This is a genomic window from Oceanicaulis sp. MMSF_3324 (genome assembly GCF_030733545.1).
Taxonomy (GTDB): Bacteria; Pseudomonadota; Alphaproteobacteria; order Caulobacterales; family Maricaulaceae; genus Oceanicaulis.
Genome location: NZ_JASHIU010000013.1, coordinates 1 through 86,048, shown reverse-complemented (window position 1 = coordinate 86,048; position 86,048 = coordinate 1). Strand labels below are relative to the sequence as shown.

General features: G+C 64.8%; 93 protein-coding genes and 2 tRNA genes. 20 read left to right on the top strand and 75 right to left on the bottom strand.

Annotated features, from left to right (window positions below):
- Positions 1-50: 50 nt before the first annotated feature.
- The 3 genes from RBA95_RS12715 to RBA95_RS12705 all read right to left on the bottom strand — a co-directional run bounded on the left by RBA95_RS12715 (position 51) and on the right by RBA95_RS12705 (position 2,139).
- Positions 51-1,118 carry a Glu/Leu/Phe/Val dehydrogenase dimerization domain-containing protein gene (locus tag RBA95_RS12715; RefSeq protein ID WP_306017242.1) on the bottom strand — a complete coding sequence of 356 codons (1,068 nt, stop codon included), beginning with the start codon at positions 1,116-1,118 and terminating at the stop codon, positions 51-53.
- 159 nt (positions 1,119-1,277) lie between these two features.
- Positions 1,278-1,874 (bottom strand): uracil-DNA glycosylase family protein, encoded by a 597-nt coding sequence (locus RBA95_RS12710; protein WP_306017241.1) that lies wholly within the window; start codon positions 1,872-1,874, stop codon positions 1,278-1,280.
- On the bottom strand, positions 1,867-2,139 hold the full coding sequence (locus RBA95_RS12705; RefSeq protein ID WP_306017239.1) for a DUF3253 domain-containing protein: 273 nt from the start codon (positions 2,137-2,139) through the stop codon (positions 1,867-1,869). Before RBA95_RS12705 ends, RBA95_RS12710 begins: the two co-directional genes overlap by 8 nt.
- 23 nt (positions 2,140-2,162) lie before the next feature.
- On the opposite strand from RBA95_RS12705, the gene RBA95_RS12700 reads away from it, so the two are divergent.
- Together RBA95_RS12700 and RBA95_RS12695 are read left to right on the top strand one after the other, a co-directional pair.
- Entirely contained in the window at positions 2,163-2,885 is a 723-nt protein-coding gene (locus RBA95_RS12700; protein WP_306017238.1) for a DapH/DapD/GlmU-related protein, read from the top strand.
- A gap of 77 nt (positions 2,886-2,962) precedes the next feature.
- A complete protein-coding gene (locus tag RBA95_RS12695; protein ID WP_306017237.1) occupies positions 2,963-3,421 on the top strand; it encodes a hypothetical protein in 459 nt (152 codons plus the stop codon).
- Positions 3,422-3,480: 59 nt separating this feature from the next.
- On the opposite strand, the gene RBA95_RS12690 is transcribed toward RBA95_RS12695, so the two are convergent.
- Positions 3,481-4,761 carry a NupC/NupG family nucleoside CNT transporter gene (locus RBA95_RS12690; protein ID WP_306017236.1) on the bottom strand — a complete coding sequence of 427 codons (1,281 nt, stop codon included), beginning with the start codon at positions 4,759-4,761 and terminating at the stop codon, positions 3,481-3,483.
- Between the two features lie 128 nt (positions 4,762-4,889).
- Between RBA95_RS12690 and RBA95_RS12685 the strand changes: the two genes are divergently transcribed.
- Positions 4,890-5,087, top strand: a complete 198-nt coding sequence (locus RBA95_RS12685; protein ID WP_306017235.1) for a DUF1289 domain-containing protein — start codon at positions 4,890-4,892, stop codon at positions 5,085-5,087.
- Here RBA95_RS12685 and RBA95_RS12680 read toward each other — a convergent pair whose 3' ends face one another.
- Together RBA95_RS12680 and dusA are read right to left on the bottom strand one after the other, a co-directional pair.
- Entirely contained in the window at positions 5,088-5,906 is an 819-nt protein-coding gene (locus tag RBA95_RS12680; protein WP_306017234.1) for a sulfite exporter TauE/SafE family protein, read from the bottom strand.
- Positions 5,907-5,992: 86 nt separating this feature from the next.
- On the bottom strand, positions 5,993-6,991 hold the full coding sequence (gene dusA, locus RBA95_RS12675) for a tRNA dihydrouridine(20/20a) synthase DusA (RefSeq protein WP_306017233.1): 999 nt from the start codon (positions 6,989-6,991) through the stop codon (positions 5,993-5,995).
- 134 nt (positions 6,992-7,125) lie between these two features.
- Here dusA and RBA95_RS12670 point away from each other — a divergent pair, with 134 nt between their 5' ends.
- Entirely contained in the window at positions 7,126-8,181 is a 1,056-nt protein-coding gene (locus RBA95_RS12670) for an NAD(P)-dependent alcohol dehydrogenase (protein ID WP_306017232.1), read from the top strand.
- 79 nt (positions 8,182-8,260) lie between these two features.
- On the opposite strand, the gene pyrC is transcribed toward RBA95_RS12670, so the two are convergent.
- A complete protein-coding gene (gene pyrC / locus RBA95_RS12665) occupies positions 8,261-9,304 on the bottom strand; it encodes a dihydroorotase (protein ID WP_306017231.1) in 1,044 nt (347 codons plus the stop codon).
- Positions 9,305-9,438: 134 nt separating this feature from the next.
- On the opposite strand from pyrC, the gene RBA95_RS12660 reads away from it, so the two are divergent.
- The 3 genes from RBA95_RS12660 (at position 9,439) to RBA95_RS12650 (ending at position 13,263) form a co-directional block, all read left to right on the top strand.
- Positions 9,439-9,990, top strand: a complete 552-nt coding sequence (locus RBA95_RS12660) for a hypothetical protein (RefSeq protein ID WP_306017230.1) — start codon at positions 9,439-9,441, stop codon at positions 9,988-9,990.
- A gap of 71 nt (positions 9,991-10,061) precedes the next feature.
- Complete coding sequence (locus RBA95_RS12655; protein ID WP_306017229.1) at positions 10,062-10,634, top strand: response regulator; 573 nt, start codon at positions 10,062-10,064, stop codon at positions 10,632-10,634.
- Positions 10,635-10,707: 73 nt separating this feature from the next.
- A complete protein-coding gene (locus RBA95_RS12650) occupies positions 10,708-13,263 on the top strand; it encodes an ATP-binding protein (protein WP_306017228.1) in 2,556 nt (851 codons plus the stop codon).
- A 38-nt stretch (positions 13,264-13,301) separates the two neighbouring features.
- Here RBA95_RS12650 and RBA95_RS12645 read toward each other — a convergent pair whose 3' ends face one another.
- From RBA95_RS12645 to RBA95_RS12625, 5 genes are all read right to left on the bottom strand, one after another.
- Positions 13,302-13,928, bottom strand: coding sequence for a periplasmic heavy metal sensor (locus RBA95_RS12645; protein ID WP_306017227.1), 627 nt, complete (start codon positions 13,926-13,928; stop codon positions 13,302-13,304).
- Positions 13,925-14,344, bottom strand: a complete 420-nt coding sequence (locus RBA95_RS12640; RefSeq protein ID WP_306017226.1) for a hypothetical protein — start codon at positions 14,342-14,344, stop codon at positions 13,925-13,927. Before RBA95_RS12640 ends, RBA95_RS12645 begins: the two co-directional genes overlap by 4 nt.
- Positions 14,341-14,994, bottom strand: a complete 654-nt coding sequence (locus tag RBA95_RS12635) for an RNA polymerase sigma factor (RefSeq protein WP_306017225.1) — start codon at positions 14,992-14,994, stop codon at positions 14,341-14,343. Before RBA95_RS12635 ends, RBA95_RS12640 begins: the two co-directional genes overlap by 4 nt.
- 19 nt (positions 14,995-15,013) lie before the next feature.
- Positions 15,014-15,550 carry a hypothetical protein gene (locus RBA95_RS12630; RefSeq protein ID WP_306017224.1) on the bottom strand — a complete coding sequence of 179 codons (537 nt, stop codon included), beginning with the start codon at positions 15,548-15,550 and terminating at the stop codon, positions 15,014-15,016.
- Positions 15,551-15,624: 74 nt separating this feature from the next.
- On the bottom strand, positions 15,625-18,504 hold the full coding sequence (locus tag RBA95_RS12625) for a bifunctional [glutamine synthetase] adenylyltransferase/[glutamine synthetase]-adenylyl-L-tyrosine phosphorylase (protein ID WP_306017223.1): 2,880 nt from the start codon (positions 18,502-18,504) through the stop codon (positions 15,625-15,627).
- A 90-nt stretch (positions 18,505-18,594) separates the two neighbouring features.
- Between RBA95_RS12625 and RBA95_RS12620 the strand changes: the two genes are divergently transcribed.
- Positions 18,595-19,185 carry a hypothetical protein gene (locus RBA95_RS12620; protein ID WP_306017222.1) on the top strand — a complete coding sequence of 197 codons (591 nt, stop codon included), beginning with the start codon at positions 18,595-18,597 and terminating at the stop codon, positions 19,183-19,185.
- On the opposite strand, the gene RBA95_RS12615 is transcribed toward RBA95_RS12620, so the two are convergent.
- The 22 genes from RBA95_RS12615 to RBA95_RS12510 all read right to left on the bottom strand — a co-directional run bounded on the left by RBA95_RS12615 (position 19,151) and on the right by RBA95_RS12510 (position 41,041).
- The gene (locus RBA95_RS12615; protein WP_306017221.1) at positions 19,151-20,491 is read right to left on the bottom strand and encodes a HAMP domain-containing sensor histidine kinase; all 1,341 of its coding nucleotides are present in this window, start codon (positions 20,489-20,491) and stop codon (positions 19,151-19,153) included. The two genes, RBA95_RS12620 and RBA95_RS12615, sit on opposite strands and share 35 nt — an antisense overlap.
- Before the next feature lie 114 nt (positions 20,492-20,605).
- Positions 20,606-21,277 (bottom strand): response regulator transcription factor, encoded by a 672-nt coding sequence (locus RBA95_RS12610; RefSeq protein ID WP_306017220.1) that lies wholly within the window; start codon positions 21,275-21,277, stop codon positions 20,606-20,608.
- Positions 21,278-21,337: 60 nt separating this feature from the next.
- Entirely contained in the window at positions 21,338-22,813 is a 1,476-nt protein-coding gene (locus RBA95_RS12605) for a Do family serine endopeptidase (RefSeq protein WP_306017219.1), read from the bottom strand.
- 133 nt (positions 22,814-22,946) lie between these two features.
- On the bottom strand, positions 22,947-24,152 hold the full coding sequence (locus RBA95_RS12600) for an alpha/beta fold hydrolase (RefSeq protein WP_306017218.1): 1,206 nt from the start codon (positions 24,150-24,152) through the stop codon (positions 22,947-22,949).
- A gap of 71 nt (positions 24,153-24,223) precedes the next feature.
- Positions 24,224-24,601, bottom strand: a complete 378-nt coding sequence (locus tag RBA95_RS12595) for a cytochrome c-type biogenesis protein (protein WP_306017217.1) — start codon at positions 24,599-24,601, stop codon at positions 24,224-24,226.
- On the bottom strand, positions 24,601-26,562 hold the full coding sequence (locus RBA95_RS12590; protein ID WP_306017216.1) for a heme lyase CcmF/NrfE family subunit: 1,962 nt from the start codon (positions 26,560-26,562) through the stop codon (positions 24,601-24,603). Before RBA95_RS12590 ends, RBA95_RS12595 begins: the two co-directional genes overlap by 1 nt.
- Positions 26,559-27,059 carry a cytochrome c maturation protein CcmE gene (gene ccmE, locus RBA95_RS12585; RefSeq protein WP_306017215.1) on the bottom strand — a complete coding sequence of 167 codons (501 nt, stop codon included), beginning with the start codon at positions 27,057-27,059 and terminating at the stop codon, positions 26,559-26,561. The genes RBA95_RS12590 and ccmE overlap by 4 nt, the downstream gene beginning before the upstream one ends.
- Positions 27,056-28,012, bottom strand: a complete 957-nt coding sequence (locus RBA95_RS12580; protein WP_306017214.1) for a hypothetical protein — start codon at positions 28,010-28,012, stop codon at positions 27,056-27,058. Before RBA95_RS12580 ends, ccmE begins: the two co-directional genes overlap by 4 nt.
- Positions 28,009-28,659 carry a DUF938 domain-containing protein gene (locus RBA95_RS12575; protein ID WP_306017213.1) on the bottom strand — a complete coding sequence of 217 codons (651 nt, stop codon included), beginning with the start codon at positions 28,657-28,659 and terminating at the stop codon, positions 28,009-28,011. Before RBA95_RS12575 ends, RBA95_RS12580 begins: the two co-directional genes overlap by 4 nt.
- Positions 28,660-28,701: 42 nt before the next feature.
- Complete coding sequence (locus RBA95_RS12570) at positions 28,702-30,039, bottom strand: hypothetical protein (RefSeq protein ID WP_306017212.1); 1,338 nt, start codon at positions 30,037-30,039, stop codon at positions 28,702-28,704.
- Positions 30,040-30,094: 55 nt separating this feature from the next.
- Complete coding sequence (locus RBA95_RS12565) at positions 30,095-31,450, bottom strand: sensor histidine kinase (RefSeq protein ID WP_306017243.1); 1,356 nt, start codon at positions 31,448-31,450, stop codon at positions 30,095-30,097.
- Between the two features lie 41 nt (positions 31,451-31,491).
- The gene (locus RBA95_RS12560) at positions 31,492-32,178 is read right to left on the bottom strand and encodes a response regulator transcription factor (RefSeq protein ID WP_306017211.1); all 687 of its coding nucleotides are present in this window, start codon (positions 32,176-32,178) and stop codon (positions 31,492-31,494) included.
- Between the two features lie 14 nt (positions 32,179-32,192).
- Positions 32,193-32,480, bottom strand: a complete 288-nt coding sequence (locus tag RBA95_RS12555) for a PepSY domain-containing protein (RefSeq protein ID WP_306017210.1) — start codon at positions 32,478-32,480, stop codon at positions 32,193-32,195.
- 75 nt (positions 32,481-32,555) lie between these two features.
- Positions 32,556-33,455 carry a DnaJ C-terminal domain-containing protein gene (locus tag RBA95_RS12550; protein WP_371933613.1) on the bottom strand — a complete coding sequence of 300 codons (900 nt, stop codon included), beginning with the start codon at positions 33,453-33,455 and terminating at the stop codon, positions 32,556-32,558.
- A 79-nt stretch (positions 33,456-33,534) separates the two neighbouring features.
- On the bottom strand, positions 33,535-37,329 hold the full coding sequence (locus RBA95_RS12545; RefSeq protein WP_306017208.1) for a glycoside hydrolase/phage tail family protein: 3,795 nt from the start codon (positions 37,327-37,329) through the stop codon (positions 33,535-33,537).
- Positions 37,330-37,341: 12 nt separating this feature from the next.
- Entirely contained in the window at positions 37,342-37,764 is a 423-nt protein-coding gene (locus RBA95_RS12540) for an NlpC/P60 family protein (protein ID WP_306017207.1), read from the bottom strand.
- A complete protein-coding gene (locus tag RBA95_RS12535) occupies positions 37,761-38,618 on the bottom strand; it encodes a DUF2163 domain-containing protein (protein WP_306017206.1) in 858 nt (285 codons plus the stop codon). The genes RBA95_RS12540 and RBA95_RS12535 overlap by 4 nt, the downstream gene beginning before the upstream one ends.
- 186 nt (positions 38,619-38,804) lie before the next feature.
- On the bottom strand, positions 38,805-39,362 hold the full coding sequence (locus RBA95_RS12530) for an SRPBCC domain-containing protein (protein ID WP_306017205.1): 558 nt from the start codon (positions 39,360-39,362) through the stop codon (positions 38,805-38,807).
- 57 nt (positions 39,363-39,419) lie between these two features.
- Positions 39,420-40,037: a DUF2460 domain-containing protein gene (locus RBA95_RS12525; RefSeq protein WP_306017204.1), complete on the bottom strand. Its 618-nt coding sequence runs from the start codon at positions 40,035-40,037 to the stop codon at positions 39,420-39,422.
- Positions 40,034-40,567, bottom strand: a complete 534-nt coding sequence (locus RBA95_RS12520) for a phage tail tape measure C-terminal domain-containing protein (RefSeq protein WP_306017203.1) — start codon at positions 40,565-40,567, stop codon at positions 40,034-40,036. The genes RBA95_RS12525 and RBA95_RS12520 overlap by 4 nt, the downstream gene beginning before the upstream one ends.
- Positions 40,551-40,751 (bottom strand): phage tail assembly chaperone, encoded by a 201-nt coding sequence (locus RBA95_RS12515; RefSeq protein WP_306017202.1) that lies wholly within the window; start codon positions 40,749-40,751, stop codon positions 40,551-40,553. The genes RBA95_RS12520 and RBA95_RS12515 overlap by 17 nt, the downstream gene beginning before the upstream one ends.
- Positions 40,748-41,041 (bottom strand): GTA-gp10 family protein, encoded by a 294-nt coding sequence (locus tag RBA95_RS12510; RefSeq protein WP_306017201.1) that lies wholly within the window; start codon positions 41,039-41,041, stop codon positions 40,748-40,750. The genes RBA95_RS12515 and RBA95_RS12510 overlap by 4 nt, the downstream gene beginning before the upstream one ends.
- 59 nt (positions 41,042-41,100) lie before the next feature.
- On the opposite strand from RBA95_RS12510, the gene RBA95_RS12505 reads away from it, so the two are divergent.
- Positions 41,101-41,298, top strand: coding sequence for a hypothetical protein (locus tag RBA95_RS12505; RefSeq protein WP_306017200.1), 198 nt, complete (start codon positions 41,101-41,103; stop codon positions 41,296-41,298).
- Here the strand turns inward: RBA95_RS12505 and RBA95_RS12500 are convergent.
- The 11 genes from RBA95_RS12500 to RBA95_RS12450 all read right to left on the bottom strand — a co-directional run bounded on the left by RBA95_RS12500 (position 41,293) and on the right by RBA95_RS12450 (position 48,217).
- Positions 41,293-41,709, bottom strand: coding sequence for a phage major tail protein, TP901-1 family (locus RBA95_RS12500; protein WP_306017199.1), 417 nt, complete (start codon positions 41,707-41,709; stop codon positions 41,293-41,295). The two genes, RBA95_RS12505 and RBA95_RS12500, sit on opposite strands and share 6 nt — an antisense overlap.
- Positions 41,706-42,122, bottom strand: a complete 417-nt coding sequence (locus RBA95_RS12495; RefSeq protein WP_306017198.1) for a DUF3168 domain-containing protein — start codon at positions 42,120-42,122, stop codon at positions 41,706-41,708. Before RBA95_RS12495 ends, RBA95_RS12500 begins: the two co-directional genes overlap by 4 nt.
- The gene (locus tag RBA95_RS12490) at positions 42,119-42,547 is read right to left on the bottom strand and encodes a hypothetical protein (protein WP_306017197.1); all 429 of its coding nucleotides are present in this window, start codon (positions 42,545-42,547) and stop codon (positions 42,119-42,121) included. The genes RBA95_RS12495 and RBA95_RS12490 overlap by 4 nt, the downstream gene beginning before the upstream one ends.
- A complete protein-coding gene (locus tag RBA95_RS12485) occupies positions 42,547-42,705 on the bottom strand; it encodes a head-tail connector protein (protein ID WP_306017196.1) in 159 nt (52 codons plus the stop codon). Before RBA95_RS12485 ends, RBA95_RS12490 begins: the two co-directional genes overlap by 1 nt.
- Before the next feature lie 75 nt (positions 42,706-42,780).
- A complete protein-coding gene (locus RBA95_RS12480) occupies positions 42,781-43,986 on the bottom strand; it encodes a phage major capsid protein (RefSeq protein ID WP_306017195.1) in 1,206 nt (401 codons plus the stop codon).
- A 34-nt stretch (positions 43,987-44,020) separates the two neighbouring features.
- Complete coding sequence (locus RBA95_RS12475; protein WP_306017194.1) at positions 44,021-44,488, bottom strand: HK97 family phage prohead protease; 468 nt, start codon at positions 44,486-44,488, stop codon at positions 44,021-44,023.
- Positions 44,489-44,518: 30 nt separating this feature from the next.
- Entirely contained in the window at positions 44,519-44,773 is a 255-nt protein-coding gene (locus RBA95_RS12470; protein ID WP_306017193.1) for a hypothetical protein, read from the bottom strand.
- Entirely contained in the window at positions 44,770-45,918 is a 1,149-nt protein-coding gene (locus RBA95_RS12465; RefSeq protein WP_306017192.1) for a phage portal protein, read from the bottom strand. The genes RBA95_RS12470 and RBA95_RS12465 overlap by 4 nt, the downstream gene beginning before the upstream one ends.
- Before the next feature lie 16 nt (positions 45,919-45,934).
- The gene (locus RBA95_RS12460) at positions 45,935-47,167 is read right to left on the bottom strand and encodes a DNA-packaging protein (protein ID WP_306017191.1); all 1,233 of its coding nucleotides are present in this window, start codon (positions 47,165-47,167) and stop codon (positions 45,935-45,937) included.
- Entirely contained in the window at positions 47,124-47,636 is a 513-nt protein-coding gene (locus RBA95_RS12455) for a hypothetical protein (RefSeq protein WP_306017190.1), read from the bottom strand. The genes RBA95_RS12460 and RBA95_RS12455 overlap by 44 nt, the downstream gene beginning before the upstream one ends.
- A gap of 119 nt (positions 47,637-47,755) precedes the next feature.
- The gene (locus RBA95_RS12450; protein WP_306017189.1) at positions 47,756-48,217 is read right to left on the bottom strand and encodes a YcgN family cysteine cluster protein; all 462 of its coding nucleotides are present in this window, start codon (positions 48,215-48,217) and stop codon (positions 47,756-47,758) included.
- Positions 48,218-48,386: 169 nt separating this feature from the next.
- Here RBA95_RS12450 and RBA95_RS12445 point away from each other — a divergent pair, with 169 nt between their 5' ends.
- Positions 48,387-50,258, top strand: coding sequence for a transglycosylase domain-containing protein (locus tag RBA95_RS12445; protein ID WP_306017188.1), 1,872 nt, complete (start codon positions 48,387-48,389; stop codon positions 50,256-50,258).
- On the opposite strand, the gene RBA95_RS12440 is transcribed toward RBA95_RS12445, so the two are convergent.
- Positions 50,204-51,082, bottom strand: coding sequence for an ion transporter (locus RBA95_RS12440; RefSeq protein ID WP_306017187.1), 879 nt, complete (start codon positions 51,080-51,082; stop codon positions 50,204-50,206). The genes RBA95_RS12445 and RBA95_RS12440 overlap by 55 nt on opposite strands.
- Positions 51,083-51,176: 94 nt before the next feature.
- Here RBA95_RS12440 and RBA95_RS12435 point away from each other — a divergent pair, with 94 nt between their 5' ends.
- Together RBA95_RS12435 and RBA95_RS12430 are read left to right on the top strand one after the other, a co-directional pair.
- A complete protein-coding gene (locus RBA95_RS12435) occupies positions 51,177-51,593 on the top strand; it encodes a PAN domain-containing protein (RefSeq protein ID WP_306017186.1) in 417 nt (138 codons plus the stop codon).
- A gap of 93 nt (positions 51,594-51,686) precedes the next feature.
- Positions 51,687-52,775 carry a DUF2336 domain-containing protein gene (locus RBA95_RS12430; protein ID WP_306017185.1) on the top strand — a complete coding sequence of 363 codons (1,089 nt, stop codon included), beginning with the start codon at positions 51,687-51,689 and terminating at the stop codon, positions 52,773-52,775.
- Here RBA95_RS12430 and RBA95_RS12425 read toward each other — a convergent pair.
- The 4 genes from RBA95_RS12425 to RBA95_RS12410 form a co-directional block, all read right to left on the bottom strand.
- A complete protein-coding gene (locus RBA95_RS12425; protein WP_306017184.1) occupies positions 52,772-54,019 on the bottom strand; it encodes a mechanosensitive ion channel family protein in 1,248 nt (415 codons plus the stop codon). The two genes, RBA95_RS12430 and RBA95_RS12425, sit on opposite strands and share 4 nt — an antisense overlap.
- Entirely contained in the window at positions 54,019-55,617 is a 1,599-nt protein-coding gene (locus tag RBA95_RS12420; RefSeq protein ID WP_306017183.1) for a peptide chain release factor 3, read from the bottom strand. The genes RBA95_RS12425 and RBA95_RS12420 overlap by 1 nt, the downstream gene beginning before the upstream one ends.
- A 64-nt stretch (positions 55,618-55,681) precedes the next feature.
- Positions 55,682-56,095 (bottom strand): hypothetical protein, encoded by a 414-nt coding sequence (locus RBA95_RS12415; RefSeq protein WP_306017182.1) that lies wholly within the window; start codon positions 56,093-56,095, stop codon positions 55,682-55,684.
- 56 nt (positions 56,096-56,151) lie between these two features.
- Entirely contained in the window at positions 56,152-56,490 is a 339-nt protein-coding gene (locus RBA95_RS12410) for a DUF1491 family protein (protein ID WP_306017181.1), read from the bottom strand.
- A gap of 61 nt (positions 56,491-56,551) precedes the next feature.
- On the opposite strand from RBA95_RS12410, the gene RBA95_RS12405 reads away from it, so the two are divergent.
- Positions 56,552-58,126, top strand: a complete 1,575-nt coding sequence (locus RBA95_RS12405; protein WP_306017180.1) for a hypothetical protein — start codon at positions 56,552-56,554, stop codon at positions 58,124-58,126.
- Positions 58,127-58,136: 10 nt separating this feature from the next.
- Positions 58,137-59,042 (top strand): hypothetical protein, encoded by a 906-nt coding sequence (locus tag RBA95_RS12400; RefSeq protein WP_306017179.1) that lies wholly within the window; start codon positions 58,137-58,139, stop codon positions 59,040-59,042.
- Between the two features lie 33 nt (positions 59,043-59,075).
- Here RBA95_RS12400 and RBA95_RS12395 read toward each other — a convergent pair whose 3' ends face one another.
- Positions 59,076-60,836, bottom strand: coding sequence for a HAMP domain-containing sensor histidine kinase (locus tag RBA95_RS12395; RefSeq protein ID WP_306017178.1), 1,761 nt, complete (start codon positions 60,834-60,836; stop codon positions 59,076-59,078).
- Between the two features lie 157 nt (positions 60,837-60,993).
- Here RBA95_RS12395 and RBA95_RS12390 point away from each other — a divergent pair, with 157 nt between their 5' ends.
- From RBA95_RS12390 to RBA95_RS12380, 3 genes are all read left to right on the top strand, one after another.
- Positions 60,994-61,998 carry a hypothetical protein gene (locus tag RBA95_RS12390; RefSeq protein WP_306017177.1) on the top strand — a complete coding sequence of 335 codons (1,005 nt, stop codon included), beginning with the start codon at positions 60,994-60,996 and terminating at the stop codon, positions 61,996-61,998.
- A gap of 156 nt (positions 61,999-62,154) precedes the next feature.
- The gene (locus RBA95_RS12385; protein ID WP_306017176.1) at positions 62,155-62,556 is read left to right on the top strand and encodes a hypothetical protein; all 402 of its coding nucleotides are present in this window, start codon (positions 62,155-62,157) and stop codon (positions 62,554-62,556) included.
- A gap of 50 nt (positions 62,557-62,606) precedes the next feature.
- Complete coding sequence (locus RBA95_RS12380) at positions 62,607-63,026, top strand: SufE family protein (RefSeq protein WP_306017175.1); 420 nt, start codon at positions 62,607-62,609, stop codon at positions 63,024-63,026.
- Here the strand turns inward: RBA95_RS12380 and RBA95_RS12375 are convergent.
- The 15 genes from RBA95_RS12375 to RBA95_RS12305 all read right to left on the bottom strand — a co-directional run bounded on the left by RBA95_RS12375 (position 63,023) and on the right by RBA95_RS12305 (position 74,462).
- Positions 63,023-63,781 carry a DUF6456 domain-containing protein gene (locus RBA95_RS12375; RefSeq protein WP_306017174.1) on the bottom strand — a complete coding sequence of 253 codons (759 nt, stop codon included), beginning with the start codon at positions 63,779-63,781 and terminating at the stop codon, positions 63,023-63,025. The two genes, RBA95_RS12380 and RBA95_RS12375, sit on opposite strands and share 4 nt — an antisense overlap.
- Positions 63,778-64,128: a helix-turn-helix domain-containing protein gene (locus tag RBA95_RS12370; RefSeq protein WP_306017173.1), complete on the bottom strand. Its 351-nt coding sequence runs from the start codon at positions 64,126-64,128 to the stop codon at positions 63,778-63,780. Before RBA95_RS12370 ends, RBA95_RS12375 begins: the two co-directional genes overlap by 4 nt.
- A gap of 129 nt (positions 64,129-64,257) precedes the next feature.
- On the bottom strand, positions 64,258-65,982 hold the full coding sequence (locus RBA95_RS12365) for a Na(+)/H(+) antiporter subunit D (protein ID WP_306017172.1): 1,725 nt from the start codon (positions 65,980-65,982) through the stop codon (positions 64,258-64,260).
- Positions 65,975-66,292, bottom strand: coding sequence for a hypothetical protein (locus tag RBA95_RS12360; protein WP_306017171.1), 318 nt, complete (start codon positions 66,290-66,292; stop codon positions 65,975-65,977). Before RBA95_RS12360 ends, RBA95_RS12365 begins: the two co-directional genes overlap by 8 nt.
- The gene (locus tag RBA95_RS12355) at positions 66,289-67,758 is read right to left on the bottom strand and encodes a proton-conducting transporter membrane subunit (RefSeq protein ID WP_306017170.1); all 1,470 of its coding nucleotides are present in this window, start codon (positions 67,756-67,758) and stop codon (positions 66,289-66,291) included. Before RBA95_RS12355 ends, RBA95_RS12360 begins: the two co-directional genes overlap by 4 nt.
- Positions 67,755-69,281 (bottom strand): monovalent cation/H+ antiporter subunit D family protein, encoded by a 1,527-nt coding sequence (locus RBA95_RS12350; protein ID WP_306017169.1) that lies wholly within the window; start codon positions 69,279-69,281, stop codon positions 67,755-67,757. The genes RBA95_RS12355 and RBA95_RS12350 overlap by 4 nt, the downstream gene beginning before the upstream one ends.
- Before the next feature lie 3 nt (positions 69,282-69,284).
- Entirely contained in the window at positions 69,285-69,689 is a 405-nt protein-coding gene (locus RBA95_RS12345; protein ID WP_306017168.1) for a cation:proton antiporter subunit C, read from the bottom strand.
- Between the two features lie 3 nt (positions 69,690-69,692).
- A complete protein-coding gene (locus tag RBA95_RS12340; RefSeq protein WP_306017167.1) occupies positions 69,693-70,139 on the bottom strand; it encodes a Na(+)/H(+) antiporter subunit B in 447 nt (148 codons plus the stop codon).
- Between the two features lie 3 nt (positions 70,140-70,142).
- Positions 70,143-70,700, bottom strand: a complete 558-nt coding sequence (locus tag RBA95_RS12335) for a DUF4040 domain-containing protein (protein WP_306017166.1) — start codon at positions 70,698-70,700, stop codon at positions 70,143-70,145.
- Positions 70,697-71,059, bottom strand: a complete 363-nt coding sequence (gene mnhG / locus RBA95_RS12330) for a monovalent cation/H(+) antiporter subunit G (RefSeq protein ID WP_306017165.1) — start codon at positions 71,057-71,059, stop codon at positions 70,697-70,699. Before mnhG ends, RBA95_RS12335 begins: the two co-directional genes overlap by 4 nt.
- Positions 71,059-71,382, bottom strand: a complete 324-nt coding sequence (locus RBA95_RS12325; RefSeq protein WP_306017164.1) for a monovalent cation/H+ antiporter complex subunit F — start codon at positions 71,380-71,382, stop codon at positions 71,059-71,061. The genes mnhG and RBA95_RS12325 overlap by 1 nt, the downstream gene beginning before the upstream one ends.
- A 2-nt stretch (positions 71,383-71,384) precedes the next feature.
- A complete protein-coding gene (locus RBA95_RS12320) occupies positions 71,385-71,906 on the bottom strand; it encodes a Na+/H+ antiporter subunit E (protein WP_306017163.1) in 522 nt (173 codons plus the stop codon).
- Between the two features lie 105 nt (positions 71,907-72,011).
- Complete coding sequence (locus tag RBA95_RS12315; protein ID WP_306017162.1) at positions 72,012-72,320, bottom strand: DUF190 domain-containing protein; 309 nt, start codon at positions 72,318-72,320, stop codon at positions 72,012-72,014.
- Positions 72,321-72,323: 3 nt separating this feature from the next.
- Positions 72,324-73,304 (bottom strand): sodium-dependent bicarbonate transport family permease, encoded by a 981-nt coding sequence (locus RBA95_RS12310; protein WP_306017161.1) that lies wholly within the window; start codon positions 73,302-73,304, stop codon positions 72,324-72,326.
- Positions 73,305-73,367: 63 nt separating this feature from the next.
- A complete protein-coding gene (locus RBA95_RS12305; protein WP_306017160.1) occupies positions 73,368-74,462 on the bottom strand; it encodes a DUF2336 domain-containing protein in 1,095 nt (364 codons plus the stop codon).
- Between the two features lie 200 nt (positions 74,463-74,662).
- On the opposite strand from RBA95_RS12305, the gene RBA95_RS12300 reads away from it, so the two are divergent.
- Positions 74,663-75,919: an MFS transporter gene (locus tag RBA95_RS12300; protein ID WP_306017159.1), complete on the top strand. Its 1,257-nt coding sequence runs from the start codon at positions 74,663-74,665 to the stop codon at positions 75,917-75,919.
- A 235-nt stretch (positions 75,920-76,154) separates the two neighbouring features.
- On the top strand, positions 76,155-78,341 hold the full coding sequence (locus tag RBA95_RS12295; RefSeq protein WP_306017158.1) for a S9 family peptidase: 2,187 nt from the start codon (positions 76,155-76,157) through the stop codon (positions 78,339-78,341).
- 72 nt (positions 78,342-78,413) lie between these two features.
- Here the strand turns inward: RBA95_RS12295 and RBA95_RS12290 are convergent, their stop codons facing one another.
- The 9 genes from RBA95_RS12290 to RBA95_RS12250 all read right to left on the bottom strand — a co-directional run bounded on the left by RBA95_RS12290 (position 78,414) and on the right by RBA95_RS12250 (position 85,696).
- Positions 78,414-79,073 (bottom strand): energy transducer TonB, encoded by a 660-nt coding sequence (locus tag RBA95_RS12290; protein ID WP_306017157.1) that lies wholly within the window; start codon positions 79,071-79,073, stop codon positions 78,414-78,416.
- Positions 79,074-79,279: 206 nt separating this feature from the next.
- Complete coding sequence (locus RBA95_RS12285; protein ID WP_306017156.1) at positions 79,280-80,809, bottom strand: lipopolysaccharide assembly protein LapB; 1,530 nt, start codon at positions 80,807-80,809, stop codon at positions 79,280-79,282.
- 59 nt (positions 80,810-80,868) lie between these two features.
- On the bottom strand, positions 80,869-81,486 hold the full coding sequence (locus RBA95_RS12280) for an energy transducer TonB (protein ID WP_306017155.1): 618 nt from the start codon (positions 81,484-81,486) through the stop codon (positions 80,869-80,871).
- Between the two features lie 9 nt (positions 81,487-81,495).
- Positions 81,496-81,897 carry a biopolymer transporter ExbD gene (locus tag RBA95_RS12275; RefSeq protein WP_306017154.1) on the bottom strand — a complete coding sequence of 134 codons (402 nt, stop codon included), beginning with the start codon at positions 81,895-81,897 and terminating at the stop codon, positions 81,496-81,498.
- Positions 81,898-81,921: 24 nt separating this feature from the next.
- Complete coding sequence (locus RBA95_RS12270; RefSeq protein WP_306017153.1) at positions 81,922-82,332, bottom strand: biopolymer transporter ExbD; 411 nt, start codon at positions 82,330-82,332, stop codon at positions 81,922-81,924.
- Positions 82,333-82,335: 3 nt separating this feature from the next.
- Positions 82,336-82,857 (bottom strand): MotA/TolQ/ExbB proton channel family protein, encoded by a 522-nt coding sequence (locus tag RBA95_RS12265; RefSeq protein WP_306017152.1) that lies wholly within the window; start codon positions 82,855-82,857, stop codon positions 82,336-82,338.
- Between the two features lie 12 nt (positions 82,858-82,869).
- Positions 82,870-84,267 (bottom strand): MotA/TolQ/ExbB proton channel family protein, encoded by a 1,398-nt coding sequence (locus RBA95_RS12260; RefSeq protein WP_306017151.1) that lies wholly within the window; start codon positions 84,265-84,267, stop codon positions 82,870-82,872.
- 21 nt (positions 84,268-84,288) lie between these two features.
- Complete coding sequence (locus tag RBA95_RS12255; RefSeq protein ID WP_306017150.1) at positions 84,289-85,050, bottom strand: DUF3450 domain-containing protein; 762 nt, start codon at positions 85,048-85,050, stop codon at positions 84,289-84,291.
- A 571-nt stretch (positions 85,051-85,621) separates the two neighbouring features.
- Positions 85,622-85,696: transfer RNA gene (locus RBA95_RS12250), tRNA-Gln, on the bottom strand.
- Positions 85,697-85,846: 150 nt separating this feature from the next.
- Between RBA95_RS12250 and RBA95_RS12245 the strand changes: the two genes are divergently transcribed.
- Positions 85,847-85,923, top strand: a tRNA-Pro gene (locus RBA95_RS12245).
- Positions 85,924-86,048: the final 125 nt, after the last annotated feature.

The following is an 86,048-nucleotide window of genomic DNA, read 5'->3' as shown; positions in this document are numbered from 1 at the left end:
CCCCCCCCCCCCCGCTTCCATGTGCAAGTCCAATTCAGCCTGCTGGCGATTTATTCCGCCGCCAGGGCCTTTTGTTCGGCCGCATCGGCCAGGCGCTGACGCGCCAGCTCGTCGGAGACGATGTTGGACGGGCGGTTTTCACGCGCCGCTGTGTCCATGATCTCGCCCAGCGTGGCTTTCAGGGTGTGCAGCTTGCCTTCCACCCATTTGTTGTCGAAGCGGGAGTCGATCTCGCCCATGACATTGATGATGCCGCCGGCGTTGATGACATAGTCCGGCGCATACAGGATGCCGCGCTTGACGAGCTCGGCGCCCATTTCGCGGGTTTCGAGCTGATTGTTCGCAGCACCGGCGACCACTTTGACCTTCAGGCGGTCAATGGTGCTCGGATTGATGATGGCGCCCAGCGCGCACGGGGTGAAGATGTCCGCATCCACGTCGTAGATGGCGTTGGGATCCTCGACCACTTTCGCACCGGTTTCCTTGGCGATGGCCTTCAGCTCGGCTTCGCGAATGTCAGCCAGGTGCAGTTCGGCGCCGGCTTCCGCCAGGTGACGGACCAGATAGGCGCCCACATGGCCGGTGGCGCCCTGAACCGCGATCTTCACGCCATTGAGGTCTTCCGAACCCAGGCCCCGGGCCGCAGCGGCCTGGATGCCCATGAACACGCCCTTGGCGGTCACCGGGGACGGATCGCCCGTGCCGTCCGGCAGGCCGACCACGTGACGGGTGGTGCGGCGGGCGACGACCATGTCGTCGGGAGACACGCCCACATCTTCCGCGGAGATGTACTGGCCGTTCAGGCTTTCCAGCGCACGGCCGAAGGCTTCAAACAGGGCCTGACGGTCGAACTCGCCCTCGGGCTTCATGATCACGGATTTGCCGCCGCCAATGGGCAGGTCCGCCATGATGTTCTTGTAGCTCATGCCCTGGGACAGGCGCAGCACATCGGTCACCGCCTCGGCAGAGGACGGATAGGACCACATGCGGCAGCCGCCAACGGCCGGGCCGCGCGCGGTGGAGTGCACCGCCAGGATGGCTTTGAGCCCCGTCGCCGGATCAGTGGCGAAAAGAACTTTCTCGTGGTTATCAAACGCGGTGTGCTCGAACAGGCTCATGAGCGGGGAGTCCTTCCTGTCGCGAAACGAAAATGGAACGCTGGGGGCCGGAGCCGCTTCATCGGCGGTCACGATCAGCCAGGGCCAGCGCGTGCGCCGTCTCGATACCTTTTGCGACAGTTCCGCGCAAGTGTCCGTTTTACTTGGGTAAATGTACGGTCAATTTAGACTGTTCAACATTTCGCGGACGCGAGCTTTCAGTTCAGGCAAAACTTCTTGCTCAAACCAAGGGTTACGCTTCAGCCATCCGGTATTGCGCCAGCTCGGATGCGGCAGCGCAGCATAATCTGGCCAATGCAGTCGCCACTGCTTTACGGTCTCGGTCAGGGTTTTTGCAGCTCGATTCCCCAGATGCCAGCGCTGTGCATGGGCGCCCACCAGTAAAGTCAGCCCCACATGCGGCAATGCGGCGCCCGCACGGTCCTGCCAGAGCGGCGCGCATTCTCGGCGCGGCGGCTTGTCCCCGCCCTTGGCATCCAGTCCGGGAAAACAGAAGCCCATGGGCGTAATGGCGACGGCCCGCTCATCATAGAATTCCGCCTCGCTCACCCCCATCCAGTCGCGCAGACGGTCCCCGCTGGGATCGGTGAAGGGCTTGCCGCTGGCCTGCACCCGCGTGCCCGGCGCCTGTCCGATGATGCGAATTCGGGCGCTGGCTTGGCCGCAGACAACGGGACGGACAGGATGGTCCAGATGGGGCTGGCAGACCCGACAGGCGCGGATCTCGCGCTTGAGCTGGTCGAAATCCTCAGCCATCGCCTTCCGGCGCAGGCGCCTCGGGCGCCTTGGCGAGGCGATAGACGCCCTTGAAGTTCTCCGGATCGACCGGCTTGCCCTTGCGCAGGATCACGATCTTGCCCTGCCGGGCCAGATGGATGGCGGCGTTGCGCACATGGCGCATGCGGTTCTGGAAGTCTTCGGGGAAGACTTCGCGGGCCGCCTCGGAGGGGCAGATGCTTTTATCCGGCCCTCGTTGCTCGACCAGGGACAGAATCGCGGTTTCGATAACGTCTTCGCTCATTCCTGGCTGGATACTCCAAAACCATGCGTCATGACCACCGCCCATACTGGATGCACGCCCTGTGGGAGCAGTTCGAGAACGCCTGGACGCGTCATTTCCTCAAGCCGCATTTCGAAAGCCTGGGCGATCACGCCAAGGTGGTGCGCCCGTGGAATGTGGAGGTGTTCGGCCCCAATGTGCATGCGGGCAAGGCCATCCACATTGTCAGCCGCCGCGACCAGCCGGTCAGCTTCACCGTCTGGTCGCCCGCTGACGCGCCGGGCGAGATCCATATCGGCGATTGCTGTTTCTTCGCCGGCAGCATCCGCATCCTGGCGGCCGAAAGGATCATCATCGGAAACGCCGCGCTGCTGGCCAAATCGGTCACCATCACCGACAGCGACTGGCATGGTCTGTATGACCGCACCACCGCACGCCCGCCCAGCGCGCCGGTGATCATCGGCGACAATGTCTGGATCGGCGACGGCGCCTTCATCGGCAAGGGCGTCACCATTGGCGACAACGCCGTCATCGGCGCCCGCTCGGTCGTCACCAGGGATGTGCCCGCCAACACCGTGGTCGCCGGCGCGCCGGCCAAGCCCCTCAAGACCCTCGACCCGGACGGCCCGTTCAAGACCCGCATGGAGATGCTGGGCGACGCCGAGGGTCTGGAGCGGTTCATGCAGGCCGCCTATCGCGAACAACTAGGCGGCAATTCCACGCTGGGCTGGCTCAGGAGCAAGGTCTTCCCGCGTCGGGGAGACTGAACCGATCAGATTCAACTTTTGTGAGATTTAGAATCCATATTACCTCCTGTATGGGGAATTTACATAGGAGGTCCCTCATGAAATCTCTCATTTCAACCGCCGCGAGCCTGACTGTGCTCATGTCTGCAAGCGCCATCGCGGACGACCACACCGGCTCGGCGGATTTCGAACTGACCCATGTGGCTGCGGTCCTGAACACCGGACCGGTGGACCCCACTCATGACGAGCAATGCGATGCGCTGCTGTCTGACCATGTCGGTTTGCACGCGCATTCCAGCTGGGAGGTGAATACGACCACCGGCATGATGTCCGCCACGACCACCGTCATGGACGCCGAGATCGGCATGTTCCCGATGGGCATTTCCGGGCATTACGATTTCATGTCCTCATCCATCCCGTCCGGGTTGTCCGAGCAGCATGTGGACCGCGTCATCCTGAACATGGACGACACATTCGAGAACCAGGCGCTTCGAATCCTGTTCGTCTATGACGATCAGGATTTCAATTGCGTCCTGTCGTCGGACGCCATGCACTAGCTCACAGCAAAACGGCCCCGGACATCCGGGGCCGTTTTCATGTCTGCCTGTGAAGGAGCCTAACTGAACAGGCTCATCGGCAAGGCGCCGACCACGGCGCCGGTCATCATCGTGGCGAGGGTGCCCGAGATGAGCGCGCGCGGGGCGAGCTGGAGGATGTCCTCACGGCGGCTCGGCGCCACGGCGATCAGACCGCCGGTCAGGATGCCGACCGAGGAGAAGTTCGCAAAGCCGCAAGCCGCATAGGTCATGATCAGACGCGAACGCGGGCTGAGCTGATCGGCGTTCGCCGCCAGCGCATCATAGGCGAAGATCTCGTTGAGCGCGGTCTTGAAGCCCATCACGGTGCCGCCCGCCTGCGCTTCGCTCCAGGGCAGACCCGCGACCCAGACGAGCGGGGCGAAGATCAGGCCAAGCACGCGCTGAATGGTGATCGGCTCGCCCATCACGTCCGGCATGCCGCCGAGCATGAAGTTCACCAGCGCGACGATGGCGGTGAACACCAGGAGCATGGCGATGATGTTCACGAACAGCTTCACGCCGTCCGCCACACCGGTGGTCAGCGCGTCCATGGTGGAGTGATAAAGCTGGACCGGAATGCGTTCCTTCTCGGCCTGCTCGGCGGTTTCGTCCTGCGGGTGCATCAGCCGCGCCAGGATCGCCGCAGCCGGCACCGAGATCAGCGAGGCGGTCAGGATATGACCGGCTGCGTCATCCAGCACGGAGTTGAGCTGGCTCACATAGATGGCCATCACCGAGCCCGCCACGGTGGAAAAGCCCACCGTCATGATCAGGAACAGGTCCGAGCGGGAAATCGCCGGCAGACGCGGACGGATCAGCACCGGGCTTTCGGTCATCCCCAGGAAGATGTTGGCGGCGGCGCCCAGGGACGCGGCGCCGGACAGGTTCAGGATGCGGCGGAACAGGCTGGCGAAGCCGCGCACGGCGAATTCCAGGATGCGCCAGCGCCAGAGCACCGCCGAGATCGCGGACAGCACGATGACCATGGGCAGCGCCTGGAACGCGAAGGTGAAGGTCAGCCCTTCCGCGCCCTCACGGATGACGAACGGGCTTTCGCCCCCGCCCAGATAGCCGAAAACGAAGCTGGTGCCCTCGGTCGTCGCCGCCTGCAGCACTTCCACCACTGTGGTCAGCGAGGACAGGAAGGCGCGCGTGGGCGCAAAGCTGAACAGCAAGATGGCGATGGCGAACTGAACGGCGACGCCCCCCAGCACAAGCACCACCGGCGGCGTTTTGCGCGGGCCCAGCGCCCAGGCGATGGCCAGAAACACGAACACGCCGATGAGGCTGCGCAGCTGCAGACCCAGATCTTCAATCATGTGGATGTAATCCCCTAATGACCGCCCACGCCGCACCGGGCGTTTGTCACAGGTTCGCCAAAATACCGTTTTCTGTCCGAAACACTAGTGCGCTTGCAGCAGACGGCTGAACGCGCCAGTTTCAGGCCATGACAGAACCGATCTGGAGCCCCTGCAAACGCGTCTGCGTCGTCGATCCCAATGCGGCGATGTGCGTGGGCTGTTTCCGCACCATGGATGAGCTGGGCCGCTGGATGAGCATGACCCAGCAAGAGCGCCTGGCGATCAAGCCCGAGCTGAAAGCCCGCGAGGCGGCCTATCGTGAAAAACGCAAGACGACCCGCTAGCTAGCCGACAAAGATCGCTTCGCGCAGCATGTTCAGCGACATGATCAGAAGGCCGATGGCGAAGATCTGCTTGAGCCGTTTGGCGTTCAGGCTGTGGGCCAGATTCGCGCCCACTGGCGCCAGGAAGACGGCGGATGCGGCCAGCGTCACGAACGCGGCCATGTTCACATAGCCCAGCGAGAATGGCGCGCGCGCCGGTTCATCCAGCCCCGCCACCATGAAGCCGATCGCGCCAGGCAGGCCGATGGCGACGCCGAAGCCGGCGGCGGTGGCGACGGCGGTGTGGATGGTCTTACCGTGCAGGGTCATCAGCGTCACGCCAAAGACGCCGCCGCCAATACCCATCAGGGAGGACAGGATGCCGATCAGCAGGCCCAGCACCGTCTTCAGGGGCTGGCCCGGCAGGTCATCCGCCAGCTTCCAGTCCGGACGTCCGAAGAAGAACTGCGCCGAGAGCAGCAAGGCCACTGCGCCGAAAAGCCCCGTCAGCGCCCGGCCCGGCGCCAGATCGGCGACCGCAGAGCCCAGAAGCGCGCCGATGACGATGAAGGGCGTCCAGGTCCTGAGCACCTGAAAATCCACCGCGCCCTTCTGGGCGTGGGCGGCCACGGACCTGAGCGACGTGGCCACGATCACCATCAGCGATGTGCCGACAGCCGCATGCATGGCGTGCGCCTCATATCCCAAAGCGGTCAGCACATAGTAGAGCGCCGGCACCATGATGATGCCGCCGCCAATGCCGAACAGGCCCGCAATCAGCCCGGCGAAGGCGCCGACGGCCAGAAGGGCGAGGATGAAGGGAATGAGCGAGGCGTCCATGGCGCGGGCCTTTCACGCAGACTGAAAGAGGGCCGCACTTTTGCGCCGTTTCATGGCGCGCCGCAACATAAAGGCTGGAAAGGGATTTATTCCGCCGCCGCGGGACGCACGGCGTCGAGCGCGTCTTCCAGCACCTCCCAGCCGGCGCCGGGCCGGTTGGCGCGCTCGGACAGGATCTGACGCCATTTGCGGGCGCCGGGACGGCCTGCGAACAGGCCCAGCATGTGCCGGGTTATGGCGTGCAGCTTTATACCCTTGGCGAGCTGGCTTTCCACATAGGGACGATAGGCCTCAACCGCCTCAAACGGCGTTGCGCACGGATCAGAGGCTTCGCCGTAAAGGCGCGTATCCACTTCGGCCAGCGTCCAGGGCGTGTGATACGCCGCCCGGCCCAACATGATGCCATCCGTGCCTTGCATTTCCGCCAGGCCGTGCTCGAGGGTTTCAAGACCGCCGTTCAGAAGCACTTCGAGATCGGGGTGCTCGGCCTTCATCCGGCGCACCAGATCATAATCAAGCGGCGGCACGTCGCGGTTTTCCTTGGGGCTCAGCCCTTTCAGCCAGGCCTTGCGCGCGTGCACGACAAAGGTCGTCACACCGCTCTCGCGCACGGTCTCGACGAAATCGAACAGAGTCTTTTCCGGATCCTGGTCATCCACGCCCAGTCGGTGCTTGACCGTGACGGGAACCGAGACCGTCTCGCGCATGGCGGTCAGGCAGTCGCGCACCAGCTCGGGCTCGCGCATCAGACAGGCGCCGAACTTGCCCGATTGCACCCGGTCAGACGGGCAGCCCACATTCAGATTGATCTCGAGATAGCCATAGCGTTCCGCGATCTTCGAGGCGCGGGCCAAAATCTCCGGATCAGAGCCCCCCAGCTGGATGGCGACGGGATGCTCGGCCGCCTCGAACCCGATCAGGCGCGGCACATCGCCATGGATCAGCGCCTGATCCACCGCCATTTCGGTATACAGCACCGCGCGGCGCGTCAGGACGCGATGGAAGGCGCGGCAATGCCGGTCCGTCCAGTCCATCATGGGCGCCACCGTGAACCGGCGGTCGAGAGGGGCTGCGCTGTGTGTCATGGCCGCGGGATGTAGTGCGCGCGCGGAAAAATCGCAAATCCGCAAACAGTAAGCGTTATCTTATATCGCTTGCGATATAACTCCGTCGTCCTACGTATGACAGGACGCTCACAGCCAGTCTCAGGAGAGAGAACTTGAAAACCACCGGATATGCCGCCTACGCCGCGGACAAGCCCCTCGCCCCATATGACTTCGAACGCCGTGAGCTGCGCGGTAATGATGTCGCGATCGAGATCACCTATTGCGGCGTCTGCCACTCCGACCTGCACACCGCCCGCGGTGACTGGGGCGCTGTCGACTATCCCGTCGTCCCCGGCCACGAAATCGTCGGCAAGGTCATCGCCGTCGGCCCCGATGTCGAGCAATACGCCGTCGGCGACAATGTGGCCGTGGGCTGCATGGTCGACAGCTGCCAGGAATGCGACCAGTGCACCCATGGCGAGGAGCAGTTCTGCCGCAACGGCATGACCGCCACCTATGATTCCAAGGACCGGATCAGCGGCGAGCCGACCCAGGGCGGCTATTCCAAGCACATCGTCGTGCGCGAGGAGTTCGTGCTGGCCCTGCCCGACGGTCTCGACCTGTCCCGCGCAGCGCCGCTGCTGTGCGCCGGCATCACCACCTATTCCCCGCTGCGTACCTGGAATGTGGGCCCGGGCAGCCGCGTCGGCGTTGTCGGCATGGGCGGTCTGGGTCACATGGCGATCAAGCTGGCCGTGGCCATGGGCGCCCATGTGACCGTGATCAGCCGCTCGCCGAGCAAGGAAAAGGATGCACTGGAGCTGGGCGCGGACGCCGTTCTGATCTCCACCGACAAGGACGCGATGAAACAGGCGCGCAACTCGCTCGACCTCATCATCGACACCGTGCCGGTCAAGCACGATGTGAACCCCTATGTTCCGCTTCTGGACATTGACGGCACGCTGGCGCTGGTCGGCCAGGTCGGCCCGATGGAAGAGTTCATGACCCCGCCCTTGCTCATGGGCCGTCGCCGCGTCGCCGCCTCCCTGATCGGCGGTATTGCGGAGACCCAGGAGCTGCTCGATTTCTGCGGTCGCATGAACATCCTGCCCGAGTGCGAGATGATCAAGATGGACGAGATCAACACCGCCTTTGACCGCATGGAAAAGGCCGATGTGCGCTATCGTTTCGTCATCGACATGAGCAGCGTCGACGCGCCCGCCGCCTAGGCGCCCACAGCTCACATGAAAACGCCGCCTTGCATCATGCAGGGCGGCGTTTTTGCATCAGGCGCGCGTCCTGAAGGCCTCAGCCTTCGACGAGGCGCCAGCTCATCTGTTCGCCCGCATGGAAGGGGACGACCTTGATATCGCCGTCCTCAAACGTCGCAGGAATATCGGTCGGCTGGCGCTTGAGCGTGATCGTGCCCTCATTGCGCGGCAGACGATAGAAATCGGGCCCGAACTCGCTGGCGAAGCCTTCGAGCTTGTCGAGCGCGCCTTCCTCTTCAAACGTCTGGGCATAGCTCTCAATGGCCACCGGGGCACTGAAGATCCCCGCACAGCCGCAGGCGCTTTCCTTGGCGTGGCGCTCATGAGGCGCCGTGTCCGTGCCCAGGAAGAATTTCGGATTGCCTGACACCGCCGCCTTGCGCAGGGCCAGCTTGTGCAGGCGCCGCTTGGCGACCGGCAGGCAATAGGCGTGCGGTCGAATGCCGCCCACCAGCATGTCATTGCGATCAATGCGCAGATGGTGCGCGGTGATGGTGGCGCCGATAGTGTCCCCGCCCGCTTTGACGAACTCCACCGATTGCTCGGTGGTGATGTGCTCGAGCACCACGCGCAGGCCGGGCATGTCCTGGATGAGCGGCCCCAGAACCGTGTCGAGGAAGACCGCTTCGCGATCAAAGATGTCGATGTCGGGACTGACCACCTCGCCATGCACCAGGAGCGGCATGCCCAGCTTCTCCATCCGTTCCAGCACCGGGCGGATATTGGCGATATCGCTGACGCCGTGCGCGGAATTGGTGGTGGCGTTCTGGGGATAGAGCTTGGCGGCGGTGAACACGCCGCCCTTGTAGCCGCGCTCGATCTCGTCGGCGCTGATCGTGTCGGTCAGATACGCCGTCATCAGCGGTGTGAAGCCGCGCCCGGCAGGCACGGCTGCGTTGATCCGGTCTCGATAGGCGATCGCCTGATCCACCGTCGTCACCGGCGGGGTCAGGTTCGGCATCACGATGGCGCGGGCGAACTGCCGGGCGGTGAAATCGGCGACGAAATCGAGCATGGCGCCGTCGCGCAGATGCACATGCCAGTCGTCGGGCTTGCGGAGGGTCAGCGTATCCTGGGTCATGGCGAGCGATGTACACACGCTTTGCATCGAGCGCAAACCTGACCTGCGCCCGGATACGGAAGGGGTTTCGTAACCGTGTTGGTTAACCCGCTCTAGACCCTGTCCGGGTTAGGACTAGGGCAAGGGAGACCTCGATGGCCAAAGCTGAATACCACAAGCATCAACGCGTCTACGTCAAACCGGTCGGCACCTGGGCGGTGATCGAGAAGGTGAAGCCCCATTGGGTGCGCGACGTCGAAGAGCCGGTGAAGATCGCTTACGATTGCGGTCTGGGCCGGGACTTTTCCGCCGATGAGCTCAGCGCCGAAGCGGTGGAGGACAACCCCGTCGGCAACTGGCGGCTGATGCGGGCGCGCAACAAATGGCAATCGGTCGAGGAATGCGCCCACCACCCGCAACCGGGTACCTATCCGGTCGTGGTGACAGACGCCCAGAACTGGGGCGGCTGGCGGGTGCCCGGCGCCGAGTATGATCGCGATCCGGGCCGGATCGAACACCAGGCCCGCTTGATCGTGCATGCGCCCAGCCTATTTGCTCTCGCCGAGCGCCTGGTCAAATCGGCTCAGGATGATCCAGATGCGTCGACCCAGACCATCACTCTCGCCAAATCCGCCGCCGATCTGATTCGCGCTGTGAACGCCCGCCCCGAGGACATGCAACAAAAGTCTGAAGGCTCATTGGATTAACGACACGGCAATGGCATTAAGCCTAGACTGAACGTGAGTCAGATTAAGCCCTGAGCGAACGGAGCCGCGGCATGACGCCCCGCATGGGCAATGTGAACACCCTGATCATCGACGATAATGCTCACATGATCAGCATTATCCGCTCGATGCTGCTCGGTTTCGGCATTTCCCGCACCCATGAATCGCGGGATGCCGTGGAAGCGTTCGAGATGGTGCGTCACGAACCCATCGATCTGATTATCGTCGATTATCAGATGCCGCTGCTGGATGGTCTGGAATTCATCCAGATGGTCCGTCGCGGCGCGGACATGAAAAACCCGTTCGTTCCGATCATTCTCCTGACCGCGCACACCGAACGCTCGCGCATCATGGCCGCCCGGGATGCGGGCGTGACCGAGATCTGCGCCAAGCCGGTCACCGCGCGTCAGATGTGGGAGAAAATCGTGGCGGTGGTGAACAATCCCCGCCCCTTCGTCAAAACCGCCAACTATCTGGGCCCGGATCGTCGCCGCAAACGTGAAGACTATAAAGGCCCTGAGCGTCGCGCGGTGACCACGGAGAAACCGCCAGAAGAGGGCGAGGGCAATGAATCCGAGGTCGTTGACGCCAATGACCAGGACGCCATCGACCAGCTGATGGCCTAACCGCTCGGCAGGCTCTTAACCCGGCATTTACGGCGCTGGACGAACGCCCGCGGAACACCGTAGTTTGGCAAGGATGATTCGTGTCGGCCAACACACTGCGCGCGGCGCCCAAAGCGATCGCTCTCCCGTTTCAGCCGATGCTGAAGCGAAAGGCTCATTATGGCCGACGACCCTGGCGGTCATCGCTTTCTCGCTGGTTTTCGGCTGTGTGATCCTGGTCAAGCTGCACCAGGAATGGACCGCCGCCCGCGCCGAAGCCGAAGCCTCTCAGGCGCGCACCTCCGCCTTTATCGCCGAACGCGTCTCCGGTCGTCTGTCCGAAGTGCGCGGGGCTCTGGCCATGGCCGCCTCCCAGCTTGAAGTGATGAGCCCGGCCAGCCTGGACGCCGGCGCCCAGGCCGGGCTGGACAGCCTGATCGAGGCGCCCTGGGTGGACGCAGCCGCGTTGCTGACCCCGGATGGACGCCTGATCGCCGCGGGTGAAGCGGATCCGGACGCGCTGCGCGAAGCAGCGAATGCGGCCCTTCTGTCCACTTCGGGCCTCGCCGCCCGCCCGGGCCAGACCCCGCCGCTGGTCATCACCGCGCCGGCGCCCCTGGCGGACGGGTCGGTGGGCGCGCTGATCGCCAGCCTGACGCCCCAATCCCTGTTGCCGCGTTGGAACCGCGATGAAGTCGCCATGCTGACCGATGCGGATGGACGCTTGCTGGCGCTGAACCCTGACACGCCCTTCACCGGCGCGCCCTTCGCCGCCGAACGTCTGGGCCTTGATCCCCTCGCCGTCTCGGAGATGGCGCGCAATGGCGGCGCCATGCGCGGCGCCCAGCTGGGCGAGCGGTCTCGCATTCTGGGGGCAGCCTCCATCAACGGCGCGCCGTTGCAGGCGCTCAGCCTGGGCCCTGACGGCATTGACCGGCAGGCTTGGAACAGCACGCTGCTGTTCCACCTGCTGCTCTTCCTGGCGCCGCTGGGCACAGCGGGCGCCCTGTCCATCGTCTTGCGCAACCAGATGGGCCGTCTGGGCGACACCCAGGCGCGCCTGACGGACTCCGAAGGCCGCCTGCACCTCGCCATTGAAGGCGCGCGGTGCGGGGTGTGGGACTGGGATCTGGATACCGATGAAGTGGAGCTGACGGACTCCTTCGCCCAGCTGATCGGGCGCGCCCGCGGCGAATCCCTGTCCGGCCCCGAATTGCTGCTGCTGCTCGGCCAGGAAGACCGGCCCAAGGTGCGTGCGGCCCTGCGCGGCGCCGCCAACGCCCAGGATGTGGATCTGGAAGTGCGCGCGGCGGGCTTGCCGGTCTGGCTGCAATTGCGCGGGCGGCTCCTGCCCAATACGCGCCGGATCATCGGCGTCGCCATCGACATCACCGAACGCAAGGGCGCCCAGGCGCGGGTCGCCGCGGCGGAATCGCGTCTCCGCGCGGCGCTTGAATCCATGAGCGAGAGCTTTGTGCTCTGGGATGCGCGCGGGCGTCTGGTGCTGTGGAACCGTAAATTCCGCGATTTCTTTGGCTTCAACGAACCCGATCTGCGCATCGGGTCGAGCTATGAGCAGGTCGAGGCGACGGCCGCGCGCGCCATAAAGGCCGCGCATGCTTCCGAGGACGGCCAGGACGATTATGATCTTGAGCTCAATGACGGGCGCTGGATCCACTATGCCGAGCGCCGCACCGCCGATGGCGGCCTCGTCAGCGTGGGCGCGGACATCACGGCCCTGAAAGACCAGCAACGCGCGCTCAAGGACAATGACCGCGAGATGCGCCGCACGGTGGAAAACCTGCGCCGCTCCCAGGAACGGGTGCAGGAACTGGCCGCCAATTACGAGCAGGAGAAGATCCGCGCCGAGGAGGCCAACCGCTCCAAGTCCGAATTCCTGGCCAATATGAGCCACGAACTGCGCACGCCGCTCAACGCCATCAACGGGTTTTCCGAGATCATGGCGGGCGAAATGTTCGGCCCGCTCGGCCATGAGCGCTATCAGGACTATGTGCGCGACATTCTCAGCTCCGGCCAGCACCTCCTGTCACTGATCAACGACATTCTGGACATGTCCAAGATCGAAGCCGGCAAGATGCAGCTCCAGCCCGAGCCCATTCTGCCCGCGGAAGTCATCGGCCAGTGCGTGCGGATCATGCGCGCCCGCGCCGAGGAGAAATCCATCGAGCTTGACGTGGATGGCGATGATCTGCCCGAAATCACCGCCGACCCGCGCGCGCTCAAGCAGGTGATCCTGAACCTGATGTCGAACGCCGTGAAATTCACCCCTGAAGGCGGCAAGGTGAGGCTGCGCGGCTTTCATGCGGCGGACGGCGTGGTGCTGCAGGTCTCTGACACCGGCATCGGCATTTCCGAAGACGATCTGCCCCGGGTGGGCCGCCCCTTCGAACAGATCGAAAGCCAGCATTCCAAGAAGCACCAGGGCTCCGGCCTTGGTCTTGCGTTGTCAAAATCCCTTGTCGAGATGCATGGCGGCTCGCTGCGCATCGACTCGCGTCTGGGCGAAGGCACCACCGTCTCCTTCACCCTGCCGTCCGAACCCGGGCTGGTTCAGCCGTCACACGCTGAACCCGCCGACACCGGCAGCCAGACGTCATCGAACGAAGCCTCGATCAGCGCCGAAGCCTGACCCCGGCGCCTATCGGCGATCCCGACACCGCTGGCTTGCTAGAACAGGTCCGGTCGCGGCGCCGCGTCGGGCGGAGACGCGTCGGAATCGCGCGTGTCATCACCCTCGCCCCCCTGCATCTCATGACGCCGGCGCTCATCGTCACGCCCCTCATGATCGTGTGAGCGCCCCCGTTCGCCATCGCGGCTGTGGTCCCGGTCATGACGCCGGGTCAGCGCCCGGTCAAAGGCGTCCCGACGCACATCCGCCGGCAGAATGCCGGCCGCGTCCAGGATCAGCGCTTCGGTGCGTTGCTCCAGTCGCGCCCGCGCTTCGCGCGCCTCGGTCAGGGCCAAGGCGGCAGCTTCGGGGTCATAGGGCTCGGTTGTCAGCACATCGCGCACGGCGCGGCGCTTGTCGCCCAGATCGCGCATGAGGGCGTAAACCTCGTCGCGCGAGGGCGCCATACGCTCAAAGAGCGCGCGACGGTATTCTTCCGGAACCGCCCGGAAAAAGCTGCGCGGCTCAAAGCCCTTCACACTCGCGGCATCGGCGGCGTCCGCCCGGATCGCGGCGCGCGAAGGGCCGTCATCATGAAACCAGCGATGCGCGCTCGACCCGATCAGCAGTCCGTTCAGCAGAACTGACACCAGCAGCAGGGCGATCCAGATATTGATCCGGTTCATGAGCCGTCCTCAAACAGGGTTTCGGTTTCGGATAGAACCGAAAACGCGTTGGCGTACAAGGCATCGTGGTTCGGTTGGGTCTTCATCTGGGCGCCCAACCAACCGGTTCCCGCACCGCACATCAGGGCGATGGCCGCAGCGATCCCGGCCCAGCGCGGCGGCGCAAAGGCGCGTCGAATGCCGGACGCCGCAACCGTCTCGTAAAGCGCGGGCGATGGCGGCGCGATCTCATCAAGGTCCAGCAAGGCGTCCAGCGCCGCCGCCTCGTCCAGAAGCGCCTGCGCCTGGTCCGGGTCAGTCGTCATGAAGGCCCGGGCGCGCGCCTGCTCGTCACCGGGCCAGCGCGACACATCCCCGCCATAGGCGTCGGCCAGTTCGGCAAACCGGTCCGGGTTCATGGTGTCTGTCTCGCTCATATCTCTTTCCCCGATCCGTGCAGTCCGGCCGCATCGGCGATCAACTCGTCACGGTCCGCCGCCAGCTGGGCCTTCAGAGCCCGACGCGCCCGCGCCAGAAGGGATTCCAGCGCTTCCACGCTCACCTCCATGATCTGGGCCGCCTCGATATTGGTATGGTCCTGGAAATGGCACAATTGCAGGGCCAGTTTCTGCCGCTCCGGCAGGGCCGCGACCGCCGCCCTCACCCGGCTCAGGGCATCCTCGCCCGTCAGCCGGCTTTCGGCGCTCGCCGCGCCATCCGCCCGCTCGGGCGCATCCTCGCTGATCTGGGTCTCACGCTTCTTGCGCAAGCGATCATAGCAGGCATTCATGGCGATCCGCGTCACCCAGGTCTCCAGCCGCGCCTTGTCCGGGTCATAGAGCGCGATCTTGCGCCAGACCTTCACGAAGGTTTCCTGCGCCACATCCTCGGCTTCCTCGCGATCTCCCAGAAGTCGCGCCGCCACGCCGTGCACCCGCGGCAGGCATCTTTGCGTCAGCGCACGAATGGCGCCGGCCTCGCCCTGGGCGACGCCGGCGGCCAGCCGGGCGTCAGCCGCGCGCGCTTCCTCGCCCCCGCCTGTCCGGCGGGGGGAGCCGTCTATGACCTTGAGGACGGGACGAGACACGCGCGGCCTTCCTTATCGCTTAGTCGCGCCACCAGGGCGCACGACGCGCCTCGCGGCGTTCCGCACGCGCCTGCATGTGAGCGTCGAGCTCATCGGGGGATACCGCCCCATCAGAGTTGGCGTCCAGACGTTCGAACATGCGGCCTGACCGCATCATGAATTCATCGGCGGACACGCGTCCATCCTCATCCGCGTCAAACCCCCGGCCTTCGCCCCGACGGGCGTTGCGGCGGTTGGGGCGGTCTTCGCGCAGCGCCATCATGCGCATCCGCATCGGCGAGGCGTCCGCCTGGTCCAGAAAGCCGTCGCCATTGCGATCGCGCCAGGCGAACTCTTCCGCTTGCAGCGTCTCGATCTCGGCGCGATTGACGGTGTTGTCGCCGTTCAGGTCCGCCGCTTCCAGTATGCGCAGACCGCGCATTCCGCCACGACCATGGCCACGTTCATGATGGCCCTGACCGCGCGCGCCGTGTCCGTCAAAGCCCATCGGCTGGGCCAGCGCGGCGCCCGAACCCAGAACCATCATCGCTGCAGCAGCGCTCAGAAGTCTCTTCATCGTACCAATCTCCTGTATCCCGGCGGGGGCTTGTTGTCTCCCTCGCTCATGGTCTTGGTACGGGCGGCGAGCGTCTATTCCGTCGGACGGGGTCTGACCGGCCCGACATAGCGCTCGAAAATGGCGCGCACCTTGCGCGCCGTATCGTCGACCCGATCGGCGGTGCAGCCCAGATCCTCGCAATGGGCGGCCTGGCAAATCCGCCGGGCGAAAGGATCGCTCGCCTTGTCCGGGTCAAAGTCCGCGCCATGGGCGGCGCGCAGGATCTGGGTCAGATCACTGTACAGCTCATGCGCGTCGCGCAGCACGCACGCATCGCCCGCTGAGAGCCATCCGGCCTGGCACAGGCGATCAATCGCGCCGGAGGTGTCCGCGCCCAGCCGTTCGCCCTGAACCAGCTGGCCGATCTGGGCGATGAACTCGATATCGATCAGACCGCCGGGGCGCAGCTTGAGGTCCCAGAAGGAGCGTGCGGGCCGGTCCCGTTCCAGACGCGCGCGCATGTCCGCCGCATCCGCGCGCAGCATCTCAGCCGAGCCCGCCGCGCCGATGACGGTGTGGATGGCGGCGTCCAGCGCGCTGGCGAGCCCTCCCTCCACCACGATACGGCTTCGGGTGAGCGCCATGCGTTCCCAGGTCCAGGCTTCGGACGTCTGATAATACTCCTTGAACCGCGACAGGCTGACTGCCGCCGGCCCCGCCGAGCCAGACGGACGCAAGGCGAGATCGACTTCATAAAGTTCGCCCTCTTCAGTCGGCGCCGACAGGGCCGAGACCAGACGCTGGGTGAAGCGGATGAACCAGGTTTGCGCCCCGAGCGGTCGCTTGCCGTCAGACTGCTCCGCCGTGGGGTCATAGACCAGCATGATGTCGAGATCCGAGGTCGCCGTCAGCTCCCGCCCGCCCAGCTTGCCCAGCCCCAGAACCGCCCAATCGCCGGGCGGCGGGCCATGGCGCACCGTCATCTCCCGGACCGCCGCCTGCGCCATCGCGGCCAGGGATGCGTCCGCCAGATCGGCATAGGCCTGACCGGCATCCTGCGCGCGCGCACGGCCCAACAGGAGCTGCCCGCCAATGCGGAGCTTCTCTTCCCGCGCCAGACGCCGGGCGGCGTTGAGCGCGAGCTCATACTCCATCGCATCCAGGCCCGAAAAGCGTTCGATGCGATAGGCGGGCGGGTCTTCGCTCAAGGGCCGGGCGAAGGCCGGGTCGAGCAAGGTGTCCAGAAGCGCCGGGCGCCGCGCCAGCGTTTCCGCCAAACGGGGCGCCAGGCCCAGCATGGCGATCAATTCGCGCGCCAGGACCGGCTGGTTCACCAGCAAGGACAAGGGCTGCACGCCGCTGGGCAGGCCTTCAAAAAAGGTCGAAAACCGGGTGAAGGCGGCGTCCGGATCTCCAGTGGCCGACAGCGCTTCGATCAGGCGCGGCGCAAACCGGGAGAACAGGCGCCGGGCGCGTTCGGTACGCGCGGCGCGGGCGCGACCCGCCGCCCAGCCCGCCAGCCGCTCCCAGACCCGGTCGGGCTGGGAAAAACCCAGACGATCAAGCGTTTCGCGGGTATCAGGCGTGGGCTCGACGCCGGTCAGCACCAGGCTGCCTGCTTCAGTGGCGAGGCTTTCCCCCTCGCCGAACTGGGCCGAGAACGCCGCATGCACCGCCCCGAACAGCGCCGTCATCCGGGCATCAAAATCGCTGAGATCATCCGAGCCTGACAGCGCCGCCACGGCGCGGCGCGTTTCGGATTGAAGCGGCAGGGTCTGGGTCTGCTCATCCTCGAGCATCTGGATGCGGTGCTCCACATCGCGCAGGGCGATGTAATAGGCGGTCAGCGCTTCGGCTTCTTCTGATTCAATAAGATCATGAGCGGCGAGCGCGGCCAGGGCGTCAATGGTGCCCGGCGCGCGCAGGACCGGCATGCGTCCGCCAAACACCAGCTGCAGACACTGGGCGTAGAACTCGATCTCGCGAATGCCGCCCCGTCCCAGCTTCACGTCATGGCCCGCCGCCCGCACCTCGGCGCGCTTGCCCACCGCCTGGATCTGCTTGGCGATGGCGCGGATATCCTCAACCGCGGCGAAGTCCATGGTCCGTCGCCAGATGAAGGGGTTGAGGTCTTTCAAAAAGCCCTCGCCCGCCGCCCGGTCGCCCGCACAGACGCGCGCCTTGGCATAGGCCGCCCGCTCCCAGTTCTGGCCCACCGCCTCGAAATAGTGCCGCGCCATGTTGGCGCTGACCGCGACCGGGGTGGAGCCCGGGTCCGGGCGCAGGCGCAGATCGACACGGAAGACATAGCCGTCTGCGGTCGCGTCCTGAAGGATATTGCTGAGCTTCTGGGCGATGCGCGAGAACAGCTTGAGCGGATCCTTGCCCTGCGGCGCCTCGGCGATGTCGGGCTCGTAGGCGATCACCAGATCAATGTCGGAGGAGAAATTCAGGCTGCGCGTGCCGTGCTTGCCCAAGGTCAGCACGAAATAGCCCGGCAGCGGATTGAGCGGATCGCTCACCTCGACGCCATAGCTGCGCGCCGCGCTGGCCAGGCTCGCTTGTACGCACGCGTCGGCGAAATCGGTCAGCGCCGCCATCACCTCTTTCAGGCTGAACGCCCCGGCCAGATCCGCCAGCGCAGTGACCAGATGCAGGTCGAGCTTGGCCCGGCGCAATACGGCCATCACCTCGGCCTCATCCTCCAGCGTGGCCGCCTCCCGCGCGGTCTCGCACAAGCGCACGATCAGGTCTTCGGGGCTGGTCGTGGCAAGCTCACTCAGCGTGTCGGCGCGACGCGCCGCCGTGCGCGCCAGATAGGGCGCCGCCGCGAATACGCCATCCAGGAAATCCGCCCCCTCGCCCCAGGCGTCAAACACCGCTGCGCCTATACGGTCCCGGGCCCGCCGGGCGCGGTCGGGCGCAATATTGGGCAGGCGCTTGGTGATGCGGTCTTTGAGGGGCGCGGTCATGGGCGCAGAGTGCAGAGCGTTGCGGGCTGCTGCAAGATTGCGAGGCGGTTCAGCATCCCCTACCGTCTGATTCACTTGGGAGGGGAATCCATGATCAGAAATCTCTGTGTGGCGGCAATCCGCCTGCTCGCTCTGTATCTGGTAGCGATTACTCTTCCCAATCTGTTTTTCACTCTGCTGCGATTATTCGGCAGGAGCCACCCAATCTCGGACAACGCATACGAAATTCAGAACTTCATAGGGCTTGGCATAACGATCACTCTGGCGATCGCGCTATGGGTCTTTTCGGGTTTGCTCACAAAGGTCATTTTACCAGAGACAAAAAGCTCTGCAGAATCTGATATCAAGGCGCAGGATTTCGTTCTAATCGGCCTCTGCCTGATTGGTGCGAACACACTGATCAACAGTCTTCCAGACGTTATTGTATACGCGACTGAAGTTATACGCTCTCGAATTGCTGAAGGCGCCGCCGCAAACCCAAACACGGCGTTACAGATGCAAACTAGGCCCGGCCTGGCTTCTTTATTGTTTGAAGCCGTCATCAGCTCTGTATTTGGCGCCGGCCTGCTCCTCTTCGGCTTCCGGCTGCATCCCCTGCTGCGCAAGTTCCAGACCCTGCGAACCGCCGGACATGACAAGGCCGAGCCTATTTCCGCTTCGGAAAGGTCAGAGCAATCCTGAGGCCGGGACCCGCACCGTCCACGGCGCCGGGGCCGTCATCGAGGCTGAGCGTCGCGCCATGCACTTCGGCGATGGCGTGCACCAGTGACAAGCCCAGGCCCACGCCGGGCTGATTGCGCGAACGATCCAGACGCACAAACCGCTCCAGCACCCGGTCGCGATCCTCGGCGGGGATGCCGGGGCCGGTGTCGGTGACCGACAGCTCGATCCGCCCCTCGCCGGTCTTGCGACCGCGCAAGGCGATCGCGCCGCCATCAGGCGTGTACTTGATGGCGTTGTCGAGAAGGTTGGCGATGGACTGGGCGATCAGTTCACGATCGCCGGTCAGCATCAGACCGGGCGTGCATTCGCACAGGAATTCGGTGCCCGTATCTTCACACACCGGCTCATAGAGCTCGCACATGTCTTCCATCAGGGCCGCCAGATCGATGGGTTCGAAGGCGCGGCGACGCTCGCCGGTCTGGAGCCGGGAGAGCGACAGGACGGCGTTGAAGGTCTTCAGCAGCTCGTCCACATCGCTGACCGCCTGCATCAGGGCGGCTTCGCGGGCCTCCAGATCGCCTTCCTCCACAAGGGCGGATTCGATCCGTCCGCGCATGCGGGTCAGCGGCAGACGCAAATCATGGGCGATGGAATCGCCCGCCGTGCGCATGCGGTGCATCAGGTTTTCCACCCGGTCGAGCATGTCATTGAAATTGCGCGACAGCTCATCGAGCTCATCGCCCGAATAGGTGCGCGGCGCTCGGGTGTCGAGCTTGCCCGTCATCACGGCGCGCGCCGCCTCATTGATGCCATCCAGACGTCGCGCAAAGCGGCGCGACACCACCGCGCCCGAGACAATGCCCAGCGCCAGTGACAGGCCCGACGCGATCAGCACCGAGTTCAGCGTATTGGCGACGAAGCGGCTTTCCTCTTCCACGTCGAGGCCGACGAAAAGCTGGTAGCCATCGCCCAACTCGACGATCTGGCCGCGCGCATCGCGGCCCTCCTCGGCGCGGTCGATCACCCCGTCCACGGGCTGACGATCATAGGTGAAGCGCACCCGCCCCTGCGGATCGGTGGGCGCTTCGGGCAGGCCATAGATATTGCCCACCAGCTGCTGACCCTGCGGGTCGAGCAGCATGTAGAAGAACTCGCCGCCGCCCACCGAGCGCTGGACCAGATAGCGATAGGCGCCCTGATAGCCCCGCTCTTCATAGAGCGTTTCGATTTCAGAGACTTCAGCGGAGACCGAGGCGTCGGCGCGCCGCATGGCCGCGCTGACGGACGCGGCATAGACCAGCGCCAGGATCACGAAGCTGGACAACGCGAACAGCGCCGCAGACAGCAGCGTCAGGCGGAAGGCGGTCGTCCGCAGAAACGCGGGCGCCCGCCAGCCTTTATGGGTTTGCGTGTCCAGTGTGTCCCCCGCCGCTCTGACCTAGTCGGAGAGACGATAGCCTGCTCCGCGCACGGTGTGCAGCATGGAGGTCTCGAACGGCTTGTCGATCTTCGAACGCAGACGGGAAATGTGAACGTCGATGACATTGGTCTGGGGGTCGAAATGATAGTCCCAGACCTTTTCCAGAAGCATGGTGCGGGTCACGACCTGGCCGGCATGGCGCATGAGAAATTCCAGCAGGCGAAACTCGCGCGGTTGAAGCTGGATCGCCTCCTCGCCACGCACGACGGTGCGCGCCAGAAGGTCCATTTCCAGATCGCCAACGGACAGGCGGGTTTTCAGCGCTTCGGGATCGCGGCGACGGGCCAGCGCATCCACACGCGCTTTCAGTTCGGAGGGCGCATAGGGTTTGACCAGATAGTCGTCCCCGCCTGCGGTCAGACCGGCCACCCGATCATCCACCTCGCCCAGCGCGGACAGCACCAGCACCGGGGTCTTGTCGCCTTCCTCACGCAGGATGGAGACCATGGACAGGCCGTCGCGACGCGGCATCATCCGGTCCACAATCAAAACATCGAACGCGCCGTCACGCGCCATGGCGAGGCCGTCCTCGCCATCATGGGCCATATCGACCACATGTCCGGATTCGCGCAACATTTTGCCTATGTTGCCCGCGACCTCGCGGTCGTCTTCCACGATCAGAATACGCATGACTCACTCCCGAACCAGAACAGGCGCCGGGTTTCCCGACCCGACGCCTGCGTGTTGTTGTTATTCGTCCGTCTCTTCGGACGGCATTTCGAGCGCCGCATAACGGCGCTGGCCGTTTTGCGAGACCACAAAAACCAGAAGCGCCCGGCGGTCACGCGCGCGCGCATCCTCCACAGCCGCTTCAAAATCAGACAGGGCGTTCAGATCACGTCCGCCCGCTTCCAGGATGACATCCCCCGGGCGCAAGCCTTTCTCTGCGGCTTCAGAACCCGGACGGATGCCCTCAACCAGCAGCCCGCGCTCCTCAAGGTCCAGGGCCTCGCGCTCTGCGTCATCGGGCTCGCTCAGCGCCAGACCGAACTGGGCGGCGGCGCCCGCTTCACGATCCGGCGTCTCTTCCGGGCTCGACGTGTCCGGACGCTCGGTCAGCTCGACGCGGATGGTGCGCTCGCGCTCATCGCGCAGAACCCGGAACGCCACGCGCTCACCGGGGGCGAAGCCGCCGACCCGGCGCGTCAGCTCGCGCGGGTCATCGACCGGCTCGCCATTGATTTCCAGGATGATATCGCCGTTCTCAAGGCCTGCGGCCTGAGCCGGGGTGTCATCAAGCACCTGGTTGATCAACACGCCTTCGAGATCCGCGTCCAGCCCCATGGCGTCCCGCAGATCATCGGTCAGCACCGCCGGGGCGATGCCCAGATAACCACGGCGCACTTCGCCGTTCTCGATCAGCTGGTCGATCACGGTCGCGGCGAGATCGGACGGAATGGCGAAGCCGATGCCCACATTGCCGCCGGTGGGGCTGATGATGGCGGAGTTCACGCCGATCACCTTGCCATCAAGATCAAAGGCCGGACCGCCCGAATTGCCGCGATTGATCGGCGCATCGATCTGCAGGAAGTCAGTATAGGCCTGGGAGGCGCCCATCTGACGGCCAGTCGCGGAGATGATGCCCGCCGTGGCGGTGCCGCCCAGACCGAAGGGATTGCCCACGGCCACGACCCAGTCGCCCACGCGGATGCCCAGATCCCGCTCAAGCTCGACATAGGCGAAGGGCTCGTCCTCTTCCTCGACCCGGAGCAGCGCCAGATCGGTCGCCATGTCCGTGCCCACGACCGTCGCTTCAAGCGAGCGGCCATCGGTCAGCACGACGCGAATGGTGTCGGCATCGCGGATCACATGGTTGTTGGTGACCACATAGCCATCAGCGGAAATGAAGAAGCCGGACCCCTGGGCGCGGCGTTCGCGCGGTTGATCGGGCATGCCGCCGAAGCGTTCGAAGAACTCGCGAAATTGCGGCGGCAATTGCGACATGTCCGGCGCGTTCGGCGCATCCACGCTGCCTTCGGCCTCGATGGAAACCACAGCCGGGCTGACCTGTTCGATCAGGCTGGCGAAGCTCATCGGCGCGCCGTTCGGCGCCGCATAGGTGTAGGCGGAGGGGGCTTCCTGTGCATTGACGGCGACGGTGGTCACAGCCCCGATTGAAAGGGCGGCGACGGCGGCGGACAGGATCAAACGTTGGGTCAGTTTCATGGCAGACAATCACAGTCCTTTGCGCGTATCGGGACCGGCGGACCGGCCCATGGGATACATGTGTGATGACAGGGTGCGGCTGACAGGAATATTACGGCGACCTTACGGTTCCGTAATGATGGAATATTGCTGATCAGCGCGTTGATTTGTAGCGGCTTTCCACATGGGCGCCGCGCTCCAGGGTCCGGTGGACCGGACACTTGTTGGCGATTTCGAGCAGTTTCAGCTGCAGGGATTCATCGCTCAATCCCTCCACTTCGATCTCACGGTCAAACAGATCAGAGGGGCCTTGCGCCTTGACCTTGCTATGGGTGACCCGCGTGGTGATGCGGCCCAGCTCGATCCCCTTGTGATTGGCATACATGCGCAGGGTCATGGTGGTGCACGCCCCTAGCGCCGCGGACAGCATGTCATAGGGCGCAGGACCGCCATCCAGACCGCCAACCTGTTCAGGCTCGTCCACGATGAAGGCGTGCTCGCCCGTCACCGCCCAGCTGTGAAAACCGCCCAGCCCCGTTTCCTCGACGATCGCAGTTTCGCCCGATCTGAGCTGGGGCGGCGGGCCGAGCTGAGCGGGCGGCGCATACCGGCTCGCCCAGGCGGCGATGGAATCAGCGGCGTAATTGGTGTCCGCTTCCCGGCTCAGCAGATGATCCGCATCATCCAGGCTGAGAAAGCTCTTGGGATGGCGCGCCGCCACGAACAGCCGCGTGGCGTTCTCGATCCCGACGGTCTCATCGATCGGTGAATGGGCGATCAGTAGCGCCGCCTTCATCTCCCCGACAACCGTGTCGAGCTTGTGATCCTCGATATCGTCGAGGAATTGCTTCTTGATGGTGAAGTCTCGCCCGGCCAGCGACACTCTCGCCGACCCGTTTGTCTTGATCGCCTCGACATCATCCTTACTGAAATGATGGCGCACATGGTCCGCATCCGCGGGCGCATTGAGCGTGGCGACCGCCTTCACCTCGGCGATCGAAGGCGCAGCGGCGATGACCGCGGCGCCGCCGAGCGAGTGCCCGACCAGAAGGCTTGGCGCGTCATGCGTCTCGCGCAGATAGTCCGCGGCCTTGATCAGATCGGCGACATTGGAGCTGAAATTGGTGTTGGCGAAATCGCCTTCGGACTGGCCCAGACCGGTGAAATCGAACCGCAGGACTGCATAGCCATGCGTGGTCAGACGCCGGGAAATCCGCTGGGCGGCATGGACATCCTTTGAACAGGAAAAACAGTGCGCAAACAGCGCCCAGGCCCGAACCGGTCCGTTCGGGCGTTCAAGCCGCGCAGCCAGCGTCTCGCCGGACGCGCCTTCAAACGTGACTTTCTGCGACTGCGCCATACCCGCCTCTCATCCTGTCTTCGACATCATGAGGTGGCGTCAGGACCGCCTGGCTTCAAGGCAGACCCTGCTCACGCTTTCTTGGGGCGCTTTCGCATGGATGTGATCAGCAAGCCGCCGCCCAGCGCCAGAAACACGACCGGCGCCGCCCAAAGCAGAAGGGTGTTGGAATCCATGGGCGGACGCATCAGCACGGCATAGCCGAAACGCTGCACCAGCGCCTCGCGGACGGCGTCATCATCGGCGCCCTGAGCGACCTGCTCGCGCACGAAGCGACGCATGTCCTGGGCCTGGGCGGCGTTGGAGTCCAGGATCGACTCCCCCGAGCACACCATGCAGCGCACTTCACGCATCAGCGCCTGAGCCCGGGCTTCCTCCTCCTTGGGCAAGCCGCCAAATGTGGGCGTTGATTGCATCGCCAGCACGAGCGCCAGAACAAGGGCTTTCATCACACCGCCTCCGCAGGCTTGGTCGCCCGATCGCGTTGCACCACCGGCGCATGAGCGCGCAGACGTCCGGTCAGGGCGAGCGCGCCGCCCAAGACGATGAAGACAGCGCCGAGACTGAGCGACCAGACCAGCGGGTGGAACGCGACCCGGGTTTCAAACGCGGTCGTGCCGTCAGACCGCAGCCGCGCTTCGCCCACCGAGACATAGAGATCGCCGGCGATGGAGGATTTGAGCGCCACTTCCCGCGTGGTCTGGTTCGCGACAGCGTAGAACCGGCGTTCGGGCGACATCACGCCGCCTTCGCCTTCATCCACCACGATGCGCGCGCGGTCCGCCATATAGTTGGGACCATCCGCCCGGCTGACGCCATCCAGTCGCAGCTCGCGTCCTGCTATGGACACGCTTTCGCCCGGCGCCAGCGCCACATTCTGATCGGGCGGACGGGATGCATCTGCAGCAGCGCCCAGCGCGATGAAGCCGACACCGGCATGGGCCATCACCCGACCTATCACCAGCAGCTTCTGACCGCGCGCCATGGCCACCGGCAGGAACTGACCCAGATCCATCACGGCGCCCGAAATCGCCCAGACGCCGATGGCGCCGCCGATGACCGCCAGTGGACTGGCTCCGGCGAACAGGAAGGCGATGACCACAGCCGCCACAGGAATCAGCATCAAAGCCGCGCGCATTTGCGAAACACCGTTCTTCAACCCGCCATTGGCCCAGGGCAGAAACGGCGCGAGCGGCATCAACAAGGCTGCGATCAGCAGAAGCGGCGTGGCGGCGGCGTTGAAATACGGCGCGCCAACCGAAATCGTGGCGCCGCCCATCATTTCCAGCAGCATGGGATAGAGCGTGCCGATCAGCACCACGCCCGAGGTTGCCGCCAGCAAGAGATTGTTGGCGCCAATCAGCGCTTCCTTGCTGGTGGGTTCAAACCCGTCGCCCTCACCCAGCGAGCCGGCGCGCAACGCAAACAGCAAGAAGCCCGCGACCGCAGACACGCCCAACATGCCCAGGATCCAGACCCCGCGTTCGGGATCAAGCGCGAAGGCGTGCACCGAGGTGATGACGCCCGAGCGCACCAGGAAGGCGCCCAGAATGGAGAGAATATAGGCCAGAAGCGCCAGAAAGACGGTCCAGCCCGGAAAGGCGCCGCGCTTTTCAGTGGCGATGGAGGAGTGGATCAAGGCCGCGCCCAGAAGCCAGGGCATGAAGCTGGCGTTCTCGACGGGGTCCCAGAACCACCAGCCGCCCCAACCCAGCTCGTAATAGGCCCAGAAGGCGCCCAGTGCGATGCCGGCGGTCAGGGCGGTCCAGGCGCCCAGCGCCCAGGGGCGCAGCGCCGCCGCCAGAATGCGGCCCGGCGTTTTCTGCATCAGGCCCGCCGCGGCGATCGCGAAGGCCGTCGACAGCCCCACATAGCCCACATAGAGCATGGGCGGGTGAATCACGAGGAGCGGATCCTGCAAGATCGGATTGAGCTCAGCGCCCTGCAACGGGACCGGAGACACACGTTCGAACGGGTTCGAAGCGAAGGCGAGAAAGCCGAAGAACAGGGTTTGCAGCAGCCCCTGAAAGCTCACCGCCCGCGAGCGCAGACCGTCATCACGCGGCCCCGACCGGGCGAGACCGTAACCGAACAGCGCCAGGATCAGGCACCACAGCAGCATGGAGCCTTCATGCCCGCCCCAGCTGGCGGCGATCTTGTAGGCGAAGGGTTTTTCGATCGAGGAATTGGCCGCCACATAGGCGATGGAAAAATCCGAGCGCAAGAAGCTGGCGATCAGCAGGATCATCGCCACGCCTGCGGCCAGAACCGCAATCTCGGACGCCGCCTTGCCCGCGCGGGCATAGGCGTTGCGCCCGCCCAGTTCCGCGCCGCGCCAGGCGACGAACATCTGCAACAGGCTCGCCAGCAGCGCCAGCGCGATCAGATAACGTCCCAGCTCGGCAATCATGAGGGCTGCTCCGTCTCAGCGGCATCATAACCGTCAGGCCCGCCATAGCCGGAATGGTCGCCGGCTTCCTCGTGCCACATGCCCGACTCGCGCAGGGCTGCGGCGACTTCGGGCGGCATGTAGTTTTCGTCGTGCTTGGCCAGCACGGTATCGGCGGTGAACCGGCCTTCGGGATCAAACACGCCCTCAGCCACAATGCCCTGCCCTTCCCGAAAGAGATCGGGGAGCGAGCCGTCATAATTGATCCGGATTTCCCCGCCGCCATCGGTAATGGTGAAATTGGCGCCGCCCCGCGCGGGACGCTCCACGGACCCGTCCAGCACCAGGCCGCCAACCCGCACTCGCTGACCGGGCTCGGGCGGGTTTTCGGCCACCATGGCCGGCGAATAGAAGAAAACCATGGCGTCGCGCATGGCGGTCATCGCCAGACCTGCGGCCCCGACAAGCACCACGCCGGCCGCCAGCGTGATCCACAGACGTCGCTGGGCTTTTCTCATGGCTCGATCTCCTCGCCGTCAAAGGCAGTACGCATGGCCGCAATCAGGGCCAGTGCGCCGGCATCGTCTTCAAACTGCGCTCGTGCGCGATCCAGCGCGGCGAGCCCGGCCTGGTTGTCACCCTGCGCCCATCGGGCGCGGGCCAGGGTCAGCCAGCCTGACAGATCCTCGGGATCTTCTTCCAGACGGGCTTCCAGCCGCCCCACCATCATTTCAGCCAGATCTTCCGGCGCCGCCCCGGCCGCGATGGCGTCTGCAAACGGCGCCGCGCCATCGGACCCCGGCCCGCCCTGCGGACGCGACAGAAGGTCTGCGGCGCGCGCGGCGATGGCGGCGCGAAACGGATCACCCTCATCCAGCCGGGCGATGATGTCAGACCAGACCGTTGCGGCCTGATTGCGTTCGCCCCGTTCGTAATACGCGGCGCCCAGGAAAAAGGCCGGTTCGGGCAAGGTCGGGTCCAGGCGGTTCGCGGCTTCAAAGGCGCGCTCGGCCTCGGGCGTGACCTGGCCGTCATTGAGCACCACGAGGGACTGACCCAGATCCGACAGCAGGCGCGGATCTTCCTCGATCCGCAGGGCGCGCGTGAACATCGTCACCGCTTCCAGCTCGCGTTCGCTGCGCGACAGGAAGCGTCCCAGAAGCCTCAGGGCTTCCAGGTCTTCCGGGTTCTCGCGCAGGATGGCGCGCAGTCGCGCTTCCTGCTCGTCCGGAGACAATGTTGCGGGATCGGCCTGCGCCAACCGGTCCGCGACAGACGCATAAGGTGCGCCCGGCGTATCGGGCTCGCCATTGACGAAATAGAACCCCAGCGCGCCCAGCAGCACCACGGGCGCAATAATGAGCGCCATGAAGCGCCCGGCGCCGCCTTCAGCCTGGCTCAGGAACGGCGTGGCGAGACGCCAGGCGGCGGCTGCGCCAATGAGCGCTGTCAACAGAATGAAGACGATCATGCCGCGCCTCGCTTGAAAGTCAGCATGAGATTGTTGGACGGCATGGCCAGACGTTCGGTCCGCTCAAGACCGTGTTGCGCCGCCAACGCGTCTACATCGGCCAGCGGCCGCACGCCCCAGCGCGGATCGCGCTGTTTCAGGCTGGCGTCGAAATCGAGATTGGACGGCGCGGTGTCAGCCCCTTCCAAGAAGGGCCCGTACAGGTGGAGCGCGCCATCGGCCGTGAGCCGGTTTGCAGCGCCCTCAAACAGGCCCTCCGCCGCCGCCCAGGGCGCAATATGGATCATGTTGGCGCAATAGATCGCATCAAAAGGCTCCAGTGAGTCCCACCAGCCCTGAGCGCTGACATCAAGATTCAACGCGGGCTGGATACGCCCCTCGGCGTCTTCGGCCCAGGCGTTTTCGCTGGCGCGCGATGCAGGATCGGGATCGCTGGGCGTCCAGTTCAGATCCGGACGGGCGCTGACCACGGCCAGGGCGTGCTCGCCCGTGCCGCTGGCGATTTCCAGAACGCGCGCGCCCTCGGGCAAGCGGGCGCTAAGCGCGGTTGTGATCGGTTCGCGATTGCGCGCAGCGCTCGGTGAGCTCAGACGCGCGCCATCCGTGTCGCGATCTTCCAGGGCGATGGGAGGAGATGTCTTCGTCATAGGGGGGTAGATAGACTGTCACCCGCCCGCTTTGAAGGCGAATTAGGCGGCTTGGACTGCGGCGGCTCGGCGCAGGAGGACTTCACCGGTCTCGCGCATGCCCAGCACATCAAGGAAGCGGGTCACTTCACGCAGTCGCTGATGGTCCGCTTCCTCGTCCTCAGAGACGTTTCGCCGCAAGCGCGCCAGAATGTCCTCGCCCGCCTGTTCGCTCATCTCGCGGAACTCGTCGAGCAGATGCGCATGGGCGTTGCCCGTTGCGGTCCGCGCCGCGTCATCCTTCACGCGATACAGGAAACCGCACAGCGCTTCGGCCTGGTCAAACACCGCATCGCCCGGATGAGGCGTTTCCTTGGTCCACCGGCGTGACATGGTTTCAGGCAGCGCATGCTCGAACAGGCGCCGCGCCTCTGCATGGATAACGCCCATCTGCTCACTGGCGGAGGTGCGCAACGCAAACAGGCGCTTGCCCCAGGAGCCATCCTTGCGGATCCCGATCTCGCGGATCATCCCCACCGTGACCGCCGCAAACTGGGTGACAGCCTCGACACAGCGCTCCACAGCCTCGGGCGTTGTGGGCGCGGTCTGGAACCCCTTCAGGTAAAAGGCGGCGTCGCTGAGCAAGGCCTCCCCCACCCCGGACATGTCGGTATGGGTCAACAGGAAGTCGTCATCGCGCCGGGCAATGCGTTCGAACACGCGCAGCATGCGCCAGGGCTTCTGAACGCGCGCCATGGTCATCAACAGCACCCAGACGCCCGCTTCAGGCTGTTTCTCGATGGCCTGCTCATAGCGGTCGCGCAACTCTGCGCAGACCTCGTCATCCATCTTCTCGATCTCGTCCGGCAAACCGTCCATCGCTTCACGCAAGGCCGGAACGCTTATCAGAAGACCAGCGATAGAGCGCACTTCCTCAAAGTCAGTCACGCCCAGCTGATGACGCAAGCGCTTGCTTTCCTTGGGCTCATGCTTGAGCTCGTCCAGCGTCTCGATAATGGTGTTCGCCACTCGCACCCGGGCTTCATCCAGCGCCTCATCATCAAGGTCGTGGGAGAAGGTGGAGGCGGCGTCCATCGCCTCGGCCGCAGCCTCCGGATCCAGATCCGCGCTGATCCAGCTCCACAGCGGCACCAGCAGCGCTTCAGGAATCAGAGCCCGGGACGGCTCAATGACCGTGCGGTCGCCAATGGCGTCCTTCAACGGCAGGAAAAACTGACGGCAGGCGGCGCCATCCGCGCCATAGCGGCAAAATTCCAGCATCCGCGCCATGCCCGGGTCCATTTCATTGGCCAGGTCGACAAGTCCGTCCATCCGCTCCACAGACATGTGGGCGAGCAGCATGGACAGTTTTTCGACTTTCTCCGCAGAGAGCGGCCCCATGGGATCACCAGGTTAAGCAAAACTGGACTAAGGACATAACTGAACGCGGTTAATGTCAGCTTTCCACAAGCGCGGGCAACCACAAACACGCTTTAAGTCCGCCCCTTTGGGATCGGTCCAGTTCAAGCGCACCGTCATAGGCGCGCGCCAGGTCCACCACGATGGCCAGCCCCAGCCCGGTTCCCGGCGCCTGCTCGTCCAGCCGAACGCCGCGCGCAAGCACCGCCTGACTTTGGTCCTGAGTCAGCCCCGGCCCGTCATCCTCCACGCACAGGTATAACTGCCCGTCGCGCAGGCTGGCCTCCACAGTCACTTCACTCGCAGCCCATTTGCAGGCGTTGTCAATCAGATTGCCCAGCAGCTCTTCAAGGTCCTGTTTTTCGCCACGAAACAGGATTCGCCCCTCACAGGACCAATGCAGCGAGATGCCCTGACGGCCATAGATCTTCTGCAAGGTGCGCCCCAGATCATCGAGCGTGCGCTCCACCGGGGTGCGAGCGCCGATCGTGCGCGCATGGGCGGCGGCGCGCGCCCGGCGCAAATGGTGCTCGACCTGTTCAGACATCAACCGAGTCTGCCGGTCCACCTGACGGGCAAGCGGCCCTTCCTGGTCCCGCGCTTCATTGGTCAGCACCGTCAGCGGCGTTTTCAGGGCATGCGCCAGATTGCCCACATGGGTGCGGGCGCGCTCAACGACTTCCTGGGAGTGATCCAGCAACTTGTTGAGCTCACCGCCCAGCGTGATCAGCTCGGCGGGATAAATCCCGCTGACGCGGTCGGCGCGACCATCGCGCACATCGGCCACGGCGCGCCCCATGCGCAGGACCGGGGCCAGGCCCACGCGAACCTGCGCAAAAACACCAATCGCGAGCGCAATGGTGAACAGGAAAAACAACCCGGCCGAGGCCAGGCCAAAGCGCAGGATCCGCGCATTGGCGGGTCGTTGATCTTCGGCGGCGACCACCAGCAAGGGGTGCTCCACCCCCTCGATCAGGATCGCCCGGATCACCAGACGCAGCGGTTCGCCATCCGGGCCCTTGCTGGTGCTGCTCACCGGCCGGCCCGGGCTCGACAATGCGTCGCCCACCGCCTTGTCGGGCGGCGTCAGCACAGCATCGGCCAGAGATTGCGAGCGCAGCGGCTCCACATCCCGGGCGCCCGCCAGCGCGACCTGCCAGTAGCGCCCGGAGAAAGTCTGGGAAAACCGCGGATCAATCAGATCCTCATCAAGGCGCAGGTTCAGTGCGTCACTGACCTCCACATGCGCAATCAGCGCATCGGCGACACCGGCCAGCCGATCCTCGAGATCACTCAGCACCGTCTGACGAAACAAGGCCGTCAGCGACATGGCGCCCAGCACCAGTAGCACGAGCGCCCAGCCCAGCGCCGTCAGAACCAGACGGCGCACCATCGACCCCTGGCTCACCAGGGGCGGCGATGAGCCCGGCTCACTCACTCAGCCGCCGAGCTTTCAGTTTCACCGGGATTGACCAGGCGGTAGCCCAGCCCGCGCACGGTCTCGATCCGGTTCGAGCCGATCTTCTTGCGCAGACGACCGACAAACACCTCGATCGTGTTGGAATCGCGGTCGAAATCCTGATCATAGATATGCTCGACTAGCTCGGTGCGCGAAATCACCCGGTCCCGGTGATGCATGAGATAGCTCAACATCCGGAATTCGTGCGAGGTCAGCTTGATCAGCTGGTCATTGAGAAAGACGCGTGAGCCACGGGTATCCAGGCTCAGATCGCCGCACACCAGCGTCGAGCTGGCATGGCCCGCCGCCCGGCGGGTCAGGGCACGCAGGCGCGCCAGCAATTCCTCGGGGTGGAAGGGCTTGGTGAGATAATCATCGGCGCCCGCGTCGAAGCCGGCGACCTTCTCGCTCCAGCGATCTCGCGCCGTCAGGATCAACACCGGGGCGGACATGCCCATGTCGCGCCAGCGCTCCAGCACCGTTACGCCATCCAGCTTGGGCAGGCCCAGATCAAGGACAATGGCGTCATAAGGTTCGGTTTCGCCCAGGAACAGACCATCTTCACCATCAGCCGCCGTATCCACGGCATAACCGGAATGGGTCAGCACATCCGCCAGCTGGCGGCGCAGGTCCGGGTCGTCTTCGACAATAAGCGCACGCATGTCAGCGTCCTCCGCTAGCGCCGCACCCGTCCGGAAATCGCATCGACGCGAACATCCAGCCGGCGGCCTTCCGGGGTCAGAATCCGGATCATGTAATAGGGATTCTCACCATTCACGAGCCGGTGCGAAAGCACTTCCGAACCGGGATAGGCCCGACGCACCGCGGCCACCGCCACCGACACGGGCACGATGGACTGGGCTGCGGCATGGACCGCATCCTTGTGGCCCTTGGCGTAGGCCGGCGCATCCGCAAGAGCGGCAGCGCAGGCGAACGTCAGGAAAAGAGTGAGAATTCGTTTCATGACAGGCTTAATGACGGATCCGGGCTGAACGCATGCTGAACGCGGCTGACAGGGTTTCGCCGCGATGGACACCCATCATGACATGAAACGCTTACGCGGATCATAACCCGGAGGCGGCGTCCAGTCCTCGATAAACGCTTCAAGATCAGGATCGTTCAGCGGCACATCAATGACCAGCCGGATGATCTGGTCGCCGCGGCCGCCCTCGCTTTTGGGCGCGCCCTTGCCGCGCAGACGAAGCTGGGCGCCCGAATTGGCCCCTGCTGGCACGCGCACTTCCACCATGCCATCCACTGTGGGCGCACGCACCGTGCCGCCGAACAGCGCTTCTTTCAGGGAAATCGGCAGATCGAGGCGAATATTGTCGCCCTCACGCCGGAACCAGGCATGCTCGCTGATCACGATCTCGATCAGGGCGTCACCCGCCGGGCCGCCATCGCGACCGGGATGCCCCTGACCGCGCAGACGCAGCACCTTGCCGCTCTCCACGCCCGCAGGCACGCCGACTTCAAGCGATTTGCCATTGGGCAGGCTGACACGCTTCTTCGCGCCGCGCATGGCGTCTTCGAAGCTGACGGTCAGGCGCGCCTTGATCTCGGCGCCGCGCATGGGCTGCCCCCGACCGCGGGCGCCGCCAAAATCGGTGAACAGGTCTGAAAACAGATCGCCCAGATCCTCGAACCTGCCGCTGGGGCCACGGTCGCCCGGACCACCGCCAGGCCGTGACCGGAAATGATACGCCGGGCGCTCCTGGCCTTGCGCATCAATCTCGCCCTGGTCAAAGCGGGCGCGCTGTTCCGGATCAGAGAGCAGTTTGAAAGCCTGGGTGACCTGCTTGAACTTGTCCTCCGCCGCCTTGTCATTGGGGCGCGCGTCAGGGTGCAAGGCCTTCGCCAGCTTGCGGTAGGCGCGCCGGATCTCATCGGCGCTCGCTGTGCGGGACACGCCCAGAATCGCATAAGGGTCAGTCATCATGGCCGTCGTGATAGCAGTCCATCTCCCGTCGGGCGAGCATCAGGGCGCACCCGGTTGGCGCATATCTGACCCTTCCGCCTCACATCTGCAAGACAGACGCCAGACCGGGACCATAACGCTCCGACACCTGACGGACTTCAAAGGCGTGACCGGTCAGGTCCGTCGGCAAGGCCGAACGTTGCAGATCAAGACGTGGCGTCTCACACATCCACACGCCGATCACATCCGCATCACCATCTTTGAGCGTCACCTCATACGCCTCGTACGCTTCGCCGAGCGGAACCTCCACGCTCTGCCAGGGATCGCCCCCGATCCGGGTGCGCCGGATCCAGCTCAGAGACAGGCTGTCCGGCTCCTGTTTGATCTTGAAATGGACGGGCGAAAGCGGACGCAGATCACGCCCCTCATAGACCGCCGTCAGCCGCCGGGCGCGCCCATCGCTGCGCCTTGCGCCGTCCGGAAGTGCAATCACGCTGAGCGCGGCGCCGCGCTCGACTTCGTTGACCGGCATTACGGCCAAGGCCTCATCAAGCATGACAAGGCTGGCGCCTGATGGCGCGCCCGCCGCAACGGAGCCGCCCAAGCTGCGCAGCAGGCCGGTCAGCGTCCAGCTCTTGTCCGGCTCCAGCTGGGCGGTCTGAAACCCGATCACCTCCCAGCCCGCAGCGGATTGCACCGCCAGCCGATTGGCGCCCGCCAGAACCGCGTTCGGCGTGCGGCTTTGCAGAGCGCCTTCATTGAGCCGGATGCGCAGCGCCGCGTCCCGTCTCCACCGCCCTTCCGGGCCTGCGGGCAAAGCGTCCAGCAGCACCCCGGTCCGGGCCGGAATGCTCAACCGAACCCGCGCTGATGCGCTGGCCTCATCCGCGCCGGCATGGACCTGAACCCCGCCCGGCCAGGGCGTGCTCCAGGCCGCAGCCAGAAGACCGTTTCTCGAGGCGTCAGCCTCTGGATCGAGGGGCAGGTCCAACAGGCGCACCAGGGGCCGACCCGCCGGTGCGGGCGTTGGGCCTGATGCGGGCTCAGGACCGGATACCGGAGGCGCACTATCCGACATGCGTCCCAGATGCGCCTGGCGCACGGCGCCGCCATCGAGCATATCCAGACGCCAGACGGCTTCTCCCTCCGGCTGCACCGCATCCCCGGGCTCCAGTCGCGCCAGAGACGGCGGCAGGGCCAGCATCAAATGTTCGCCTTCATGCCGGGCGCGATTGAGCAGCTCGCGCGCCCAATCCTGCGCTTGCTGGCGATCGGCCAGGATGGGCGCTGTCAGCGCGACGACGCCATGGGTCAGAAAGTCGAGCCCATGCGCCTGCACCGCGGCGGGCGCGTAATCGCCATCATCGCAGATCAGGGTGATCCGGGCGTCGGCCGGGATGATTTCAGGCGGTGTGCGCGTCTGGACAAATCCATCCTCGCCCTGGGGCAAGGCGTCCCGGCTCAGCGCGGTTGGAGCCTGCCGCGGCGTCTGCGTCAGGCCAACCACCCCCCGGCTCTGATCGGTCAGGGTGAAGCCGAACACGCCCGAAAGCCGGGCGATAATATCGCGGGCGCGTTGCGGGCGGTCGATCACAAAGCCCGCCATGACGCCGTCCAGCGCAGAGACATCCAGACGCTCCAGCCCCGCGCGCCGGGCCACATCGCGCACCACCGCGCCCAGCGCAGACTGTCCCGCGCGCCCTGTCAGCCAGTGCCCGCGCCGCCAGTTGCCGCCATCGCTCCACACATCCTCACGCGTCGGGAATTCGGGGAAAGGCCGCCCATCCCAGCACCAGACATGGCTGCGCGCCACATCCAGCATCGGTCCGCCATAAACCGCAGAGACCGGATTACGCCCGCCCTCCGGAGCCCAATAGTCGAGCAGTGTTTCGATATAGCGGCGCTGGATCAGGTCATCGCGTGCGCCCGTCGAAAAATAAGGCGTCGCGCTTTCAGCGCTTTTGGGATCCAGGAAGACATTGGGCTGGTTCGCGCCCTTGTCGACCGCCGGGCAGCCCAGCTCGGTCAACCGGATCGGCTTCAGCCCCGGCGTCCAGGCGGTGGGCGTGCTGGCGCGCACCCCGCCTACCCGGTCATGATGGAAGTTCGACCACCAATCGGGCAGGCGCTTGTAAGCCCAGATCCAGTCTTCGCCATGGGCGCCATCAACAATGGGGGTGCGGGTCTGGGCCGCGCGGTCCGCCGCGCTGGCGTAATACCAGTCTCCGCCCTCGCCACCCTCCACATTCGCGCTCAGATAGGCGCGGTCATGGATCGATCCCGCAGCAGCGTCCGCATGGGCCTCGCCCTCGCGCCAGTCCGACAGCGGGCCGTACCAGTCGATCCCGATATAATCCACGTTCGGATCCGCCCAGAGCGGGTCGAGATGAAAGAATCGGTCCCCGGATCCATCCGCTGGCGCATGGCCGGCATATTCAGACCAGTCCGCCGCATAGGACAGCTTCACCCCCGGCCCGACCAGGGCGCGCACCTCGCCCGCCAAGGCCTTGAGACGCGCAACAGCCGGATAGGTTGTGCGGTCTGAGCGCACCTGATTGAGCGCCACCATTTCAGACCCGATCAGCAGGCTCTCCACCCCGCCCGCCGCCTGGGCGAGCGCGGCATGGTGCAGGATGAACCGGTCAAAGCCCCAATCCTCTGTTCCGTGATACTGCACCTCATCGCCGTTCAGAGAGAAGTCAGTCGCGGTCGCGCCGCCAAAGAAGGCGTTCACCTGCGCCGTCGCATCTGCGCTCTGATCGGGGCTGCCCGATTGGCCCGGCGCCGGGTTGGAACTGATCCGCCCCCGCCAGGGATAAGCAGGCTGGTAGCCGCCGCCATGGGGGTCGCCCGGGAGAGTCTCGGCCGGAATGTCCATGAGAATGAAGGGGTAGAGCGTCACCTGATAGCCACGCTGCTTGAGCGCCCGGATGCACGCGATCACCGTGTCGTCAGAGGGTGTGCCGCCATAGACCGGCGCGCCCTCTGTCTGCGACACAAGATGCGCGCTTGCCCGATCCAGCCCCGCCACACGCCAGCTCAGCGGACGGGTCAGCTTCTCGCGCGTCTCCACGCCGGGCCGGATCTGGCAGTGATCACAGCGCAGATCGGTTCCGAACCAGCTCGTCACCAGCGCCACCGATCTCACATTCGGCAAGCGCGCTTCTAGATCATCGAGCGCCGCATCGAGATTGGTGAAGGCGCGGCTGGTATGGACATTCTCGGCCCGCTCCTCGCCTTCACGCAGTTCTCGATAGACCGGCTCGGTCGCATAGGCGAACTCGCCCGAGGCCGGGATCAGGCACACGCCCTGCACCAGCTGTTCGAGCTGCGGCTCGTCTGAATCCAACGCCCCGGCGCCCAGCACTTCAAAACTCAAGTTGGGCAGGCGCGCGCCAAAGCCATCGAGCGGCAGGTCCTCAAACACCATATAGGCCAGCCCGCGATAGGTGGGCGCAGCCCCCTCTACCGCCTCGATCAGCGGGTCGGGCGCCTGGTCCTCGGCGCCGGTGTGAAGCCGCATCACGGCGGCGTCATGGCTCAGGATCTCACCATTCGCCCAGATGCGCCCTACGCCCGCAATCGGCCCCTCGCACAGCGCCACCGCAAAGCTGGCGGCGTACTGATACTCGGTCAGTTCCGGCCCGCCCTTGCCGCCGCCGGATGTCCGTGCGCTCTCGGTCACGGGCCCCATCCAGATTACCTGTCCCGCCAGTCGCATGCGGCCATAGACAATGGGCACGAAGGCGCCCTCGGTGGAGGTCTGAACGCTCAAACCGTCCAGGCGCGGGCCTTCGCGGTCGGGTGCAAACAGATTGCCGACCAGCGTCGAGGCGCCCGCCTGCAGAAAGGACGCCCCCGCCTGTCCGGCGGCGGTCAGGAGAAGCTGGCCCATATGGTCCTCGCTCTAAATGTGAGGGAAGGCGTAGGCGCCCGAAATCCGGCGACGCCAGAACGGCCCCAGCGCGGTCTCGCACACGCTCTGCCCGCGCCAGGCGTGCACAATGCGGTCCGGCGCTGACAGGATCGCGCAGTGGCGCGCAAAGCCGTTCGGCGCATAGCGAAACAACAGCACATCGCCGGGCTGGACCTGAGACAGATCAAGCGGAACCAGCCAGCGCGCCGCCGCTTCGCTGAGCGTGTCGATGGATGTCCGTTCAGACCAATCCGGCGCATAGGGCGGCAGGGCTTCCGGCTCCGGTCCGTAGAGCGCCCGCCACACCCCGCGCACGAGACCCAGACAATCACACCCGGCGCCCTCCACGCTCATCTGATGGTGATAGGGCGTGCCGATCCAGCGCTGCGCCTCGGCCAGCGCAGCCGCCCTCATTGGCGGGTCCTCACGGGCCGGATCAACGCGTCATTGCCGGGCATGTGCGGGCAACCGCGAAAGTTCAGCGCGTTGTTGAAACGGCCCTGACAGGTCTCGAACCGCTTGTCGCACCCCAGGCTGAGGCGCACCGTCTGTCCCGGCGCCACAGCTTCGGGGAGGACGCCCTCGAGCTCGACGATCCGGTCATTGCCGACCGTGCGCGCCAAAACGATCCGCTGGTCGGCCCAGTCCTCATCGGGCCAGTGCAAAACCCCGTTCTTGAGTTCAAGCGCCTCAAGACTGTCCGCTCCGCTGATCCGCACGGCGCGCGCGGTAATCCTTTCAGCGACACGGGCCTCGACCGAGCGCCCCTCAGAGCCCAGATCCACGCCACAGCGTGCATCGCCCAGCTCGGCGTCACACAGACGCGAGAAGGCGCGCCCGATGGTGCGATTGAGCCGCGCGCCCAGCCCCGCCACCTCCGCTTCAAAGCCCTGCTCTCCGTGGCGGATTTCCCCGAGCTCGCCCGTAAAGGCGCGCCAGAACAGCGACGGATCGGACCAGTCGACGCGATAGAGCACGAGCCCGGCCCCGTCCCAGACGCCGGACTTGATGGCGCTGCGCGTGATGACGCCGGAGTCGAGCTGGCCGAACACGGCGCCGCGCGCGGGCGCCCCGCCTGTCTCGCTGCGCAAATCCCCAGCAGAAAATCCTGAAGCAGGTTCGCAGCTTACGCCCTCTATCTTCAGCGCCTGATCATGGTCGGTAAAGCCGAATGTCATGCCGTCCCGGCGTGTCAGGATCCAGACCCAGCACAAGGTCGTGGCGCCCGCATCGAGTTTGGCTTGCAAGGGGGGTGGAATGTCGATCATGCGACCTCCAACAAAAAACCCCGGCGCAGGGCCGGGGCATGAATTCAGATAAGCGTCTCAGATTGGGCGCCCCGTGCCTGAAAGGCTCGCAAGGCCAAAGGCCGTCCGCAGCGAAGCGAGGATCGACCGCGCGGAGGCGCGGGAGAACAAGTAAAGCTTCCCGCCCGCAGCGTCAGCGCGACTGCATCATTCCTCAAACGCCGCACAAGGCGCTTCGGGCGCCAGATGACAGCCCGTTTCCATATAGGGTTTGAGCCGACCCTCGATGAAATGCACCCAGACCCGGCGGACAATGCCCGCAAGCTCCTCATCCACCTCGCCGGTCAGCGCCAGATCGACGGTGAAGCGTGTCTCATCCAGGCTGTCGCCCTCTTCCAGCGTCCAGCTGGACACGAGCTGCACCGCCCGACCGCTCAGGCCCAGCGGTCCATCCAGCCGAAGCTGTTCCGGCGCCCGCACGAAGATCACCCGCGCATGGACGACGCCATCGGGCTCACCCGCTTCAAAGCGCTCGTAGAACAATCCGCCCACTTCGGGCTCGATCACCAGCTCCGCCGGTCCCGGCCAGAAGGTATGATCCCACCAGGGAGAGACATCGCCCGTCGCCGCCTCGAACACTTCGGTGCGCGGGGCCTCAATCTCTACAACGATCTGGCTGCGAAAGCCCTGCACCTCGAAGGCCTCGACGACAGGCGCCTCGGGCGTTGTTTGCATCAGCGCCAGTGCGGCGATCCAAGCGATCATATCGTCCTCCCCAGTCTGCCTGACCATGAGGGCGCTGAACCGCGCGCCTGTCCAGCCCTAAAGCCGGACTTCAAGTAGCGGAACGGACGCAATCAACGCCGCGCCACCCTCAAGGCTCGCCTCGATCTGGTCCGCGTCAAAGCGGGTGGGCACGTCAAAGCGGAACCCGGCGGTGATCAGGGCGCCGTCGGCGGGCGGCGTCTCGAAGACGATCCAGCCATCCGGTTCAAGCGCGATGGCGGTCTCCACGCCATCCAGCGCCGCGCGCACGCTCTCAAGCTGAGGATGGGTGATCGGGCGGCGCCACTGGCTTGCTGCATCGCCATAGCTTTTGCTCAGCTGGAAGCGCTCTGTGGCGCCATCCCCGGCGCCGATGACCTGATCGAGCGGGCTAGGCGCAACTCCGCCCTGCCCCGAGCTGTGATCAAACGGATCGGTGAATCGGAAGGCGTGCAGCCGCCCCTGCCGCGCCTCGAAAAAGGCGATGAGCCTGGCCAGATCCGCCTGTGACCTCACCCCCGGGGCGGCATCCCAGCGCCGCCGGGAGTCGCGCCAGACGGCGTTGCGCTCCTCACGGCCGGAATTGAGGGTGACGATCTCGGTGCGTCGCTCCGGCCCGCCGCGCGCATCGAGCCCGATGAACAGCGGAAAACGCACATCATGAAACCCGCTCATAGCTGACGGCCTCCGCGTTGCACCGCCCGCGCGACCGCCGCCGCGATCTGGCTTTCAGACCGGCGCACGCTGTCCAGCGGCGCCCCGTGGGTGTGGATGGTGATGGAGATCGGCGCGGCGCCCAGGGCTGAAATCGCGCCGGACTGGCCCGGCGTGAACACTTCCGGTCCCCGCTCGCCCACCAGATAGCGCTCACCCGCCATCACCGGCCCGCCCTCGGCGCGCTGGCCCAGCACCCCGCCGAGAAGGCTTGCCGCATTGCCCAGAAGTCCGGAGACGGGCTGGAGCACAAACTGATCCAGCGCGATCTGGGCAAAGCTCTGGGCGATCTGTTCGGCGAGCGCGGAAAAGCTAAGCTCGCCTGAGCGCGCGGCGCCCTCAAGGCTCGACGCGATGTCTCGCCCGGCGCTTTCAAACGCGTCGGACAGGGCCTGGGCGGCGCGTTCGCCTTCGCGCGCGGTCTCACTGAGCCCTTGTCGAGCCTCACTCGCACCTGCGGCCAGCTCGGACAGGTCAAACGTGTCCGTCATTCTCGTCTCCATCAGGATGTTGCGCCATCAGGGCTGTGAGCGTCTGTCGGTCCGGCGGCTTCGCACCCCCTTGGCTCGCGCATAGCGCCCGCCATTCCAGAACCGACAGCCGCCAGAAATCATCCGGGCTCAGGCCGAATGTAACAACGCCCATTGCGAACCAGCCCTGCCAGTGCGGGCTCATTTCAGGTTTGCGTCAAAACAGGCGAGGACCGCCTGCGCGGCTTCGTGGGGCGCCGCGGCTTGCGCCAGCGCATCGGCATCGGCATCCGCGTGACCGCCCGCCCGCAAGACCGCCCTCAGGACCGCCGTCAGATCTGTCGCGGTCAGGGTGCGGAACCTCCCCGCCAGCGCCTCCATCCCCGATACGCCCAGCGCCTTTTCGATCTCCATCAGGGCGGCGAGCGACAGGCGCAATTGAACCGCTGTCTCGCCCAGCCGGGCGGAGACATTTCCAGGTTGAGAGATTGTCATGTGAAAGCCCCAGAGTTCGGGTTTAGTCTCGGCGCAGCCCTCCAGCTCAAGGATGATCCATGCGCCGTATGCTTGCTGCTCTCGCCCTCGCCTCGCCGCTCTTGCTGTGCGGCTGTGAAAGCGTGTTCGAAGAGGTCTATGACGAGCGCTATGAGGCGGAATGCGAGGAATTGCGCAATCCGGACGCCTATCGCGCCTGTCTCAATGATCTTGAGGACCATCGACGCCAGCGCGAGATCGAGGATCGCCCCTCATAGCGGCGTGAAGCTCAGCGCTCCGGCGGAGCTCAATGAGAGCGAATAGCTCGCCTCGCCATCATGGCGGCCGGAATATTCCAGCGCCGTGACCAGGAACGGGCCTTCGATGACGCCAAAGTCCGGCACGATCACCTGAAAGCTGCGTTTGGCCTGATCAAAGAAGACGCCGCGCACGGTCTCGTCCGCCGCGCTGTCGACAAAGATGCCCGCGCCCGAAATCGCCGCCTGACGCACCCCGGCGCCGTCCAGCAATTCGCGCCAACGCCCCGGGCTGTCCGCATGGGTCACATCCACCGCGCGGGCGTTGAGCGACAGGGTTTTCGCCCGCAAACCTGCGAGTGTGGTGAAGCTTTCAGGCGATCCGCCATCGCCGATTTTCAGCAAGACATCCTTGCCCGCCTGCGCCGTCATGGCGTGTCTCCTTGTGTTTGAAGTAGCGCCCTCACCCGCACGAGCCCCTGCATCACGCGGCTGTCGGGCGTCGAGAACAGGTCGGCATAGACGACCCGCGCATGGATCGCCTGATGGGGCGGCTCCAGCGCCAGGAGCGCCGTATCGAGCGCCGCCCTTATCGCGCCCAGCGCCTGCTTGATCGTGTCGGCGTCATCGCGGCGGCCCCTTATCAGAAGGGTCTGGCGCAGCTCGACTAGGCGGGTTTCGCTGGCGTCGGCGGCCTCGCTTTCCACCCGTCCCAGATAGAGAAAGGGATAGCGCACGCCCAAGCGCGGCAGATCAAACACCCGCTCACCCAGCACGGCCGCGACGCCCGCATCGGCCTTCAAGTGCGCCAGAAGTCCGCTCTGGAACGCGGCTTCCGCGCTCATAACCGCACCCGTTCAAACGGGGCGAGCAAGCGATCGACCATGTCCGGCGCCGGCGGGCTCTCGCCCCCCTCGCCCCGATCCGCGCCATAACTCGCTGCGACGAGATGCAGGATCGCCGCTCGCAAGGGCGCAGGCACCTCGTCGGGCGCCTCGCCATAGCCGGCAGTAAAGTCGATCTCAATGCCGCCGCCCCGCGCCTCCGGATGCGGCAAGGCAAAGGGCAGGATGGCGACCAGCCGTCCCGGCTCGCCCGTCTCCACCCGGTATTCCGCAGAATTCCAGTCGGTCAGCGCGCCGGTACGGTCTCGCACCCGCACCGCCTCAACGCTCACAAGCGGCGCCCGCTTGAGCTGAAACGCCAGTCCTGATGCGCTCAGCCGGTCTTGAGGCCAGTCCTCCAGCCGCTCTCGCCAGCTCTGGGTCATCAGGCCAGCCCGGTCCGGGTTTCGACATGCTCGCGGGCGCTGCCGATCAGATCCGCGATAAGGGCGTCATCCTCAAAATGGCTCACCCTTAGCCAGGCTTTCGCCGTCTCCACGCTGACCGGTTCGACAGCAGGCGGCGTAGTCAGACTCAGGCTCATCGCCTCGCCTCCTTTTCAAAAAGCAAAGCCCCGGCGCAGGGGCCGGGGCTTTGAGGTGGGGGAGAGAGGGTTTGATCAGGCCGCGAATTTGAGAAGCTTGATCGCGTCGAAATCCTGCACGCCGCCGCCGACGCGGCGGGTGGTGTAGAAAAGGACATAGGGTTTGGCCGAATAGGGATCGCGCAGCACCTGCACGCCCTGGCGGTCCACCACCAGATAGCCGCGCTCAAAATCGCCAAACGCAATCGAGAAGCTGTTGGCGCCGATATCGGGCATGTCCTCGGCCTCGGTGACGGGATAGCCCATCAGGCTGGCGGACTGGCCCGCGCTCTGGGCAGGCTGCCAGATATATTGCCCGTCCGCATCCTTGAACTTGCGCACGGCGGACACCGTCGCGCGGTTCATCACGAAGCGGCCCTTGGCGCGATAGCTGGTCTTGGGCGCATAGATCAGGTCGATCAGGGCGTCCGCCGGGTCAGAGGCCGAGAAGCCGCCCGATACGCCGGTGGTGACAAAGCCGAGCTGGCCCCAGCTCTCCGAACCTGTGGCCGCCACGTCATAATCCAGGAAGCCGCGGGGCTTGTTCACGCCATCGCCCAGCACAAACGCCCGGCCCTCGGCCTCGGCAAAGACATCACGCACTTCCTCGGCCAGCCATTGTTCAAGATCGACCAGCGCATCATCCAGGATCGCCGGGGTGGCGGCGGGCATGGCGTAAAGCTCGGCCGTCGGGAACTCCAACAGCTCCAGCGCGGAGGCATCGGTTTCAGGCCGGCTGGCGGTTTCCGCCGCCCAGGCGCCGGTGGCGCCGCCCGCGCTGACGGGTTTGCGAAAGGTGTGAGACTGGGTCTGCTTCACCGTCGCAATAGAGCGGATCGGGCTCACTTCCCGGATCAGGCGCTCAATGCGGGTTTCCAGCTCCGCGGGCGCCACATGGCCACCGGTCGCGCCGGACTGACCCGACAGCGCTTTCTGGTCGAGCGCGGGCGCGGCGCCCGTGCGCAGGAAATCGCCCCAGCCTGCGCTTTTCGTCCCGCCACCCGTCAGGTCCGGTCGCGCCGTTTCCCGGCTCAGGCGATCCAGACGCGATTTCGCTTCATCCAGCGCCGCATCAATGCGGTCCACCTTCTCGGTGATGAGCGGATCGGCGCCGGTTTTGGATTCCAGCGCGTCCAGCCGCTGGTCATTGGCCTGTTTGAAGTGTTCAAACGCGGCCAGCATGTCGGCCATGGCGGCGCGCGTCTCGGCGGAGGGAACCGCCATCTTGGTTTCCCGGCTCATGAGTATCCTTTCTGGTCATGAAGAGAAAAGGCGGTCAGGCCGCCGACGCGGACAGCCGCGTCCTGGAAGGCTCCACAACGCGCAAGCGCGCCTGAGCCAGCATAGGGAAGGTCACGATCGACACCTCCCACAGATCGAGCTGCAACAGATCGCGCCCGCCGCCCGGTCGGGGCGCGGAGCGGATGGTGCGAAATCCGATGGAGAGGCCGTCCACAGCCCCTTCGCGCACCAGCCCCAAAGCGGCCTTGCCGCGCGGGGCGGTGGAAAGAATGCGGCCGCGAACATAGAGCCCGCGGCCATCCTCGGCGATCTCGTCCCAGACCCCGACGGGTTCGGTCGCGTCATGCTGGAACAGCATGCGCACCCCGTTCGGGCCGCGCGCCTTGAGCCCTTCAGCAAAAGCCCCGGCGCGGACGAGATCGCCGCCCTGATCCTCGATATCAAACAGGCTGGCATAGCCCGCCACCTCCAGCGTCTCGCCAGAGCGGTTCAGCGCCTCCATCGGCGTCTCCATTGTCAAAAGGGGCGGACCTCAGTCCTCTTCGAGCCGACGCTCGATGCGTTCGAGCGCAGCGCGGGAATAGGCGGCGTGCGCTTCCAGCCGTGCCAGACGCTCGGCCACGGGAGCGGAGGCCTCCACGCGGGTTTCGAGCTGATCAAGCCGCTCATTCGCCGCCCCCGCCCACATCAGGGCGCCCGCGGTCTGAAGCGTCAGCGCCAGGATGACCCCGAGCGTGATCGAGCGATCGAGCCGCCAGGGCCGGATCGTGTGAGCCGCGTCGGTCATTGATCACCGCCTTGCGAGGCGAGGCCCAGAAGGGATCGCTTCTCTGCGTCTGACAGGAAGTCCGCCGACGCCACCCGCGCCCAGCGCGCCGCGCGTTCATCGGTAAAGGCAGGCAAGCCGTCTTCATCCACACAGAGCTTCGGATCGGTCCCCAGCCAGGGCGCCAGAAAGCGGTTCAGCGCCATGGCGCCGGTTTTCGCCAGCGGCAGCACTGTCTGGCGATAGAAGGCCTGATTGGCTTCGCGATAATTGGAATAGGTGTTGTCGCCGGGCAGGCCCAGCAACATGGGCGGCACGCCAAAAGCCAGCGCGATCTCGCGCGCCGCTTCACGCCTTGCCTCGATGAAATCCATCTCGGCGGGGGAATGGCCCATGGGCTTCCAGTCGAGCCCGCCTTCCAGGAGCAGTGGCCGCCCGGCGTTCTCGGCGCCGGTATAAAGGCTTTCCAGCTCGCCCTTCAGGCGCTCGAACTGATCGGGCGTCAAACGCCCCTGCCCATCGGTTCCCGCTTTCACCACCAAAGCCCCCGAGGGTCGCGCGGCGTTATCCAGCAGCGCCTTTGCCCAGGCGCCGCCCGCTGCGTGCACATCCACCGCCCGCGCGGCCGCTTCCATGGGCGACAGGCCATAATGGTCATCGGTCGGGTGAAAGCGCTTGAGATGGAGGATGGGTGAGCGCCCCGAAGCCCGGTCGCGCTGGAACACCTCCGCGCCCGACGCCGTGCGATACTCCCAGCCCTCGGCCCAGCCCTTGGGCCCGGTCATCACCCGAACCCGGTCCGGCCGCAGCGCATACAGCGACGGCGCCCCGGTCTCAAAGCCCGACAGATGCAGATAGGCGTCGCCCGCCACCTGAAGATGGCTTTGGACCATGTCGATCAGTTCGGGACCGGACTGGTCGGGGTTGGGCGCGTTCAGAAGCGCCAAGGCCGCCCCGCCCGCCCGGCCTTCACCCGCCTTGAACGGGGTTGCGGCGACCGCTTCAGCGACCAGCCGCACGCAGCGATGGGCGACCGCGTTGCGAGCATAGCCTTCGGTCGCAAATCCGGCATAGCCGCGCGGGCTCCATTGCGCCCTCGTGCCGAAGCCGAGCGCAAGGGTTCGCCCGGCCGCCTTGCGACCGAGACCCAGCCAATGCTTGTGCATGGCGTTCTCCTGTGGGTTAGAGCCGTCGCAGCCTGGGGCTGGCGGCCTGTGGGGTCAGGGCGGCGATGGCCCAGACCAGGGCATCCACCCGGTCCGGGCTACCGCTCAGTTCTGACGCGCCAAAGGCGCACATCTGGTCTTCAAGCGCCGGGAACCGACCCGCATGGCGCACCCGGCCCTTGGCGTAGAGGGCGGCGACCGGTTCGGCCCGCGCCCGCTTGCCGCGACTGGCATGGACCAACCGGATCGGCAAATCAGGCGCGGCGGCCTGCAAGACGGCGCGGACCATGTCTCCGCCCTGATTGGCCTCGGCGACCACCCAGTCCGCATCCACCGCCTCAAAGGCTTCGGCCACCTTGGCCGCCCAGACTTCAGGCCGGCCCTGCAGGCTCATATCCTTGAGGACCACAAGCTGAGCCTCCCGGCCCTGCCCGCTGCAACCGGTTGCAATGATCCCGCATTCATCGCCGCTGGCGCTGGCGGGCGGGTCCACCGCCACCACCACGCGCTCGGGCTCAAAGGCCGGCAGACCCAGCGCCTGATCGATCAGGCTGCGCGTCCACAGCGCGCCTTCAGGATCATCGATCAGAACGCCGTCCAGCTCCTGCCGCGCCAGACGGGAAGCGCCATAGCGCTCGGTCATCGCCGCGACAAAGCCCGGCGCAAGATGGGCGGCATTGGCCTGTGTCGTCGCATGGGTCATGACCACGCCCGATTGTGTCAAAAGCGCCTTCAGCGCCGGCAGAGGCCGGGGCGTCGTGGTGATCATCAAGCGCGGGTCTTCACCCAATCTCAGGCCCAGCCCCAGCATGTCGAGCGTCTCCTGCGGGCGGGTCCAGGCGGCGAACTCATCCGCCCAGGCGCAATCAAATTGCGGCCCGCGCAACCCGTCCGGGTCTTCAGAGGAAAAGCCATGGGCTTCCGCCCCGTTCGGCCAGATCAGACGGTGACGGCTGGCTTCGTATCGGGGCCGATCGTCCTCATCCCCGATATTGAGAAAACCCGACGGGCCGGACACCATCACCTCGCGCACATCGGAAAAGGTCGGCGCCACCAGCGCGATGCGCCTGCAGCCCGCCTTCACCTGCGCGCGAACCCATTCGGCCCCGGCGCGGGTCTTGCCTGCCCCGCGCCCGCCCAGAAACAGCCAGATCCGCCAGTCGCCCTTGGGTGGCGTCTGCTCATCGCGCGCCCAGAACGCCCAGCTATCGCTCAGATGTTGCGCTTCGCTCTCGCTCAGCGCTTTCACCCATGTCCCGGGACAGAAGGTGTGACTGTAAGCGAGTAAGTTTGCGTTCAAGTTCGGCGTGATAATCTCGTTGCTCACCTTTGGCCGCCTCCGCCTGCGCGGCGGGCGTCCCGCCGGTCGTCTGTTCGGTCATCGTCTCGCTCCATTGCTTGAGATCGCGCCCCGCGCGGATCAGCGCGGCGATGGTCTTCGCCTGCCGTTCCGCCTGTCCCGGATCGCCGTCATCCAGTCGCGCCATCGCCTTGAGAAGACGCCGGTTCAGCTCAGCGATCAGGCGGACGGGCGTGGGGGGCGGAAAATGCTGGTCAATCCAGCCGCATCTGTCCGTGATTGTCTTGGCTTTCAGCCCATAGGCCGCCGCCAATGCGTCAGCGCTTTCACCGGCCCGCCAGCCTTCATGAATGGCGATCCAGTCAAACCGTTTTCCGCCCGTCCGTTTCGGCTCCGGGCAGAACGTCCTTCGGTTCATTTCGACCATGCCTGAAGACTAGGCGATCACCGTCTCGGTCGGATTGATTGCGCGCGAAAACCGCCAACGCCCTGAAGCGTCAGCGGTCCCTGGTCTACAAATGCGGGATTGGCGCGGAGTTATTCCGGCTTTGCGTCCTGCCGGGCGACGATATGGTGCTCGAAATCGTCTTCATGGACGATGTTTTCACTGATCAGGGAGCCTTTGACCGAATGGCCCGCCTGCTCGACGCTTTTGGGATCCCCGGTCTTGAGCGGATGCCAGTCGGGCAAATCCTTGCCCTCGTTCAACAGACGATAGGCGCAGGTTTCCGGCATCCATTTGAGCTGGGCGATATTGTCCGCGCTCAGGCGCACGCAGCCAGGCACCCGAGACTGGCGATTGGCGTAGTCAGAGCACCGGATCGTGTTCAGGTCCAAGAGCTTGCAGCCCACATTGGTGCGCCAGAAGGTATCGGGGTCGTCCTCATCGCCCAGAATGACGACACAGCACTTGCCGCACCCATCACACAGGGACTCCCATTCACGCACGCTCATTTCAGAAAGCGTCTTGCGTTCGTAGAAAGGACGGGTATCGCTCATCGCCTGAATTTAGCCGTGATCAGCTGTTCTTGAGATCATTCCCAAAACGCCCGACCGGGCGGCAACACCTTAGAGGCCCGCCATCACCTTCCGTGCCGATCGCAAGCCCTCCCCATGGACTCAGCTCAAATCCCGCTGGCGTCTTCTCGCCCTGATCACGGCGCAGATCGTGATCCTGATCGGGCTGGTCGGCGGGATCGCCTTCTGGCGTTGGGCCTACCACGACTTGCCGACCGTTCCAACTACCGCACAAGAGTTGTGGAGCGTCCGGCGCGAGGCGGCGGTGACCGTTCTGGCGGAGAATGGCGCGGTGCTGGGCCAGCGCGGTCCGCTCTATGCGCGCCCGGTCCGGCTGGACGACTTGCCCGACCATGTGCCCCAGGCCTTCCTGGCGGTCGAGGACCGGCGCTTTTACGAGCATGACGGCTTTGACGAGCGCGGCTTTGCACGCGCCATGTGGGCGAATGTGCGCGCGGGCGGGCTGGTGCAGGGCGGTTCGACCCTGACCATGCAGCTGGTCAAGAACCTCATCCTGAGCCCGGAACGCACGATCCGGCGCAAGATCCAGGAAATCCGCATCGCCACCGAGCTTGAGGACACTCTGACCAAGCAGGAGATCCTCGAGCTCTATCTCAACCGGGTCTATCTGGGCGATCAGGCCTATGGGGTGGAAGCCGCCGCCCGACGCTATTTCAACAAGCCCGCCAGCGATCTGAGCGTGGCTGAAGCGGCGCTTCTGGCGGCCTTGCCCAAGGCGCCCTCGCGTCTGGCGCCCACCTCGAACCTGCCCGCGGCCCGCGCCCGGGCGGCCGAGGTGCTCTATGACATGCTTGACGCGGGGTTCATCGACGAGACCGCTTATCAGGACGCCATCGACAATCCGGCCGAGCTGGCGGCGGGCGATGAGAGCTTTGAACCGGGCGCCTTTGGCTATGTGTTTGACCAGGCCCTCGCCGAAGCGCGCCAGCATCTGGGGGATGCGGCGGATACGCCCGATCTGGTGATCCGCACCACCGTCAGCGTCAGCGCCCAGACCGCCGCCGAGCGCGCCGTTGCCGCCGTCATGGATTTGCAGGCCGAAGCGCGCAATGCTGACGAGGCCGCGCTGGTGGCCATGGACCTGCAAGGCCGGGTGCGCGCGCTGGTGGGCGGCCGGAACTATGCCGAAAGCCAGTTCAACCGCGCGGTCCAGGCGCGCCGTCAGCCCGGCTCAGCCTTCAAGCCGGTCGTGTTCGCCGCCGCGTTCGAAGCCGGCATGGAGCCGTCCACCGCCTTCAATGACGAGCCCATCGAGATCGAGGGCTGGAGCCCGGAAAACTATGGCGGCAATTATCGCGGCCGGATCACCATTGCGGACGCGCTGAAACGTTCCATCAACACCGTTGCGGCCCAGGCGGGAGCGCAAGTGGGCGCGCCGGCCATCGCCGAAATGGGCGAACGGCTGGGGATCACGACCGGTCTGAACGCCGTCCCCGCCCTCTCGCTGGGCTCATCGGGGGTGCGGCTGATCGACATGACGCGCGTTTACGCCGTCTTCGCCAATGACGGACGCCGCCCCGATCCCGTCCTGGTGCTCGAGGTGCGCAATTCACGCGGCGATCTTCTGTATCAGGCGCCCGAGCCCAGCGAAGGCCGCCAGGTGATCTCACGCGAGCACGCCCAATGGATGTCCACGCTGTTGCAGAGCGTCATCCAGGACGGCACCGGCCAGCGCGCCCAGCTCAATGGACGCCGTGCCGCGGGCAAGACCGGCACCAGCCAGAACAATCGAGACGCCTGGTTTGTGGGCTATACCGGGCATTTGGCAGCCGGCGTCTGGGTCGGCAATGATGACGACACCCCCACCTCCGACGTCACCGGCGGTCAGCTGCCCGCCGAGATCTGGCGCCGGTTCATGAGCGAGGCGCATCAGGGGCTGCCGGCCGCGCCGCTCTCGGCGCCCGAACCGCAACGGCGCGGGGCGCGGGAAGAAGCGCTGGCGGCGTATTATTCGGAATTGTCCGCCCGTTTTGAATCGCTCAAGGACGGCATCGACGACTGATCGTCGCCGCCCTTCTCGGCCAGCAAGGTGCGGATATCCGCCAGTTCCGAGCGCAAAGCGCGCACTTCATGGATCAGGATTTCACGCTCGTCATGGGCCTCGGCCTGACGCTCGGTCTCGGCGTCAAAATGCTTGGACTGCATGGAGTCCACGATGACCGCGATGAAGAGGTTCAGCACCGCGAAGCTCGTGATGATCACGAAGCCGACAAAGAAGATCCAGGCATAGGGATGCTCGGCGATCACCGGGCGCGCCACGCCCATGGACCAGCTTTCCAGCGTCATCACCTGGAACAGGGTGTAGGCCGAGCCGCCCAGATTGGCGAAGAATTCGGGATGGGTGCCCGAGAACAGCATCGCGCCCATGACCGAGGCGACATAGAAAATCACACCCAGCACCAGCATGATGGCGCCCATGCCCGGGATCGCCTTGGCCAGCGCCTCGACGACCGAACGCATTTCGGGAATGACGGAGAACAGGCGGAACAGGCGCAGCACCCGCAGCGCCCGCAGCACCGAAAAGGCGCCCGCCGCCGGCACCAGTGAAATCCCCACCACCAGGAAATCGAACCAGTTCCAGGCGGATTTGAAGAAGCTCAGCCGGTGCACCGCCAGCTTGAGCACGATCTCCACGACAAACGCCGCAATGATCGCCTTGTCCGCATAGCGCAGAATGGTCACGAGCCATTCGGGCAGAGTGTAGGTGAGCAGGCCCAGGATCGCGGCGTTGATCAGGATCAGCGCCGTAATGGTGTTGCGGAACGCAGCGCTCGACAAGAAGCGCTTGAGGACGTTCTGGGGTTCTTTGGGCGACGGCTCGCTCATGACAGGCTCTTTTGTGAAATGGTCCGCGCTTGGTTAGCCGTCCGCCCTGACCAGCGCAACGGTTTGTCAAAGTCGGGCTGTCATAGTTGCAGACATGATTGCTGTCTTCGCCCTGATGCTGCAAACCGCAGCACCCGCCCCCGCCGCTCTGCCGCCCAGCGCCATGATCGAGAATCATGCGCGGCGCGGGGTGATCGCACGCCTTGATGGCGTAGCAGCGCAAAGCCGAGAGGCCTGCATCAGCGCCTGCGGTCTGAATGATCAATGCCAGGCCTGGACCTTCAGGCCCGCCCAGACCGCCCGTGCGGCGCGCTGTGACCTGCATCCCATCGCCGGCCCCAGCCAGTTCGCCCCTGGCGCGATCACCGGATTGGCGCCGGCGCTGGCGGCCCGGATCGAAGCCGGCGCCGAACGTGCGCCCAGCGCGCGTGAACGCGCCGCCCTGAGCAATGACCCCGCCACTACAGGCCCGACACAGCCCGGCGCGGACGAACTCGCCGGTGGCGGGTAAAAAAGCGACGATTGAACCGCACGTTAACCATGGTGCGGCACGCTTTCTTTACCCGAGTGCAAGCATGATGTTCCTCTCACCGCGGAGGCCCGGATGTCGGTTACGTCCAAGCTGCACAAGCTGACCGAACTAGCGAAAGAGAAATCGTCAGATCGCCGGCGCGATTTGCTGCGCGAGGTAACGGATCTGTTCTTTGACGCCCCGCCCGCGGCCGATTCCGTCGCCCAGGGCCAGTTCGACGACATTCTGCAGACCCTGGCCACCGAAACCGCCCAGGATGCGCGCGCCGAGCTGGCTGACCGGTTCGCCGACACGCCGTTCGCGCCCAAGGGCCTGATCCAGCAACTCGCCAAGGACGCCATCGATGTGGCCGCGCCGATCCTGTCGCGCTCGTCGGTTCTGAGCGAGGAGGATCTGGTCACCATCGTGCACGAGACCGGCCAGGCGCACATCCAGGCCATCGCCAACCGCGAGACCGTTTCCGAACGCCTGTCGCACGCCATCGTGGAAAAAGGCGATGACGACACGGTCGCGACCCTGATCCGCAATGATGGCGCAAAGCTGTCGCGCTCCACCTTTGAGGAGGTGGCCCGTCGCGCCGAAGACAGCGAAGTCCTGCAAGCGCCCATGGTGGAGCGCGCGGACGCGCCCGCCGACCTGCTCAATGACCTGATGGTCGTGGTCAGCCGCACCTTGCGCGACAAGATCACCGAACGGTTCGACAAGCTCGAACCGGGGGTGCTCGAAGCCGCCCTCGCCGCCTCCCAGGCGCGTCTGGAAAAGCGCATGGCCGAGGACAAGGCCCTGACCGAAGCCAAGCGTTTCATCGCCTCCAAGCGCGTGCGCAAGGAGCTCGACGGCTCTTTGCTGGTCAGCCTGCTGCGCGAGAAAAAGCCCGTCCATTGCGCTCTGGGCTTCGCCGAGATCACGGGCGTGGATTACTTCACGGCCAAGCGCGCCTTCGAGCACAAGAGCCCGGACGGACTGGCGCTGATCTGCAAGGCGGCGGGCATTGAAAAGGCGCTCTTCGTCACCCTGGCCGTGCTGCGGTCCCAGGCGGCCGAGAACGCCTTCAATGATGCGCGCGAAATCGGCGCCATCTATGAAAAGCTGGAACCGGAACAGGCCGAACGCGCCCTGCGGTTCTGGAAGCTGCGCAAGCAGGCCGCCGCAGCGGCCTAGTTGTCGCCGCCGCCATCCTCGCTTTCACCCTTCGCAATCTGGCGGCTTGGCGTTTGCGTCGCGTCTGCGCCTGAATGGGCTTTCACCTTCGGCGGCACGAAGACCTCCGCGCCATCATCCATGTAGATGGAGGTGGAGGGGAAGGCGAAGGCCGTGCCGGACTCTTCGACGATCTCCTTGAGCGCCAGCGCCAGCTCTTCCTTGATGCGCAGCCATTCACCCCAATTGGTGGTGTTGGTGAAGCAATACAGGATGAAGTCGATGGAGGACGGCCCGAAGCTGTCCACCCGCATAAAGGTCGGCACTTCGGGCGGTTTGGCGAATTCGGGATGGTTCATCACCCAGTCGAGCGTCTTGTCCCGGATATAGCCCAGCTGTTCGGTGGTGGTCTTGTACTCCACCCCGATGGCCCATTTGATCCGGCGATGGGTCATGCGCTGGAAGTTCGTCACCGCCTGATCGGACAGGAAGGAGTTGGGCACATAGACCGGGCTCTTGTCGAACCGGCGCACCAGGGTGGAGCGGAAATTGATCTGCTCCACATCGCCTTCGACAATGCCGTCCACCTTGATCCACTCGCCCGGTACGAAACGCTTTTCGGTGAGGATCAGAATGCCCGCGATCAGGTTCTTGAACAGGTCCTGCGCGCCCAGGCCGACCGCCACGCCCAGCAGCCCCAGACCACCGATGACCGGCGCCACGGGAATGCCCCAGGCGCTGAGCACGGCGGCTGCGCCAATGATGATGAAGAGAATTTTCAGGGCCTTGGCCAGCCAGTCGATCATCACCGGGTTCAGCGCGCGGCGCAGCGGCTTGAACAGGTGCGCGACCGGATCGACCGCATTCCGCAAGCCCCAGAACAGGGCGATGATGACCAGCGTCTGGACGATGGAGTCCCCGCTGATCGCCGCATTCTCGCCGCGCAGGCCCAGGATATTCACCGAGATATAGACCCCGATGATCACCGGGATCATTTTGATCGGCCCGTACAGCGCATCCAGCAGCTTGTCATCGAGCTCGGATTGGGTGCTTTCGGCGGCCTTGCGCACCCGGTGCACGATCACCGCCGAGAACAGGCCGCGGAAGACGAAGGCGATCAGGATGATGCCCAGCGCCGCCAGACCGGCGCCGACCGACAGCCCCAGAAAACTGGTATCCCAGACCGTCTGAACGATCGCCAGCAGATCCGCGATCGAGGTCTGGACCGGCTCGGGCAATTGCTCGGTGACGGAGGGCGTACTCATCAGCTGCGCTCCTTGGTGGCGTTGAAGGTGATGTTGGGGAATTTCTCCTGGGAGTAATTCACCTCCCAGGCCGATTTCGCCATGAACACCGGATCACCGTCGATGTCCTCGGCGATGGCGGATTTGTGCCGGTCCACAAAGGCGGCGATGTCCGCCTCCGAGCCGGTGATCCAGCGCGCCGTATCATAGGGGCTCGCTTCAAACACCACATCGATGCCGTATTCATCCGCGACCCGCTGGGCCATCACATCGATCTGCAGCGCGCCCACCGCGCCGATGATGAACTCGCCGCCCAGCTGCAGGCGGAAGAGCTGGGTGACGCCCTCTTCAGCGAGGGATTCCAGCGCCTTTTTCAGGTGCTTGGCCTTGAGCGGGTCTTTCAGACGCGCCCGGCGCAGCATTTCAGGGGCGAAGTTCGGAATGCCCGCCACGCGCCATTTGCCGCTTTCCGACAGGGTGTCGCCCACACGCAGAACGCCATGGTTGGGCACGCCCATCACATCGCCGGCGAAGGCTTCGTCGGCGATCTCGCGATCGGACGCAAAGAACAGGATCGGATTGTGCACCGACAGCGTCTTGCCCGCTTCGGTCTTGAGCTTCATGCCGCGCTTGAACTGGCCCGAGCTCAGGCGCACGAACGCCACCCGGTCACGGTGGTTGGGGTCCATGTTCGCCTGGACCTTGAACACGAAGCCCGCCACTTCCTTGTCGCCCGGCTCCAGCACCTCGCGCGGCCCCTTGGCGGCGGCCTGGGGCTGCGGGCCCGGCGCATGGTCCGCCAGCGCATCCAGAAGCTCATGCACGCCGAAGCGGCGCAGCGCCGAGCCGAAGTAGACCGGGCTGAGATGGCCCTCTTCAAAGCTCTGGCGGTCAAACTCGGGCAACAGCTCGCGCGCCATCTCCGCGCCTTCGGTGACTTCGGCCAGCTCCTCCGCGCTCAGCATCTCGGCGACCTTGTCGCCGTCCAGCGGCAGGCGTTCAGAGCGGCTGACCTCGCTGTCATCGGGACGCTTGTAGAGAACGAACTCATTGGTCGCGAGGTCCGCAACGCCCTTGAACCGGTTGCCGGACCCGCAGGGCCATTGCATGGGCGTGACGTCGAGCGCCAGCTTGTCCTGGATGTCATCGAGCAGCTCGGACGGATCCATCGCCTCGCGGTCGAACTTGTTGATGAAGGTGATGATGGGAATGTCGCGCAGGCGGCACACCTCCACCAGCTTCAGGGTCCGCGGCTCCACGCCCTTGGCTGCGTCCAGCACCATGATGGCGCAGTCCGCCGCCGTCAGGGTGCGATAGGTGTCTTCGGAGAAGTCTTCGTGGCCCGGCGTGTCGAGCAGGTTGAAGATGAGGTCGCGATGCTCATACGTCATCACCGAGGCGGAGACCGAAATCCCGCGCTCGCGCTCGATCTTCATCCAGTCAGACTGGGTGCGGCGATTTTCGCCCCGCGCCCGCACCTGTCCGGCCAGACGAATGGCGCCGGCTTCCAAAAGCAGCGTCTCGGTCAGCGTCGTCTTACCCGCGTCAGGGTGAGAGATGATGGCGTAAGTGCGCCGGCGCGCCCATTGCGCGCCGTCAGCGGCGGTGGTCATCGGCATATCCTGCAAAGTGTTCAGACCCGCGAGGTAGCCGAGCCGTCCCGCTCACGCAAGCGCTCAGGCGTCAGGCCTGCATGCGGGCGGGAGCTTGGGACCAGACCGCCATGTTGGCCGTATGCCCGGTCAGGCGGCCATCATCCTGCAAATCCATGAGCTGTTTCATGGTGACCAGCGACACGGACGCCAGACGCACCTGCACATCGGCGGAGCTTTTCGCTGTCTGCGGCGCCACCGCCATCAGCGCATTGGCTTCATTGGTCTTGAGAGCCACCAGAGACGCCAGGAAGATCCCGCTTTCAGGATCGGACTTGGCGAGCGCAGGACGCTCCCAGACCCAGTCGCGCACCATCTTGATCACCTGACCGATACGAAGATTGCGCAAAGCCAGGGGATTGACCCCCAACGCTTCGGCCCGCTGGTGCGCCGTCTCTCCGGCGTCGCCCAGATCGTAAAGAGCATCGTTGAACAAAAACAGCATGTCGATTGTAACCCGTCGGTCTTCCCCAACCCGTGGCAGACCCTAGCGCAACGATCTTAAGAATTATCAATCGGCTCATTAAGGAAGTGTCGACCATGACGGTCGTCCACCTCCACCAGCCACAGATCCGGATCATCCTCGATCCGCCGCCGGGCATAGGCGTCCGCGTCCGGATCCGGCACAGGATCGGCCCCCAGCGGGGTCATCCAGACCCGCTCCCCCTCCATGTTGCGCATGGGCGCATACAGCTGCGCCATCCGCTCGGGCAGCAGTGTTTTCAACAGAATAACCCCGGCGTCCGGGTCCCCCTTGTGCGCCACATACACGCTGGCGCCGGCGCTTTCGGCCCGCCACCGCAAGGCATCCACCCAAAATCGCGCTCTGAGATCGGTCATCGTCATTTCACTTGATGGCAAAGCAATTGCTTAATAGTTTGTTAATCGAGGGGAGCGTGCCATGCTGACACAAAATCGTTCATTCGGCCTTATTCTTATGGGCCTGATGTCACTTGTCGTGTTTACGACACAGGCTCTGGCGGACGACCACAGGGCCGCGCGCTCTGAAGAAGTCCTGCTCAACGAGCTGACCGACGCGACGAACGATCTGCGGCTGGACGCCGATCATCGCGAAATCCGCATCCCGTTCACGATCGCGCCCAGCGCCGATCCGCAGGGCATCGAGCTTCTGATGAACGCCGTGCCCGACAGCGCCCAGTCCGATGGCCGCATCGAGGCCTTCGTGAACCGCTCCCGCGCCGTGGTGCTGCAACCGCGCGCCGAACCGTTCGAAGCGCGTTTCTCGCTGTATTCCGACGATCTGCGCGCCGGTGAGAACACGCTCATCCTGCGCATTGTCAATCCGAGCGCCGATGGCTGGACCATCAGCGCCCAGGCCAGCCGCCTGCGCATTTCCGCCGCTCCCCCGCGGGGCTATTCGGCGCTGTCCGAAGTGGAAGCCGCGCTGAAGGCGGACTTCGCCGCCCCGCGTCGCGTGCATATCGACGCCCGTGAAGCCGGCGAGGACGAGCTGGCGGTCGCCGCCCTTGTGGCCCAGGGCCTGGCCCTGCGCATGGGCGAAGCGCCGATCCTGGTCAGCGACGCCGATGTGGCCGAGCTGGTCGTCACCGCCCATGTGCGCGGCTCCGGCGCCCCCGCCATTGACCTGACCGGCCCGTCTGAAGTGCGCCTGTCCGGCGCCTCTCCGGCGGCCCTGATCGCGTCGGCTCGCCTGTTTGCAGCGCGCTCCATGCAAGAGCACACCGTGCGCTTCGACATGGCCGCCGCCCTGAACGCGCCGCGCCTGATGCGCGCCCTGCCCGCCCTGAACGGCGACAACCAGGCCCTGGCGGGTCTCGCCAGCATGGGCGCCCCCTTTGGTCTGGACCAGGGCGGACGCGCCGCGGTGGTGATCACCGGTGAGGGTGAAGACCAGCGCAACGCCGCCCTGTCCGTCATCGCCCGCGCCGGGCTCGCCTCGGGCTCGGCCTGGCTCTACGCCTGGTTCGGCGATGATGTGGACGCCGCGCCGGAACGCTATGACCTGATGGTGCTGGGCCCGCAGGAAGCGCTGGATCCGCGACTTCTGGCCGCAGCGCCTGTGGAAGTGCGCGCCGCCGCCAACGCCGCCGCCAATCGCACCCCGCAACGCCGCCGCTATTACGGCTCCACCGCCTTCGCGGCCGATCCCAGCGAACGCGATGCGCGCATCACCGGCGTCGCCGCCCTCTTCGCCCTGCCCGAAGGCCGCCAGGTGGCGCTGTTCACCGCGCCTGACGGCGCCGACTTCGCCCGCGCGGCCAAGCGCTTGGCGCGGTCAGAACTGTGGAGCGAGCTCGATGGCCGCGCCGCGCTCTGGGATGCCGCCAATGTGACCCATTTCGGCCCGTCCTCCGCGCCGCGCTTTTCGGCGGAATGGATCAGCGGACAGCTGCGCGCCCATGATGAATGGTTCGCCCTGGGCGCCTTCAGCCTGGCTGTGCTTCTTTTGCTGGGCAGCATCAACGTAAACCGGACGTCAAGACGCCGCGCCTAGACTGGAGGGCATGTGGACGTCCGCCCTCGCCCTTCTTGTCGCGCAAGCCGCCTTTGACGCTGACGCCTCCTTTGACGCCTATGAGCTGCGTCTGGAGGCCCGCTCGGCGGACGAGGCCTGTTCGGTCTTCACCGCGGTTGAGCGGGACTTGCTGGACGCCGCCATCAAGCGCTCGCGCGATGATGCGGTGATGCAGGGGGCGAGCCCCGGCCAGCTCGACGGCTTCGAACGCCGCCATGACGAGACGTTCGAGACCGCGTGCCGCACCGCCTTTGATCTGCCCGGCGTGGCCCTGCACCGCCAGGAAACCCTGCGACTGAGCGGCTATGACCAGGCGCGCTTTGACGGTCGGGCCCAGGGCTGGACCGCCCAGCGCGGCGGGTTCTCCGACGAGTTCGCCCAATGGCGCATCGTCCAGAGCTTGCGCCAGGGCGCGGCCAATTTCGGCATTTTCCAGCACGGCGATGAGACCGGCCTGGCGCTCAGCCTGCGCACCGGGCGGCAACCGGCCTATGCCGTCGCCTATCTGCGGGATGTGGACCAGGCGCCCGAGCCGGTGGACCTCACTGCGGGCGGGCTTCTGCCCACGCCCGGCGATGACCCGGTCAGCGCCTGGGGCGCGCCCTCGGACCGGCTGGAACGGATTTTCGCCACCCAGGCCCTGAGCCGCCAGCGCGCCGGCGAACTGGCGCCCGCCAGCGGCGAACCGGCTGTGGGCTTTGTCTTTCCCCAAGCGCTGACCGAGGCGCTCACCACGCTGTCCCCGCGCGAAGGCGCGCGCATCGATCTTTATGACGGGACGGGCACGGTGATTGATCGCTATTGGGTGGAAGTGGGCGCGTTTGACGCCGCTCTGGCTTTCATGCGCCTGCCCACAATGGCGCCGCAAGCGACAACCCCGCCGCCCTCCAACTGATTTCAATGATCGAGAGCGTCAGGGGGGAGCGGTCTAGGCCGCGCCGCCATTGGCCTTGATGATGACCTCGCCGGCCTGCTGGGCGGCGGCGATGCGCTGGTGCACTTCCAGCAGCGCGAAATCGGTGACGGTGCTTTTCGCTTCGCCCATGACCGGCAGACGCACGGTCACGGTCGTGCCTTGCCCGCGGGCGCTCTGCACGCGAACATCGCCGCCCTGCATCTCCGCCAGCGCCTGGACCAGGGACAGGCCCAGCCCGGTGCCGCGTTCGGAGGTTTCCTTGCCCGAGCGGGTCTGGTGGTAGGGCTTGCCCAGATCGGCCAGCTCATCCTCGCCAATACCGACGCCGCTATCGCCCACGGCCAGGACCAGCTCAGCCCCGTCCTGACGCGCCATCACGACGACGGCCCCGCCTTCGGGCGTGAACTTCACCGCATTGGACAGCAGGTTCAGAAGGATCTGGCGCAGGGCCTTGCGATCCGCCTTGACCGGCAGGTCCGCATCGCCCGGCTCGCAATACAGGGCGATGCCGCGATCCTTGGCGCGCGGATTGATCATCTTGGCGCAGATCGAGACCACGTCGCGCGCATCAAACTCTTCCGGCGTCAGCTCATACTTGTCCGCCTCGATCTTGGACATGTCGAGCACATCCCCGATCAGCTCCAGCAGATGCTCGCCGCTTTCATGGATCAGGTCGCCATATTCGGCGTAGCGGGCCGGCAGCGGGCCGAACAGGCGCTGCTTGATGATGTCGGAAAAGCCGATAATGGCGTTCAGCGGCGTGCGCAGCTCATGGCTCACCGCCGCCAGGAATTCGGACTTGGACTGGCTGGCCGCCAGCGCGGCGTCGCGCTCGGCTTCCAGCTCGGCGATAACGTCGGGTTTCACCGCAGGAGCGGCTTCGGCGCGCGGGGTTTCAAGGCTGAGCACAAAGCCGGTTTCCGTCGCCTGAGCCTGGGCGTCCAGCATCTGGCGCGCGCCGCGGGCGCTGCGCACCGGGAAGCTGAAGCGGCTGTCGGCGAGCTGACCCTGCGCCAGCGCAGAGTTCAGACCGGACTGGATGTCAGCGCGGCCTTCGTCATCAAAGGCGAGCCCGGTCAGCTCAAGCCCGTTCATGTCGCGCGGCGCACCCGGCGTGAAGCCGCGCACCCGGCGCGACACCGCCGCGATCCGGCCCTTGCGGTCGAGCGTCATCAGGGCCGTCGGGGCGTTCTCGAAGCCATGCGCCGCCGGCGCCAGAGCCCGCAGATCGGCCCGCGCCCGATCCAGCGCGCCCAGAAGCTGGACCCGCGCCGTAAACCCGCACGCCGCGAAGAAGATGGCGAGGACAAGTCCGCTCACCGGCGCGGTGACCAGGCTGGCCGAGCCTGTGCTCAAAGGCGCCCAGGCGCTGACAATGGCCAGCATCACAAAGGCGAGCGTGTTCATGGTGGCGCTCAGATGCACATCCTTACGCAGGCCGGCCGCAGACAGGGCCGCCGGCCCGGCCAGGAAGACCAGAGCCGCCGGAGACAGGGCCGACCCCAGCGCCAGCGCCGCCGCCAGACCCGGCAGGGTCCAGGCCAGGGCCAGCAGGAAGCGCACGCTGTCACGGCCAGCGGACCGACGACCGCCCAGCAGCAGGCCCAGAAGGCCCGGTGCGGCGGCCAGACCCAGCACGCCCAGATCGCCCTGCGCGAGCGGCGTCTGCACCCCTGTTCCAACCAGCGCGACCAGCACCAGCCAGCCGCCATGAATCAGGCGCGCCGCCTGATGATCCAGGAAGCGGGAGAGAGGGGCGAAGGCTGCGCGCATGGAAGCGAATCTCGACTCACAAATGAGAATAGAACCGCACGCTCGTCTGGGCCCGTTAACAATTCCTGAATTCGCGCCAAACACCGTCATCCCCCTTGGCGCGGGCTGCGCTCTAGGTCATGATCAGATCAGGTTTTTCTCCTTGGATGACGAGATCATGATTTTTGCCGCCATCAGCCTCGCCTTGCTGTCAGCCGCAAGCCAGTCCGCCGCCCAGGAGCCGCCCTCCGACGGGCCGGTGCTCAGCCTGCCTGCGCCCGATGCGGGCCAGACCCTGCCTGACACCACCGAACCTGAAGTGCTTCAGAATGCGCAGACCTATGCCGCCTATCGTTCGGATGTGACGCTGGCGGGGGAGCGTGAACTGCTCTCCGGCGCCGATCTCGACGCCACCATGGATGCTCTGTCGCAATATTATGACGGTGACCGGCTGGTGAACGCCCAGATCGCCTATGCGGCGCTGGTCGCCGCGCGCAATCCCGAATTCATCGACGCCGTGCGCGCCGTGGCCGATTACTATGGCACCGAGACCGCCGCCGCCGCCCTCACCCATGATCCCATGTATGTCACCGGCTTCATGGGCGCGGACACCGCAGGCCAGACCGTCGCCGTCGCCATTGACGGCGATGTGACCGACATCCGTGAGGTCGGCGCGCGCTATCGCCAGGCCGCCTATGACTTGCAGCACGAACGCTGGGCCCAGCAGCGCGCCCGCGATCGCCAGGAACGCCTCTCTTCGCTGGAGAGCGCTTCGGAGCGCCTTGAAGTCCAGTTCCGCGCCCCTGACACGCCCGCCGCCGCCCCCATGGGCGCCAGCAACACCCTGTTCGCCCAGCCCGAAGTGGTGGATCTCGACCTGCCTGATCTCAGCGTCGAAGTGGGCCAGAGCCAGCTTCAGCCTGATGAACGCCGGGTGGGCCGCATGCTCTCGCTGGCGGCGCTGGACGCCATTGAAGACGGCGACATGACCTATATGGACCGCCTGCTTGATGATCCGGCGGTGGAACGGTGCATGTCCTGGGTGCGCCTCGACCTGGCTCAATGCGTCGCGGCCGGCCATTTCAAGTATGAGGACAGTTTCTGCATCGCCGAGCATGCCCTTAATGATGTGGCTGACTGCCTGACCGCGACCCGGGCGCCCAGCGAAGCTGTCTCAAATTGAGACACTTTACTCGGTAACGTAAGTTGAAATTAACGGTAAGTGTTCAGCGTTAACACACGCTTTACCTTCAATAGCGCATTCGCTGGTATTTTCGGGAGCGTTTTTCTAGCCTCAAACTTGCTTCAAGACCTGAAGTAAGTTGATTAGAGGCTTGGCATGCTCCGCAACGTGCTACGCGCTGTATTCTGGACCGCCGTGACGGCGGCCTTCGTCCCCGCCGGCTTCAGCGCCGCGCCGGACGGCGCCTTTGCACGTGAAACGCGCGAGCTCATCATCGCCACTGACGCGGTGACCGCCTCTGAAGATCTCACCCGCCAGGCCGGCCAACACACCCGCAGCTTCTGTCACGATCAGGCCGAAGCCTGCGCCGTGGGCCAGCAACTCGCCAGCTTCTCCTCTGTCGTGATGGGCGTGGTGGGCGACCGGGCCCAGCAATGGGCCCAGGATCAGGCTGCGCCGCGGTCGACCGATCCGCTCGCCCTGCCGCCTGAAGCCCCGGCGCAAAGCCTGGACGCGCTGCTGGCGGACGTCACCCGCGAAACCAGCGATCTGCGCTAGACCCGGCCGGGGTCTTGCCCCTTGCCGCTCCGCGCTTTACCTCAGCGCGCATGAGTGATCTCAACACCGATATCGACAACCTCGTGGACGAGTTCGACTTCCTGGGCGACTGGGAAGAGCGCTATCGCTATCTCATCGAAATGGGTCAGGCCCTGCCCGGGCTTGAGGACAGCGAGCGCAATGACGACACTCGCGTTCAGGGCTGCGTCAGCCAGGTCTGGCTGGTCATGGATGAAGGTCCTGATCGCGCCCTTGTCCTGCGCGGGGATTCCGACGCCCATATCGTCAAGGGGCTCGTGGCGTTGCTGAACCGGCTTTACGACAACCGCACGCCGCAAGAAGCGCTGTCGATTGACCCCAAGGACGTTCTGGGGCGCATCGGCCTTGCCGAACACCTATCGCCGCAACGCTCCAATGGCTTGGCGTCGATGATCAAGCGCATCCGGGCAGAAGCGGAAAGCCGGGTCTAGCGCCCAAACGGGTCCGCGGCCCGACGCTCGGGCTTCAGCCGATAATGAATCGCCAGACGGTCGAGCGCCAGCTTGAGCGCCTGGGCGCCCGAGCGTGTGGGCCAATTGAGGCGCCGTTCGGCGTCGGTCATGGCGCTTTGGCGGATCAGGATTTCCACCAGCCAGTGATCAAGGCCCGGACCTACGGCGGCCAGCGCGTCCATCACGCGCTCCTGCGCTTTCATTCGCTTGAGCGGCGCGTCGGAGCGATCGCGGGGGGCCGAGCGCCCGCTTCCGCCCGGCAAGCCGCTCCAGTCCTGTGTGACCCGACTTGAGAGGCTCGATAGTTCATAATCGCGCATCAGGCTGTCCGCCGCGCTGAGATGGGCGGGCTCCAGAAGCGGCGGCTGACCCTTGCGCGGCCGGGCATAGCGCAATAGCGGGCCGTCATAGGTGTGAAGATTGACCTGATGCACCCTCACCCCGCCGTCGGGATCGGGCGCTGAGCGACGGTCCACCGACAGCGCCGGACGGGGCGCGTCCCCTTCCTCCGCGGCGGCGCGACGCCCCGAAACGCTCAACCCGTAGGCGCCCTCGCCCATCTGTGTGAGCCAGCCGTGCGCCACGGCTTCGTCAAAGGCGGCGCGCGACAGCCGCGTCAGCGGGCGACGGCGACGATCCCCGCTCGCATAGACGCCATAGCCCGGCTTGCCGCCGGCCAGCGGCGCCAGAACGGCGTCCTTGCGCATCAGGCGCCGCATCCAGGCCGGGCTCATTGGGTCATCCGGAAGGGGATGAGATCCGGCCCCGGCGCGCTGCGCAGGCAGGCTTCGAGATCCTCCATCGCCGCATCGAAGGCGGGGTCGTCGCGCGCATCCTCGATCCGGTGACAGGCATGGGCCGCCGTCGAGCGATCCCGGCCAAAGGCGTCCGCCACCCGGTTGAGACTCAACTCGAACGCCACATGGGTCAGATAGATGGCCGCCTGACGCGCCAGAGCGGCGCGCGCCCGGCCCCGTGTGGGCGCATTGATCTCTTCCACCGGCACGCCGAAGGCGTAGGCGGCGGCCTGTTGGGCCAGGCGCGCCCGCGCCTGATCCAGGGCAAGCGTATTGGTACGCATAAGGTTATCCCCTCCCTTCTCGATCCACGGTGAAAGTATAGGATCGCGATGAAGGGCGAGGATAACATTCCTATTATGCGCGCGTGAATTCCCTTATTAGGCTAGTTGACGCTGATCGCATTCAATGTCCTAGACGGGGGAAAAGTATGCCACCAGAACCACTCCTGCGAGCATAATCGCTGTCCACAGCGCCATCATGCCGGACGGAAATTCCTTGGACAGGGCGCCCGCCGGGCTGAACAGGTTGAACAGACGCAAGCGCACAAAGCTGATGAACGCACCCAGAACCTTGCCGATGGCGTCAAACAGGAGCTGCCCCATGGCCGCACCCCAACGCGCGCTGGCGTCGCCAAAGCGGCGATAGAGCCAGTCCGCATCCAGGATGGTGCGGTCCTCTTTCAGCGGGAACAGCTTGAAGTACAGCGCCAGCCCGAAGACGAGCATCGTGCCCAGCAACAGCTGGCTCTGCCCGTAAACGCTCGCGAGCTTGTAGGGTTTGTAGTCCATGTCATAGGGCAGGATGCCGTAGAGCGCCGGATAGTTCACCCCCAGGAAGACGCACAGGAAGGCGGCCAGCGCCATGCCCAGATGCATGGTCTGGGGCGCTTCCTTCACGCGCAGACCGCGATCCTTACCGAAGAAGGCGAACCAGACGACCTTGAGCGCGCTGATCTCCATCACGCCCGCCGAGGCGTAGACCAGAAGCGTGTAGGCCCAGTCATGGTGCTCGTAATGGGTGGCGGACAGGATCAGCGTCTTGGCCACAAAGCCCGAGAACAGCGGCGCGCCCATCACCGACAAGGCGCCGATAATGGCGAAGAGCGTGGTGATCGGCATGGACTTGTACAGCCCGCCCAGCTCGGTGGCCTTCACCGTGCCCGTGCGCAGGAGCACCGCGCCCAGCACCATGAACATCAGCGCCATGTAGATCACGCCGACAAAGGCGTTCGCCGCCGCGCCGTTGATCGCCAGATAACCGCCTACGCCCACGGCCACGACCATGAAGCCCAGCTGGTTGATCAGCGCATAGGCCAGCGTCTGGCGCAGATCATTGGAGGTGACCACGTAGAAGACGGGGAAGATCGCCATGACGAGGCCGATCACGATCAGCGCCTCCTCGCCTGCGAACCCGCGCGCCAGCGCATAGATGGCGAGCTTGGTGGTGAAGGCGGACAGCACGACCGACCCCACGCCCGTCGCCTTGGGATAGGCGTCCGGAATCCACATGTGCAGGAGCGGAAAGCCCGCTTTCAGGCCGAAGGCGAGCAGGAGGACGATCCCCGCCGCACTGCCGGTTCCGATCGCGTCGAACGCCCAGGAGCCGGTCTGGCTGGCCAGCATGGCCGCTCCGCCCAGCAGCATGACGCCCGAGAGCACCTGGATCGCCAGATAGCGCAGGCCCGCGCGTTGCGCTTCGGGCGTGCCTACCGAGAAGATCAGCGGCGCCGAAGCCAGGGCCGTCAGCTCCCAGAAGAAGAACAGGGTCAGCATATCGCCCGCGAACACCGCGCCGACGGCGGAGCCCGCATAGATCAGCGCGGCGCCATCGGTCATGCGATTGCGCTCATGCAGGGCGTACACCGCATTGATGAAGCTGATGAGAATGAACACCAGCGCCCAGACGCGCGACAGATTGTCGAGGCGGAAGGTCTCCAGCACCACAGGGCCAAGATCCAGCACGCCGTAGACGCCGGTCTCGCCGGTGGCGAACCAGGCGGCGAGCGCGCCGATCGGCCCGAGCAGCATCAGCGCCTTGCGCAATTCAGAGCGCGGAGACGCCCAGGCCAGAAGGCCCGCAAGGATCAGGAACCAGGCCGGCGAAACGCCGTTCAGAATGGACAAGGCGTCAGTCATCCTCGCCCTCCTTCACATCGCCAGCCGCGCGGGCATAGAAATCGCCCGAACGGCTGACCAGCCAGACCAGGCCCCAGCCCAGCAGGATCGCGACCGCCGCCGCCGCCAGCGGCAGCAGCTCGTAAGGGCCGTAGACCTCGGGGTATTTGGACAGGCCGCCGTCATGGATCACGGTCTCGAGCGCGAAACCGGCGACCACCAGAACAGCCAGAACGATCAGGGTGATGAGACCCGCGCGCAGGCTGCTCAGCCCGCTCAGCGGACGCGCAAGCGGATGCACGCCGGATTTGGGATCACGGGGCGCGGTCATGGCGTCATCTCCGTGGTGAAGACAGGCGACAGGAAGTCGATCAGCGGACCGATGGCGAAGAACAGCACCACCGTGCCCAGAGCCGTGATCAGCGGCGCGATCCAGGCGAGCGCCGGCGGCTGGCCGGGCCGCATCGGGCTTTGTTCAGGCTTGGGCTTGAAGAAACCGCGGATCACGATGGGCAGCAGATAGCCGATATTCAGAAGCGTCGAGCCGATCAGCATGACGATCAGCCAGGGCTGACCGCCCGAAGCGGCGCCTTCCATCAGGAAGACCTTCGGCCAGACCCCGCCAAAGGGCGGCACGCCGATAATGGACAACGCGCCGATCAGGAAGGCGGCGAAGGTCACCGGCATGTAATGGCCCAGGCCATTGAGCTGGGAGATCTCGGACTTCTTGGCGCCGGTATAGATGCCGCCCGCCGTCATGAAGAGGGTGATCTTGCCATAGGCGTGCATGACGATCTGAAGCGCCGCGCCCAGCAGCGCCAGCGGGCTCGCGATCATGGCGCCCAGCGTGATGTAGCTGAGCTGGGAGACCGTGGAATAGGCGAGCCGGGCCTTGAGATTGTCCTTGGTGAACGCGAAGACCGAGGCGAGCACGATGGAGCCGCCCGCAATCCAGGCCAGCACATCCGCCGCCGGCAGGGTCTGCATGTAATCGGCGCCGAAAATGTAGACGACAACCTTCAGGATCGAGAACACGCCCGCCTTCACAACCGCCACCGCGTGCAGCAGGGCGGACACGGGCGTCGGCGCGACCATGGCGTTCGGCAGCCAGGGATGGACCGGCATCAGCGCCGCCTTGCCGATCCCGAAGGCGAACAGCACAAGCAGCACAGAACCCGCCGCAGGACCAACGCTGGACATGACGCCGCCGACGGTAAAGTCGGTGGTGCCGGTCAGCGCATAGACCGCGAACACGCCGGGCAGGAACAGGCCGATGGAGGTGGCCAGCAGAATGCCCAGATAGATCGAGGCGCCGCGCTTGGCCTTGGCGTCGCCCTTGTGCGCCACCAGCGGATAGGTCGCCAGCGACAGCGCTTCATAGAAGAAGAACAGGGTCAGCAGGTTGCCCGACAGCGCGATGCCCATGGCCGCGGCGATGGAGATCGTGAAGCAGAAATAGAAGCGGGTCTGATCCTTCTCGTTGTTTCCGCGCATATAGGCGATGGAATACAGCGAGTTGATGATCCACAGACCGCTCGCCACCATGGCGAACATGGCGCCCAGCGGTTCGAGCTTGAATTTCAGCTCCAGCCCCGGCGCCAGGGTGGCGAGCACCAACTCGGGGCGTCCCGCGGAGGCTTCCACGAGATAGGCCACGACGATCGCCAGCGCGATGGCGGTGATCAGGGTGACGGCTTCACGAAGATTGGGCTTGGCGCCCAGCGCCAGCACCCCGGCGCCGCCAATGAGCGGCAGGATCAGGGCGAGCGCGAGGGCCAGTTCAGGGGTCCAGCTCACGGCGCGACTCCGGCGTTAAAGGCTGCGGCGGCGGCCGTCTCAGCCATGTTCACGATCGGCTCGGCATTGACGCCGAACACCAGGTTCATCAGGGCCAGGACCAGAAGCGGCGCCAGGATCATGTAAGGCACGCGCTGCACCGGGCGGCTGGCGCCGTCCGGCCGCGGAGCGACCCACAGATTGACCAGCACGCGGTAGCAATAGAACACCGCCAGCACCGAGCTGATCAGGATGGCGACAACTGCAAAGGCCCAGCCTTTCTGAAGCGCCGCCTGGATGAGGTAGAATTTCGAGACGAAGCCCACCGTGAACGGCACGCCGATCAGGGACAACGCCCCCACGGTGAAGGCCGCCGAACTGACCGGCAGGGCCTGCCCCAACCCTTTGAAGTTCTCGATCCGGCGCACGCCATAGCTGATCGCGAACGCGCCCAGCGCCATGAACAGGGCGCCCTTGATCATGGCGTGGTTGATCAGGTGCAGCACGCCGGCGGACACACCCGCCTGGGTGCCGATCCCCAGCCCGAGCATCATGTAACCCACTTGCGCCACCGAGGAGTATGCCAGCAGTCGGCGCACATCGCTCTGGAACAGGGCCTGGGCAGAGGCGATGATCATCCCTGCAATGGCCAGCGGCGTGATCACATAGGTGAAGCTGTTCAGAACAAAGCCATTGCCGACCGAGAACACGTCAAAGCTGAAGCGGATGATCGCGTAGAACGCCACCTTGGTAGCTGTCGCCGCCAGAAAGACTGTAACGAAGCTGGGCGCATAGGCGTACGCGCCGGGCAGCCACAGATGCAGCGGGAACAGCGCCGCTTTCAGGCCCAGCCCGACCAGGATGAAGGCGAAGCCGATCTCGACCACGCGATTACCGCGCAGCTCCACGAGCTGCACCGCCATGTCAGCCATGTTGAGCGTACCGGTGGACATGTACAGGAACCCGACCCCGATCACGAAGAAGGTCGCTCCGATGGTGCCCATGACCAGATAGTTGAACGAGCTGGTGAGCGCCCGACGGTCATGCCCCGCCCCCATGGCGATCAGCGCATAGGTGGGGATGGAGGAGATCTCCAGGAAGACGAACAAATTGAAGGCGTCGCCTGTGGTCGCCACACCGGCCAGGCCGGCCAGAACCACCAGAAAGGCGGAATAGAACAGGGCGCGCTTATCCTTCTCGATCTCGTCCTCGACGCTGGGCAGTGCGAAGAGCAACGCCAGGATGGCGCTGGCGGACAACAGCATCAGCAAGGCGGCATTCAGACCATCCACGCGAAATTCGATGCCGATCGGCGGAGCCCAATTGCCCAGCGCATAGCTGATGGCCGGCGCATCGCCGCGTGTGGCCAGAAACAGCTCGATCGCGAAGAGGAACGCCGCCACCGACGCCGCCAGCGCAATCGCCCAGGCTGCGCGCCCGGATTTTAGCGCGGCGGCCGGCGCCGACAGGATAAGCGGGATCGCCACCAGCAAGACCGGGGCATGGGCCGCAAGCGCGGCCGGGAGGAATTGACCAACCGTCACGGCTTAAACGCCCTTTTCCAGTTCCAGGGAATAATCGGCCTCGGCCAGCGTATCGTCTTCGATCGAGCCGTAGGCTTCACGGATGCGCACCACCAGCGCCAGCCCCACAGACAGGGTTGCGACCCCCACCACAATGGCGGTCAGGATCAGCACATGGGGCAGCGGATTGGAGTAGATCGCGTTGGGATCCAGCTTGTCATAGGCGAGATCCTTGTAGTCGAAAATCGGCGGCGCGCCGCCGAAGACCTTGCTCACGCTGATATAGAGCAAGAACACCGAGGTCTGGAAAATCGACAGCCCCACCAGGCGCTTGACGAGATTTCCCGTCGCAATCACCGCATACAGGCCCACCATCATCAACACGATGATGACGGCGTAGTTGAACCGTTCCGCAAGCACTTCAAGCATGGCTTACCAGTCCTCGTCAGAGATTTCGGGCGTGCGGCCCGCGAACGCGTAGAAGATCGCGATCATCACGCAGGTCACCGTGGTCAGCACGCCGACTTCCACCGCGATGATGCCGATATGCTGGCCGGTGCCATGCGCGACATCAGGGTGAAACACCGTGTATTCGAGAAACTTGCCGCCCATGATCAGGGAGACAAAGCCGACGCTGGCGTAGATGAAACCACCCAGCGCCATGCCCACGCGCGCCCAGTAGGGCGGGAAGACCTTGCGGGCTTCATCAAGCCCGAAGATGAGCGCGTACAGGATGATGGCGGACGCCAGCACGACGCCGGCCTGGAAGCCGCCGCCCGGCGAGTACTCGCCGTGAAAGTGCACATAGAAGCCATAGACAATGATCAGCGGGATCAGCACCTTGGCGACAACGCGCAGAATGACGTGGGGTGACATCATGGCTTAGTCCTCCTCACGCTTGGAGCCGCCCAGGCCGATCAGCAGGGCCACGCCCAGACCGGCGGCGAAGACCACGAAGACCTCGCCCATGGTGTCAAAGCCCCGATAGCTGGCCAGCACCGCAGTGACGACATTGGGGATGACGATTTGCTCGGCGGTCAGGTCGACATACTCCATGCCCACCCCGGTATTGGCGGGGCTGGCGGCGTCGCCATAGACCGGCATATCGCCCAGAGCGTAGAACAGCCCGGCGCCAGCGGCGATTGTGACCACAGCCGCCGCCGCATGACGGCCGAGGGAGGTCTTGTCCGCTTCGCGTGAGGTCAAAAGCATGGCGCCCAGCAGCAGCACGGTAGAGATGCCCGCGCCCACAGCCGCTTCGGTAAAGCCCACATCCACCGCGTCCAGCGACACGAACCAGGCGGCCGAAATCAGTGAGTAGGCGCCGGTCAGCATGACCACCGCGAACAGATTGCGCAGGCGGATGACCGCAATGCCGATGCACAGCAGCATCGCCATGAAGATGTAGTCAAAATACTGGGTGATGTCAGACGCGCTCATGCCGCCCCTCCATCGTCAGAACCGGCATGGGGGCGATAGCGCGTCAGCAGCGGCTTCAGCCCGGACTTGTAGGCTGCGTTCGCCACGGCGTGGGTGGCGGTGGGGCTGGTCAGGAACACAAACACGCCCAGAAGCGCCAGTTTCACCGTGATCAGTGTAAAGCCGCCCTGGATCATCAGTCCGATGACGATCAGTTCCGCGCCCAGCGTGTCGGTCACGCCGGCGGCGTGCATGCGGGTGTAGAAATCGGGCAGACGAATGACGCCGATGGCGCCCGCCAGCACGAACACCGCGCCGGTGATCACAAAGGCCGCCGAGACAATGTCGAGGCCCAGTGCAATCCAGAAGCCGTAATCCATCAGTCGTCCTCCTCCCCATCGAGGGCGCGGCGCAGGGCCATCTGCGACAGGGCCACATCCAGCGAGCGGTAGCGGAAGAATTTCAGGATCGCGATGGTGGCGATGAAGTTGATCAGCGCATACAGCAGCGCGATGTCGAGGCCGTCGCCCCGGCCCACCATCAGCGAGAACACCGCCAAGAACAGCACCGTCTTGGTGCCGAACGAGTTCACGGCGAGCACGCGGTCATACAGCGTCGGGCCGATGAACAGGCGGCTGATCATCAGCACCATGGAGATGGCCAGCACGATGGCGATGCCGAAATCGAGAACAGGGGTGATCATGATCAGGCCTCTCCTCGCGGCTTCTCGAGCACGTCTTTGCCCTCAACCGCTTCGATGGCGCGACGCTCGATGTCCCGGAAGGCGTCCTGGTCGGCGAATTCCTCGGTCAGCGCATGCACCAGAAAGCCGGTTTCCTCCACCTCGACCGTCACCGTGCCCGGCGTCAGCGTGATGGAGTTGGCGTAGGTGGTGCGCGCCATGTCGGTCTTTGCGGTCACTGCCACCCGGGTCATCACCGGCTTGATGTTCAGGTCCGGCGCCATGGAGATGCGCACGACAGCGATGTTCGCCTTGAAGATCTCCGCGCCCAGCCAGCTCCAGTATTTGAGATAATGCGGCAGGCGGGCGAAGGGGACGGATTCGCCGTCCAGCAGCCCCATCCGCGCAGTCGTCACCAAGGCGACGACAACGGCGAGCACGCCAAAGCCCACAAGAAGCGGTTTGAACCAGTACCCGGACAATAACAGCCAGAGCACGGACAGAACGAGTGCGAGCAAGACGCCGTAAAACAGCCTTGAGGCCACCGATCACCCTCCCTTTTCGCCCCTCATCGGGCAGCGTTGTGTGGGGTTCTAGACCACCCCCAACCGCGTTTTCCAGTGAAACCGGTCGTTAAGACTGGAGTTTCTTCAGAAGCGATCGCCGCGAACGACCTCGACATCATGCGCGTAGATGATGCCGGGATAGCGCGCGAAGAACGGTTCGGCGAGTTCGAACACCTTCTCGGCCGTCTCCGGCTTCATCACCGACAGCACCACCTTCATCTCGGTGGCGTCCAGCACGTCCTCACGCGTCCAGTCCCCGCCCAGACCGCTGCCTTCGCGGCCTTCGATCACGGTGAAACCGGTCACGCCGCACTGCCGGAACAGGTCGATCAGGCGTTTGAGATGAGGCGTCTCGACGATCGCGATGAGTTTCTTTCGAACGGTTCGCGTCATGAATCAGCCTCCAATGATGGCGCGGGCCACCGCCGTATAAAGCGGAATGCCGATCGCCAGGTTGAACGGGAAGGTAATGGCCAGGGACAAGGTCAGATAGACCGACGGGTCCGCATCGGGCAGCGCAATGCGCATGGCTGCAGGCACGGCGATGTAGCTGGCCGAGCCGCCGAGAATCATCAGCGCCGCCGCATCGCCCGCGCCCATGCCGGTCACCAGCGCCAGACCCAGAGCCGCCATGGCGCCAATGGGCGGCATGATAACGCCGAACAGCGCGCCGGGCACGCCCAGCTTCTTTGCGCCCGAGAGCCGCCGCGCCGCGACCAGGCCCATATCGAGCAGGAACAGGCACAGAATGCCCTGGAACAGGTCCACCACAAAGGGTTCGAGCCGGACCATGCCGGGCTCGCCCGAGATCCAGCCGATGAAGAAGGCGCCCATCAACAGCACCACCGAGCCATTGAGCGCCACTTCGCGCACCAGCTCGCCGCGCGCAGACGGATCGGGGCCCTTGCTCGACGCGCCCGCCAGCAGCAGGCCGGTCAGAATGGCGGGCGTTTCCATCAAGGCCAGCACCGCCACCATGTGCCCGGAATAGACCAGCCCCGACAGTTGCAGGAATTCAGAGCCCGCCACGAAGGTCACGACCGAGATCGAACCATAGTGCGCCGCGCTGGCGGCCGCCGTCGTCCGGTCGAGCTGGGTGAAGGCGCGCAACAGCGCATAGGCGACCAGCGGCATGGCGAAGCTCAGGAGCACGCCCGATCCCGCCGCCAGCAACAACTCGGTCGTCAAACCGGCCTTGGAGACTTCCACCCCGCCCTTGAAGCCGATCGCCATCATCAGATAGAGCGCCAGCCCCTTGGCCACGGCCTGGGGAATGTTGAGATCGGATCGCACCACCCCGGCCAGCACGCCCAGGGCGAAGAACAGGACAGCGGGTGAAGTCAGGTTCGCAAGCGCGAGGGAAAGAACGTCGGTCATGGTGCGACAGCTAGACGCACTGGTTCACCGGTTCAAGACTTGTTGCGTGCGCGAAACGCGGTTTCAGCCGGCCCGGGCGGCGCGGGCGATCACCCAGTTCCAGTACCGCAACACGGTCTGCGCCTTGTCCACGCTCATGGTGTCGAACACGCGCACGGCCTGCTCGACCCGGTTGAAGGCGTCCATACGGCCCGAGCCTTCAATCATCGCGGTCAGATGCTCGCGCGACAAACCGGTGGCCTTGGCGAGAATCGCCAGCGGCTCGCCGCCGAAATCATCAATCATCCGGTTCAGAAGATCGCGCTGCACATTGGCCAGCACCGCCGCCTCGGCGCGCAATTCCTCGGTGAACCCGATCTGGGCGGCTCGTTCCACCAGGCCTTCAAGCGAGCCAAAGGGCGTCACCTCGGCGGCTTTCCGGTCGCGCTGGCGGCGATCGATATAGGCCAGCGCTTCGCGAACGGCCGCGTCCGGCGCCGTTTCGCGCGCCGCCAGCGGGAACACGTCCTCGGCGGCGTCCTGAAGGATTTTCCGGGAGGCGGCGAAGCGATCGAGAATCGTGCGGCGCAGCTCATGCGAGACCGACCAGAACAGGGCCAGCGCTTGGGCGGGCCGCAATTCGGGCCGCGGAATCAGAAGCCGGGCGATGGTGTCATGCTCGGCGGCGACCCGGACGATCACATCCATGGTGGAATTGGCGAATCGCACCCCGGTATTGCGCAAGAGCACGCTCATGACCTCGATGTCGGAGCTGGTGCACAGCGCCGCCGCCACCGTTTCGGACACCTGTTCGCGGCGCGCGATTTCCAGCTTGTGCGGGGTCGCGCCGGACTGGGCGATGTCCATCATGTCGAAATCGGACAAGGCCTGGGACTGGCGCAGGATCGGCTCGGCCACCTCGATCTGGTCATGGGCCAGGCGCCGTAACAGGCCGCGCGGCGCATCATGCTGCTGGGCCAGGCGCTTGGCCACTTTCACACGAAGCTCGAGATCGGCGGAGCGCAGCAATTCATCCAGCACATCCGCCACCATCCAGCGCTCCTGCGGGGCGATCTGGCTGGACGGCAGACAGACAATGTCCGCCAGCCTCCGGGTCAGGAGGTCGCGCGCCTTGGGCGGGGCGGGTCTGGGCGGGGCGGCGCTGAGATCTTCGGCCATATCGGGTCGCATCCTGCTGTCGTGGTCTGAGAATGACCGCGAGGGCGTTAAGGAAGCGTCGAGAAGATGAACCGACCGATGCTCCGATCACGGTTCAGTGCTTAAGCCCTTATCAACCTTGTTCTGCCCGTATTTGGGTTGCTAAGGTTCAGTGTGTTCATTCACATAGGCCTTTACCGACGGAAACGACAGGACGACCCGTGGCGCTGAAAAGCCTTCGCAGACTGCGCCGGATAAGACGGGCGCCGCCCTTCAGCGTCTACATGATCGCGGTGTCAGGCTGGTTCTTCAGCTTTGGCCTGCAGACCACCCTGTTTCCGGGCGTGATCAACTACACGCTGAATGAAAGCCCGGACCGGCTGGGCCTGGCGCAGGCCGCCCTCACCGCGCCCATGCTGTTCCTGCTTCCGCTCGCCGGGGTCGTCGCCGAACGTCTGGACCGGCGCTGGGTAATGGGCGGCTTTCACGCCCTCGCCTGTGTGTGCGCCGTGGTTCTGTCCCTCATGCTGTTTCAGAATCTTCTGAGCTATTGGGCCATGATCATCTACGCCCTGCTGGTGGGCGTGGCCGGCGCATTCGTCATGCCGGCCCGCGACAGCGCGGTGAACGCGGTGACCCGCGTCGCCCAGCGTCTGGGGCGCCCCGATTTCACCCTGCAAAAGGCGGTCATTCTCGCCTCGCTGGTTCAGTTCGCCGCCCAGATCCTGGGCATGGGCGCCGGCGTGCTGGCCGGCCGGCTGGGACCGGCGCCGCTTTTCGCCGTGCAGGCGACCGGTCTCGCCATTGGCGGCGCCGCCGCCTTGATGATGCCGCGCCTGCCGCGCCAGAACACGGCCGGAGAAAGCCTGTGGGCGAGCCTGAGAACCGGCGTGCTGGAAGTGCTGCGCTCGCCCATTCTGGCGCCCATGACCCTGATCATGCTGGCGCTGGGCCTGCTGGTGGTCGGCGGCGGCTTCTTTGTCATCATCCCCGTGCTGGTGCGTGACGTCTATGGCGGCGGATACGGCATGCTGGCCCTGTTGCTGGTGGCGTTCTGGATCGGGGCCTTCATCGCGAACGTCCTGCTGGCCCGCGCCGGGGATGTGGACCGGCCCGGCCGCGCCCTGATGATGGCTCAGATGGCCACGGTCGTGACCATGGGCCTGCTGGCCTTTCCCATGCCGCTTTACGCCCTGTTCGGCCTGGTCTTCAGCTGGGGGCTGGGCGGCGGCATCGCCATCTCCCTGTCCCGCGCTGTGGTCCAGGAAAACGCGCCGCCGCGCATGATCGCGCGGGTGATGAGCGTGTATCAGCTGGGCTTGTTCGGCGGCATGCCGCTGGGCGCCTTTGTCATGGGGCATGTGGTCCATGACATCGGACCGCGCTTGTCCGCGCTGATTCCCATGGCCGGGCTGCTTCTGGTGCTGATCTTCGTTTCGCTCACAACGCCGATCCTGCGCCTGCGCCGCTCCGGCTAGAGCGTTATTTTATTACATTTCAGACACACACACTGGACAGCGCTGCAGCTGCGAGAAACACTGCCCCATCAATCTTTTTGGGGAGTCAGACGCAGCGCGCGTCTGGTGAATTATCATCATGACCTTATCTCGATACGGCTCGAAAGCCGCACTGCTCGCCGGGGCGGCCCTCTTGGCCCTGACGGCGTGCAGCCAGCCAGCTTCTGACGGCGCCGCCACCAATACGGAACAGACAATGACTGACACTTCCGCCCAGGATCTTATTGCTCGCGCGCAGACCCTCGAGGCTCCGACGCCCGAGCAGCGCCCCGAAGAGATTGAACAACTGGGCCGCACCCGCACGGACGAGTTCAGCTGGCTGCGTGATGCCAACTGGCAGGAGGTGATGCGCGATCCGTCGGTTCTGCGTCAGGACATTCGCGCGCATCTGGAAGCGGAAAACGCTTATTACAACGAGGTGATGGAGCCGCTGTCCGGCCTTGAGACCCGGATCTATGAAGAGATCCGCGGCCGCATCAAGGAAGACGACGAATCCCCCGCCTCTCGCGACGGTGACTGGTATTATTCCTCGCGCTATCGCGAAGGCGGCCAGTATCCGGTCTTCGTGCGCCGCGCCACCGGCGAGAACGGCGAAATGGCCGGCGAGGAAGTCATCATCTTTGACGGCGACGCCGAAGCCGAGGGCATCGACTATTTCGGCCTGGGCGCGGTCCAGCATTCCCCGGATCACCGGTATCTGGCCTATGCCGTCGATACGGCGGGCTCTGAATTCTATGCGGTGAAGATCCGCGATCTCGAAACCGGCGAAGACATCGCCACCCTTACCGATGAGGGCTATGGCTCCATCGTCTGGGCCAATGACAGCGAAACCATCTACTGGGTCTGGCGCGACGAGAACAACCGCCCGCGCCGCGTCTATCGTCAGAACATCAATTCGGACGAGCCCGAGCTGATCTACGAAGAAACCGATCCGGGTTACTTCCTCGGCGTGGGCAAGACCGATGGCGACAGCTGGATCGTGCTGTCCGCCAATGACCACACCACCAGCGAAATGCGCGTCTTCGACGCCAATGACCCGAATGCCGAGCCGATCCTGGTCTCCGAGCGCGAACCGGGCGTGGAATACTCGCTGACCGAAGCGGGCGGCCGCCTGTTCGTGCGCACCAACCTTGATGACGCCGTGGACTTCCAGATCATGGAAGCCCCGCTCGACGATCCGCGCCGCGCGAACTGGACCCCGCTGATCGAGCACCGTCCCGGCGTTCTGGTGAACGGGTTGATGGGCTTTGAGAACTGGCTGGTCCGGTCCGAGCGCGCCAACGCCCTGCCCCGCATCATCGTGCGCGATCTGCGGTCAGGCGAAGAGCACGAGATCGCCTTTGGCGAAGAGGCATACGCGCTGGGCATGGATGGCGGCTATGAATACGCCACCGACCAGATGCGCTTCTCCTATGAGAGCCCGTCCACGCCGGAACAGACCTATGACTATGACATGGGCACGCGCGAGCGCACCCTGATCAAGGAACAGGAAGTGCCCTCCGGCCATAACGCCGATGACTATGTGGTGCGCCGCATCCAGGCCACGGCGCGCGACGGCGCCAGCGTGCCGGTGACGATCCTGTATCACCGCGACACCCCGATCGACGGCACGGCGCCGCTGCTGCTGTATGGCTATGGCTCTTACGGCATCACCATTCCGGCCAGCTTCTCGGTCTCGCGCCTGTCTCTGGTGGATCGCGGCATGGTCTACGCCATCGCCCATATCCGCGGCGGCATGTCGAAGGGCTATCAATGGTATCTGGACGGCAAGCTCGACCAGAAAATCAACACCTTCAACGATTTCGTGGATTCCGGCCGCGCCCTGATCGATGAGGGGTACACCTCCGAAGGCCAGATGGTGGCCATGGGCGGCTCCGCTGGCGGTCTTCTGGTCGGCGCCACTATCAACCAGGCGCCCGAACTGTTCGCCGGCGCCATTGGCGCGGTGCCCTTCGTGGATGTGTTGACCACCATGTCCGATGAGAGCCTGCCGCTGACCCCGCCGGAATGGCCCGAATGGGGCAACCCGATCACTGACGAAGCGGCGTATGACTATATCGCCTCCTACAGCCCCTATGATCAGGTGAGCGCACAGGATTACCCGCATGTGCTCGCCACGGCGGGCCTGACCGATCCGCGCGTGACCTATTGGGAGCCGGCGAAATGGGCGGCGCGTCTGCGCACCCGCCGCAGCGATGACGGGCTCACGCTTCTGCGCACCAATATGGGCGCGGGCCATGGCGGCGCCTCGGGCCGGTTTGATTCCCTGCGCGAAACCGCAGAGGAATACGCCTTCGCGCTGATGACCGTGGGACTGGCGGATGGCGAAGCCGCCGAAGCCGCGTCTGAGGCCTCTGAGAGCGCCGAGGACGGCGCCAACTAGGCCTGACCAAGCTGGGTCAAACAAACGGCGCGGGAGCCTCTCCCGCGCCGTTTTTTTCTGTCTGTTTGCCGCCTAGTCCTCGACACTGAACACCAGCGTCGTTTCAACGCCCCGATTGACCACACGGTTGGGATCTTCGCCCTGAACCGTCTGGTGACGCCAGCGTTCCACCGCCGCCAGGCTGGCGCGGGCGAACCCGGTGGTGTCACACCGTACGGCCTGCAGGTTCACCGTGCGGCCCGATGCGAGAATGTCGTAGCGGATGGTGCATTGGCCGCTAATGCCGCGCTGGTGCTCCCGGCTCGGATAGACGGGCGGTATGCGGACAGACACTGGTGAGGGCGCCAGCACCACGGTGTTCGTCCCGTTGCCGATCTCGGGCTCTGGCGTCACAGGCGATGGCGTGAACACCGCGCCGCCTTCAGAGGGCAAGGCCTGAGGGTCGACGGGCGTGACCGCCGAATAGGGCGGCGGCGTCACCGCTTCAGGCTGAGGCGGCGTGCGCGGCGTCAGCTGTTCGTCAGGGACATATTCGTTCATGACAACGGGTTCTCGCTCCCTGACTTCTGGCAGCGAGATGACCTCGACCCGGATCAGCACCTGCATCAGCAGGAACAATGCGAATGTGATGATGACGGCCACGCTGGCGGCGGTGCCCCATCGCGCGGCGGCGGACACGGCCCCTCTGGACGGCGGGACGGCGGATACAGGCGAAGCAGGCAAGGCGGTCATAATGCACTCCCCGAGTTGGGCGGGGCGCCGTTTAGGTTCTGCCCCGCAAACATTGCGAGGCTGTAATCTGAATAAGGCCAAAACCGGACAAGTTCGCGTTTAAAGCGAGGCGACCTTTTAGACTTTCGTCTGGAGAGAGGCTGAACACAGACAAAGAAAAACCCCGGCGCAAGCGCCGGGGTTTTCCAGTCTGGTTTGATTGCGTCTTAGCCTTCAGCCGCCGCAGCGTCAGCCTCACGCTGCGCCTGAGCTTCTTCGGCTTCCGCATCGGTCATGCCCGCTTCGCGGATCTGTTCGCCGTAGATGTTGTAGTACGGCTCACAGCGTTCCGGGATCGATTCAAACCGCACGCGGCCTTCATCATCCACAGAACCGGTCAGAACGATCTGACGACGCTCGGCTTCCAGGGTCAGGCGGCATTCGTCGATGACGATCTGCTCTTGCTGAACCCGGCGACGTTCCTCGCCTTCGATCTGCGCGGTGATCCAGCGGATCCAGCCATTGGAGCTGGAGCGCGTGGACGGGTAACGCGCGCCTTCACGGAAGGCGTTGAGCGCGCCCTGGCGGTTGCCCTGGCGGAAACGCGACGTACCCAGCAATTCCCAGGCTTTGCCCGTATCGCTGAGGCCGCCACGATCAATGGCCGTCTGGAACGCGTCTTCCGCTGCTGCGAAGTTGTTCAGCGAGAAGTTCGCTTCAGCCAGACGCAGGGCCGTCTCACCGCTGCCCTGCAGCTCAGACAGGCGTTCGAGCACCGGAATGGCGCGTTCGAACTCCGAAGCCTGACGCCACATATTGGCCAGCAGTTCCAGATTGTCCTGGTCGACCTCAACACGGCCCGCATTCATCTCACGCTGCAGAATGGAAGCGCCGCGGAACGGGTTCTCGAAGAAGCTGTAGTACTGCACCAGACGGATCAGTTCGTTCTCTTCCTGGAACAAACCGTTCAGGTACATCAGCTTGTTGGCTTCGAACGCCATGCTGGCGTTATCCTGCTGCGCATACAGCGCAATCAGGTTCTGCCAGGCCTGACGAGCCCCCGGATACGCGGACAGATACTCCCGGATCACCCGCAGCTGGTCGCTGGTGCGATCCAGTTGCTGGTAGAAGTAGAACATCAGGTTGAAGTCCTGCTCCGTCTTGTCGGGCGTATTGTTGTAGAAGATCTCCGCATACCGCACGCCATCAGCCAGGCGCTCGGCCTGCAGATAAGCCTGGGCCACCGTTTTCGCGAAGCTCGGCGTCAGTTCAGCGCCCGCCTGAATGGCGAGTTCGAACTGACGGATCGCCTGGTCCACATTTTCCTGGACCAGGTAGAGCTGCCCCAGAGCCGTGCGGAGCGAAACGGTTTCATCCGTCGTCGTCACACCGGTGTCCAGTGCGCCCTGGAAGTCGCGGATCGCCAGATCCAGACGATCTTCCTGGAAGTAGGCGCGAGCCCGCAGCTGGAGCACCACGAACCGCTCATACGGGCTGAGGTTATCCCGGCCCGCCAGCTCGTTCATGATCTGAAGAACGCAGTTGATGTCGTCCGCTTCCTGGCACTCCTGTGCAGCGAGCACCTGCTCGCCCACGGCAGACGTCAGAACGCGGCCTTCGACTTGTTCTTCATCATTGTCACGACGGCGTTGCGCTTCGGAAGGCGCAGCAATCGCGAGGGCCAGAAGGCCGGCAATGGCGGCGACGCCCACAGACCGGACCAAGCTGGCGGGGTTGAAAGTCTCGTTCAGAGTCATTGTCTCTCTCCCGATGTCGGCGCACCGCGCTCAAATCTGAGTACGGTGCGCCGCACTGCTTAGTCGGCCAGCTGGTAATCGAGGCGCGTTTGCACGCCGCGACGCCAGACAGCGTTGCCGTTCTCGATCTTCGGCTCGTACCGCCAGCGTTCCACGGCCCGGATGGAGGAGCGTTCGAACAGCGAGCTGGAGCAATCCAGCGCCACAATGTTCGTCGGCGTCCCGTCCGGGGTCACGTCGAATTGCATCAGGCAGTACCCTTCCGTGCCGCGTTCAGCCGCCCGGGGCGGATATTGCGGCGGGATGCGGACCATCGGTTGGGCGTCACGGTCGGACACGTCAAAGCTGACGTCGCCGCTGCCCAGGTCCGGAGCGTCGAATTCGGGAATCTCACCCGCAATGGTGTTCATGTCCTCGGCCGGAGCCTCGGCCACCTGCCGCTCGATCTGAGGCGGCGGGGGCGGAGGTTCGACGTCGTTCACGTCATCCATCGTCACTTCACGCTGACGGACCTGAAGATCTTCCACTTCCTCGGAAATGGAGATCGCCAGCTCGTCACGGGCCTCTTCCAGCTCGACTTCGTCGGTCAGGATCAGGCGCATCATCAGCATGAAGAGCAGAAAGGTGATCACGGCTGCGATAGGCAGACCGACGATCAGGCGAATTAAGCTAGCCATCGCGTCCCCCTAGTCTTCAACCGAGATTTTGACGGGAATCTCCATGTCCATGAGCAATTCCTGGACGTCGAGAACCGTGCCGGCCGGCGCGCCAAGATCACCCTGGATCATGGCTTCGGCGCGGGGATTCTCTTCCCGGAGTTGTTCAAGGACGTTACGAAGCTGCGCGAGCTCGTAAACATTCCCATCCACGTAGATTTCGTCATTGGCCGTCACGGCCACGAGCAGGGTCGGTTTCTCACGTTCCTGAAGCTGAGTTTCAGGACGCACGATTTCGACACCTGGCTCCTTAACGAACACGGCTGTCACGATGAAGAAGATCAGCAGGATGAACACGACGTCGAGCATCGGCGTCATGTCCAGCTGGACATCTTCGTCATCTTGCAGCACGCGGCTTTGTCGGCGAGCCATTGGCTTGTCTCCTCTCCCGGTCCTTTAACTCTCGCTGTTTTCAGCGCGAGTGATTGAAACGGGAATGCTGTTCGCCTTCATCTCATCCCAGAGCAGGACGATGGTGCCGTGTTCGGCCTCGTCAGCCACTTCGATCAGCACAGCTGAATCGGGCTGCTCGGCGCGAATGCGTGACACGGCGGCCAGCACGCGAAGTTCGCTGGTGGCCTCCTGGTTCACGAACACACGGTTCTCGTCCGTCACCTGAACAAGAATCACCGGGTTAGGCTCGGTGTTCTCGTTGTCCGACGGGGGCGGAGGCCGCATATCGACCCCCTGCTCCTGCAGGAATGTGGCGGTGACGATGAAGAAGATGAGCAGGATGAAGACGATATCCAGCATCGGCGTCATATCGACGTCGGCGTTATCGTTTCCGCGTTTTACTCGTCTACGCATGGCCTAGTCCACCTCCAGCTCGTCTGCGAGTTCATGGACCTTTTGTTTGGCCATGCGATCGATCTGGTTGGAGAAAAGCAGTCCGGACAAGGAAGCAACCATGCCGGCCATGGTCGGAATGGTGGCGCGAGCCACCCCCGATGACATGGCGCGAGCATCGGACGAACCGGAGATCGACATCACGTCGAACACCGAGATCATCCCGGTCACCGTGCCCAGCAGACCAAAGAGGGGAGCGACCGCGACGAGAGTCTTGATCAGTTCCACATTCTGGTCGGCCTTGGCCTTCACTTCGCTAATGAGCTGATCCCGGATGGCGTGGGCGTGCCAGGAATGATGGTCGCTACGCGCCCCCCATTCCTGCCTTGCCCGATCGGCCGCACCCTTATGGGCGAAACCGAAATACGCCAGACGTTCCAGGATAAACGCCCACATCACGAAGGTCAGGGCCATGATCCAGGTCAGGATCGGACCACCGCGTTCCAGGAATTCCTGGAGACCTGTGAGGGCGCCTGAGATATCCATAGGTCTGTTTCCTTAACCTGCGGATTTCTCTTCGGCGTGACGGGCGATAATGCCCGCTGCTTGTTCTTCCAGAGCGCTCTGCGCGCCGCGTGCGAAGCTGGCGGCGAACGAGTGGATGAACAGGAGCGGGATCGCCGCGATCAGACCGGACACCGTGGTCACCAGGGCTTCGGAAATACCGCCTGCCATGATGGTCGGGTCGCCCGTACCGAAGAGCGTGATCTGGGTGAAGGTCCGGATCATGCCGGTCACGGTGCCGAGCAGACCCAGCAGCGGAGCCACGGCAGCCGCCAGCTTGATGAAGTTCAGACCGAATTCGAGCTTCGGAGTCTCGCGAAGGATCGCTTCGTCGATTTTCAGCTCGATGGTTTCGGTCGGACGGTCCTTGACCTCTTCATACGCCAGCATGATGCGGCCCAGCGGGTTGGAGTTCGACGCGGTCGAACGACGCTTCTGGGCGTTGATGGCGGAGTTGGTCAGCAGCAGGCTCACCAGACGGAAGAGACCGAACAGGGACGAGAAGATCAGCAGAGCCGCGATGATCTTGGCGACAATGCCGCCTTGCTCGAAGCGCTCGGACAGGCTCGGCACGTCACGATAGATGCGCAGCAGCGCGCCACGGGACGGGTCGACCGGACCCGAGACGATCTCGCCCGGCTCGGCGTTGATCAGGTTGGAGGCCGCGCTCAGCAGACGTGACGGAGGCTGACGCTCCAAGTTCGCCAGGCGATAGCCGGCCGCAGCGTTGTTCTCGTCGGAAGTCCACTGCACGAAGAGCGGGCCGCCGTCATTGGCCATGGCGATGAACGGACCCACGCGGGTGACCGGCACCGGCTGGCCTTCGTTCAGGCCCAGCACGCGGGCGTTGAAGGTGGTGACTTCAGCCTGGCCTTCCATTTCGCTCAGAACGGTCTGCCAGATGGAGTCCAGCTCGTAGCGTTCCGGCAGGGTGCGGCTCTGGGCCAGTTCCTGCAGCGGCTCGGCGCGGCCCGGATACTGGGCGGAGACCAGAGACGCCTGGATGGTGGAGCCGAATTCGCCGGCGGCCTGACGCGCAGCGCCGAACAGCTCACCGAATGCGCCCTGGGCTTCACGCAGCTGGGCGTCCAGCTCGGCGATCTGCTGGTCGTTCTCTTCGAACTGGGCCTGCAGACGCTCGGACTGGGCTTCCAGGGACGCCAGTTCGTTGCGGGCCTGGCTCAGCAGAGCGGCCTGACGGTCGCGCTCGGAGCGGAACTCCTGCAGGCGACGCTGGTTCTCAGCTTGCGCATCGCGGCTGTCCTCACGGACGCGCTCAAGCAGCTGGTTGATGGAGGTGACCGGTTCGCGGTCGGCTTGTGCGAAGGCCGGAGCCGACGCCGCACCGGCGATCAGCGAGACGGCCGCAATCGAGGTAAGAATGCGTTTCATCGTAAGAATCTCCCGTCTCACTTACTGTGCCGTCGGGCCCGGCAGCGGGGCCTCGAAGACTTCCGGGGTGGTCACTTCGTTCGCGATCCGGAAGGCGCGCTGAACGTTGGACGACATGGAGGACGGAACCGGACGCCAGGTCTGGTTGTCATGAGTCATGATGGCGAGATCGCTGCCGACCTGACGGATCATGGCCACGCGGCCGATTTGCAGGATGTTGGCTTCCTGCGGCACGCCGTCGATCATGACTTCTTCCGAATAGGCGTTCAGCGAACGGCCATAGGCGGATTCAATCTCGAAAGCGTTCAGCAGCAGGCGATACTTCTCGGCCGGGGACACGTCGGCCTGACCCAGAACTTCGCGGATGTTGTCCAGGCGCTCGTTGCGCTGGTCCATGCGGAACGGCAGGTCAGACGAGATGAAGTCTTCCAGCTCGTTGAACATCTGCAGCATCATCGGGGCGAGATCGACTTCGATGTTGCCCACGCGCTCGAGCTGGCTTTGAAGGCCGGCGAGCTCGTTTTCCTGCGAGCGCAGGAACACGTTCTGCTGCGCGATGAAGACGCGCTGAGATTCGATCTGCTCGCGAACCGCCAGATATTCACGCTCCGCGTTATCGGCGGCGTCGGCCAGATCGTTGATTTGCTCTTGAGCCTGAGCGCCGTCCTGAGTGGACTGACGCGCCACTTCAAGCGCCCGGTCGAGCTGCGCATGCGCAGCGCCCGCAACGACGAGCGCGGCGGCGCTCGCCGCAAGCGTCGTGCGGATTCCTTTGAACGTCATGGACATATTTTGCCTCACAGTAGCCGGCGCGATCACAATGACTGCGCGCTCCGTTTCCCTCGCTTAATCGGTGCGCCGATCGTCTCCGCGACGGCATCGGCCCCCCAAAACACAAATACCGCGGCGCACCGCGCGATGACGCCTGTGCATCAGGCGTCAATAAACAAGTAAACGAGACCGACGTCACAGGACGTCGCCCTCCTAAGGTTACGCGGCGTGGTCCGCCGTCTCTATAGTTTGGAGGAACGCTAGCACCGGCTGAGTTCGCCGATCAACCGCTCAAACACGAAGAGCCTGCTTGAAAGAGCGGCGGTTAGGGCTTCGAGCGGGGAGACGTTATGAGATTAAAACCGGACGCCGCATTACCGGATCGTCAGAAATAGCATGTGAATCAAAGCCAATTTGCCGCAGGCATCGCAAAAGCGGGCCGCGACGCAGCCGCGTTTGAATCGTCTGCGATATTAACTGCAATTGGTGATGTGGGAGGCTTTAAGCCTGTTCGCGTGGCTCAAACGCAACGCGATCACGCCGTGTTCAAGCGCTCAAGACTCATGCATCGCAGGAGAAAAGTTGGCTGGGGCGCCAGGATTCGAACCTGGGAATGGCGGTACCAAAAACCGCTGCCTTACCACTTGGCGACGCCCCAACCGTGTGACCGCTTGGTCACGGGCCGCGGTATGTATCCCGGCTTTTCGCAGGATGCAACGGCTCTGCTGCACTTTCATCAGCTGCAATCCAGCTGCGAAGATATCATTGCCTTTTTCGGGGGCTTCGGTCTATAAGCCCGGCCTCGGTTCGGAGTATAGCTCAGCCTGGTAGAGCACTGTCTTCGGGAGGCAGGGGTCGCAGGTTCAAATCCTGCTACTCCGACCATGATTTTCCCGCCCTGTTTACAGGACATGCGCGCCCTCCCCTCGGAAGGCGCGTTTTTGTTTGTCGGCCCCTGTGAGTCGCCTGCGCGCCACACTGGTCCGGCAACCGACCGCCCCCTTCCCGCC

Excerpts from the sequence above, each read along its gene's own strand:
- RBA95_RS12560 (WP_306017211.1), bottom strand. The coding sequence starts at position 32,178 with ATGCGTGCGCTTATTGTCGAAGACGACCCGGACCTGCGCCGCCAGCTG.
- RBA95_RS12510 (WP_306017201.1), bottom strand. The coding sequence starts at position 41,041 with ATGACAATCTCTCAACCTGGAAATGTCTCCGCCCGGCTGGGCGAGACA.
- RBA95_RS12290 (WP_306017157.1), bottom strand. The coding sequence starts at position 79,073 with ATGACCGCCTTGCCTGCTTCGCCTGTATCCGCCGTCCCGCCGTCCAGA.
- RBA95_RS12680 (WP_306017234.1), bottom strand. The coding sequence starts at position 5,906 with ATGGACGCCTCGCTCATTCCCTTCATCCTCGCCCTTCTGGCCGTCGGC.
- RBA95_RS12310 (WP_306017161.1), bottom strand. The coding sequence starts at position 73,304 with ATGACCGACGTTCTTTCCCTCGCGCTTGCGAACCTGACTTCACCCGCT.
- pyrC (WP_306017231.1), bottom strand. The coding sequence starts at position 9,304 with ATGACCCAGGATACGCTGACCCTCCGCAAGCCCGACGACTGGCATGTG.
- RBA95_RS12370 (WP_306017173.1), bottom strand. The coding sequence starts at position 64,128 with ATGCGTACCAATACGCTTGCCCTGGATCAGGCGCGGGCGCGCCTGGCC.
- RBA95_RS12435 (WP_306017186.1), top strand. The coding sequence starts at position 51,177 with ATGATTGCTGTCTTCGCCCTGATGCTGCAAACCGCAGCACCCGCCCCC.
- RBA95_RS12530 (WP_306017205.1), bottom strand. The coding sequence starts at position 39,362 with ATGATCGCTTGGATCGCCGCACTGGCGCTGATGCAAACAACGCCCGAG.
- RBA95_RS12420 (WP_306017183.1), bottom strand. The coding sequence starts at position 55,617 with ATGCCGATGACCACCGCCGCTGACGGCGCGCAATGGGCGCGCCGGCGC.
- RBA95_RS12395 (WP_306017178.1), bottom strand. The coding sequence starts at position 60,836 with ATGCGCGCAGCCTTCGCCCCTCTCTCCCGCTTCCTGGATCATCAGGCG.
- RBA95_RS12295 (WP_306017158.1), top strand. The coding sequence starts at position 76,155 with ATGACTGACACTTCCGCCCAGGATCTTATTGCTCGCGCGCAGACCCTC.
- RBA95_RS12650 (WP_306017228.1), top strand. The coding sequence starts at position 10,708 with ATGATTCGTGTCGGCCAACACACTGCGCGCGGCGCCCAAAGCGATCGC.
- RBA95_RS12660 (WP_306017230.1), top strand. The coding sequence starts at position 9,439 with ATGGCCAAAGCTGAATACCACAAGCATCAACGCGTCTACGTCAAACCG.
- RBA95_RS12540 (WP_306017207.1), bottom strand. The coding sequence starts at position 37,764 with ATGAGGGCGGCTGCGCTGGCCGAGGCGCAGCGCTGGATCGGCACGCCC.
- RBA95_RS12520 (WP_306017203.1), bottom strand. The coding sequence starts at position 40,567 with ATGACGGACACGTTTGACCTGTCCGAGCTGGCCGCAGGTGCGAGTGAG.
- RBA95_RS12490 (WP_306017197.1), bottom strand. The coding sequence starts at position 42,547 with ATGACCCAGAGCTGGCGAGAGCGGCTGGAGGACTGGCCTCAAGACCGG.
- RBA95_RS12385 (WP_306017176.1), top strand. The coding sequence starts at position 62,155 with ATGCTCCGCAACGTGCTACGCGCTGTATTCTGGACCGCCGTGACGGCG.
- RBA95_RS12390 (WP_306017177.1), top strand. The coding sequence starts at position 60,994 with ATGATTTTTGCCGCCATCAGCCTCGCCTTGCTGTCAGCCGCAAGCCAG.
- RBA95_RS12470 (WP_306017193.1), bottom strand. The coding sequence starts at position 44,773 with ATGACCGACGCGGCTCACACGATCCGGCCCTGGCGGCTCGATCGCTCG.
- RBA95_RS12285 (WP_306017156.1), bottom strand. The coding sequence starts at position 80,809 with ATGACTCTGAACGAGACTTTCAACCCCGCCAGCTTGGTCCGGTCTGTG.
- RBA95_RS12475 (WP_306017194.1), bottom strand. The coding sequence starts at position 44,488 with ATGGAGGCGCTGAACCGCTCTGGCGAGACGCTGGAGGTGGCGGGCTAT.
- RBA95_RS12565 (WP_306017243.1), bottom strand. The coding sequence starts at position 31,450 with ATGGTGCGCCGTCTGGTTCTGACGGCGCTGGGCTGGGCGCTCGTGCTA.
- RBA95_RS12315 (WP_306017162.1), bottom strand. The coding sequence starts at position 72,320 with ATGACGCGAACCGTTCGAAAGAAACTCATCGCGATCGTCGAGACGCCT.
- RBA95_RS12590 (WP_306017216.1), bottom strand. The coding sequence starts at position 26,562 with ATGATTGCCGAGCTGGGACGTTATCTGATCGCGCTGGCGCTGCTGGCG.
- RBA95_RS12575 (WP_306017213.1), bottom strand. The coding sequence starts at position 28,659 with ATGACGAAGACATCTCCTCCCATCGCCCTGGAAGATCGCGACACGGAT.
- RBA95_RS12505 (WP_306017200.1), top strand. The coding sequence starts at position 41,101 with ATGCGCCGTATGCTTGCTGCTCTCGCCCTCGCCTCGCCGCTCTTGCTG.
- RBA95_RS12280 (WP_306017155.1), bottom strand. The coding sequence starts at position 81,486 with ATGGCTAGCTTAATTCGCCTGATCGTCGGTCTGCCTATCGCAGCCGTG.
- RBA95_RS12710 (WP_306017241.1), bottom strand. The coding sequence starts at position 1,874 with ATGGCTGAGGATTTCGACCAGCTCAAGCGCGAGATCCGCGCCTGTCGG.
- RBA95_RS12255 (WP_306017150.1), bottom strand. The coding sequence starts at position 85,050 with ATGACGTTCAAAGGAATCCGCACGACGCTTGCGGCGAGCGCCGCCGCG.
- RBA95_RS12595 (WP_306017217.1), bottom strand. The coding sequence starts at position 24,601 with ATGAAAGCCCTTGTTCTGGCGCTCGTGCTGGCGATGCAATCAACGCCC.
- RBA95_RS12365 (WP_306017172.1), bottom strand. The coding sequence starts at position 65,982 with ATGACTGACGCCTTGTCCATTCTGAACGGCGTTTCGCCGGCCTGGTTC.
- RBA95_RS12705 (WP_306017239.1), bottom strand. The coding sequence starts at position 2,139 with ATGAGCGAAGACGTTATCGAAACCGCGATTCTGTCCCTGGTCGAGCAA.
- RBA95_RS12455 (WP_306017190.1), bottom strand. The coding sequence starts at position 47,636 with ATGAACCGAAGGACGTTCTGCCCGGAGCCGAAACGGACGGGCGGAAAA.
- RBA95_RS12500 (WP_306017199.1), bottom strand. The coding sequence starts at position 41,709 with ATGACGGCGCAGGCGGGCAAGGATGTCTTGCTGAAAATCGGCGATGGC.
- RBA95_RS12555 (WP_306017210.1), bottom strand. The coding sequence starts at position 32,480 with ATGAAACGAATTCTCACTCTTTTCCTGACGTTCGCCTGCGCTGCCGCT.
- RBA95_RS12450 (WP_306017189.1), bottom strand. The coding sequence starts at position 48,217 with ATGAGCGATACCCGTCCTTTCTACGAACGCAAGACGCTTTCTGAAATG.
- RBA95_RS12640 (WP_306017226.1), bottom strand. The coding sequence starts at position 14,344 with ATGAGCGAGACAGACACCATGAACCCGGACCGGTTTGCCGAACTGGCC.
- RBA95_RS12265 (WP_306017152.1), bottom strand. The coding sequence starts at position 82,857 with ATGGATATCTCAGGCGCCCTCACAGGTCTCCAGGAATTCCTGGAACGC.
- RBA95_RS12260 (WP_306017151.1), bottom strand. The coding sequence starts at position 84,267 with ATGAAACGCATTCTTACCTCGATTGCGGCCGTCTCGCTGATCGCCGGT.
- RBA95_RS12270 (WP_306017153.1), bottom strand. The coding sequence starts at position 82,332 with ATGCGTAGACGAGTAAAACGCGGAAACGATAACGCCGACGTCGATATG.
- RBA95_RS12645 (WP_306017227.1), bottom strand. The coding sequence starts at position 13,928 with ATGAACCGGATCAATATCTGGATCGCCCTGCTGCTGGTGTCAGTTCTG.
- RBA95_RS12630 (WP_306017224.1), bottom strand. The coding sequence starts at position 15,550 with ATGAAGAGACTTCTGAGCGCTGCTGCAGCGATGATGGTTCTGGGTTCG.
- RBA95_RS12325 (WP_306017164.1), bottom strand. The coding sequence starts at position 71,382 with ATGATCACCCCTGTTCTCGATTTCGGCATCGCCATCGTGCTGGCCATC.
- RBA95_RS12380 (WP_306017175.1), top strand. The coding sequence starts at position 62,607 with ATGAGTGATCTCAACACCGATATCGACAACCTCGTGGACGAGTTCGAC.
- RBA95_RS12700 (WP_306017238.1), top strand. The coding sequence starts at position 2,163 with ATGCGTCATGACCACCGCCCATACTGGATGCACGCCCTGTGGGAGCAG.
- RBA95_RS12415 (WP_306017182.1), bottom strand. The coding sequence starts at position 56,095 with ATGCTGTTTTTGTTCAACGATGCTCTTTACGATCTGGGCGACGCCGGA.
- RBA95_RS12335 (WP_306017166.1), bottom strand. The coding sequence starts at position 70,700 with ATGAGCGCGTCTGACATCACCCAGTATTTTGACTACATCTTCATGGCG.
- RBA95_RS12425 (WP_306017184.1), bottom strand. The coding sequence starts at position 54,019 with ATGAGTACGCCCTCCGTCACCGAGCAATTGCCCGAGCCGGTCCAGACC.
- RBA95_RS12480 (WP_306017195.1), bottom strand. The coding sequence starts at position 43,986 with ATGAGCCGGGAAACCAAGATGGCGGTTCCCTCCGCCGAGACGCGCGCC.
- RBA95_RS12495 (WP_306017198.1), bottom strand. The coding sequence starts at position 42,122 with ATGAGCGCGGAAGCCGCGTTCCAGAGCGGACTTCTGGCGCACTTGAAG.
- RBA95_RS12375 (WP_306017174.1), bottom strand. The coding sequence starts at position 63,781 with ATGAGCCCGGCCTGGATGCGGCGCCTGATGCGCAAGGACGCCGTTCTG.
- mnhG (WP_306017165.1), bottom strand. The coding sequence starts at position 71,059 with ATGGATTACGGCTTCTGGATTGCACTGGGCCTCGACATTGTCTCGGCG.
- dusA (WP_306017233.1), bottom strand. The coding sequence starts at position 6,991 with ATGACACACAGCGCAGCCCCTCTCGACCGCCGGTTCACGGTGGCGCCC.
- RBA95_RS12410 (WP_306017181.1), bottom strand. The coding sequence starts at position 56,490 with ATGACCGATCTCAGAGCGCGATTTTGGGTGGATGCCTTGCGGTGGCGG.
- RBA95_RS12605 (WP_306017219.1), bottom strand. The coding sequence starts at position 22,813 with ATGAAACTGACCCAACGTTTGATCCTGTCCGCCGCCGTCGCCGCCCTT.
- RBA95_RS12570 (WP_306017212.1), bottom strand. The coding sequence starts at position 30,039 with ATGGGGCCGCTCTCTGCGGAGAAAGTCGAAAAACTGTCCATGCTGCTC.
- RBA95_RS12440 (WP_306017187.1), bottom strand. The coding sequence starts at position 51,082 with ATGAGCGAGCCGTCGCCCAAAGAACCCCAGAACGTCCTCAAGCGCTTC.
- RBA95_RS12545 (WP_306017208.1), bottom strand. The coding sequence starts at position 37,329 with ATGGGCCAGCTTCTCCTGACCGCCGCCGGACAGGCGGGGGCGTCCTTT.
- ccmE (WP_306017215.1), bottom strand. The coding sequence starts at position 27,059 with ATGAGAAAAGCCCAGCGACGTCTGTGGATCACGCTGGCGGCCGGCGTG.
- RBA95_RS12600 (WP_306017218.1), bottom strand. The coding sequence starts at position 24,152 with ATGGCGCAGTCGCAGAAAGTCACGTTTGAAGGCGCGTCCGGCGAGACG.
- RBA95_RS12620 (WP_306017222.1), top strand. The coding sequence starts at position 18,595 with ATGATCAGAAATCTCTGTGTGGCGGCAATCCGCCTGCTCGCTCTGTAT.
- RBA95_RS12690 (WP_306017236.1), bottom strand. The coding sequence starts at position 4,761 with ATGATTGAAGATCTGGGTCTGCAGCTGCGCAGCCTCATCGGCGTGTTC.
- RBA95_RS12515 (WP_306017202.1), bottom strand. The coding sequence starts at position 40,751 with ATGAGCCCGCACTGGCAGGGCTGGTTCGCAATGGGCGTTGTTACATTC.
- RBA95_RS12685 (WP_306017235.1), top strand. The coding sequence starts at position 4,890 with ATGACAGAACCGATCTGGAGCCCCTGCAAACGCGTCTGCGTCGTCGAT.
- RBA95_RS12430 (WP_306017185.1), top strand. The coding sequence starts at position 51,687 with ATGTCGGTTACGTCCAAGCTGCACAAGCTGACCGAACTAGCGAAAGAG.
- RBA95_RS12580 (WP_306017214.1), bottom strand. The coding sequence starts at position 28,012 with ATGATCGTCTTCATTCTGTTGACAGCGCTCATTGGCGCAGCCGCCGCC.
- RBA95_RS12400 (WP_306017179.1), top strand. The coding sequence starts at position 58,137 with ATGTGGACGTCCGCCCTCGCCCTTCTTGTCGCGCAAGCCGCCTTTGAC.
- RBA95_RS12525 (WP_306017204.1), bottom strand. The coding sequence starts at position 40,037 with ATGAGCGGGTTTCATGATGTGCGTTTTCCGCTGTTCATCGGGCTCGAT.
- RBA95_RS12655 (WP_306017229.1), top strand. The coding sequence starts at position 10,062 with ATGACGCCCCGCATGGGCAATGTGAACACCCTGATCATCGACGATAAT.
- RBA95_RS12340 (WP_306017167.1), bottom strand. The coding sequence starts at position 70,139 with ATGATGTCACCCCACGTCATTCTGCGCGTTGTCGCCAAGGTGCTGATC.
- RBA95_RS12485 (WP_306017196.1), bottom strand. The coding sequence starts at position 42,705 with ATGAGCCTGAGTCTGACTACGCCGCCTGCTGTCGAACCGGTCAGCGTG.
- RBA95_RS12550 (WP_371933613.1), bottom strand. The coding sequence starts at position 33,455 with ATGATGACTGACCCTTATGCGATTCTGGGCGTGTCCCGCACAGCGAGC.
- RBA95_RS12695 (WP_306017237.1), top strand. The coding sequence starts at position 2,963 with ATGAAATCTCTCATTTCAACCGCCGCGAGCCTGACTGTGCTCATGTCT.
- RBA95_RS12305 (WP_306017160.1), bottom strand. The coding sequence starts at position 74,462 with ATGGCCGAAGATCTCAGCGCCGCCCCGCCCAGACCCGCCCCGCCCAAG.
- RBA95_RS12360 (WP_306017171.1), bottom strand. The coding sequence starts at position 66,292 with ATGACCGCGCCCCGTGATCCCAAATCCGGCGTGCATCCGCTTGCGCGT.
- RBA95_RS12535 (WP_306017206.1), bottom strand. The coding sequence starts at position 38,618 with ATGATCGACATTCCACCCCCCTTGCAAGCCAAACTCGATGCGGGCGCC.
- RBA95_RS12715 (WP_306017242.1), bottom strand. The coding sequence starts at position 1,118 with ATGAGCCTGTTCGAGCACACCGCGTTTGATAACCACGAGAAAGTTCTT.
- RBA95_RS12610 (WP_306017220.1), bottom strand. The coding sequence starts at position 21,277 with ATGCGTATTCTGATCGTGGAAGACGACCGCGAGGTCGCGGGCAACATA.
- RBA95_RS12275 (WP_306017154.1), bottom strand. The coding sequence starts at position 81,897 with ATGGCTCGCCGACAAAGCCGCGTGCTGCAAGATGACGAAGATGTCCAG.
- RBA95_RS12465 (WP_306017192.1), bottom strand. The coding sequence starts at position 45,918 with ATGCACAAGCATTGGCTGGGTCTCGGTCGCAAGGCGGCCGGGCGAACC.
- RBA95_RS12405 (WP_306017180.1), top strand. The coding sequence starts at position 56,552 with ATGCTGACACAAAATCGTTCATTCGGCCTTATTCTTATGGGCCTGATG.
- RBA95_RS12345 (WP_306017168.1), bottom strand. The coding sequence starts at position 69,689 with ATGCTTGAAGTGCTTGCGGAACGGTTCAACTACGCCGTCATCATCGTG.
- RBA95_RS12625 (WP_306017223.1), bottom strand. The coding sequence starts at position 18,504 with ATGACCGCGCCCCTCAAAGACCGCATCACCAAGCGCCTGCCCAATATT.